The organism is Intestinirhabdus alba (assembly GCF_009711095.1).
GTDB classification, from domain to species: domain Bacteria; phylum Pseudomonadota; class Gammaproteobacteria; order Enterobacterales; family Enterobacteriaceae; genus Intestinirhabdus; species Intestinirhabdus alba.
Genome location: NZ_WMJZ01000001.1, coordinates 114636 through 229089, shown reverse-complemented (window position 1 = coordinate 229089; position 114454 = coordinate 114636). Strand labels below are relative to the sequence as shown.

Genomic DNA, 114454 nt, shown 5'->3' with positions numbered 1-114454 from the left:
GCAGAGGCTCAGCTCAGTCAGTTCCAGACGGATCTGATTATTGATAATCAGCACTACAGCAGCCGGACCATACAGAACCACCTGTTGTTCAGCGATCGGATTGAGTTAGTCTGCCGCCAGCATCATCCTTCGCTCAACGCGCCGGTCACTGATGAAAAGCTAAGCCGCGTTGACCACACCCTGCTGATGGTAGAAGGACAGAACTTTAGTTCACTGCACCAGCGTATTCAGGAACTCTTCCCGGAACGACAGATTAGCTTCAGCAGCTATAATATTTTTACCATTGCGTCACTGATTGCCAACAGCGATTTGTTGGGCATTATGCCGACACGCTTTTTTGAGTTATTCAGCGCCTGCTGGCCGCTCAAGCGGCTTCCCTGTCCTTCGCTAAACAGCGAGCAGGTTGAGTTCTCTCTCCACTACAACAAGCTGAGTCTCCGCGACCCGGTGCTCAGTAACGTGATAGATATTATCCGTCAGGCGTTTTGAAAATAGATGTTGCCGTAAAGAGCGTAACCTGTTGGCGAAATGGCACAAAACAACAACTATTTTACATTTTGCCGCCCCCTCAGGCTGCTTTATGGGCCATTTCAATGTTATACTGCCTGTAGAAAATTCAAAAATAGTTGATAAATACAACATTTACTTGAATTAAACGCTCTCCTTACGTTATTCACAACTGGAACATGCACGCTATGAGTAAACCCATTGTGATGGAACGCGGTGTAAAATACCGTGATGCCGATAAGATGGCCCTTATCCCGGTTAAAAACGTGGCAACAGAGCGTGAAGCCCTGCTGCGCAAGCCGGAATGGATGAAAATAAAGCTGCCGGCGGACTCCACCCGTATCCAGGGTATCAAGGCCGCGATGCGCAAGAACGGTCTGCACTCTGTCTGCGAAGAAGCCTCCTGTCCAAACCTTGCCGAATGCTTTAACCATGGCACCGCCACCTTTATGATCCTCGGCGCTATCTGTACCCGCCGCTGCCCGTTCTGCGATGTCGCTCACGGCCGACCGATCGCCCCGGACGCTAACGAGCCGGTGAAGCTGGCGCAAACCATCGCCGATATGGCGCTGCGCTACGTGGTGATCACCTCGGTGGATCGCGACGATCTGCGCGACGGCGGCGCACAGCATTTTGCCGACTGCATCAGTGCGATCCGCGAAAAAAGCCCGGCCATTAAAATTGAGACGCTGGTGCCTGACTTCCGCGGCAGGATGGATCGCGCGCTGGACATCCTCACCGTCACGCCGCCGGACGTCTTTAACCATAACCTCGAAAACGTACCGCGTATTTATCGCCAGGTGCGTCCTGGAGCCGACTATAACTGGTCGCTGAAGCTGCTGGAACGATTTAAAGAGGCGCATCCGGAGATCCCGACCAAGTCCGGCCTGATGGTTGGCCTGGGGGAAACCAATGCGGAAATTATTGAGGTCATGCGCGACCTGCGCCGCCACGGCGTGACCATGCTGACGCTGGGGCAGTATCTGCAGCCGAGCCGCCATCACCTGCCGGTGCAGCGCTACGTCAGCCCTGATGAATTTGCGGAAATGAAGGCCGAAGCCCTGGCTATGGGCTTTACCCACGCCGCCTGCGGTCCGTTCGTCCGCTCTTCCTATCACGCTGACCTGCAGGCGAAAGGAATGGAGGTCAAGTAACCGCGTAATGATTACTTACACTTTCCCCATAAAAAAACCCGCTTAATCGCGGGTTTTTTCTCACTCAGAGTCATTCAGACGAGCATCCGACCAAATGGTTACTCTTTATGAGAGAGTTTCTCAACCTGAACGTCGCTGTCGGCCTCTTTCCTGGCACCCGCGTCATCTTCGTTCATCGCTTTTTTGAAACCCTTAATCGCTGACCCCAGGTCTCCACCCAGCGTACGCAATTTTTTGGTACCAAACAGCAGAACAACCAGTGCGGCAATCACCAGCAGTTTGGTAATACTAATTTCACCCATAGATACCTTCTTAACATAAAACAGGCTGCATAATGCGCCGGATTAACCTGAGAATATTAACGGACATTCGACGCGCGGACACAATAGCAATCTGTAACAAGGTGAATCAAGCTTAGCGTAAAAAAACATCATAATAATTGCGGTGGCGCAAAGCGTCGGTTAGCCAACGCCGAAAAGGCGTCATACAGGTGCAGCATAGGCTGTAGCGGGCGATAATATTGCCGCCGCCCAGCGCCCCGCCCCGGCGTGGAGGGGACGTGGATCGTCAGCACCGTGGTCATGCCGTTTGTGGCGCTCTCTTGCAGCAGCCGCGCCATAAATGGCCCCTCCGTAAGCTGCGCCGATTTCACCGACAGGTCGGGATCATCGTCGTCGCGCGCCAGCAGCGAGGCCCCTCTCCCGGCCGCCTGCGCCATCAGAGATACGCAGCGCTGCGCATTTTTTACCCATTCGGGACCTACGGCAAATTATCCGACAGCGACGTACATGGCTTTTCCCCCCTCATCTGGTTCAGCTCGCCAACGATGATTATTCAGCGTTACACTCTGCGCATGTCCCCATCAAATACCAGGATTATGCTGTGTTACAACTTCTTTTAGCCGTTTTTATCGGCGGCGGGACGGGCAGCGTCGCGAGATGGCTGATAAGTATGCGCCTTAACCCGCTGCATCAGGCGATTCCCGTCGGCACGCTGACCGCTAACCTTGCCGGAGCCTTTATCATTGGCCTGGGGCTGGCCTGGTTCAGCCGTATGCCCCAGATCGATCCCCTGTGGAGAGTCGTCATCACCACCGGCTTTTGCGGTGGGTTAACCACGTTCTCTACTTTTTCCGCTGAGGCATTTTTTTTACTGCAGGAGGGGCGATTAGGCTGGGCGCTACTGAACGTTCTGCTGAATCTGGCAGGTTCACTGGCAATGACCGCCCTGGCGTTCTGGCTGGTTTCCGCCGCGGCGACAAATTAAAGACAAATAAAAAACCCGCCGTCTGGCGGGTTTTGAAATCCTGCTGACGTTAACTTACAGAGCAGTTACGTTTGCAGCAGAAGGGCCTTTGGCACCGTTAGTGATTTCAAACTCTACGCGCTGACCTTCAGCCAGAGTTTTGAATCCATTAGTCTGGATCGCAGAAAAGTGTACAAAGACATCTTTGCTGCCATCTTCCGGAGTAATGAAACCGAATCCTTTGGATTCATTAAACCACTTAACGTTACCTTTAATCTTAGACATCAAAATTACCTTTACATGAAAAATAGACACAAATGCTGTGTCGGGTATCAGTACACCAATTGCGCCAGGTTTTGTCCAGTCTAACTTTCCTAAAAAGTGATAAATATCGCGTTATTTTTTAGAGAATTTGTTTTACTTGTTGATTTTAATGATTTTTCATTATAAGAATATGTGAATTTCATCTATCAGAACTGGAAACGCAGCCAGGCGAAATAAACATTGCCGTTATTATATGTGCCGGGGATCCAGGTCATCTGAAAAGTTGCCGGACCATAGCCCACGGACGCCAGCGGCAGCAGTACCGGAACCGGGATGTAGCGCCAGTTATCCCGGGCGGTAACAGCGGCGGTAAACCCCAGCCCCAGGTGAAAATGCTCATTGCGCAACGGACGCCAGATGCTCTCCCAGCCATAGCCGCCAATAGGCTCCCATTGATTAAACGAGTCCTTAAAAACCATCATATACAGACCATGCCAGTTTCCTTTTTCATCCCGGCGCGACTGGCCAAATCCGCCGCCCCAGGGGCGTTCATTATAGCGATCCGTTTTCACCTTATCGTAAGCAAAGCGCGCGTGCCAGGTAATAGCCGGGATATATAAATCAACGCGCTCCGGCTGTCTCCAGGTTTCAGCAACGTTATTCGTAAACGTCCTCATCCAGCCTGTCCCTTCAGCTAAAGCTCGTGAGCCTGTTACTGACTGGATAATAACTGCGAGCAAAATAAAAACGTATTTTTTTATACCCTTCACGACAACATGAGCTCTTAGATAATTAAAAACGCCAGTCTAACCGCACAAATATTAATCAAACTTTAACAAGAATGAGGTTGCTAACAATTTTTGCCACACAACAATAAAAAACAATAAAAATCAATAAGTTAATTTTTCTTTTTTTTAAGCAATTCGCCACTCATTCATCGTGACATTTACTTTCATAAAATTATCAAATAAAAAACAAATCCAACACCTGATTAGCACTTCCCCGGCGAATACGTTGCCACCGGGTGGTTAAAAAACAACCGCAGCCTGATTCAATCGGGCCTTTTATTGATTTTCGTCAGCGAGCGCCGGCGTTTTATTCGGCACATTCTCTTTTTCTGTTTTTGCGTTATTTTTCATTTACCGGTCTGGGCGTCGATACGACAGAGGAAACAATGTTAACTTTTCTTGAACTCCTTATTGGGGTAGTGGTTATTATCGGTGTAGCGCGCTACATCATTAAAGGATATTCCGCAACCGGCGTACTGTTTGTCGGTGGTCTTGTGCTGCTGATTATCAGCGCGTTAATGGGCCACCAGGTGCTGCCGGCCAGCGAAAGCAGTACCGGCTATACCGCCACGGATATTGTGGAATATATTAAGATTCTGCTGATGAGCCGCGGCGGCGATCTCGGCATGATGATCATGATGCTGTGCGGCTTTGCCGCCTATATGACGCATACCGGTGCCAACGACATGGTTGTTAAGCTGGCCTCCAAACCGCTGCGCTACATTAACTCACCTTACCTGTTGATGATCGCCGCCTATTTTGTTGCCTGCCTGATGTCGCTGGCGGTCTCCTCGGCGACCGGCCTCGGCGTGCTGCTGATGGCAACCCTGTTCCCGGTGATGGTCAACGTCGGAATCAGCCGCGGCGCGGCGGCAGCGATCTGCGCCTCGCCGGCGGCTATTATTCTCTCTCCTACCTCAGGAGACGTGGTGCTGGCGGCTAAAGCGGCGGAGATGCCGCTGATCGACTTCGCCTTTAAAACCACGCTGCCCATCTCTATCGCCGCCATTATCGGCATGGCAATAGCGCACTTTTTCTGGCAGCGCTATCTCGATAAAAAAGAGCATATTAGCCATGAAATGCTCGACGTGAGCGAAATCACCACCACCGCCCCGGCGTTTTACGCCATCCTGCCGTTCACGCCGATTATCGGGGTACTGATTTTTGACGGCAAATGGGGTCCGCAGCTGCACATCATTACGATTCTGGTAATCTGTATGCTGCTGGCGGCCGTGCTGGAGTTTATTCGCGGCTTTAACACTCAAAAGGTCTTTGCCGGTCTGGAAGTGGCTTATCGCGGCATGGCGGACGCCTTCGCCGGGGTGGTTATGCTGCTGGTGGCGGCCGGGGTGTTTGCCCAGGGCCTGAGTACCATTGGCTTTATTCAGAGCCTGATTTCTATCGCCACCTCTTTTGGCTCGGCCAGCATCATTCTGATGCTGGTGCTGGTGATCCTCACCATGCTGGCGGCCATGACCACCGGCTCCGGGAATGCGCCGTTCTATGCGTTCGTGGAGATGATCCCCAAACTGGCGCACTCTGCAGGCATTAACCCGGCCTACCTCTCTATTCCGATGCTGCAGGCGTCGAACCTCGGGCGCACTATTTCACCGGTCTCCGGCGTGGTGGTCGCGGTGGCGGGGATGGCGAAGATTTCACCGTTCGAGGTGGTGAAGCGCACCTCCGTACCGGTGCTGATCGGGCTACTGATTGTGATTGTTGCAACCGAAGTTATGCTGCCCGGCACCGCTGCCATCGCCGGCTAAGGTAAGACAAAACGCCGCGCCCATAGCCAGGCGCGGGCGGAACAGACGCCGGACGGGACGCGCGCCCGCTCCGGCCCCCTCTCAGCCGTGGTAAATCCGCTGCGGCCTTCCCACCTTCCCGTGAATAATCTGCGCCACGATCAGATGATGGCTGGCGCAATACTCCAGATAGCGCCTGGCGGTGGTGCGGCTGATGGTTAGCGCCCTGGCCACCGTTTCCGCCGTGTGCTGCACCTGCGGATCGGTGAAAAGCTTCTGAACCGCGTTCAGGGTCAGGGGATCGATGCCGGTCGGCAGCTCGGTTTTCGGCTCACCCCGGGCGTAGGCGTTGAACATCTCATCAATCTGCCGCTGGCTGGCGCTCTCTTTCCCCACCAGCATCCGCCGACGCTGCTGATAGCGCATCAGCGTCTGGCCGAGGCGTTCATAGGCAACGGGCTTGATCAGGTAGTCGAAGGCACCGCAGCGTACGGCTTCAGAGACCGTTTCCATATCGCTGGCGGCGGTGGTAAACACCACCCCGCCGGGGTAGCGCGCCTGGGTCAGCTCATGCAGCAGAGTAAGGCCCTTGCCGTCCGGCAGATAGTTATCCAACAGGATAAGCCCCGGCTTAAAACGTTCAATCATCGTTCTGGCCTGCGCCAGATCCCCCGCCAGCCAGATCTGGCTAAAGCCGGGCATCCGGCGAATATACTCCGCGTGCATCTCCGCAAGCAGCGTTTCATCCTCAACGATCAACAGCGTCAACGGTTCCGTCATTGTTCTTTTTCACTTTCGGAATAAACAGAGAGAAAAGGGTGCCGCAGGGTTCGTTATCTTCCAGCGTTATCGTCCCGCCGCAGCGCCCCACATAACTAGCTATCAGGTACAGGCCGATGCCGTGCTCGCCCGGCTCATCGGTTCGGGTGCTTACCCCCTGCTCAAAAATCTTTTCCCGCAGCGCCGTGGGCACGCCGCATCCCTGGTCGGCCACTTCAATTATCACCTCCTTCCCCTCATCGCTGAGAAACAGCTCCACGGTTTTATTCCCCTGCTCCACCCCAAGGCTGGCTTCAAAGGCGTTATCCAGCAGATTGCCAACGATGGCGGCAAACTCGGTGCTGTCCAGCCCCTCAGGCAGCTGCCGCAGCCGGCTGCCGGGGACGATGGTCATTTTCAGGCCAAGCTCTTTTGCCCGCTGAGCCTTGCCGAACAGCAGCCCGGCGACCTGACGATCGGCAAACACGTCGCGCAGCTCGTCGATAAGCTGCTGCTGCGCCCTGGACTCTCCCTGCACCATCGCCAGCACCCGATCGTACTCTTTCATCTGCAGCAGGCCGTTGAGGGTTGACATCCAGTTTAAATGCTCATGGCGCAGCGTCCTGAGGCTCTCTACATACTGTCTGATCTGGCTAAGCTGGGCGTTAAGGGTAGAAATTTCGTCCTTACTGCGAAAGCTGACGATGGCCCCCAGCAGATCCTCGCCGGCGCGAATGGCCTCGCGGTTAGCGATCACGCTCAGGCCGTTGAAATTAGCCACCACGTCCTGGCGCTTTTCGGCGATCTGCCGGGTAAAGAAATCGGCCGGTTTCACTACCTCTGCGATCGGTTTTCCCAGCCACTGGCGGCCGGGAGAGGACAACCCGAGCATTTTGCGCGCGCTGCGGTTGATCGCCGTGATCTCCCCGTCCGGATCGACCGCAATCAGCCCTTCACAGACCGAACTGAACAGCGCCTCCTGCAGGCGCACCACCCGGGCGATTTGCCGCGGCTCCATCCCCATCATCTGATGGCGGATATGGGCGGCGAACACCCACGACAGCAGCATCAGCACCAGCAGCAGCAGCACAAATCCCCCCGCCATCGGCAGAATAAAATCCAGCCGCCAGCTGTCAATTTTACTGACCAGGTAGCCTATCGACACCACACCGATTACTTCACCCTGGCTATCGAATATTGGCGTTTTGGCACGCATCGCCATCCCGATAGAGCTTTCACCGGTAATAAAGTAGCTTTCGCCTTTTTCCAGCGCGCCGGGCCTGTTGAACTGCATCGGATGGCCAATCAGGGCCGGATTGGGGTGATAAAGGCGGATGGAGTGGCGGTCACCGATCACCACATAGTCAAAGTCGGTGTCGCTCTGCAGCTTTCTGGCGATGGCCGCCAGCCGCGAAGTGTCCCGGGCCTTAACGGCGGCGATAATGCCGTCATTGGCGGCAATGATTTTCGCCTGGTTCATCGCCATGACCTTGACATGGCTGGTTAAATAGTCCTCAAAGCTGGCGGAAAAATATTGCGCCAGGGCGGCTATGGTCAGGACGGAAAAGGCGAGGATCAGCAGAAAAATGCGCAGCGGGAAGGCGAGCTGACGAAAAAAAGGCAACGGCTTTTTATCTTTTTGCTTCCACATCGCTATTCCCGATCGCCTTTCAGCAATTTTGTTTAGAACCTGGTCCATTTGGCTATTTCAGCTGCCATTGCCGGCCCCGGCTGTGCCCGCCTCCGAAAACGCCCCCATGTGAGAGAGGCACGTAATGAATCGATCCTCGCGCGCTATATACGCCGTGCTTTCCGTACGCCGTTCGCCTCCGGGCTGGCTATACCAACAGACCAGGCGCTTATTTGTAATAAAAATGTTTTTATTTACCGCGAGACACCTGCGCCGATCGTTACAGATTCCCCACATTAAATCAATTAAACAACTTAAATCCACGGCCTTAAACGTACTTAAAATAATTAAAAAACTAAAAACCATAAAAGTTATTAAATTCATATAAGCCTTTGTGAAACAAATCAAAAATCGCCGACGAAATACTCCTTACGATAGTGATACAGCGTCAAAAAAGGATTCGGCGTGCACGGAACTATAATGCCAGGGAAATGAAAAGAAAAAGTTATGAATTTGCAACTCAATACAACAATTACAAAATACCGGCAACAAAAAATTCATCAGGACTCTTATAATCATGTTTGGTAATAACGTATTTGCACGAGTCAAACGTTCAGAAAATAGAAAGATGGCCGCCATCACGCAATTTCTGAAGGAAAACGATCTGAGCGTTGATACCACCGTCGAAGTCTTTATTACCGTCAGCCGCGACGATCGTCTCATCGCCTGCGGCGGGATCGCCGGCAATATTATTAAATGCGTGGCCATCAGCGAGTCGGTGCGCGGTGAGGGCCTGGCGCTGACGCTGGCGACGGAGCTTATCAACCTTGCCTACGAGCGTCTGTGCACGCACCTCTTCATCTACACCAAAACGGAATATGAGGCGCTGTTTAAGCAGTGCGGCTTCTCCACGCTCACCAGCGTGCCGGGGATTATGGTGTTGATGGAAAACAGCGCCACGCGCCTGAAGCGCTATGCCGAATCGCTGAGCAAACTGCGCCAGGACGGGGAAAAAATCGGCTGCATCGTGATGAACGCCAACCCGTTCACCAACGGCCACCGCTATCTGGTCCAGCAGGCGGCGGCGCGCTGCGACTGGCTGCATCTGTTCCTGGTCAAAGAAGATACCTCGCGCTTTCCCTACGACGACCGCCTTGACCTGGTGCGGCAGGGGACAAAAGATATCCCACGTCTCACCGTCCACCGCGGCTCTGAGTACATCATCTCCCGCGCCACCTTCCCCTGCTATTTCATTAAAGAGCAGAGCGTCATTAACCATTGCTATACCGAAATCGACCTGAAGATATTTCGCCAGTACCTGGCCCCCGCGCTGGGCGTAACGCATCGCTTCGTCGGTACAGAGCCTTTTTGCACCGTTACCTCCCAGTACAACCGCGATATGCGCTTCTGGCTGGAGACTCCCGAGCTCCCCGCCCCGCCGATTGAGCTGGTGGAAATTGAGCGGCTGCGCTTTCAGGAGACACCGATCTCCGCCTCCCTGGTGCGCAAGCTGCTGGTTAAAAAAGATCTCCCGGCTATCGCGCCGCTGGTTCCCGAAGCCACGCTGCACTATCTGCAGACGATGACTGAACGTAGCCCGGCGGCCGCGACGGCCCGACAAAAATCCCCCGCATTAGTAACAGGTGAAAAATGAAACTAAAACAGGCAGCCGTTGCAGGCACCCTTGAGTCAGGCGACGTAATGATACGCATCGCCCCGCTCGACACGCAGGATATCGACCTGCAGATCAACAGCAGCGTCGAGAAGCAGTTTGGCGATGCGATTCGCGCCACCATTCTGGAGGTGCTCGCCCGCTATGACGTGCGCGGCGTTCAGCTCAACGTCGATGATAAAGGCGCGCTGGACTGCATTTTACGCGCGCGGCTGGAAGCGCTGCTGGCGCGCGCCGCCGGGATTCCGGCTCTGCCCTGGGAGGATCGCCAATGATTTCCGCCGCTCTGCAACAACGTAAATCCCGCACCCGCCGCAGCATGCTGTTCGTGCCGGGTGCCAACGCCGCGATGGTCAGCAACGCATTTATCTATCCGGCGGACGCGCTGATGTTCGACCTTGAAGACTCGGTGGCCCTGCGTGAGAAAGACACCGCCCGCCGCCTGGTCTATCACGCCCTGCAGCATCCGCTGTATCAGGACGTGGAAACCATTGTGCGCGTTAACGCCCTCGACTCCGAATGGGGGATTAACGATCTGGAAGCGGTCGTGCGCGGCGGCGTTAACATTGTACGCCTGCCAAAGACCGACACCGCGCAGGACGTCATTGATATTGAAAAGGAAATCCTGCGCATTGAGAAAGCCTGCGGCCGGGAGCCGGGCAGCACCGGCCTGCTGGCCGCCATCGAATCCGCGCTGGGCATTACCCGCGCGGTGGAGATCGCCCACGCCTCCGAACGCTTAATCGGCATCGCGCTGGGTGCCGAAGACTACGTGCGCAACCTGCGTACTGAGCGTTCGCCGGAGGGCACCGAGCTGCTGTTCGCCCGCTGCTCCATTCTGCAGGCGGCGCGCTCGGCGGGCATTCAGGCCTTCGATACCGTCTATACCGATGCCAACAACGAGGCCGGCTTCCTGAAGGAGGCGGCCCATATCAAACAGCTCGGCTTTGACGGCAAATCGCTGATCAACCCGCGCCAGATCGATCTGCTGCATAACCTCTACGCGCCGACGCAAAAAGAGGTCGACCACGCCCGTCTGGTGGTTGAAGCCGCCGAAGCCGCCGCCCGCGAGGGCCTCGGCGTCGTCTCCCTGAACGGCAAAATGGTTGACAGCCCGGTGATTGAACGCGCCCGACTGGTGCTCTCCCGCGCAGAACTTTCCGGCATTCGTGAAGAATAAGGCATAAAAATGACGCAGAAAAACGAACAGTCCCAACATCTGGATCGGGCGGCGGCATGGAGCCATCGCGCCGACGGTACGCTTACCGCCTGGCAACCCGTCACCAAGCAGAACCTGCAGGCGCAAAAGCCGCGTGACGGAAAGCTGTGCGCTGGCCTGGAAGAGGCAATCCGCCGCTCCGGCCTGCGGGACGGCATGACCATCTCCTTCCACCATGCGTTTCGCGGCGGCGATCTGACCCTTAACCTGGTCATGGACGCCATCGCCAGGATGGGCTTTAAAAATCTGACCCTGGCCTCCAGCTCTCTGAGCGACTGCCATGCGCCGCTGGTCGGCCACATCCGTAACGGGGTGGTCAGCCGGATTTACACCTCCGGCCTGCGCGGCCCGCTGGCGGAAGAGATCTCCCGCGGCCTGCTGGAGGAGCCGGTACAGATCCACTCCCACGGCGGCCGGGTACACCTGGTGCAGAGCGGCGAACTGAACATCGACGTTGCTTTCCTCGGGGTTCCCGCCTGCGACCGCTTCGGCAACGCCAATGGCTACACCGGCAAGGCCTGCTGTGGTTCGCTGGGCTACGCCCGCGTCGACGCCGACAGCGCCCGCCGGGTGGTTATGCTTACCGAACAGCTGCTGCCCTACCCGCATAATCCGGCCAGCATTACTCAGGATCGGGTGGATCTGATCGTGCAGATCGAACGGGTCGGCGATGCCGACAAGATCGGTGCCGACGCTACCCGGATGACCACCAACCCGCGCGAACTGCTGATCGCCCGCAGCGCGGCAGAAGTCATCGTTAACTCCGGCTATTTCAAAGAGGGCTTCTCGCTGCAGACCGGCACCGGCGGTGCCTCGCTGGCCGTCACCCGCTTCCTCGAAGACAAAATGCGCAGCCGCGACGTGCGCGCCGACTTTGCGCTGGGCGGCATCACCGCCACCATCGTCGATCTGCATGAAAAAGGGCTGATCCGTAAGCTGCTGGACGTACAGAGCTTTGACCGCAGCGCCGCTGAATCACTGGCCCGTAACCCGAACCACATTGAGATCAGCGCCAACCAGTACGCCAACTGGGGTTCTAAGGGGGCTTCGGTCGATCGTCTTGACGTCGTGGTGTTAAGCGCCCTGGAGGTGGATAAGCACTTTAACGTCAACGTGCTGACCGGTTCTGACGGCGTCCTGCGCGGAGCCTCCGGCGGCCACTGCGATACGGCGGTGGCGGCGGGTCTGTCGATCATCGTCGCTCCGCTGGTGCGCGGGCGTATCCCGACGCTGGTAGATAACGTCCTGACCTGCGTCACGCCCGGCACCAGCATCGACATTCTGGTCACCGACCACGGCATCGCCGTCAACCCGGCGCGTCCGGAGCTGGCGGAGCGTCTGAAGGAGGCGGGAATGAAAGTGGTGTCGATTGAGTGGCTGCGCGAGCGTGCGCAGCAGCTCACCGGCCAGCCGCGTCCGGTAGAATTCACCGATCGCGTTGTCGCCGTCGTGCGCTATCGCGACGGCTCGGTCATCGACGTGGTGCATCAGGTGAAGGAATAAATCATGCACCTGCTTCCTGAACAGGCCACCCGCCGAGCGGTTGCTATTCCGGACCTGCTGACCAGCCGGGATGAGCGGCAGGCGAGACAGCAGGCCTGGCTTATGCGCCACGCGGTTCCGCTGGTCTCCTTTACCGTGGTGGCACCTGGCCCGGTTAAGGACAGTGAGCTGACCCGCCGGATTTTTAATCACGGCGTAAAGGCCCTGCTGGAGCTGACGGAAAAGCGGGCGTGGCGCGTCAGGGAGCACTCTGCGCAGGTTTCGGCAAGCGGGCCGGAGGGGCTGCTTGCCGTTGAGGCACCGGCCCACAGCCTCAAGCAGGCGACGATCGAACTTGAGCGCGACCATCCTCTGGGAAGGCTGTGGGATATCGACATCATCGCACCCGACGGCGGGATCCTCTCCCGCCGTCATTTTGCGCTTCCCGCGCGCCGCTGCCTGCTGTGCGAACAGAGCGCCGCCGAATGCGGCCGGGGCCGCACCCATGCGCTGCCCGATTTACTCAACCAAATGGAGGCGCTGCTGCACGATGCCGATTCCCGCTTACCCCGCTGACGCCGATGCCCTGCCAAAGGCGCTGTTCGACGGCTACGCCCACCTGGCGTGGCGCGCCATGCTGACCGAGGTCAACCTCTCCCCCAAGCCGGGCCTGGTCGATCGTTTTAACTGCGGTGCCCATAAAGACATGGCGCTGGCGGACTTTCACCGCAGCGCGCTGGCCATCCAGGCCTGGCTGCCGCGCTTTATCGAATATGGCGCAAGCTGCGCGAAGCTGCCGCCGGAGGCGGTGCTGAACGGGCTACGCCCGCTGGGCATGGCCTGCGAAGCCGATATGTTTCGCGCCACCGCCGGCGTCAACACCCATAAAGGAAGCATCTTTTCCCTTGGCCTGCTCTGCGCCGCCATCGGCCGCCTGCACCAGCTGCAGCAGCCGATCGGCGCGGAAACGCTCTGCGCCACCGCCGCCGCCTTTTGCCGCGGCCTGACCGAGCGCGAGCTGCGCCGTAATAACCCGCAGCTTACCGCAGGCCAGCGGCTGTATCAGCAGCTGGGGCTGACCGGCGCGCGCGGCGAGGCTGAGGCGGGCTACCCGCTGGTGATCCGCCACGCCCTGCCCCACTATCGCGCCCTGCTGGCCGAAGGCCGCGACCCTGAGCTGGCGCTGCTCGACACTCTGCTGCTGCTGATGGCGCTCAACGGCGATACCAACGTCGCCTCGCGCGGCGGCGCGCAGGGGCTGCGCTGGCTGCAGCAGCAGGCCCGCGCCCTGCTGGAGAACGGCGGTATTCGCACCGCTGCCGATCTTGAGGCGCTTCGCCGCCTGGATCGACAGTGCATTGCGCGTAACCTCAGCCCCGGCGGCAGCGCCGATCTGCTGATCGTCACCTGGTTTTTAGCCCGGATTGCGTAATCCGCTTTTCACTCCCGGCGGATGCCGATATACGCAGCGGCGCACAAGAAAAACGCCCGCCCGCTAAGCCCGGCGGGCTTTTTTATGGTTAAATGTGGGCCTTCTTCCCTTTACAGACGTAGCGGAAAACTGATGAAAGCAAGATGGCGCACCCGCGCGCTGCTGGCGGCCGTGCTGCTGCCGCTCTCCCTGGCAATGGCCGACGAACTGCGGCCGCAGCGGTACGGCGATTTTGACCGCTATGTGCTGGCGCTCTCCTGGCAAACCGGTTTTTGTCAGAGCCAGCATGAGCGCAACCGGCATGAACCCGAAGAGTGCCGCCGGCAAAAAGAGGCCGACGACAAGACAAGCTTCCTGACCGTTCACGGCCTGTGGCCGGGCCTGCCCGCCTCTGTCGCCGCCCGCGGCGTCGACGCCCGGCGCTGGATGCGCTACGGCTGCGCGACCCGCCCGCTCCCCAACCTGCCGGAGGTGCGCGCCAGCCGCAAGTGCGCAGCGCCGGAAACCGGGCTATCGCTGGAAAGCGCGGCAAAGCTGAGGGAAGCGATGCCCGGTGCCGGAGGCTCCTCCTGCCTTGAGCGTTATGAATATGCCAAACACGGTGCCTGCTTTGGCTTCGATCCGGACGCTTACTTCATGACCATGGTGCGCCTGAACGGTGAGATCAGGGCCAGCGAGCTGGGGCAGTTTCTCGCCGACAGCTACGGCAAAACCGTCAGCCGCAGCGCCTTCGACGCGGCCTTTGCCCGCCGCTGGGGAAAAGAGAGCGTGAAGGCGGTGAAGCTGAACTGCCACGGCAACCCGGCCTGGCTGACGGAGATACAGATCTCGCTGAAGGCGGAGGCCATCAACGCGCCGCTGTCGGCCGACTCTTTCGCCCCACAGCCGCACCCCGGCAACTGCGGCAAACGCTTTCTCATCGACCCGGTTGGCTATTAGCGGCGTCGGGAAAAACGACTTAGCGCCCGGCCTGCGCGTCCGGGCGCACCAGATCGAAACGCAGGGTCTCGTCGATGGCGTAATAGGCTGACGGCCCCCCCGCCCGCAGCACCGGCTGCGCCTTCGCCGTCTGGTAGACGCCCTCCTCCAGCAGCGATTCATCAATATGCACCCCCACCACCTCCCCCAACACCAGCCAGCTTTCGATCGGCGCGCCGTCGGCCGCGGTAAGCTGCAGGCTTTGCGAAAGCCGGCACTCAAAGCTGACCGGGCTTTGCGCCACCCGCGGCGGCCTGACGAGGCGACTTTCGGCTTTCTCCAGCCCGGCCGCCTGGAACTCATCCACGCCGTGCGGCAGGCTGGCGGAGGTTTCATTCATGGCGCTGGCCAGCCGGCGGGTGGTCAGGTTCCAGACGAACTCGCCGGTCTCGATGATATTTCGCACGCTGTCCTTCCAGCCGCTGCTGGCGAAGCCGATAATCGGCGGGCGGTAGTTGAAGCAGTTAAAGAAGCTGTAGGGAGCCAGGTTGTGGCGGCCCGCGGCGTCCTGCGAAGCGATCCAGCCGATCGGGCGCGGCCCGATAATGGCGTTCAGCGGATCGTGCGGCAGGCCGTGTCCCTGGGATGGCTGATAAAAATACATAGCACTCTCTGTTGGGGTTCAGGGTGACAACGCGGCGAATTGCTCTGCTCCTCCGGCTGAAGGAGGAGCGACGCCGGGCAATCCGCCGCCCGTTATGCGCGAATAAAGGCCAGCAGATCCTGATTGATCTGCCGCTTGTGGGTGGCGCAGATGCCGTGGGAGCCACCCTCGTAGATCCGCAGCTGCGCGTCGGGCAGGATCGCCGCCGCCGCTTTGCCGCAGGTTTCGATGGGCACGATCCGATCGTCATCGCCATGGATCACCAGCGTCGGGATGGTCATTTTTTGCAGATCCGCCCGCAGATCGGTTTCCGAAAACGCCTTCACGCAGTCGTATAGCGCCTTGATGGAGCCCTGCAGCCCCTGCTCGACAAAGCTTTCGCGTAGCGCCTTCGATACCTGCGCCCCGTCGCGATTGGCCCCGTAAAAAGCGGCGGTCAGCTCGTAGAAAAAGGCGGCGCGATCGTTAAGCACCCCTTCGCGAATGCTGTCAAAGACCGCTTTCGGCACGCCGTTGGGGTTAAAGTCGGTTTGTATCATAATGGGCGTTACCGCGCCAATCAGCACCGCTTTGGCAACGCGCCCGACGCCGTGGCGGCCAATATAGCGCGCCACCTCGCCGCCGCCGGTGGAGTGGCCCACGTGCACCGCCTCCTGCAGATTGAGATGGGCGACCAGCTCGGCCAGATCGTCGGCGTACTGATCCATATTGTGCCCTTCCCAGGGCTGGGCCGAGCGGCCGTGACCGCGCCGGTCATGAGCAATCACGCGATAGCCGTTCGAGGCGAGGAACAGCATTTGATCTTCGAAGGCGTCCGCCGTCAGCGGCCAGCCGTGGCTGAAAACGACGGGCTGTCCGCTGCCCCAGTCTTTAAAGTACAGATAGCTGCCATCTTTTAAGGTCAGTTTGTCATACTGGCTCATGAGCACTCCGGATAGGTTAACGCGCCCGCAGCGAGCGCTTAAAAAGCATAATGCAAATATGAGGTCGCCCTGCGGATTTCGCATAAAATTCACACAAGGCACGCCGCCGGTGTATTCTTCACAGGTGAGTTGAATCACTTCAACGGGAGCACCGGCCTCAGCGCTATTGGAACGGCTAAACCCTCGCCGCCTGACGGCGAGGGTTTTCTTTTGCAAAAACCTGCGGCCAGCGCCCTGCCAACAACATGGAGTAAACATGTCCAGACCACCGATTATGATTAACGACCTTGACGCGGAACGTATTGACCGCCTGCTTGAGCAGCCCGCCTGGGCCGACACGCCCGTTGCCGCAGCGCTTAACGCCGAGCTGGATCGCGCCCAGATGTGCGCCCCGCAGGCCATGCCGCACGACGTGGTGACCATGAACAGCCGGGTAAAATTTCGTAACCTCAGCGACGGCGAAGTTCGCGTGCGTACCCTGGTCTATCCGGCGGCGATGACCGACAGCAGCGCGCAGCTTTCGGTTATGGCACCGGTTGGCGCGGCGCTGCTGGGGCTGCGGGTGGGCGACGCCATCCACTGGCAGCTGCCGGGCGGCGTCTCCACAGATCTTGAAGTGCTGGAGCTGGAGTACCAGCCTGAGGCGGCGGGCGACTTTCTGCGCTAGCCTGCGGCGCACGACCGGCGGAAGGCCCCGCCCCTTCCGCGACCGCAGGCAAACGTCTGGCCTCTTCGCCGGGAGCGAAGGACTTTAAGGCCATTACCTCAAGAATTGCGTTTATGCTGCCGACCGCAGAGAGGGTAAATCACGCTTTTCCCTCTCTATCGGCACGCCGCTTCGTCAGACGGTCCCGTCCGGCATCTCATTCACCAGCCCCTGCGCCGACTGCTGCGCCGCCTGGGGGTCCCGCGCGCCGGGCACCAGAATCACCTTCCGACACGCCTCCTGCCGTTTTTCAAAAATCTCATAGCCGTGCGCCGCCTCCTCAAAGGGCAGGTAGTGGGTCACAATCTCCTCCGGCGTCAGCAGCCCCTTCTCCAGCAGCGGCAGCAGCTCGCCCAGCCAGGCGTGAACGTGGGTCTGCCCCATCTTAAAGGTCAGCCCTTTATCGAAGGCGTCGCCGAAGAGGAAGCCGTGGATAAACCCGGCGTACACTCCCGGCACGCTAACGACGCCGCCGCGGCGAACCGCCGCAATGCACTGGCGCAGGGCCTTGCCGCTGCTGCCCTCCAGCTTCAGGGTTGCCAGCACCGTTTCCGTGGTACTGCCCTTCGCCTCAAAACCCACGGCGTCGATAACCGCATCCACCCCGCGGTGGCCCGCCGTCTGCCCGATAATGGTTTCGGCGGGATCGCTGTCCTCATCAAAGTTGATCGGGATCGCGCCATAGCGTTCGCTGGCGTAGCGCAGCCGATAGGCGTGGTGATCGACGATGAAGATCTGCTCTGCGCCCAGCAGGCGGGCGCAGGCGATGGTCAGCAGCCCCACCGGCCCGGCACCGAATACCGCCACGCTGGAGCCACGCTGGATCTGCGCGTTTTTTGCCGCCTGCCAGGCGGTCGGCAAAATATCGGAGAGAAAGAGCGCCTTATCGTCCGACAGCAGCGGCGGCACCTTAAACGGCCCGACGTTGCCCTTCGGCACCCGCACATACTCCGCCTGGCCGCCGGGAACCCCGCCGTAGAGATGGCTGTAGCCGAACAGCGCCGCCGGAGCGGGGATCTGCTTTTTATTTAGCGCCGCGCCGTGCCCCGGATTGGTCGTTTCACAGGCGGAATACTGCTGCAGGCGGCAGAAAAAGCAGTCGCCGCAGGCAATCACAAAGGGGATCACCACCCGATCGCCCTGCCGTATGTTCTTCACCTCCCGACCGGTCTCAACCACCTCCCCCATAAACTCATGACCAAAGATATCCCCGTGCTTAACCTGAGGCATCTTCCCGCGATAGAGGTGCAGGTCGGATCCGCAGATGGCGGTGGCGGTAATACGCAGAATAATATCGTCAGGCTGTTCAATGATGGGATCGGCTACGTTCTCCACCTTCACATTGTGCGGACCGTGGTACGTCAGTGCTCTCATACAACCTCCCCAGGCTAATGCTCAGAAAGAGCTTCGTCTTTAAAGGGTAGTCAGCAGCGGGGGAAAGCTCCGGCCGCGACCGGCTTTGAGACTAATCCTGGCGCAGGCGGGCGGTAAAACATGACGAGATAAAAAAATGCCGGGCAGGCGACAGAAAGAAATATTATTTTGTGGCTGAATGAATTTAGCATTGATACTGATGGAGAAACGGAGATGTACAAGACGATCGTTATGCCAGTTGATGTGTTTGAAATGGAGCTGAGCGATAAAGCTATCCGCCACGCTGAATTCCTGGCGCAGCAGGAGGGCGTTATTCATCTTCTCCATGTACTGCCGGGGTCGGCCAGCCTGAGCCTGCACCGTTTTGCCGCCGACGTCCGGCGCTTTGAGGAACATCTGCAGCACGAGGCGGAAAGCCGCCTGCAGACGATGACCGGCCGCTTTACTCTCGATCCCTCCCGCATCAGGCAGCACGTGCGCTTTGGCAGCGTACGCGACGCGGTAAATGAGCTGGGCCAGGAGCTGAACGCGGACGTCGTGGTCATTGGCTCGCGCAATCCGTCCATTACCACCCATCTGCTCGGTTCCAACGCCTCCAGCGTGGTGCGTCACGCCACGCTGCCGGTGCTGGTGGTGCGCTAACGCGCCGCCGACCGATGCTAAAAAAAAGAGGCTACCCGTCGGGTAGCCTCTTTGTCAGGCAGGTCTGTCTTACTTTGCTTTTTTTATGCGGTTTTACTGCGAATCAGATAGTCAAAGGCGCTGAGGGAGGCCTTCGCCCCTTCGCCGGTGGCGATGATAATTTGCTTATAGGGCACGGTGGTGCAGTCGCCGGCGGCGAATACGCCCCGGACGCTGGTTTCGCAGCGGGCATCGATAATGATTTCGCCCATACGGCTGCGCTCAACCGCGCCTTCCAGCCAGCCGGTGTTCGGCAGCAGGCCGATCTGCACAAAGATCCCGGCAAGCGTGACGCTGTGCACGTCGCCGCTGATACGGTCGCGGTACTCCAGCCCCGTCACCTTCGTCCCGTCCCCCTTCACTTCGGTGGTCTGGGCGTTAAGAATAATATCGACGTTTTTCAGGCTGCGTACTTTATCCTGCAGCACCTGGTCAGCCTTCATTTCCGGCGCGAACTCCAGCAGCGTCACGTGCTCCACGATCCCTGCGAGATCGATAGCCGCCTCAACGCCGGAGTTGCCGCCGCCGATAACCGCCACGCGCTTACCTTTAAACAGCGGGCCGTCGCAGTGCGGGCAGTAGGTCACCCCTTTGGTGCGATACTGTTCTTCGCCCGGGACGTTCATGTTGCGCCACTTCGCGCCGGTGGCCACAATAATGCTGCGGGCCTTCAGCACCGCGCCGGAGGCGGTCTCAATCTGGTGCAGGCCACCCTCTTCCGCCGCCGGAATCAGCCTGCTGGCGCTCTGGCTGTCGATAACCTCAACGTCGTATTCGGCAACGTGGGCCTTCAGCGCGCCGGCCAGCTTCTGGCCTTCGGTTTTAGGAACCGAAATATAGTTTTCGATATCCACGGTATCCAACACCTGACCGCCGAAGCGCTCGCCCATCAGGCCGGTGCGAATGCCTTTACGGGCGGAATAGACCGCCGCCGCCGCCCCGGCAGGGCCGGAGCCGACGATCAGGACGTCATAAGCCTCGCGCTGGCTCAGGGCTGCCGCCGTGCGTTTCTCCGCGCCGGTGTCCACTTTGGCGACGATTTCACTCAGCGTCATGCGCCCCTGACCAAACTCTTTACCGTTAACGTAAACCGCCGGGACGCCCATCACGTTGCGTTCGGTGATTTCATTCTGATAGGTTCCGCCGTCAATCGCCGTGTGCTTAATGCGCGGGTTGAGTATCGCCATCAGGTTCAGGGCCTGCACCACGTCGGGGCAGTTATGGCAGGAGAGCGAGTAGTAGGTTTCGAATTCAAAGTCGCCGTCGATGTCGCGGATCTGTTCCAGCAGCGGCTGCGCCTCTTTTGCAGGATGCCCGCCGGTCCACAGCAGCGCCAGCACCAGCGAGGTGAATTCATGGCCCAGCGGGGAGCCGGCAAAGCGCGGCCCCTGGTCTGAGCCGGGAGTGGTAATCAGGAATGACGGTTTACGAACCGACAGGCTGTTATCTTCTCTGAGGGTCACCTTCGGTGACAGTTCAGCGATTTCTGCCAGCAGTTCCTTGATCTCTGCCGATTTAGCGCCGTCGTCCAGCGTGGCAACCAGCTCAACGGGTTTGGTCAGTTTCTCAAGGTACGCCCTGAGCTGGGTTTTCATGTTGGTGTCGAGCATTATCATCTCCTGCTTAAAAAACATCATCATGCAAGCGGCCTCGTTCAGGCAGCCCGGATGCGCTTGCATCATGGTGTTGGAATAAAGCGGGCACAGCGCACCCGTTTAAGAATTCATTGGCAGCTATTCCGCGTCAGAACAAGGCGGCGCGTCTGTAAATCCCCGAAAGCTTACATAGGTAAGTGGCCGGGGCGAGCAGGCGACGCCAACGCGGCTCTGGCGTGAAAGGTGCCGGAAACCGTAAATTCACTTAATACTGGTCACTCATGCATTTTAATGAATATAAATTCATAGCAATGCTTAGAAGCAAAACGAAGGATCAGGGTTTCAGCCTTGTTTTACTTTATCAGAGGCCCAAATTCCTGGGCCTTATTTCTTTGCATGACCAGCGTTGTAAATTCACCAGCATTTCGCGTCAGAGCAAGGCGGCAAGCCTGTAAATCCCCGAAAGCTTACATAGGTAAGTGGCCGGGGTGCGCAGGCGACGCCAACGCGGCTCAGGCGTGAAAGGTGCCGGAAACCGTAAATTCACCAGCATTTCGCGTCAGAGCAAGGCGGCAAGCCTGTAAATCCCCGAAAGCTTACATAGGTAAGTGGCCGGGGTGCGCAGGCGACGCCAACGCGGCTCAGGCGTGAAAGGTGCCGGAAACCGTAAATTCACCAGCATTTCGCGTCAGAGCAAGGCGGCAAGCCTGTAAATCCCCGGGAGCTTACATAAGTAAGTGACCGGGGTGCGTAGGCGACGCCAACGCGGCTCTGGCGTGAAAGGTGCCGTGAATTTTAGATTTTGCCGACCAGGTCCAGCGAGGGAGCCAGCGTCGCTTCCCCCTCTTTCCACTTAGCCGGGCACACTTCACCCGGGTGGGAGGCAACGTACTGTGCGGCTTTGATTTTGCGCAGCAGGTCAGATGCGTCGCGGCCGATGCCTTCAGCGGTGACCTCGATAGCCTGGATGATGCCCTGCGGGTCAACGACGAAAGTGGCGCGGTCGGCCAGGCCTTCATCTTCACGCATGTTATCGAAGTTGCGGGTCAGTGCGCCGGTCGGGTCGCCAATCATCGCGTACTTGATTTTGCCGATGGTATCGGAGCTGCTGTGCCATGCTTTATGGGTAAAGTGGGTATCGGTAGAAACAGAGTAAACGTCTACGCCCAGCCTCTGCAGCTCTTCATAATGATCCGCAACGTCGCCCAGTTCGGTCGGGCAAACGAAGGTAAAGTCGGCCGGATAGAAGAAGAAGACGCTCCAGCGACCTTCGGTATCTTTCTCGGTGACTTCAATGAATTCACCGTTTTTGAACGCCTGGTTTTTAAAAGGTTTAATTTTGGTATTAATTAAGGACATCTGTACTTCCTCCGTGTTTTCGTTGAATGTAAGTTAACGAAATTTCACCTACGCGGCTAATGCGTTTACATTATCAAATCAATCAGCGATACCTAACAACGCAACAACCTGATGAACGCATAGCGAAGTGGTCGTAAAAAAGCCGCCCGTGCAGGCGGCCTCATTACCTGAACTACCCTCAGGTAGCGTCAGCGCCAGCAAAGCTGGCTTAAGCGTTGCGCTCTACAGGCCTTAACCAGGGCGGTAACAGCGGGGAGATTACAACACCCCACAAATAAAAGGGCAATCCTCCGGCCGGAGGTCCTGCCTATGGCTGCGATAGGTTTGGCCATCGCCCGTGTTTCACACTGAAACTGCAGAGGAAAATAATGTTTAAAGGCCTGTTCGTACTGGCAATGTGCCCACTGTTTGCCCTGGCGGAAGATCTGCCCGCGCCCATTAAGGCCATGGAAAAACAAGGTATTACCATTATTAAATCCTTTGATGCTCCGGGCGGAATGAAAGGCTATCTCGGCAAATATCAGGATATGGGCGTGACCCTCTACCTGACGCCGGACGGCAGGCAGGCGATCTCCGGCTATATGTATGACGCGCAGGGGAACAACCTTAGCAACATTATGATTGAAAAAGAGATTTATGCCCCGGCCGGACGCGAAATGTGGCAGCGCTTAGAGAAAGCGGCGTGGATCGTCGACGGCAGCAAGGATGCCCCAACCGTACTTTACGTCTTTGCCGATCCCTTCTGCCCCTGGTGCAAACAGTTCTGGCAGCAGGCGCGCCCGTGGGTGGAATCCGGCAGAGTACAGCTCCGCACGCTGCTGGTTGGTATCATCAAACCGGAAAGTCCGGCGGCAGCGGCGGCGATCCTCTCCTCCAGCGACCCGGCGCAGTCCTGGCGCGACTTTCTCTCTGCGGACCCGCAGTCGCCGCTGAAGGCCCTGCCGCTCGCGGCACCTGAACAGCTAAGAAAACTCAACCAGAACCTGAAAATCATGGACGATCTGGGCGCTAACGTAACGCCGGCGATCTATTACATGAATAAGCATCGCGTTCTGCAGCAGGTGGTGGGCCTCCCGGACAAGGCGCAGCTGAAAATTATGATGAACGGCGAATAACCCGCTCCGGCTGAAAATCCCCGCGCGGCGGCGGCCCGTCAGGGCGAGTCTCATGGATGAGACGAGTAACCCGTAGCCAACGCATATGCAGCCTGAAGTATGACGGATATAATCCCGAATCGGTGCTGTCAATAATTAATTGCGGGTAGTAGCCACGGGTTTCGCATTTTATCGTGATAACTTCTTTTTCGCGTTAAGTCCTCTGTTTCGCTATCAGAAATAATTCAGGCGACGGGCGGACAACGGGATGAAAAAAGCTGATAACTGGCGTCGGGATATATATCCCCAATAACCCGGTGATATGACAAATGTAAAGCGTCCCGCATGTCCGTAAGGCGGATCCCCGCCGGGCCAGGCACCCTCCGCCGGCCGCAGACGGGCTGCATAAAGATGGCGATGCGGCTTCATCACCGGAGCATCGCGTACAGGCTAACACCAGCCGCCAACAGAACCGGAGCCTTCGCCCGCGCCAGAAAAACGTTCTTTGATAAACCCGACGCCGGGTTCAGCCGCCACGCCGGAGCATCGGCTGATAATTATTTTCTTCTCGCCGGTTATTTCAGCTACATTCTCAATATTAAGGGGATGACAGGATAATCCGCTGTCTTCAGCCTCTCCCCCGGCGGCATTAAAAATCGTTTCCGCCGACGCTGTCATCCCGGTCACTTACTCCAGTAAGCTCCCGGGGATTAATGAGAGACATCCCTGTCTCTCACCAGAGGCAGCCTGCGGCTGTTCAAATTCGTTCCTGACGACTTTGTCACTGCGTTGCCGCCTTCATGCAACTCGAATTATTTAGGGTATAAAATGTTATCCCCCGACGATTTTTTCAGCCCGTAAAAATTTTTCCATATACGCCACGGTGCTTTATTTGCCGATTAATATATGTTCATTACGCGCTGAATCCCGCTTCACCCGGCCAATTTCCGAAAAAAATTCCTAATAAGAGTTTTATCGATCAGGGGGGGTTCTTCCCATACCACTTATTCCCGGGGCTAATGTCGTGCAAAACCACAAAACTTATTTTTGATACAATTAAATATTGCAAATCATCGCAAACCGCTTATCTTATTAAGCGAAATTGCATTGCCACACATTTAACGTTCAGGGATAACTTACTATGTCTGTCTATAAAATCCCCCTTACTCAGAACGTCCTTGAGGCGGCACAGGAACGTATAAGCTGGACGCTGGAAAATCTCCCTCGGGTTTGCGTCTCATTCTCCGGCGGCAAAGATTCGGGTTTGATGTTACATCTCACCGCAAAACTGGCGCGCAAATTAAATAAAAAATTTAGCGTATTATTTATAGACTGGGAAGCGCAGTTTTCCTGCACTATCAGATATGTTCAAAAGATGCGCGACAATTATCGCGACGTCATAGAACATTTTTATTGGGTGGCCCTGCCGTTAACCACGCAAAATTCACTCTCGCAATTCCAGCCGGAATGGCAGTGCTGGGAACCCGGCACCGACTGGGTACGTCAGCCGCCGCCCGACGCAATTACCCAGGCGGACTATTTCCCCTTTTACGATCCCGGCATGACCTTCGAACAGTTTGTCCGCGACTTTGCCGACTGGTTTTCAGAAAAACGCCCGGCCGCCGTGATGGTGGGGATCCGGGCCGACGAGTCCTACAACCGGTTTATCGCCATCGCCAGCCAGCAAAAACAGCGTTTCGCCGATGACAAACCCTGGACCACGGCCACGCCTGGCGGCCATGCCTGGTATATCTATCCGATTTACGACTGGAAAACCGCCGACGTCTGGACCTGGTTCGCTAAAAGCCAGCTTGCCTGCAATCCCCTGTACAACCTGATGTATCAGGCGGGGGTGCCATCCCGCTACATGCGCATATGCGAACCCTTCGGCCCGGAGCAGCGGCAGGGACTGTGGCTGTATCACGTCATTGAGCCGGAGAGATGGGCAGCCATGTGCGCCCGGGTCAGCGGCGTCAGAAGCGGCGGCGTTTATGCCGGGCAGAACAACCCTTTTTACGGCCATCGTAAAATTATCAAGCCCGACCATCTTAGCTGGGAAGCGTACGCCTCGCTGCTGCTCGACAGTATGCCGGAGCAGACCGCCGAGCACTACCGCAATAAAATTGCGGTCTATCTGCAGTGGTATAAAAAGAGGGGCATGGAGACGATCCCCCAGACGCAGCCGGGCGATATCGGTGCCAAAGATATCCCCTCCTGGCGACGTATCTGCAAGGTCTTACTGAATAACGACTACTGGTGTAGGGCGCTCTCTTTTAGCCCCACAAAACCCAAAAATTACCAACGCTACAGTCAGCGTATGCAGGCGAAACGTAAAGAATGGGGAATATTATGCAACGACTAACGCAGGAAGTGACCCACTATCTCTCCACCCTGCCGGAAGAGGAGAGAATCAAAGCCATTAACGAACTCAGAATCGCCATCCATAAAGTCAGTCCGTTCCGCGACGAACCGGTAGACTGCGTGCTGTGGATCAGAAACGATCGGATCGCGCCCAACGACTACAACCCGAACAACGTGGCCCCGCCGGAGAAAAAGCTACTGCTGAAGTCCATTGAGGCGGACGGCTTCACCCAGCCGATCGTGGTGGCGCAATCCAGCCAGGATCGGTATGAAATTGTCGACGGCTTCCACCGCCATGAGCTGGGCAAAGATAAAGCCGCGCTCAAGTCGCGGCTGCACGGCTATCTGCCGGTGGCCTGCCTGGAGCGCAGCCGCCATGACCGCATGGCGGCCACCATTCGCCACAACCGCGCCAGGGGTCGCCATCAGATCCGCGCCATGTCGGAGATCGTTCGCGAGCTGGCGCTGCTGGGCTGGGAGGATCAAAAAATCGGCCAGGAGCTGGGCATGGACGAAGACGAGGTGCTGCGCCTGAAGCAGATTAACGGCCTGCAGGAGCTGTTTGCCAACCGCCGGTTCTCAAAAGCCTGGACGGTTAAGTAACTTTTAACGCCGCCCGGCGAACAGTCTCAAAAAAGGGTGACCGGACAGCATTTCCCCGTCTGCTCCGCCTTCTGCCGTACGGGCGGCAATAGCGCGTGCCCCCAGAGGAGAAAGCGCATCACTCCCTTTACGCCCGTCAGGGAAAGCACCTCCGGAGCAACCGGCAGCCGCGCCCCGCTTTTTTGCAAGCGCCGCAGCGTTCCCACTCCCGTCACTTTTTATGCGTAACATCCTTTTTCTGCCGCCCCCGCCGGATTTACCCGCGAAGCGGAGTGGATAAACGCTTATTGCCCCTGAAAAGCAACGTATTATCCCACTTAAAAAGCAACAGGAGGCGTAAAATTTGCTCTTTTACGCTTTTAACGTATCAGCGTTCGCCTTTAATGACAAAATGATATAAATCATCTTTTTTAATAGCCGCTTAGCCAGAATAGAACCGTTATTCCCCTGGCTTCAGGTACATTGTTGGTGCAGGAATCCGTTTCCGAAGCGGCCTTTAGCCGTGCAGGGACGCTCCTGACGAACGAATTATTCCCTGCCGCATCATTTGGCCTGACAGCCTCCTCTTCAAAGGGCAGCGCTGGCGCGCGTCAAAACGCGCGGCACCCGCTCCCGCAGCTCAACGTACTTTGGCTGCATTCAGACTGAAATGCATAAATATAAGGAGATAGATATGGGCCAATCAGTGCCTCAGGAGAAAAAAGTCGGCCCAGGGGCGTACTTTGCGCTCGCTTTCGCGGCGGTCTTTTTTTCAGGATTACTCGGCGGCCATGAGTGGTACGGCGTCTTCGACTTTACCACCCTTAACGGCACCTTCGGCAAAGTCGTCAGCGGCGTCAGCCTGCAGGGGGACAAGATCGCCACCCAGACCAGCGCCTTTCGCGGCGTTAACGGCAACGGCGCGATGGACGGCTTTCTCTTCGCCCTCGGCTTAATCCCGGCGGTAATGTTCGCCCTGGGAACCATCAACGTGCTGGAACATTACGGCGCGCTGCGCGCCGCGCGCCAGATGTTAACGCCGCTGCTGCGCCCTCTGCTGGGCCTTCCGGGCCATACCGGCCTCGCCCTGATCGGCAGCCTGCAAAGTACGGACGTTGGTGCCTCGTTAACGCGCAGCCTCGCCGACGAAGGAGCCATCAGCGAAAAAGAGAAAGAGACGTTCGCCATGTTTCAGTTCTCTGCCGGGGCGATGCTCACTAACTTTTTCTCTTCTGGCGCTATTATTTTCACCCTGATGACCGTTGACGGCACGCCCGCCGTGCCCACCACCATTGGCACCTGTATTGTGGTGATGTTTGTGATGAAAATCGTGGGTGCCAATCTGCTGCGCCTCTTCCTCAGCCTCGGCAACAAAACCGCCGCACCCACCGCAGAAAAAGGAGAAACCCAATGAGCGCTCCTGAATCCAGGCCGGTAATCACTGACGTTTTCGTCGAAGGTGCCCGCAAGGGGTGGACTATTGCAACCGGCAGTACCCTCCCCAACGTTGTGATGGCCTTTATTATTATCAAAGCGCTGGAGATCACCGGCGCACTGAAGGGGATGGGGATGGTTTTCGCCCCGCTGATGGGCCTGTTTGGCCTGCCGGGCGAGGCCGCCGCGGTGCTCATCGGCGGCTGGATGTCGATGGGGGGTGGCATCGGCGTCGCAATGGGGCTGTTCGACAAAGGCATCATCAACGGCGAACACCTTGCGATCCTCGCGCCGGCCATCTACCTGATGGGCTCGCAGGTGCAGTATCTGGGGCGCGTTCTCGGCGTTATTGGCATCCAGGCCAGGCGGATCCCGCTGATGATCGCCATTTCCGTTATCAACGCTTTTTTAGCCATGCTTCTGATGCGTATTCTGCTCTGAGTTTAAGGATAATTTATGCAACTTGAAAAATATATTGCCGAACTGGAGTCGCTGGTCAACGTGGACTGCGGCACCACCACCGTCGAAGGCGTCGCCACCGTTGCCGGGATCGTCACCCGGCTCTGGCAGCAGGAGGGGTGGCATACGGAATCCGTCGATTTAGGGGATCGGGTCGGCCCCGGTCTCTTTGTCACCAACCGGCCGGGGGCGACCCAATTCGACGTTCTGCTCGTCGGCCATCTGGATACCGTCTTTCCCCCCGGCACCGTTGCGGAACGGCCGATGAGCCGCGATGAAACCCGGCTCTACGGACCGGGCGTGGCGGACATGAAAAGCGGGCTGCTCAATATCCTGTGGGCAATGCGCACCCTGGCACCGGAACATCGCGAACGGCTCTCCATCGCCGTTGCCATGAACCCGGACGAAGAGACCGGCAGCGTCTATTCCCACGCCTGGATCGGCGAGCTGGCAAAAAAATCCCGCTGCGTTCTGGTCTGCGAAGCCGCGCGCGCCGACGGCTCGCTGGTGAAGGCCCGCAAAGGCACGGCCGGCTATCTCCTCACCTTTACGGGGCGCGCCGCGCACGCCGGAAACGAGCCGGAAAAGGGCCGCTCGGCCATTACGGCGCTGGCAAACTGCATTCTCGCCGTTAACGCGCTCGCCGACAGCGCCAGGGGAACCACGCTGAATATCGGCATTGTTCACGGCGGCAGCGCCGCCAACGTCGTCCCCGATACGGCGGTGGCCGAGCTTGACGTCCGCTACTGGCAGAACGATGAAGATACCCGCATCCATCAGGCGCTGCAGGCGCTGTGCCAGCGCGGCTTCCTTGACGGCGTCACCACCACGCTGACCCAGGTGCATCATAAGCCGGCAATGGCACCCGATGATGAGACGCAGCGCCTGATGGCGCTGGTCGAACAGGCGGGCAGGGAGGAGGGGGTCGAGATTACCTGGCAGGCGGTCGGCGGCGGAAGCGACGCCAACCATACCGCCGCGCTGGGAATTCCGTCGCTTGACGGCTTCGGCCCGGTGGGAGCCGGTTTCCACAGCCCCGCCGAATGGCTGGATATCGCCTCAATTGAACCGCGGGTGCGCTTACTGCGCCGGGTGGTGTCGCGCCTTTAATGTCCTGTCCCCCTCCTGGCGGTGGGGGCTTCAGCCCAGCACCGCCGTGCCCAGCCGACAGGTACAGCAGCGACGCGCCTGCTCGTCATAGATGACAATCTCCCAGCTCTGGCTCTGCCGCCCCAGATGCAGAGGCCGACAAACGCCGCGCACCCTGCCCCGCGCCACGGCGCGATGGTGGGTGGCGTTCAGCTCGGTGCCGACCACGCACTGCCCGTCGCCGGTCATCAGAAAGCCCGCCATAGAGCCAAGCGTCTCCGCCAGCGCCGCCGACGCCCCGCCGTGCAGCAGACCAAACGGCTGATGCGTGCGGCCGTCGACGGGCATCTCCGCCTCCAGCCCCTCGTCATCCAGCCGGGTATACACAATTCCCAGGTGCGCCACCATCGTCTCCCGGCTGGTGGCGTTCAGTTCATCAAGGGTTAAATGACGCTTCCAGATCATGCCTACGCTCCCAGGGTCGAGCCGCCGTCCACCACAATATCCTGTAGCGTGATATGGCTGGCCAGATCCGAGGCCAGGAAGAGAATGGTATTGGCTACCTCGTGGGGACGGGCGATTTTCCCCAGCGGAATGCCGAGCTTGAACTGCTCGCCAAAGCCGCGGATGCGCTGCTGTTCGGCATCGTCACTGACCCACAGCGCACGCTGCATATCGGTATCGGTCGAACCAGGCGATACCACGTTACAGCGCACGCCGCTGCCCGACAGCTCCAGACCGACGGTGAGCGCCAGGCTTTTCAGCGCCGCCTTTGACGCCCCGTAGGCGCTCATACCGAGCCGCGGCGTATGGGCCGCGTCGGAGGCGACGGTGACGATCGCCCCGCCCTGCTGACGGCGGAACTGTGCCATCGTCTGCCGGAACAGGTTAAAAGCGCCGCCGACGTTGACCGCGAAGGTCTGCTGCCACGCTTCCGCGCTCAGCGCATCGGTGGCCCCCATGCGCAGGATCCCGGCGGCGTTGACCAGCACGTCCAGCCGCTCCGTTTGTTGCAGAAGGCGACGGCACGTCGCCGCCACCTGCGCCTCGTCCGCCACGTCCATCACCTCGGTGGCGAACGGGTAGTGTTGCCGGGCAAACTGACGATCGAAGCCGGTCACCTGCGCCCCCGCCTCCGCAAACGCCAGCGCGGTGGCGTAACCAATGCCCTTGCCTGCGCCGGTGACCCAGACGGTTTTGCCCTCAAAATCCATTCTGGCCATTACCGCACCTCGCGGGAGAGCAGCTGCCACCAGGCGTCAATGGTGGGATTTTTCGCCAGCATCACGAAATCAATATCGCCGTGCACCTTCCGCCAGCGCGCCGCCAGCGCCATCATGCGCACGGAGTCCAGGCCGTAGTCGATCAGGTTTTCATCATCCAGCGGCTCCTCGGACTCGTCGAGCAGCGGCAGGATCGCCGCGCGCAGGTCCGCCCTGCTGGCAGGAACCGGCGCGGGCAGCAGCTCCCGGCTCAGCACCACGCGACCGGAACGCCCCGCCACGTATTTCAGCGCCATCAGATGCTCTTCTCGGCTGAAGTCGGCCAGCGCATCCGCCACCATAAAGGGCTTGATGTCGCGCATAAAGGCGTCGGTGGCGGTGGTCATACAGCCGATATGGGCATACACCCCGGTAATAATCAGCTGGTCACGCCCGCTCTCTTTCAGCATTTGCTCCAGCGGCGAGCGGTGAAATGCGCTGTAGCGCCACTTCACCAGCACGACGTCATCGTCGTCCGGGGCCAGCGCCTCGACCACCTGCTGCTGCTCCGGCGAGCGCGTCAGGCCCGGCCCCCACATGTCGTTCAGCAGGGCGCGATCCGCGTCGCTCTGCTCTTTCGGCTGGGCGGTATAGAACACCGGAATATGGTGCGCCTTGCAGAACTGGCGCAGGGCGGCGATGTTAGCGATAACCTGTTCCATCATCGGGCAATTTTCGCCCCAGAAGCTGACGAAGTAGTCCTGCATGTCGTGGATCAGCAGCGCGGCGCGCTCCGGCTCAAAGGCCCAGCCCACTTTATTCGCCGGAATATCGCTCTCGCCGGGTAGCGCATAGGCCTGTAGTTTTGGAATTGCCATTCTCTGTTCTCCTTCAGTCCGGCGTACGGGACGCCAGCCACTGACGTAATTGTTTTTTATCCACTTTACCGACCGGCGTCAGCGGCAGCGCATCAATGAACTCCACGCGGTCCGGTAACTTAAATTCCGCCACGCCCTGCTCCCGCAGGAAACGGCGTACCTGCACCGCACGCAGCGGTGCGTTCACCGTCAGGCAGGCGCAGCTTTTTTCGCCCATCAGGGGGTCGTCAATGCTGACCAGCGCCGCATGGATCACCGCCGGGTGGCGCAGCAGCAGGTTTTCAATCTCTTCGGCGGCGATCTTCTCGCCCCCGCGGTTGATCTGATCTTTTTCCCGCCCCTGCACGGTGATATAGCCATCTTTATCGATGGCGATCAGATCCCCGGAGCAGTAAAAGCCGTTGGCGTCAAAGGCGCTGGCGTTATGTTCCGGGCTTTTGAAATAGCCGCGGAAGGTGTAAGGGCCGCGGGTCATCAGCCGCCCCGTTTCGCCCTGGGGCAACGGGTTGCCGTCGGCATCCGCCACCCACACCTCGTCGTCGGGACACATCGGGCGTCCCTGGGTATTGATGATGCGCTCCAGGGGATCGTCCAGGCGGGTGTAGTTCACCAGCCCTTCTGCCATGCCGAAGACCTGCTGCAGCTGGCAGCCAATTTCCGCCGGGATACGGGCGGCAAGGGTGGCGGATAGGCGCGCGCCGCCGACCTGCAGCAGCTCCAGCGAGGCCAGCTGGGCATTGCCGCTCCCCTCCTGAATGGCCTGCAGCCACAGGCTGACCGCGGGCGGCACCAGCGCCGTCGCGTTGATCTGATGTTGCTCGATCAGCGGAAAGCACAGCGTGGCGCTCGGGTCCGCCGCCAGCACCACGACGCCTCCGGCGAGAAATACTCCCAGCGAGCCGGGGGAGCTCATGGCGTAGTTATGCGCCGCCGGAATGGCGCACAGGAAGCGGGTTCGTTCAGTGAAGTGACAGATCTCATTGCTGCGGCGCACGCTGTAGTAGTAGTCGTTATGGGTGCGCGGAATCAGCTTCGGCGTGCCGGTGGTGCCGCCGGAGAGCTGAAAGTAGGCCACCTCATCGGCAGGCGACGGGGTGGCGACAAACGCCTGTGCAGGCTGCCCGATAGAGGTCTGCAGATTATGTTCACCGTCGTCGTTGAGCAACTGCACCACGCGAACGGTAGCGTGCTCCACCACAAAGGCGTTCAGGAAATCGTCATCGGCGAACAGCGGATGCCGGCGATCGGCAATCAGCAGCGCCGGCTCTATTTGTCTGGCGTAGGCGTGCAGCTCGGTGCGCTGATGGCTGAACAGCGCCAGCACCGGTGCCACGCCGAGCTTCAGCAGGGCGAAGAAGGTGATATACAGCTCCGGTACGTTGCCCAGCTGCACCAGCGCGGTTTCACCGGCCTTAATGCCCTGCTGGCGCAGGCGGCAGGCGAGGTTATCCGCCGCCTGGTTCAGCTGGCGGTAGCTGAGGCGACGCTCGCCTTCGATTACCGCCGTTCTGTCGCTGTCGGCGTGACGGGTGAGAATATCGGTCAGCGGCAGATCCTGCCAGTACCCTTTTTCACGGTAGCGGCGGGCGAACGCTTCGGGCCACCGGGTGAATGGAATGCTCATTATTGCTCCTTAATGCAGTCCAAAAACGTTCAACATGGTGGAGAGCTTCACCCCCGTCTCGCGCCACTCCCCCACCGGCGAAGAGGCCGGCACAATCCCGGCCCCGGCGAACAGGCGCACCTGGTTTTTAAGCAGCCTGGCACAGCGGATCGTCACCACCCATTCGCCGTTGCCTTCGGCGTCGCACCAGCCGACGATGCCGCCAAACAGCTGGCGATCGAACGGCTCCAGATCGGCGATCAGTTTTTTCGCCGCCTGATGGGGGAAGCCGCTCAGGGCCGGGGTCGGGTGCAGCAGGCAGGCGAGGGTCAGGGCGCTCTCTGCGGGTCGGGCCTGGCCTGCGAAAGGCGTGCCCAGGTGCCACAGGGTCGGGGTGGAAATCAGCTGCGGGGACGAAGGAAACTGCAGGCGGGTGCAGCGCTCGCGCAGCACCGCGTCCATCGCCTGGGTCACCAGCTCATGCTCATGGCGATCTTTCTCCGAGGCCAGCAGACGATTGCCCGCCTCTCTGTCCAGCAGCTCGTCCGGCTGACGCCGGGCGGAACCGGCCAGCGGCAGCGAGCTGAAGCGCTCGCCCTCTTTGCGCAGCAGCAGCTCCGGGCTGGCACCGAGCAGCACGCCGCCGTCCGCCAGCGGCACGTGAAAGTTGTAGCTCATTGGATTTTGCGCCACCAGCCGCTCCAGCAGCGCGCCGCTGTTGATGTCGGCGTCGACGGTAATGTCAATCAGCCGCGACAGCACCACCTTATCCACCTCCGGCGTCGCCGTCAGGGCGGCGGCGCGAGCCACCATCGCCTCAAACCCGGCCTGTTCGGGTATGGCGCGGCGCGCGGTGACGTTCAGCGTCTGGCCGGGAGAAGCAGCGCACGCCGCGCGCTGCTTATCGGTCCGGGAGAAGGTTTGCCAGCTTTCGGGAATATAGAGCGCCGAGGGCTGACGGGTATCGAAGGGGATTGCGCCCACCACAACCGGGTTATTGATGCCCTGCGCCCTGGCGTCAGCAAACAGCCGCGACAGCTTTTGCTGGAAGGGGCTGTCCGGCGAGTCGCCGTTAACCGCAGGTTCGACATAGCGGGCAAAGCATCCTGACGTCGTAAAACTGCGATAAGGCGACATAAAGAAAAAGCGATCGGCAGCAAGAGCGGCCGCCCTCTGCTGCGCGTCCGCAGCCAGTGAGGTGTCCATACGATCCTCCAGGATAATAAGGTTCATCCCATCAGGCGTGGCGGGTCCGCAGGGTAAACCCGACGGCATCTGGTGCCGTTCCGCGCGCGTCGCGAAAATGCTACACGTACCCCGTACGCTGCAAATCCGTCGCGCTGGTGGTCGTTAACCCGTTTTCGCCCGCTGCGCCCAATGAGATAAGCTCTAAGAATGATTATCATTTATGATTTCTGGCGCTAACCTAAAAGTTATCAGCCAGCATGTCAACTCCTCCGACGACACAATAGTGCGCGCCGGGCTTGCATCCCACCACGTTAACAATAAAAATGAGACGCATTCACCTTACTAATAACGGGAACCACCTTGTGACTCTATCCACCTTCTGCCGTCTGTCCTGCCTGCTGCTGGGATTCGCCCTTTTCGCCCCCGCTCCGGCTAACGCCGCCGACTGGCCGCGCCAGATCGCCGACGCCCACGGCGTGCACACCCTTGAACAGCGGCCCGGGCGCATTGTCTCCACCAGCGTCACCCTCACCGGCTCGCTGCTGGCTATCGACGCGCCGGTGGTTGCCAGCGGTGCCACCACGCCCAACAACCGCTTCGCCGACGACCAGGGCTTTCTTCGCCAGTGGGGCGAAGTGGCCAAAGCGCGTAAGCTCAGCCGCCTCTACATCGGCGAAGCGAGCGCCGAAGCCGTGGCCGCGCAGATGCCCGATCTGATCCTGATCAGCGCCACCGGCGGAGATTCAGCGCTGGCGCTGTACGACCAGCTCTCAACGATTGCGCCAACGCTTATCGTCAACTATGACGATAAAAGCTGGCAGGCGCTGTTGGTCGAGCTGGGGAAAATAACCGGCCAGGAGAAACAGGCCGCCGCGCGGATCGCCGAATTCAACGAGCGGCTGGCGGGCGTTAAGCAGCAGATAACGCTGCCGCCGCAGCCGGTGAGCGCGCTGGTTTACACCGCCGCCGCGCACAGCGCCAACCTGTGGACGCCGGAATCCGCCCAGGGCAAGCTGCTGGAGCAGGTGGGCTTTACCCTCGCCACGCTGCCCGAAGGGCTGCACACCAGCCAGAGTCAGGGCAAACGCCACGACATTATCCAGCTTGGCGGCGAAAACCTGGCGACCGGGCTGAACGGAAAGTCCCTGTTCCTGTTCGCCGGCGACGATAAAGACGCCGCCGCCATTTACGCCAATCCGCTGCTGGCGCACCTGCCTGCGGTACAGAACAAGCACGTTTACCCGCTGGGGGCCGAAACCTTCCGTCTGGATTATTACAGCGCGATGCGGATCCTCGATCGCCTCTCCAACCTGTTTTAACCACGCTTCGGTCGGCGGCGCGCTGACCGGCCATCAGACGTCGCCGTCATCCGGCGGCGTCTGCCTGAACCGACGCAACTGCGCCAGCAGCAGCAGCAGCAAAAGCCCCACCGCCGTCAGCGCAAATCCGCTGGCGCTTGCCGAGGCCGCCGGCGTCATTATTGCCCCCATGCCGCCAAGCAGCGCCGCGCCGACGGCATCGCCGGTCACGTTCTGGGCGGTCCACAGGCCGTTAATCCTGCCCAGCATATTTTCCGGCGACAGGGCCTGCAGCAGCGTGTACTGCAGCAGCGAGCTGACGGCGCTCAGCCAGCCGAACAGCGCCAGGCACAGCGCCCCGAGCGCCCATCCCGGCATCAGGGCAAACAGCCCGATCGCCAGAAAAGCCCCGACGGTCGACAGCAGCATAATCAGCCCCGGACGCGGGCTGTGCGCCAGCTGTCCGCTGGTCAGCGCACCTGCCGCTGCCCCCAGCGGGATCGCCGCGTACAGCAGGCCAATCTGCGCCGCCGACATCTGCCAGCCGATCGCCAGCGCCGGATAAAGTACCCGCACCGCGCTCGCCATGGTCAGCAGCCCGCCGAGCAGGGCGATACCGCCGATAACAGGGCTGGCAAGCAGAAAGCGAAACGCGGCCAGCAGAGATTTCAGCGGGTGCTCGCGCGGCTGAGGAGGCGGCGGCAGCGGCGGCAGGCTGAGCAGCGGCAGCAGAGTAATAAAGGTTCCGGCTGCCGCCAGCCCATAGTTCCAGGCCACCCCGCCGCTGGCCAGCAGCACCCCGCCCAGCATCGGCGATATCACTGAGCCAAGACGCACCGTCAGCATGGTGATGGCCCCGGCCTGCATCAGGTTCTCGCGCCCGACCAGCGCCGGCGTCGCCGCCAGCAGCGCCGTCACCCCCAGCGAGGCGAAGAAGCCGTCCCATATGCCAAGCACATAGATCGCCAGCAGCGACGGCTCCGGCAGCAGCGCATTCAGGCACAGCCCGATAAAGCCGATGCCGCAGGTGCCCCGCGCCAGCAGAATGACTTTTTTACGCTCATAGCGATCGGCCAGCACCCCGCCGACCATCAGGCCGATAAACATCGCGCCGCCGGTCAGCGTGACCGACAGGCCCACCTGCCAGGTCGAGTGGGTCATCAACTGGATCTGAACCGGCACCGCCACCCCCAGCAGGCCAAGTGAGATAATAGAGATAAAGCGGGCAAGGAAGACGGCGCGAAACGCCGGATGCGTCCTCAACAGGCTGAGATTGAGCAGCCAGGATTGTCGATTCATTACAATGCCTTAAAATAACCAGATTCTTCAGGTTGCCTCCGCCGCCGCGCCTTCACCCTTTTTAGCCGGACCGACCCGGTAATGGCGGAGCCAGGCGGCAGTTCCACAGCGCCTTTGGCCGCAGCCAGAGCGCTCAGCGTTGACGGTGCCGGCAGGGCGATGACATCCTGAAAGACAACGTGGATACCCATTTTTTCAATAACCATTCGATAGCTGCACATGCTAACATAATCAAATAAGATCGATAACGATAATTAGTATCATTATCAGGGAAGTAGTTATGCCATGCTCTGTTTCCGCGACGCGCGCCTTCGCCGTGCCCGGATTGTTGTTGTTACTTATTCTCGCCTCAGCGCTAAGTCTGTCTATTGGGGCTAAACCTCTCCCCGCCGCCGTCGTTCTTGAAGCGCTCAGCGGCGGCTGTCAAAGCGCCGACTGCGCCATCGTGCTCGACGCCCGGCTGCCGCGCACGCTGGCCGGGCTGTTGGCGGGCGGCGCGCTCGGCCTTGCCGGTGCGCTGATGCAGACGCTGACCCGCAACCCGCTGGCCGATCCGGGCATTCTTGGCGTGAACGCCGGGGCCAGCTTCGCGATCGTCCTCGGAGCGGCGCTGTTCGGGTTTTCCACGCCCCAGGAGCAGCTGGTGCTGGCCTTCTCCGGCGCGCTGTTCGCCTCGCTGATCGTCGCCTTTACCGGCAGCCAGGGCGGCGGACAGCTCAGCCCGGTGCGTCTGACCCTCGCGGGCGTTGCGCTGGCCGCGGTGCTGGAGGGGCTGACCAGCGGCATCGCGCTGCTGAATCCCGACGTCTATGACCAGCTTCGCTTCTGGCAGGCCGGTTCGCTGGATATCCGCAGCCTGCAAAATCTTAAAACGGTGCTTGTGCCGGTGCTAAGCGCCGGGGCTGTCGCTCTGCTTCTCAGCCGGGCGCTAAACAGCCTGAGCCTTGGCAGCGATACCGCCACCGCCCTGGGCAGCCGGGTGGCGCGCACGCAGCTTATCGGGCTGTTGGCTATCGCCGTACTCTGCGGCGGTGCCACCTCGGTGGTCGGCCCTATCGCCTTTATCGGACTCATGATGCCGCACATTTCACGCTGGCTGGTGGGTGCCGATCACCGCTGGTCGCTGCCGGTCACCCTGCTCGCGACCCCCGTGCTGCTGCTGTTTGCCGATATTATCGGCCGCCTGATCGTCCCCGGCGAGCTGCGCGTGTCGGTGGTCAGCGCCTTTATCGGCGCGCCGGTGCTGATCTTCCTTGTGCGGCGCAAAACGCGCGGAGGTGGCGCATGAGGCACCTCTCCCGCCGCCTGCTGCTCAGCTGTCTGCTGCTGACGGCGGGCTGCCTGATCGCCGGATTCTGGAGCCTGCGCAGCGGTGCCCTGCCGCTGGAAACCCGGCAGGTGATGGAGGCGCTGCTGGGCACGGCACCGCGCAGCGTTGCCCTGGTGGTGACCGAATGGCGTCTGCCGCGGATGCTGATGGCCCTGCTGGTCGGCGCGGCGCTCGGGGTCAGCGGCGCGATCTTCCAGTCGCTGATGCGCAACCCGCTGGGCAGCCCGGACGTGATGGGCTTTAATACCGGTGCCTGGAGCGGCGTGCTGGTGGCAATGGTGCTCTTTGGCCAGAACCTGACGGCAATCGCCCTGGCGGCAATGCTGGGGGGAATTTTAACGTCGCTGGCGGTCTGGGCGCTGGCCTGGCGTAACGGCATCGACACCTTCCGCCTGATTATTATCGGTATCGGTATGCGCGCCATGCTGATGGCCTTTAATACCTGGCTGCTGCTGAAAGCCTCCCTGGAAACCGCCCTCAACGCCGGCCTGTGGAACGCCGGTTCCCTGAACGGCCTGACGTGGGCGAAAACCTGGCCCGCCGCGCCGCTGATTCTCGTTATGCTGATCTGTGCCGGGCTGTTGGTGCGCCGGATGCGCCTGCTGGAGATGGGCGACGACAGCGCCTGCGCGCTGGGAGTCAGCGTGGAGCGCTCACGGCTGCTGCTGATGCTGGTGGCGGTTGTGCTGACCGCCTGCGCCACCGCCCTCGCCGGCCCTATTTCGTTTATCGCCCTGGTGGCACCGCACATCGCGCGTCGCCTCAGCGGCACCGCGCGCTGGGGCCTGACCCAGTCCGCCCTCTGCGGCGCGCTGCTGCTGCTGGCGGCGGATCTGGGGGCCCGGCAAATGTTTATGCCCTATCAGCTTCCGGTTGGCGTCGTTACCGTAAGCCTCGGCGGTATTTACCTTATTGCGTTGTTAATTCAGGAGTCCCGCAAAAAATGACCGAATCATCAGCCCGTCTGCGCGGCGACCAGCTAACGCTGGGCTATGGCAAATTTACCGTGGCCCAGGATCTGAACGTTTCCATTCCCGACGGCCACTTTACGGCGATTATCGGGCCGAACGGCTGCGGCAAGTCGACGCTGCTGCGCACGCTGAGCCGCCTGCTGACGCCCGCGCACGGCCACGTCTGGCTGGATGGCGAACCTATTCAGCGCTACGCCAGTAAAGAGGTGGCGCGACGCATCGGCCTGCTGGCGCAAAACGCCACCACGCCCGGCGATATCACCGTCCAGGAGCTGGTGTCGCGCGGACGTTATCCGCACCAGCCGCTGTTTACCCGCTGGCGTAAGGAGGATGAGGAGGCCGTTACCAGCGCCATGCGCGCCACGGGCATCGCGCATCTGGCGGCCCAGAGCGTGGACACCCTCTCCGGCGGACAGCGCCAGCGCGCGTGGATCGCTATGGTGCTGGCGCAGGAGACCTCAATTATGCTGCTTGACGAGCCGACCACCTGGCTGGATATCAGCCATCAGATCGATCTGCTGGAGCTGTTGAGCGAGCTGAACCGCGAAAAAGGCTATACCCTCGCGGCGGTGCTGCACGACCTGAACCAGGCCTGCCGCTATGCCACCCATCTGATTGCGCTGCGCGAGGGGAGAATTATCGCCGAGGGCGCGCCGAAGGAGATCGTCACCGCAGGGCTGATTGAGGAAATTTACGGCCTGCGCTGCACCATTATTGACGATCCGGTGGCCGGTACGCCGCTGGTGGTGCCGCTGGGGCGCACGCGACAATAGCTCGCCCGATGGCATTGCTTCCGCGCCATCGTAGGCTCAGATCAGCCGCTCCTCCAGCGGCATCGTCGCCTCCAGCCTGCGCGACAGCATCGCGTGGCGCAGCAGCTCAACGCCGCAGGACGCGACCCCGCCCAGTACGGCCGCCAGCATAATAATCAGCGCCCTGCGCGGCCCCTCTTTTTTTACCGGTAGCGATGGATGCTTCTGATATTTAAACGGCGCGAAGGTAACGTTATCGATACTCATCTCCCTGAGCCGCTCAACGAGATACTGCTGATTGCGCAGGCCTGCGTGAATCTCCGCCACGTCGGTGACCGATTGCTCTATTTCCAGCTTACGTCTGATACCGTCCGCCCCCAGCGCAATCGAAAAATCGGGATCGTCTTTAACCGCCTGACCATTGCTGTAGACCGGCTTTTGGATCCCGGCGGCGCTGGCGATATCGAGAGAATAATTGAGCCGTCGAATATCGGCGGCAAGCTGGTTTTTATATTTCACCCGCTCCATCGCCAGCTTTTCCGTTGCGGTATGGGTTTTAATTTCAAGCGCGTGGCGAATATTTTCCAGCGTCTCTTTCTCTACCTGCGCAGAAATAAACTGTATATATCCTGCCAGCACCGCCTGCGCCTCTTCTTTATCCGGCGCGGAGAAGCTCAGCGTCCATGAAGAGTAGAGCGTCGTTTCATTCTTCTTTCCGGCGTTGCTGTCCACCGCTTTCATCTTTGCGCTGAGCGCGACAATAGCCTGATGCAGCTCGGCTTCATTAAGCGTGCCGCCTTTAAGCCGCTCCATAACGTAGTCTGACGAACGTAGCCAGCCCTCCAGCAGGGAAGCGGAATTAAATTTCTTGATGAATAAGTTGAATACCTCATCACGGCTCACAGAGATATCCAGATCGAGGACCCGCAGCGCTGAAAGCGTACGGTTCAGGGTCTGCCATTGCACCGGCTCCGCGGGCGTAATCACCGCCTCGCTGGTCCATTTTGGCGGCAGTAAAAAAGAGATCAGCAGTCCCGCGCAGGCGCAGGCAAAAGCGGTAGCAATAATTCTTTTCTTCACCTGCCACAGCAGTTCGACAAGGCTTAACAGATCTATTTCGTTATTTTTTCCCACCGCCAGTGGAAAGGAAGTTATTTCCGTTTTTTTCTTTAAATTAAGTGCTGACATACCGTGATACCTGCGTTCGTCATCCGGTGAATAGCGTCCCACGCTCAATATTTAACGATAGTTCAGACTTATCTGGATGTAAACTTCATAAATAAACAAGGACAATTAAATCATAATATTCAGAATGTTCGCAATACTTAGCATTCATATGTTTATCATTAAAATAAAGAGAAATACATCAATTAAAAAACCCTTAATAATCTGAATTATTAAGGGTTGAATGCCGGTCCCGATAAAAAACTCCGCCTCAGCGATTCAGACGCTCATTAATCACGGGACCAATAAGCGCTAATATTTCAGGTGAAATAATATCAACATGCGCACAATCCATATCGTAGAGATCCAGCCCGCCAAGCCACGGTGCCCAGCTCTGCTCCGGGCTGACGCCTTCCGGCAGGGTGCGCCTGGCGACAAACAGCGTCGCCCGGCCGTCGAAGGGTACGCTGTGGGCGGTGGCCAGCAGGCGCACCGCGTCGGCATAGTTCCCCTCAATGGCGCTGAACAGCGCCTCAGATCCCTGCCCCTGCTGGGCCGCCAGAAACGCCTCGCGCTCCCGCGCAATCTCCGCCAGCACTGCCGGATCGAGACCGTTGGCCTCTTTTTCCCGCCAGTTCTGCGTCTCCGGCGGCCAGGTGTCCAGCAGGCCGAGAAACGCCACCGTCTCGCCGCGCGCCCGCAGGCGCGCCGCAACGCCCTGCGCCAGCGTGCCGCCCAGGGAATACCCCAGCAGGTAGTAAGGCCCGTGCGGCTGCGCCGCCAGCAGGGTCGCCAGGTGATGCTCGCACACCGCGTCAAGATCCGCCGCCCTCTGCATTGGCCCGTCAGGCCGCGGCGACTGAATGCCCATAATCGACCACCGGGGGCTGAGATAGCGCGACAGCACGCTGAACTGCCAGGCAAAGCCGGAGGCGGGATGGAAGCAGAACAGCGTCGGTCCGCCTCCCTGACGCAGCGGCAGCAGGGTTTCGAACCCCAGCCGGCGGGTACGTTCGTCGTCGGCCCCTTCCAGCAGCGCCGCCAGCTGCGCGACGGTGGAGGCTACCATCACCTGCCCCGGCGTCACCTGGCGCGCAAAGTCCCGACTTAGCCGGGCGGCCAGCTTCATCGCCAGCAGGGAATGGCCGCCCAGGGCAAAGAAATCCGCCTCCGCGTCGTTAACTTCGCAGCCCAGCAGCGCAGAAAACGCCTGCGCGACCGCGCTCTCCGCCCCCGGCGACGGCGCGCGCCCCGGCGTCCTCGGCGTCAGCTCCGGCATCGGCAGCGCTTTGCGATCCAGCTTACCGTTGGCGCTCAGCGGCAGCGCCGCCAGCTGCAGCAGCAGCACCGGCACCATGTGCGGCGGCAGCGTCCGCCGCAGCTGCGCCTGCAGCGCGGGCAGATCCAGCGGCAGGCCGGAGCGGGAGACCAGATAGCCCACCAGCTGTCGGGCGTCGCCCCCCGTCGCCGCCGCCTGATTAAACACGCAGGCGTGGGCCACCGCCTGCTCTACGTCGGGCAGGGACTGCATCACCCGGTCGATCTCGCCCAGCTCTATGCGCTGCCCGCGGATCTTCAGCTGATCGTCGCTGCGCCCAAGGTACTCCACCGCGCCGTTTTCCAGCCAGCGCGCCACGTCGCCGGTGCGGTACATACGCTCGCCCGGCGCAAACGGATCGGCGATAAAACGGCTCGCCGTCAGATCCGGCCTGCCCAGGTAGCCCTGCGCCAGCTGAATGCCGGTAAGATAAAGATCGCCCGCGACGCCGGGCGGCACCGGCTGCATCATGGCGTCAAGGATGCGCAGCCCGGTATTCCACACCGGATAGCCAATCGGCACGCTGCTGCCGCTGACCTCCGCCAGCGTCTCTCCCCAGGCCGGATACCAGCTGACGTCTACCGCCGCCTCCGTAGGTCCGTAGAGATTATGCAACGGCGCGTGGGTCAGCTGCTGCCATTCGCGGCAAAGTTCGGCGGGCAGCGCTTCACCGCTGCAGAAGACGTGCCGCAGGGACGCGCAGCTTTCGCGGGCGGTTTGCGCAGTCAGCGAGGCGACAAAGGCCGCCAGCATTGACGGCACGAAGTGGGTGGTCGTTACCCCGTAGCGGGCAAAGAAGCGCTGCATGGCCAGCGGATCGCGGTGCGCCTCCGGCTCCGCCATCACCAGCCGCGCCCCGGCGATAAACGGCCAGAAGAACTCCCATACCGAAACGTCGAAGCTGCAGGGCGTCTTTTGCGCCACCACGTCCTGCGCGGTGAGCCGGTAGTGCTCCTGCATCCACAGCAGGCGGTTGACGATGGCGGTCTGACCAACCATCACCCCTTTGGGCCTGCCGGTGGAGCCGGAGGTAAAGATAATGTAGGCGGTGTGGTGCGGCTGCGACAGCCCCAGCGGGCCGGTTTCTGCCGCCGCCAGCGGCGCGTTATAGCAAAGGTGCGCCAGGCCGGGAATGTCGCTAAAGCGCGCCTGCTGATCCTTCGTGGTAATCAGCAGCGTTGGCCGCGCGTCTTCCAGCATCATCCGCAGGCGCTCGTCGGGGTAGCCGGTGTCGAGGGGCAGCCAGGCCGCCCCGGCCTCGACGATGCCGTGCAGCGCCAGGGTCAGAAAAACGGAGCGCGGCAGGGCCACCGCCACGCTATCGCCAGGCCGGACGCCGCGCTGGCGCAGCAGGTTCGCCAGCGCCAGCACCTGTTCACGCATCTCACGATAGCTGAACTGATAGCGGGCGTCGGCCAGCGCCGGGGCATCCGGGGTTTTGTCCGTCTGCGCGGCCACCAGCGCGCTGAGCGTAACGTTGGGGATGGTTTGCGTCGTCCGGTTAATCTGCGCCAGCCGCTCCGCCTCCGCCGGCAGCAGCAGCGCCGCGTCGCCGCAGCGCAGCGCGGGGCTGGCGGCAAACTGTTGAATAAGCGCCGTCAGGCGTGCGGCGTGCCGCGCCAGCGTGGCTTCGTTATAGCGCTGCGGATTGGCGAGGATCTCAATGCTCAGGCCGCCCTCTTCGTCCGGAAACAGCGCCAGTTCCAGATCGTTGACCGGCCCCGTCGCCAGAGTATGGGTTTGCGCCTGAATGCCGGGCAGATCCAGCCGGTAGTCGAACACCTTAACGTTCAGCACCGGACCAAACAGCGGTTCTTCCCCCCCGGCACGCCCGCCGTCGCGGACGATCTGTTCGGCGTCATAGCGCTGATGGCGACGCATTTTCTTCAGCTGCCCGGCAAGGCGGGCGGCCAGCTCCGGCAGGGTTTCCGCCGCATCAATGCGCACGCCGAGCGGCAGCACGTTCAGCACCGGGCCGGTGGCCGTCAGCGCCGCCGATCCCATCCGGCGCATAAAAATAAAGCCGGCGGCGTATTCCGTCCGGCTGCACAGCCGTCCCAGCCACAGCGCCACCAGCGCCAGAGCCAGATCCGCCCGCTGCGCGCCGGGCATCCGCGCCGCCATCTGGCGAAACGCGCCGTCCGGGGCGTTCAGCTTCATGCGGATAACATCGGCGGTAGCGGACCTGCCGTCCAGCGGCGCATCGGAGAGCGACGCCGGGGGCGGCAGCTGGCGGCGCTGCCCGGCCCAGAACTCCCCGTCGCGCTGCCAGGCCTCGCTCTCCCGGTAGCGCAGATACTCCTCCACCACGTCGGCGAACGGCGTAAACGGCGACGCCGGCGCGTCGGCACCGCGCTGCCAAGCGGCGTAGATCGCCGCGATCTGTCGGGTAATCGCCGGAAAGCTGAAGCCGTCCACCAGCAGATGATGATAGCGCTGATACCAGTACCAGCGGTCATCCGCCACCTGAAACAGCTGGTGAAAGACCAGTGGTCTGCCGCCGTCCACCCGCAGATTTTGCCGTAGATCGGCCTGCATCATCGCCAGCGCCGCCTCGTGAGGATTAGCCGTGGCGCGCAGATCGCAGATTTCCGGTTCGGCAAACGCCATCTGCGGATCCACCCACTGCCAGACTTCGCCCTCCTCTTCAGCGAAGCGCATCTTCAGCGTATCGGCCTGCCGCATACCTGCGACAACGGCGCGGGCCAGCAGGGGCGCGTCCAGGGGGCCGTTCAGCGCCACGTAGTGCGCCACGCTCCAGGCGGAAGGTAAAGAGGAGAGCTTTTCCGCCATCCAGATCCCCGGCTGGGCGGCCACTAAGGGTAAACGCTGGCTCATTGCGCCTCCTGCGGAGCGGTGAAACTGGCGGGATTGAGGGTGGTCCAGCGGGCATCCAGCCACTCCCGGCACGCCTCCTGTGGCTGCGGCTCACACACCACCTGCCAGCCCGCAGGCAGAGCGCAGGGCTGAGGCCACAGGCTGAACTGGCCCCGTGGGTTGCGCAAGATGTAGAAATGTCCCTGCGGATTATCGAAGGGATTACTGATTTCCATACTTCACTCCTGTCGTGGAAAAGCGTCGGCTTAAGCTACAGGCTGCCAGAGATCGATCAGCCCCTGCGTTAAGCCGCCGCGCCAGCAAAGTGCATCATGTCCGCCGTCAACCTGACGCCAGAAAACGACCTGCTGCGTATGCTGTAATTGGTGATAAAGCGCCTGATTCGCCTGCAGGATCGTCGGCTCCCTGATGCCGGCCTCCAGCACGATACGCAGCCCGGATGCGGAGAGTTCGCCCGCGCGAAGCTGCTCAATAAGCTGCCCGTCCCGCTGGCCGCTGCGATGGGGCCACCAGTACGAACCGGACTGGCTCAGCACGCAGCCAAAGCGCATCGGCCAGCGCAGCGCGGCGTACAGCGCCGACAGGCCGCCAAAGCTCTGGCCGGCGACCACCGTCCGATCGGGGCAATCGCTGAACGGCGCAACCGCTTTTACCTGCGGCAGCAGCTCCTGCTGTACGGCCAGCCAGAAGTCGGCGTTGCAGGGCAGTTCAAGCGCGCGCCGGCGGTTATCGATAGCGTCAATCAGCAGATAAACGGCGGCAGGCAGCCGCCCCTGGCGGGTTAACGCGGTCAGCGCGGGCCAGATCGGCATACTCTGCGCCCAGAACTGGCCGTCGAGGAGGATCGCCAGCGGTCGCTCCCCGGCCTGCGCCTCGCCGGTGGTAAAAAGCCACACCCGCCGCGTGTTGCCCAGCCGCTCGCTGCGCCACTGCAAAAGTTTCGCAGACGAGAGCGGCGGCTGGGGGCAGTCCCAGCCCGGCTGCAGCGGCGCATCCGGCATCTCCAGCGCGGAGACCGCGTGGCCGCGCCCTCCCAGCCAGCTTGCCGGATTCAGCGGATCGGCAATCGCCTGTGGCAGCAGCTGTTGCCAGCCTTCACGCAGCGTCGTCCTGTCGGGAACCTCGCCCGCCGCCGACGCGAAAACGTCGGCCCGGGGAGAAGGAATAAAGCAATAGCTGCCGCGCCAGCCGGCGCTGAGCGTCGTGCTCCAGCACCAGACGTCCGTTCCGGCAATGCGTCGTAAGCTCTGGGGGAGCGCGTTCTGATGGTGATCGGTTACGCCGGTGATATAGATCCAGACCCGGCGGATCGGCGAGGTGCGCTCATCGCCCTTGGGATCGCGCCACCAGAAGGTGACCCGATACGTTCCGTCCGCCTGCCGGACCCATTCCGGCCCGCTTTTAGATTGCCACCAGCAATCGCTTCCCGTCGTTAACGCCGTCACCGTCATAACCCCATGTTTATTTCACAGTTTTCATAGAAACATGAAAAATATCGATAATATTATTGATAACTATTTACATTTGCAATAGCGTATTGTCGCGCTATGGGAAGCGCGAACACCATTTCACCATTTATTTAGCCCTGTTACCGCGTGCCTTTCAGCAATGAAGGGTTTCACCGGTGCGGGCAATTCAGGGGCGGAGGCCTGTGGCCAGGCGTCCGGCCGCAAGCGGCAAAAGAAAAGCAGGACATCCAATGAACAACAAGATTCATTCTCTGGCCTTACTGGTCAATCTGGGGATTTACGGGGCCGCGCTGCCGGCTATGGCGGAAGAGCCCGTCGGCAGCCCCGCCGCGCATGAAGACACCATCGTGGTCACCGCCGCCCAGCAGAACCTGCAGGCACCGGGAGTTTCCACCATCACCGCCGACGAAATCCGTAAAAACCCGGTGGCGCGCGACGTGGCGGAAATTATCCGCACCATGCCGGGGGTCAACCTGACCGGGAACTCTACCAGCGGCCAGCGCGGCAACAACCGCCAGATCGATATTCGCGGAATGGGTCCGGAAAACACGCTCATCCTGATCGACGGTAAGCCGGTAACCAGCCGCAACTCGGTGCGCCTGGGCTGGCGCGGCGAACGGGACACCCGAGGTGATACCGCCTGGGTGCCGCCGGAGATGATCGAGCGCATCGAAGTGCTGCGCGGCCCCGCCGCCGCACGTTACGGCAACGGCGCGGCCGGCGGCGTGGTCAACATTATTACCAAAAAAGGCAGCGGCGAGTGGCACGGCACCTGGAGCACTTATTTCAACGCGCCGGAGCATAAGGCCGAAGGGGCGACCAAACGCACCAACTTCAGCCTGAACGGCCCGCTGGGCGGCGACTTCAGCTTCCGCCTGTTCGGCAATCTCGATAAAACCCAGGCCGACGCGCGTACCATCAACCAGTCTCACCGCTCAGACCGCACCGGCTCCTACGCCGACACGCTTCCCGCCGGTCGCGAGGGGGTGATCAATAAAGATATTAACGGCGTGGTGCGCTGGGACTTCGCCCCGCTTCACTCCCTGGAGCTGGAGGCGGGCTACAGCCGCCAGGGCAATCTGTACGCCGGCGATACGCAAAATACCAATACCAATCAGCGGGTAAAAGACAACTACGGCAAAGAGACCAACCGCCTCTATCGCCAGAACTATTCCCTGACCTGGAACGGCGGCTGGGACAACGGCATCACCACCACCAGCTGGGCGCAGTATGAACACACCCGCAACTCCCGCACCCCGGAAGGCCTGGCGGGCGGTACGGAAGGGATCTTCGATCCGAAGGCCGCTCAGAAGTACATTGACGCCGATCTGAACGACGTCACCCTGCACAGCGAGGTAAGCCTTCCGCTGGATCTGTGGGTAAATCAGAACCTGACCCTCGGCACCGAGTGGACCCAGCAGCGCATGAAGGACATGCTCTCCAGCTCGCAGACCTTTATGGGCGGCGATATTCCCGGTGCCAGCAGCACCAACCGCAGCCCTTACGCCAAAGCGGAGATTTTCTCGCTGTTCGCCGAAAACAATATCGAGCTGACCGACAGCACCATGCTGACGCCGGGCCTGCGCTTCGATCACCACAGCATCGTGGGCAACAACTGGAGCCCGTCGCTGAACCTGTCGCAGGGGCTGGGGGATGACTTTACCCTGAAGATGGGGATCGCCCGCGCCTACAAGGCACCGAGCCTGTACCAGACCAACCCGAACTATATTCTCTACAGCAAGGGCCAGGGCTGCTACGCCACCGGGTCGGCCACCGGCATCGGCTGCTATATGCTGGGCAATGACGATCTGCAGGCGGAAACCAGCGTCAACAAAGAGATTGGCCTTGAGTTCAAGCGCGACGGCTGGCTGGCCGGGGTCACCTGGTTCCGCAACGACTACCGCAACAAGATTGAGGCGGGCACGGTGCCGTACGACCGGACCTCCATCACCAACGGCAATAAAACTACCCTGACCGATATTTATCAGTGGGAGAACGTGCCGAAAGCGGTGGTTGAGGGGCTGGAGGGGACGCTGAACGTGCCGGTCAGCGAAACCGTTAACTGGACCAACAACATCACGTACATGCTGCAGAGCAAAAACAAGGAGACCGGCGAGCGGCTGTCCATCATTCCGGAGTACACGCTGAACTCCACCCTGAGCTGGCAGGTGCATCAGGACGTGTCGCTGCAGTCCACCTTTACCTGGTACGGCAAGCAGGAGCCGAAGAAATATGATTACCAGGGCAAACCGGTGACGGGAACGGACAAGCAGTCGATCAGCCCCTACAGCATCGTCGGCGTGAGCGCGACCTGGGAGATGACGAAAAACGTCAGCCTGACCGGCGGGGTGGATAACCTCTTTGACAAGCGCCTGTGGCGCGAGGGCAATGCCCAGACCACCAGCGATATCAAAACGGGCGACTACATGCAGGGCGCGGGCGCGCGCACCTATAACGAGCCGGGCCGGACGTGGTATCTGAGCGTCAATACCCACTTCTGATAACCGCACTCCTCTCCCCGCGGGGAGAGGAGATTCCCGGAATATGATGCAGACCATCCATTCAACGCTCTTCTTCGCCGGCCGCCGGCTACACGTCGTCGACTTCGATCCCCTCAGCGTTGAGGATCGCGACCTGCTGTGGCTTCCTCACGCTTCGCGGCTGGCTTCGGCCGGATGCAAGCGCAAAGCGGAACACTTAGCCGGGCGCATTGCCGCCGTTCACGCCCTGCGCGAGTTTGGCCATAAGGCCGTTCCCGCCGTCGGCGAACGCCGCCAGCCGCTGTGGCCGGCGGGGCTTTTCGGCAGCATCAGCCATTGCGCGACCACCGCGCTGGCGGTAGTGTCTGCGCGCCCCGTCGGGGTGGATATCGAAGCGATATTTACCCCGGCGCAGGCCCGCGAGCTGGAGAGCAGCATTATTACGGCGGCGGAGCGCCGGATGCTGGCACAGAGCGGGCTGCCCACCGCGCTGGCGCTGACCCTGGCGTTTTCCGCCAAAGAGAGCGCCTTTAAGGCCGCCCCGCTGCGCCAGCAGGAGGGAATGGGCTTTACCGATTTTCAGCTGGTGGCGATGCGCAGTGACGCGCTGGTTCTGCGCAGCGATACCGCTGCGTATCAGGTAAGCTGGCGTCGCTGCACCGGAAGGGTGGTTACCCTTGCGGTAAGCAGCGAAGCCGATGGGGCAGCGTCCCGTTGAAGAACCCCGCCCGGACCCGCGCTCAGAGCAGGCTTTGCGCCAGCGCGGCAATGGACTTCGCGTCAAGGCCGTGGTGCTGACGCAGCCAGCCGCGGTCGGCCGCCGCCGCGTATTCGCCGTCCGGGATCCCCAGACGCCGCAGGACAATGCCTTCTCCCGCCTCGGCCAGCGTTTCGGCCACCAGGCTACCCAGACCGCCGTTCACGTTATGCTCTTCCACGCTAATGGCCGCCCGGCAGCCCTTCAGCGCCGCCAGCAGCGCCCTGGTGTCGCAGGGGCGAATTGACGGCACGCTGATAACCGTCGCCTGTATACCGGAATCCGCCAGCATCGCCGCCGCGTCAACGATCTCATGTACCGTCGAGCCGGTGGCCACCAGCGCCAGATCGCCGCCTTCCCGCAGGGTCACCACCGCTCCCGGCGTAAAGCGATAGCTTTCATCATGCAGCTCCGGCAGCGCCTTGCCGTCCATGCGGATATAGACCGGCCCCTGATAGCCGAGAGCATAGTCGATAATCTGCCGGCACTCGCGCGGCGAAGAGGGGGCGAAAATCTGAATATTGCCGAAGCCGCGCATGATGGCGAGGTCGTCAATAGCGTGGTGGGTGCTCGCCAGCGGACCGTAGCTGGCCCCGGCGTTAAGACCAAACAGCTTAACGTTGGTATTGTTATAGCAGACGTCCACCTTGATCTGCTCGTTGGCACGGGAGACCAGAAACGGCGCTGCGTTGCAGGTCACCGCGACCTTGCCGCCCAGCGCCAGGCCGGCAGCGGTTCCGACCATACTCTGTTCGGCGATACCGACGTTGACCAGGCGGTCCGGAAACTGCTTAACGAAGGGGGCAATTTTCGCCGTTGAGGTGGAATCTGCCACCACCGGCACCAGGTCGACGCCGCGCTCAACGGCGTCGATAAACGCCTGCACCATCACGTTGGCGAGATGTTCTGCATTACTCATCTTTCAGTTCCTCCAGTGCCAGTTCAATCTCATCGCCTTTCGGCACCCGGTGATGCCACTCGGGCCGCCCCTGAATAAAGGAGATGCCGGCACCTTTGGTGGTATTGGCGATAATCACGTTCGGTTTCCCCTCCTGCTTCAGCCCCTCCAGCGCGGCCACAACCGACGCCATCTCATTGCCCCGGCACTCGGTCACCGTCATACCAAAGGCCCGCCACTTATCGGCCAGCGGATCGGTGTTCATAATTTCCCGGGTCGGCCCGGCCAGCTGGAGATTATTTTTGTCATTGATAATAACCATGTTGTCCAGCCCGTAGTGCGCGGCGGCCAGCGCCGCTTCCCAGTTGCTGCCCTCGGCCAGTTCGCCGTCGCCGGTGATTAAAAAGATGCGCCGGGCGCTGCCGCTTTTTTTCGCCGCCAGCGCCAGCCCAACCGCCACCGGCAGGCCGTGCCCCAGCGCGCCGGTATTCAGCTCAATGCCCGGCGTTTTCTGGCGAACCGGATGGCCCGGCAGGTGCGAATTGGCATGTTGATAGGTTGCCAGCCAGTCGGTCGGGAAGAAACCCGCCTCCGCCAGCACGCAGTAGTAGCAGCCGACCGCGTGGCCCTTTGACTGGATATAGATATCCCGCTCGTCGTCCGCGATGCGATCCGGGGCGACGTTCAGAATGCGAAAATAGAGCGCGGTAAGCAGCTCCACCTGCGACAGATCCGCACCGGTGTGGCCGCCCGCCGGGCTGTCGGCGTTAAGCCTGATAATGTGGCGGCGGACCGCCCGCGCTTTCCGCTCAAGGGCCTTAATATCGTAGTTATAGGGATTCATCGATCACCTCTGAATTTATTTTCACTATGGAATATTTATTCCGTCAGGGATTAAAAAGCCAGAAATCCCAGGGCTTCGCACGGCCAGCCGCTGTCGGCTGCCTCCTGCTCAGGCGCATCCTGTCCGCTTAGCCGCAGGCACCGTGATGCCGGACCCGCACAGTTGACTCAAAACCGCTTTGAATATATATTCATTAGCGATTCTTTATTCAATTATGCGATCCCTTTTCCGCTTTTGTCCAGTGCGGAATCTGAGCATCGAACAGAATTTGCGCTTTATCACACTTAACGCTCCCCTTTTTTCGCGTATGATGAAGAGCTTAACGATAATGGCAGTACAGTTATGATTTTCGGTGAATGATATGGCTAAGCAGGATGAACAACGGCTGTTGGTTAAAATCGCAACGCTTTACTATCTTGAGGGGCGAAAGCAGTCTGATATTGCTCAACTTCTCTCGCTTTCTCAGTCATTTATCTCCCGCGCCATCACCCGCTGCCAGAAGGAGGGGGTGGTCAAAATCAGCGTTGTACAGCCCTCAAATATCTTTCTTAATCTTGAAAAGGGCATTGAGGATCGCTACGGCCTGAAGCAGGCCATTGTGGTCGACACCGAAGAGCAGGCCAGCGATCACAGCATTAAGCGCGCCATCGGCTCGGCCGCCGCACACTATCTGGAGACGCGCCTGCGCCCCAGAGATCTGGTGGGCGTCTCCTCCTGGAGCTCAACCATCCGGGCGATGGTCGATGAAGTGCACAGCCAGAACCTGAAGGCGGGCGGCGTAATTCAGCTGCTGGGCGGCGTAGGGCCGAACGGCAACGTGCAGGCGACCATCCTTACCCAGACCCTGGCGCAGCATCTTAACTGCGAGGCCTGGCTGCTCCCCTCCCAGAGCATTGAAGGCTCTGTGGAAGAGAAAAAGCGGCTGGTCGCCAGTCAGGACGTCGCCGACGTCATCTCCCGCTTCGACGAGGTGGACATTGCGATCGTAGGAATTGGCATTCTCGAACCCTCACAGTTGCTGAAAACGTCGGGCAACTATTATCACGAAGATATGCTTCAGGTGCTGGCGGATCGCGGCGCGGTGGGGGATATCTGCCTTCACTACTATGACAGGCAGGGCCAGCCGGTATTGCAAGAGGATGAAGATCCGGTCATCGGTATGGCTCTTGAAAAGGTTAAACGCTGTCCGAACGTGGTGGCGCTTGCCGGCGGCACCGATAAGGTCGCGGCAATCAGGGGCGCGCTGCACGGCGGCTATGTTGACGTGCTGATTACCGACTATCCCACCGCCAGGCTGCTGGTCACCGAGTACCCCCCCTCTCCTCCTGCGGCCTTTGCAAAAATCTCACTTTCGTAAAGGCCTTAATAAAAAAGCTTTAAAATCAAATAACTGAAAGGATTCACCGCCGCTTATTTTCAGGATCGGCACCGCGCCATTCCCTGCCAACAAGTGTGATTTTCTGCACAATTGATGATTTTTCAGGTAGCCCAACAGGCCGATTGTGGCTAAGGTGTTTAAATAAATAATCAATATCGAATATATATTCAAAGGCGGGATGTGTTAAGGCCGCATCGCTCCCATACCTTGCCGGAGCGCGCGTGACGCCGGGGGCGCAGCATTTCCCCTTCGCCGCCAGGACGTAATATGACTCAGGAGATCGGCTATGCGTGCAGCGAATAAAGCGTTCATTATTGCCCTCGACGAAGGCACCACCAACGCCAAGGCGGTGGTTCTCGACGATAAGGGCGGCGTAGTGGCGAAATTCTCCCGCCCCCTGGCGATACAGACGCCGCGCGAAGGCTGGGTCGAACAGTCCGGAGAGGCGCTGATTGCCGCCTCTCTTGAGGTGATAGCCCAGGCGATTGCGCACGTTGGCGCTGAAAAGGTGGCGGCGCTGGCCATCAGCAACCAGCGGGAAACCGCTATCGGCTGGTATCGTCAGAGCGGCAGGCCGCTGAGCGCGGCCATTACCTGGCAGTGCACCCGCAGCGCCGCGTACTGCGACGCGCTGCGCCACGAAAATAAAGAGCAGTTGATCAAGCGCACCACCGGCCTGCCCATCGCCCCGCTGTTCTCGGCCTCCAAAATGCGCTGGCTGCTGGAGTCGGTAGAAGACGGACCGCAGCAGGCCGCGCGGGGCGAAATTTGCCTCGGCACCATCGACAGCTGGCTGCTGTGGAACTTAACCGGCGGCGACGCCTTCTGCTGCGACTACTCAAACGCCGCGCGCACCCAGCTGCTGAATCTGCACAGCGGGCAGTGGGACGACGATATGCTGGCGCTGTTCCATATTCCCCGGGCGGCGCTGCCGGAAATTAAACCCTCCAGCGGCCCGTTTGGTCATACCCGCGGGCTGGCGGCGATACCGGACGGCATCCCGGTGATGGCGATGGTCGGTGACTCCCACGCCGCGCTGTTCGGCCACGCCCTGGGCGAACTGGGCTGCGTAAAGGCCACCTACGGCACCGGATCGTCGGTGATGGCCCCGGTGAAATCAGCCCGGAGCGACATCGCCGCGCTGGCCACCACCATCGCCTGGCACGACGGCGACCGCCTGGTTTACGGGCTGGAGGGCAATATTCCCCACACCGGCGACGCGGTGGCGTGGATGGCGGACAGCACCGGCCTCAGCGAACTGTCGGAGGCGGAGCTGGCCCACGAGCTGAACTCCCTCCCCACCTCCGTGGAATCCACGCTTGGCGTTTACTTTGTTCCGGCCCTGACCGGGCTGGGCGCGCCGTGGTGGGACGACAGCGCCCGCGGAACGATTTGCGGACTAAGCCGCGGGGTAAAGCGCGCCCACCTGATCCGCGCCGCCCTGGAGTCTATCGCTTACCAGATCGCCGACGTGGTGGTCACCATGCAGCAGCACAACGACTTCAACCTGTCGGCGCTGATGGTCGACGGCGGACCGACGAGAAACGACTGGCTGATGCAGTTTCAGGCGGACCTGCTGGGCTGCCCGGTGATGCGCAGCGACGTGCCGGAGCTGTCCGCCATCGGCGCGGGGCTGCTGGCGCGTAAAGCGCTGACCCCTGGCTCGCTGGCGGATCTCAAAGCCTGCCTGACCCTGCACAGTGAATTCCGCCCCGATATGGCCCGCCACCGTCACCTGCAGAAAAGATGGCAGGAGTGGCGCGAGGCGGTGAACAGAACATTATGGAAACCGGACGCGCGTGCCTGACGGGTCAGGCAATTTACGCACAGCAACCTTCAACGCCTGGAAAAAAGGAGATCCCCGGCCCATAAAATAATGTAGCACTCCCCTGTTCAGGCTTTACGTTGTTTCACCATACCCGACAATAACAACACAGAGAGAAAATTGTCATGAAATTACGTTTAACGCTGTTAACCGCTGCGACCCTCACCGCGCTCTCCTTTTCCGTCCAGGCGGCGGAAAAGGGCACCATCATGATTATGGTTAATTCGCTGGACAACCCTTATTACGCTTCAGAAGCCAAAGGGGCCAGCGAGAAAGCAAAAGAGTTAGGCTATAAAACGACGATTCTGTCCCATAGCGAGGATGTTAAAAAACAGAATGAATTAATTGATACCGCCATTGGCCAGAAAGTCCAGGGTATTATTCTGGATAACGCCGATTCAACGGCCAGCGTCGCGGCCATTGAAAAAGCCAAACAGGCCGGTATTCCGGTGGTATTAATTAACCGCGAGATCCCCGTTGATAACGTCGCGCTGGTGCAGATTACCCATAATAACTTCCAGGCCGGTTCTGAAGTCGCCAACGTCTTTGTGGAAAAGATGGAAGAAAAAGGCAAATACGCCGAGCTGACCTGTAACCTCGCCGATAATAACTGCGTAACCCGCTCCAAATCCTTCCATCAGGTGATTGACCAGTTCCCGGATATGGTCAGCGTCGCGAAGCAGGACGCCAAAGGCACGCTGATTGACGGAAAGCGGATCATGGACAGCATCCTGCAGGCGCACCCGGACGTGAAAGGGATCATCTGCGGCAACGGGCCGGTAGCCCTCGGCGCGATTGCCGCCCTGAAGGCCGCCAACCGCAACGACGTGGTGGTGGTCGGCATTGACGGCAGCAACGACGAACGCGATGCGGTGAAGTCCGGTGCGCTGCAGGCCACCGTGATGCTGCAGGCGCAGGCCATCGCCGCCCAGGGCGTTACCGATCTCGATAACTACCTGCAGAACGGCACTCAGCCGGCGAAACAGCGCGTCATGTTCCGCGGCATCCTTATCACCAAAGATAATGCAAATAAAGTCCAGGATTTCAATATCAAATCCTGATCTCGGGCTGTTGCGCCTCTCCGGGGGCGCAGAGGAGAAGAGTATGTTAAAACAAGCCTGGCTGGCGCTGTTGGTGTTGACCCTGGGCGGCTGCCGCATCGTCTCCCAGCAGGAGCTGGCTGATTTAAAATCCCCGCCGAATCCTCATATGGTCGATATCGACAGGACCTGGCAAAGCAAAATCGTCCCGCAGATCGTGGGCCAGGCGCGTCCGGTCGCGGCATTACTCTCCGCGCTGCAGGCGGCGAACGACTTCGACAGCGCCTGTCAGACGCTGGGTTACCGCTCTCAGGATGAAAACCCCTGCATTTTTTACGTCACCGTCGAAGGGAAAATCGACAGCATCGACACCACCTCGCGCAGCGGCAAAATGACCGTCGAGGACCGCGGAGGCGACAAAATTATTGTCCAGACCGGACCGACGCTGCGCGGCACCCTGCTGCGCGACGCCTATAAAGAGGCCAGCTACGGCGATTTCAACGACCAGGTGCTGTTCGGCGAATATGGCCGGGCGATTAACGAGCAGGCGGTGAAGATGATTCAGGCGGCCCGGCTGAAGGCCGGAGACAGAGTCCGCATCGACGGCGTCTTTTCCGCCTGGGATATTCCCCGGAGCGCGCCGACTATCACGCCGGCCAGAATCGAAAGCCCGCAAGGAGAATAAGATGCAGCAGCAGGAGAATATCACTCCCCGGGGCGAAGAATCGCAAGTCATTATAGAAACCCGCGCGCTGTCGCGTGTTTATCCGGGCGTGGTAGCCCTTGATGACGTTAATTATCGGGTTTATCGCAATAAGGTTAACGTTCTTATTGGGGAAAATGGTGCCGGTAAATCAACGATGATGAAAATGCTCGCCGGCGTGGAAACGCCCTCCTCCGGAAAAATTCTTCTCGACGGCGCACCGGTGACACTTAATTCCACCCATCAGGCGGAAAAGCTGGGGATCAGCATTATTTTTCAGGAGCTGAATTTATTCCCCAATATGAACGTTATGGATAATATTTTTATCGCTAACGAATTTTTCCAGAAGGGCAGAATTAACGAAAAATATCAATATTCGCTGGCGAAATCGCTGCTGGAGAGGCTGGAGCTGGACGTCGATCCCCTGACGCCGCTGGAGGAGCTGGGCATCGGCCACCAGCAGCTGGTGGAGATCGCCCGCGCGCTCTCCAAAGATACCCGCGTGCTGATTATGGACGAGCCAACCTCGGCCCTCAGCCAGTCGGAGGTAAAGGTGCTGTTCAAGGTGATTGAGCAGCTGAAGCGGCGCGGCGTCACCATTATTTACATCTCCCATCGGCTGGAAGAGCTGATGGAGATCGGCGACTACATCACCATCTTCCGCGACGGCCGTTTTATCAGCGAGCGCCCGGTTCAGGACGCCAGCATCCCGTGGATCATTGAGCAGATGGTCGGCGACAAGAAAAAACACTTCGACTACCGGCCCGCCCCGAAGGGCGAGGCCATCCTGACGGTCGAGGGGCTGACCGCCCTGCACGCCAGCGGCGGCTACCGGCTCAATGAGGTGACCTTCAGCCTGAGCAAAGGCGAAGTGATCGGTATCTACGGCCTGCTGGGTGCTGGACGCACCGAGCTGTTCAAGGGGCTGGTCGGCCTGATGCCCTGCCAGAGCGGCCGCGTTCACCTGAACGGCGAGCGCATTGACCGGGCACCGTTTCAGGCGCGGCTGAAAAAGGGGCTGGCGCTGGTGCCGGAGGATCGCCAGGGCGAGGGGGTGGTGCAGATGATGTCGATCCAGTCCAACATGACGCTCTCCGACTTCAGCCTGCAGGGCTTTCGTCGCGCCTGGAAATGGCTGAACCCGCAGCAGGAGCAGGCCAGCGTGGCGCAGATGGTTGACGAGCTGGCGATTAAGGTCAGCGATCCGGCGCTGCCCATTACCTCGCTAAGCGGCGGCAATCAGCAGAAGGTGGTGCTGGGCAAGGCGCTGATGACCCGGCCGCAGGTGGTCTTCCTTGATGAACCGACCCGCGGCATCGACGTCGGTGCCAAGTCCGATGTCTATCACCTGATCGGCAAAATGGCGCAGCAGGGGCTGGCGGTCATGTTCTCCTCGTCGGAGCTGGATGAAGTCATGGCGCTGGCGGACCGCATTCTGGTCATGGCCGACGGCCGCATCACCGCCGACGTGCCGCGCCATGCGGTAACCCGCGAGAAGCTGATCGCGGCTTCGACACCTCAAGAATAACCAGGCTGGAACCCATCATGAACCAGAAATATATGATCTCTATGTACCTGCTGAAGGCCAGAACCTTTATCGCTCTGCTGCTGGTTATCGCATTCTTCAGCGTGATGGTACCCAACTTCCTGACCACCTCGAATCTGCTGATCATGACCCAGCACGTGGCCATTACCGGCCTGCTGGCCATCGGCATGACGCTGGTGATCCTCACCGGCGGCATCGATCTCTCCGTCGGTGCCGTCGCCGGGATCTGCGGTATGGTGGCCGGCGCGCTGCTGACCAACGGCCTGCCGCTGTGGAACGGCGACATTCTCTTTTTTAACGTGCCTGAGGTGATCCTCTGCGTCACCCTGTTCGGTATTCTGGTGGGCCTGGTCAACGGCGCGGTGATCACCCGCTTCGGCGTGGCCCCCTTTATCTGCACCCTGGGCATGATGTACGTTGCCAGAGGCTCGGCGCTCCTGTTTAACAACGGCGGAACCTTTCCCAACCTGAACGGCATGGAGGCGCTGGGCAACACCAGCTTCGCCACCCTTGGCTCCGGCACGCTGCTCGGCATCTACCTGCCTATCTGGCTGATGGTCGGCTTTCTGCTGCTCGGCTACTGGCTGACCACCAAAACGCCGCTGGGCCGCTATATCTACGCCATCGGCGGTAATGAATCCGCCGCGCGGCTGGCGGGCGTGCCGATCGTTAAGGTCAAGGTGTTCGTCTACGCCTTCTCCGGCCTCTGCTCGGCGTTCGTCGGGCTGATCATCGCCTCCCAGCTGCAAACCGCGCATCCGATGACCGGCAATATGTTTGAAATGGATGCCATCGGTGCCACCGTGCTCGGCGGAACCGCGCTGGCGGGCGGGCGCGGGCGGGTCTCCGGCTCGATTATCGGTGCCTTCGTCATCGTCTTCCTCGCCGACGGCATGGTGATGATGGGCGTCAGCGACTTCTGGCAGATGGTCATCAAGGGGGTGGTCATCGTCACCGCGGTGGTGGTGGATCAGTTCCAGCAGAAGCTACAGAACAAAGTAATCCTGATGCGCCGCCATGAGGAAAAACTGACGGCGGCGGTGAATAGCGCATCCAGCTGAACCTGTCATTCCGCCGGGCGCTGTCCGCCCGGCTTCTAAAGGAGAAAAAATAATGCAGCGAGATTTCCACAACAAAACGGTGGTGATTACCGGAGCCTGCCGCGGGATTGGTGCCGGAATTGCCGAACGCTTCGCCCGCGATGGCGCGAATCTGGTGATGGCCTCCAACGACGGGCGCGTCCACCAAACCGCCGAACGGCTGCGCCAGCGTTATCAGACGGATATTCTCTCCCTGGAGGTAGATGTCACCGACGAAGCGCAGGTGAAGTCACTGTACGAGCAGGCGGCCGCACGCTTCGGCACGATCGACGTCTCGATTCAGAACGCGGGCGTGATCACCATTGACTACTTCGACCGTATGCCGAAGGCCGACTTCGAAAAGGTGCTGGCGGTGAATACCACCGGCGTCTGGCTTTGCTGCCGGGAAGCCGCCAGATATATGGTTAAGCAGAACCACGGCTGCCTGATTAACACCTCCTCCGGCCAGGGTCGCCAGGGCTTTATCTACACCCCACACTATGCGGCCAGCAAGATGGGCGTGATCGGCATCACCCAGAGCCTGGCCCACGAGCTGGCCTCGTCGAATATCACCGTTAACGCCTTCTGTCCGGGGATTATCGAAAGCGAAATGTGGGACTACAACGATCGGGTGTGGGGCGAAGTGCTCAGCACGGATGAGAAGCGCTACGGCAAAGGCGAACTGATGGCGGAGTGGGTGCAGAACATTCCGCTGAAGCGCGCCGGAAAGCCGGAGGACGTCGCCGGGCTGGTGGCCTTCCTCGCCTCCGACGACGCACGCTATCTCACCGGACAGACCATTAATATCGACGGCGGCCTGATTATGTCGTAATGCCCGCCCGGGCATTTGTAAAGAGAGCTATCGCTATGATCGAAAAAGAATTTTCTCAACGACTGTTTAATCTGCAGGGCCGCGTCGCCTTCGTCACCGGCGCGGGCAGCGGCATCGGCCAGACCATCGCCTGCGCGCTGGCCAGCGCCGGGGCCAGGGTGGTCTGTTTTGACCTGCGCGAAGACGGCGGGCTGGCGGAAACCGTCAATAATATTACCGCTATCGACGGCGAAGCCTGCGCCTGCGTCGGGGACGTGCGCAATTTCACCGATCTGCGGGACGCCGTCGCGCAGGCGAAAAGCCGCTTTGGCCGCCTGGATATTGCGGTGAACGCCGCCGGGATCGCCAACGCCAACCCGGCGCTGGAGATGGAGGCGGAGCAGTGGCAGCGCGTGATCGACATTAACCTGACCGGGGTGTGGCACTCCTGTAAGGCGGAGGCGGAGCTGATGCTGGAGTCCGGCGGCGGGTCGATTATCAATATCGCCTCGATGTCCGGGATTATCGTTAACCGCGGCCTCGAACAGGCCCACTATAACAGCTCGAAGGCAGGCGTGATCCATCTGTCGAAAAGCCTGGCGATGGAGTGGATCGGCAAGGGGATTCGCGTTAACTCCATCAGCCCCGGCTACACCGCCACGCCGATGAACACCCGCCCGGAGATGGTGCACCAGACCCGCGAGTTCGAAAGCCAGACGCCGATTCAGCGCATGGCGCGGGTCGAGGAGATGGCCGGTCCGGCGCTGTTCCTCGCCAGCGACGCCGCCTCGTTCTGCACCGGGGTGGATCTGGTGGTCGACGGCGGTTTTATCTGCTGGTAGCGGCAGCCCGCGTGGGCGGCGCGCCCGTTCCGGCTACGGGCGCGCCGTGGTCCGCAGCGCCGCCAGTCGGGAAGCTGTCGCCCGTCGGAGCCAAAATGCTCCGGCGCAAGCCAGCGGCGCGACGCCGCACTTCCACTCCACGCGGCGGTAGCCTTGATCGTTCTGGTCACGCTCCTGTTTCGCCTGTAGTGCTGGCGGCGCGTTACAGTGGGAATTCGGACGATTTCCACCGTTCCCGATAGCGCCTGCCCTTCTATACTGATCAAAAGCCAACGTCACAGAGGCCGCCATGTCGCTACCCGACTTTCATGTTTCCGAACGCTTTACCCTCGGCATCGAGCTGGAGATGCAGGTCGTTAATCCGCCGGGCTACGACCTGAGCCAGGAGTCAACGGCGCTGATCGACGCGGTACAGGGCCAGCTGACCGCCGGCGAAGTGAAGCACGATATCACCGAAAGTATGCTGGAGATGGCCACCGGGGTTTGCCGCAGCATCGATCGGGCGGCGGCGCAGCTTTTCGCCATGCGGCAGGCGATCCTGGAGGCCGCAGCCGAACGCCACCTGGCAATCAGCGGCGGCGGCACCCATCCGTTCCAGACGTGGCAGCGTCAGGAGGTAAGCGATAACCTTCGCTATCAGCGCACCCTTGAGCACTTTGGTTATCTGGTGCAGCAGGCCACCGTCTTCGGCCAGCACGTGCACGTTGGCTGCGCCAGCGGCGATGAGGCCATCACGCTGCTGCACGGTCTGTCGCGCTACGTTCCGCACTTTATCGCCCTTTCCGCCGCCTCGCCCTATATGCAGGGGGCGGATACGCGCTTCGCCTCCTCCCGGCTGAATATTTTCTCCTCGTTTCCGGACAACGGCCCGATGCCCTGGGCCAGCGACTGGCAGGAGTTTGAGGGGCTGTTTCGCCACCTCGCCAGCACCGACACCATCGACAGCATTAAAGATTTGCACTGGGATATTCGCCCCAGCCCCCACTTCGGCACCGTTGAGGTGCGGGTCATGGATACCCCGCTGACCCTCGATCACGCGGTAAACATCGCCGGGCTGATTCAGGCCACCGCCCGCTGGCTGCTTACGGAGCGCCCCTTCAGGTATCAGCCGCGCGACTATCTGCTGTACAAATTCAACCGCTTCCAGGCCTGCCGCTATGGCCTGGAGGGCGTGCTGACCGACGTGCACACCGGCAATCGCCACCGGCTGGCGGATGATATCCAGCGGCTGCTGGATAACGTCGCGCCGTCGGCCGATAAGGTGGGGGCCACCAGCGCCATCGATACGCTGCGTCTGCAGGTGAGGAACGGCCTCAACGAAGCCCAGGCGATGCGTGAATTTATCGCCGGGGGCGGCTCGCTTATCGGGCTGGTGAAAAAACAGTGTGAGATCTGGGCGGGGTAAAGCCGGTTGACGGGTTGCCTTGCCGGGCCAGCTCCGGACCTGAATGACCTCCAGCGACGCTCATGAACGATTAAGGGACACAGCCAACTATGAAACATCCGCTTGAAACGCTATTGACCGCCGCCGGGGTCCTGCTGATGGCCTTTCTTTCCTGTCTGCTGCTGCCGGCTCCCACCCTCGGCCTGCCGCTGGCTAAAAAGCTGGTAGCAACCTTTCATCTGCTGGATCTCAGCCAGCTCTATACGCTGCTCTACTGCCTGTGGTTCCTGGCGCTGGGGGCCATCGAATACGCCGTTATCCGTTTTGTCTGGCGTCGCTGGTTTTCGCTGGCGGAGAGGGACAGCCGCCCCCGCTGAGCCGGAGAGGCTAACGCCGCCGGGCGACCATCAGTGCGCCCGGCAGTGGTTTTCCTTCCGGTACGCGCCGGGCGGCTGGTGAAAGGTGCGGGTAAAAACCCGGGTAAAGGTCTGCTGCGATTCAAATCCGTAGCGCAGGCAGATGTCATACACCTTCTCGTTTGACTCACGCAGATCCCGCGCCGCCAGCCGCAGCTTGCGCTCGCGGATATAGCGCCCGAGGCTTTCGCCCTTGTACTTCATAAACAGGCGCTGTAAATGCCACCTTGAATAGCCCGCATGGCGCGCAATGTCTTCGATGCGCAGAGGCTGATGCAGATTTTCGTCAATCCAGTCGACGATGGTATCAATCACCTGAGCGGAAATGGACATCATATTATTCCTCCAAAGTACTCGTGGTCTCCCACCACGCGGTAAACTGCGGGGCGGGGTCGTTCAGCACCACAGGCTCTCCCTGAATCGGGGTGAGTAAGCGGTAGGGCCGGCTGCGGGAGGCCAACGCCAGACGCCGGTACGGGTCGTCCCAGGCGTGCTTTGCCAGCACGAAACGCCCGGCGTGGCTGGGTAACACCACCTTCGCCCGCAGCTCCTGGGCGGCGAGGGCGGTCTCTTCCGGCATCATATGGCTGTATTTCCACTCCTGGTCATACTGCCCGTTCTCCATAATGGCCAGATCGACGCTGCCGAAGCGCTCGCCGATCTCCCTGAAGTGAGGCCCGTAGCCGGAGTCGCCGCTGTAGTAAATTTTGCGTTCGGGGGTTTCCAGCATAACGCTCGCCCACAGGGTCTGGTTTCGCCTTAGCCCGCGCCCGGAATAGTGGCGCGCGGGCAGCAGATGCACCCGCAGCGAATCGTCGGCGTCCACCGACTGATACCAGTCGCGCTCAACGATACGATCGTCCGGCATCCCCCAGTAGCGCAGGTGAGAACCAACGCCCAGCGGCGTAATCACCTGCCTGACCTTTGGCATCAGCGCCCTGATGGTGGCGTAGTCCAGATGGTCGTAGTGATCGTGGGAAATAATCAGCAGATCGATTTCCGGCATGGCCTGGCCGCTCCACGGATAGGTTCCGACAAAGGCATTTTTAAGCAATGAAAACGGCGCGGTATAGCTGCTGAAAACCGGATCGATCAGGATGCGTTTCCCCGCCAGCTGCAGATACCAGGAGGAGTGGCCAAGCCATATCAACATCTCCTGCTGCGGCGGCAGGCTCGCCAGATCGGTGGCCATTCGCGGCAGCGGCTGGGCGGGACGGGTCTCCTCGCGCCGGACGAACAGAAAATCCCACCATACCGCCAGCCGGGTCCGGCTGCCGGTATAGCCCGGCGTCGGCAGCTGATTGTGAAACTGCCCGTCGCGATAGTTCTCCGAACGTTCAAACTGAGCGAGCTGCGCGCCGCGCGGCGACCGGCCAAATCCGGCATTAAGGGCAAACGGGAGCGCTGTCAGGCGATCGGTGTGCATCGTACTCTCCCTAAACTGTGAGCCACCTCATATCCTGCCCCAAAAAATCTGCCGTTTTGAGATGCTGCACGTCGGGCGCTTGATTATGAGTGAGTAGGCACTCATTATAGAAAGCGAATTTTTCGCGTCAAGGTCTATTTCAATCGTTGACCTCCCCCATTGCGACGCCGTCAGGGTCGTGTTTCAATGCGCTTTTTATAGCGTTAAGGGTAAAATGAGTGGCTCGTCCGAAGAGTGAAGACAAAAAGCAGGCGCTGCTGGAAGCGGCAACCATCGCCTTTGCGCAGTCGGGAATTGCGGCATCAACCGCCACGATTGCCCGCCGCGCCGGCGTAGCGGAAGGCACGCTGTTCCGCTATTTTGCCACCAAGGATGAGTTAATTAACGAGCTTTACCTGCACCTGAAGCAGCAGCTTTGCCGGTCGACGATCGCAGGCCTGGATCGCACGATTACCGACAACCGACGCCTGACCCACTATCTCTGGAGCAGCTATATTACCTGGGGCCTTGAACATACGGCGGGCCACCGCGTTATTCGCCTGCTTGCGGTAAGCGAAAAAGTGACCAAAGAGACGGAGAAAAAGGCTGACGATATGTTTCCGGAGCTGCGGGATCTCTGCCACCGCTCGGTGCTGCCGGTATTTATGTCCGAGTCGTTCCGGGCCTTCGGCGATGCGCTGTTTCTGTCGCTGGCGGAAACCACCATGGAGTTTGCCGCCAGGGAGCCCGATCGCGCTAATGACTTTATCAGCCTGGGCTTTGAGGCCATGTGGCGCGCCCTGACCATCCATAAGGAGCAATAAACTGGACGCTCAATCTCTGCTCGCCTGCGCGAAGCGTTTCGCGCTGGAAATGCCCTTTACCGAACACTGCTGGCCCTTTGGTCCGCAGTACGACGTCTTTAAGGTCAACGGTAAGATCTTTATGCTGCTGACCGAACGCCAGGGACGCCCGCTGGTGAACCTGAAAGCCGACCCGCAAACGGCGCTGCTTAACCAGCAGATCTACCCCAGCATCACCCCCGGCTATCATATGAACAAGCGGCACTGGATCTCGGTTTACGCCGGTGATGATATCAGCGAGCCGCTGCTCTGCGACCTGATTACCGACTCATGGCATCGGGTGGTGAACGGCCTGCCCGTGCGCGTCCGGAAGCGCCTGCGCCCCGCCTGACGGGCCGTCGGCGCAGGCGGGAATAGCGCATTTTTGACCCTTATCATTTTATCGTTAACCCGGTAACCTGCAGGCATATATACCCTAAATAATTCAAGTTGCATGACAAAACGCAGCGCGTTTTGAACAGCCCCCGGGTTGGCCCCGAAGGGGTGAGGCCTTCAGGCCGAATCACGCGGCAAGCGAGCGAATCCCCGAGAGCATAGCGAACTATGTGACCGGGGTGAGCAAGCGCAGCCAACGCACATGCAGCTTGAAGTATGACGGGTATAACCGCGTCCGCAGGACATTAAATTCCATCAGGAGCTACTATGGATATCATTTCTGTCGCCTTAAAACGTTACTCCACTAAGGCCTTCGATCCCGCGAAAAAGCTGACCGCCGAAGAGGCGGAAAAAATAAAAACCCTGCTGCAGTACAGCCCTTCGAGCACCAACTCCCAGCCGTGGCACTTTATCGTCGCCAGCACTGAGGCCGGCAAAGCGCGCGTGGCGAAATCCGCCGCCGGAACCTACGCTTTCAACGAGCGTAAAATGCTCGACGCCTCCCACGTGGTGGTATTCTGCGCCAAAACGGCCATGGACGACGCCTGGCTGAACCGGGTAGTTGACCAAGAGGAGGCCGACGGCCGCTTCGCCAACGCGGAAGCCAAAGCCGCTAACCACAAGGGGCGCACCTTCTTTGCCGACATGCACCGCAAAGAGCTGCATGACGACGACCAGTGGATGGCGAAGCAGGTTTATCTGAACGTCGGCAACTTCCTGCTGGGGGTGGCGGCGCTGGGGCTGGACGCCGTGCCCATTGAGGGGTTTAACGCCGCGGCGCTGGATGCCGAATTCGGTCTGAAAGAGCAGGGCTACACCAGCCTGGTGGTGGTGCCGGTCGGCCACCACAGCGCGGAAGATTTTAACGCCGCCCTGCCGAAATCCCGCCTGCCGCAGGCAACCCTCCTTACGGAGGTCTGATCGCCCCGCTGGCGGGACGATAACCCACGCCTGATTTGCATAATTTCCACGCAGCGGTCATTATAGGCCGCTGTTTTTTAAAGGAGACGTTATGCAGGAATTGATTTCCCGGGTTGAGAATTTAACCGGCATTACCATGAATCACACCACCTCACTGGTGATGATTTTCGGCATTATCTTTCTGACCGCCATCATTATTCATATCATCTTGCACCGGATAGTGCTGCGAACGCTTGAGAAGCACGCCAGCGCCCATCTGTGGCTGCAAATTATCACCCAGAACAAGCTCTTTCACCGCCTGGCGTTTACCCTGCAGGGGATTATCGTCAATATTCAGGCGGCGCTGTGGCTGCATAAGGGCAGCGAAGCGGCGGGAGTGCTGACCACCTGCGCCCAGCTGTGGATCATGGTCTACGCCCTGCTGTCGCTCTTCTCGCTGCTGGACGTGATTCTGAATCTGTCGCAAAAGCTGCCCGCCGCTTCCCAGCTTCCCCTGAAGGGCATCTTCCAGGGCATTAAGCTTATCAGCGCCATCCTCGTCGGCATTCTGATTATCTCGCTGCTGATCGGCCAGTCCCCGGCGATTTTAATCAGCGGGCTGGGGGCGATGGCGGCGGTGCTGATGCTGGTATTTAAAGATCCGATCCTCGGACTGGTGGCCGGCATTCAGCTCTCAGCTAACGATATGCTCAAGCTGGGCGACTGGCTGGAGATGCCCAAATATGGTGCCGACGGCGCGGTCACCGACATTGGGTTAACCACCGTTAAAGTGCGCAACTGGGACAATACCATCACCACCATTCCCACCTGGTCGCTGGTGTCAGACTCCTTTAAAAACTGGAGCGGCATGTCGGCTTCCGGCGGACGGCGCATTAAGCGCAGCATCAATATCGACGTCACCAGCATCCATTTCCTCGATGAAGAAGAGCAGCAGCGCCTGCGCCAGGCGCACCTGTTGAAGCCCTACCTGGAGACGCGCCATCAGGAGATTTTGCTGTGGAACAGCCAGCTGGACGCCCCGGCGTCGGCGCTGAACCACCGGCAGATGACCAACATCGGCACCTTCCGCGCCTATCTGAATGAATATCTGCGCAATCACCCGCGCATTCGCAAAGATATGACGCTGATGGTGCGCCAGCTGGCTCCGGACGACTTCGGATTGCCCATCGAGATTTACGCCTTCACCAGCACCGTGGTATGGCTGGAGTATGAGAGCATCCAGGCGGATATTTTCGATCATATTTTTGCGGTGGTGGAAGAGTTCGGCTTACGCATTCACCAGACGCCGACCGGCAGCGATATTCGCACCCTGGCGGGGGCATTTCAGCGCCAATCTTCATAGCGTTGAAAAGCCGGGTGGCAAAGCAGGAAGACAAATCCCCGGCCGCGCGGCCGGGGAAGCGGCATTACCGCCTCAGCGTGAACGGCGGCGCATCAGCCTGAACGCCGCGTACAGAAAGAGGATCCACCCCGGCAGCAGGAAGGCCGACAGGCGCATATCGTCGATGGTACACATCAGCACCAGGATCAGGGCGAGAAACCCAATGCACAGGTAGTTTCCCGCCGGATAGAGCAGCGCTTTAAACTGGGTTTCCCGCCCTTTTCGCCGCATCGCCGCGCGAAAGCGCAGGTGCGCCAGGCAGATCATGATCCAGTTCAGCAGCAGCGTCGCCACCACCAGCGCCATCAGCAGGCTAAAGGCCTTTTGCGGCAGCAGATAGTTAATCAGCACCACCAGCGAGGTGATCGCCCCGGAGAGCAGCAGCGAATTAACCGGCACGCCGCGGCGGCTGACGCGGGTAAGAAACTTCGGCGCATTCCCCTGCACGGAGAGACCGAACAGCATCCGGCTGTTGGAGTAGACCCCACTGTTATAGACCGACAGCGAAGCCACCAGAATGACAAAGTTAAGCGCCGAGGCCACCACGTTGCTGTCGAGGTTATGGAAAATCATCACGAACGGGCTACTGTTGGACTGCACCTCCACCCACGGATAGAGCGCCAGCAGCACCACCAGTGAGCCAATATAGAACAGCAGAATGCGATAAACCACCTGGTTTACCGCCTTCGGAATACTCTTATGCGGATCCCGCGCCTCGGCGGCCGTAATGCCAATCAGCTCCAGCCCGCCGAAGGAGAACATAATCACCGCCAGCGACAGGATCAGGCCGCTCCAGCCGGTGGCAAAGAAGCCGTTATAGCGCCAGAGGTTATCCAGGCTGGCGCGCTCGCCGCCGTGGCCGGAGTAGAGCAGCCAGAGGCCAAAGCCGATCATGCCGATAATCGCCAGCACCTTGATCAGCGCAAACCAGAACTCCGTCTCGCCATACAGGCGCACGTTCACCAGGTTGACGGCGTTAATGATAATAAAGAAGGCCGCCGCCCAGACCCAGGTGGGCACGTCGGGCAGCCAGTACTGCATATAGATCCCGGCGGCGGTCAGCTCCGCCATGCCGACCAGCACGAACATCACCCAGTAGTTCCAGCCGGAGAGGAAGCCGGCAAACGGCCCCCAGTATTTCCAGGCAAAGTGGGCAAACGAGCCGGATACCGGCTCTTCCACCACCATTTCGCCGAGCTGGCGCATAATTAAAAAGGCGATAATTCCGGCCACGCCGTAGCCCAGCAGCACCGCCGGCCCCGCCATCTGAATGGCCGGCCCGATGCCCAGAAACAGGCCGGTGCCGATGGCCCCGCCCAGAGCAATTAATTGAATATGACGGTTCTGCAACCCCCGCTGAAGCGTCGGCTCCCCGTTCGACGCGGCATCTGACACGCCGGTGTCCGATGCAGTTGACGTCTTTTTCACGCCCTACCTCTGTGTCGTTTCTCTGAAAGGGGCACCTTTTAACATTTCAACCCGGCCGCCGCAAGGCGCAATCTGCGCAGAGGCTCCGCTCCCGTTGGCCTGCCCCCGTGCAAACGCCATCAGGCGCGACAGGTTTTGCGCAGCTGCCGGAAATGACGCCGTCCTCTGGCGTTTCGCCTTACCCGGCGCGCGACGGCCTGATTTTTTGTCTTCACGGTAAAAAAAGTAAAAAAGTGGGCGTCGGCGTCCGATTTGTGCGAAATAGTGTAGACGAAAAGGCCTCCGACGCCACAGAATGCATTTTTCCTTTTTCTTAGTCTTTTCAGTCGGGTGACGGCGCGCTACGCGCCGTCATATCGATACGGGTTACGCCAGGCAGCGGTTATCATGAATAAGATCATCAAACGGCTAGAGATCGTTAAAAGCGCCATCGAACTTGAGGACGAGGAGATCGTCCATCAGCAGCTTGTGCACCTGCAGCGTGAGGCCGACGATCCCGCGCTTATTGCTATCGCACAGGCCATTGCCGGGCGGCGCTTCGGCGATGCGGTACGTGAAATTACCGCCTGGCTACAGAACCAGCACGCCGTCTCAGCCTGGCAGGACCCGGCCATTGCCGCCAGCAGGCTGGAGCTAAAGGCTCTTGAGGCGCAGCTGCGGGAGCTTATTGACCAGCGCAACGCCCGCCTGCAGATCCTCGACGATTTTAACGATCTCTATCATTTGCGCCTCGGTTCGCTGATGAGCCGCATTCTGGAGCTGCGCAAGCGGCTGGCGGTCAGCACCAGACGCAGGCGGGAGGCGGAGCTTAAACGACGCGAAAAAGACTATCTCTCCTGCCGGCAGTATATTTCCCAGGCTATCGACCAGCTGGCAGCCCTTAAGCTGCGGTGGATGAATCTGAGCGCCCCTTCCCGTGAGGCGGCGGAGCTACGTCAGCGTATTCAGCAGCAGACGGAGCTGATCGCCTCCCTGCTGGCGGAAATCCGCGAGCTGGAGGCCGACGTTATCCGCCAGGATGATGGTGCCAGCCGCCGGGCGCAGGAGGAAGCGTCCCAGGAGTATGACCACTATCAGGAGCAGCATCAGGAAGCGCAGCGCCGTTATGACAGCGACAGCCGGCTTGCGCAGGCGGATCGCGACGAGCTGAAACGCCTCTGGCGGCAGGCCAGCCGCCTTTGCCATCCGGACGTGGTGGCCGACGAGCAGAAAGAGAAAGCGCATCAGATGATGGTTCAGCTGAACCTTGCCCGGCAGAACGCCGATCTGCCCGCGATTCGCGCCCTGCTCGCCCGGCTGCAGAGCGGCCAGGCACCGGAGCTGGCCAGCGACAGGCTGAATAATCTGCAGCAGCTGCAGCAAAAAATTCAGCAGTTGCGGGCGCAAATTGACGCGCAGCGCCGGGAGATTGCCGCCCTGGAAGCGGAAAACGCCTGGCGTCTCGCCCGTTCGGCGGCAGATAAAGAGGCCTGGTTCACCGAGCAGGAGCGCGCGCTGAAAGAGATCCGCGACACGCTGGAGATTCAGCTGCAGCGCGTGGAGCAGGAGCTGTCCACCGGCCAGGCGTGAGCCTGATGACCTCCGGCACCGCTCACCAACGGTAAGGGTCAAGGCCCGAACCGTTCGCGTCAGGAGAGGCGAGCCAGCCGCGGGTTAAACCTGACAATTGTCTGGTTCAGCTCCGCCGAATTCAGCAAGCCCAGCTTGGTGATGATCTTCATCTTATGCGTCTGGATGGTCTTATAGCTCAGCCCCATCAGGCTGGATATGCGCTGGGCCGAATAGCCGCTCGCCAGCAGCCTGAGGATCTGTTGCTCGCGTTCGGTCAGCTTTTTTTGCGAGCGCCAGAGCCGGGGATCCCAGAAACCCGCCGCCAGCGCGGTCAGCTGTCGATAATCGTTCAGCGATGATTTCTCGCTCAGCAGGAGCGTTCTTTCCACGCTCAGTAGCTCAATACACAACATCACCACCGCGCTGTCCGCAATAATCACCACCATATGGCTGGAGAGATTATGTCGACTGTTATTTAACAGGCGCACAAATTCAGCCGAGGGGCGTCGCTCATCGATGATATTAAAAAGCATTGTATGATGCAGATCGTCTGCTGAAGGATTAATGGTGTCCTGATAATCCGCGTGGGTAACGTTAATATTTTCATTATTCAGCCAGCAGGAGACTGCGCGACCGAAAAAATTATTATGCCCATACATCAACATATGCCTTTCCTGCTTTTATAAAAACCTGATTTTCTGCTTATCAGAAAGCGAATAATTAATTTATCAATTGCACTCTCCTCGCGCTGACTTTTGAACAGAAACTGGCAGGAGATTTGATAGCAAGAATAAAGTTGTTTATTTTCATCAAATTCTTCCAGCGGAACCACCGCCACGACTTTTAAATCGAGCGGAAGATCGCCGAGCGAACCAAAATCCAGACGCGCACTTTTAATCAACGCATTTCGATAGAGAAAACGAGGATTTGGACTTCTGGCAATCAGCGCGCAGCCGCCGTGTGAGAAATTTTTAATTCTCAGGGCATAATTTTCACCATTTTTATAACGTCCAAAACAGTAAAAACGATGATCTGATAAAACTGAAAAACGCTGATACTGACGCCGCTGAACGGTAAAAATAATATCCGGAAGAAAAAAAACCAGCTCTATGCCCTTTTCAGCTGGCAGCATCTTATAATATCTGGCGCTGAAGCTGATAACACCTTCGTCACTGTGCAGAATAAAAGAAAAGGGTTTTTCCGGCGGTCGGGCTTCGCGGCAAAAAATGGTGAAATGGGTATAATCGACTTTAATCACCCAGGTAATATGGCTTTCATTGTTATATTTCAGCTCCAGGCGGGAGTTTCTGAAAATCGCTTCACGAAGAATGGCTATAATTTCATACTTATCGTCTTTCTCCATTGCCAGTCCCATACAAGATCCTTATTTCCGCACCTAAGAAATTGCTCACTATTGTTTATTTAAGAAAGGCTGAGACAGACAATCACCCGCTGATTTCGGTTTACCATAATAGATTCATTATCAGATATTTCGCATTAAAGTAAGTTTTTAGCTATTTTTTACACAGTATTGATAAGTAAAAACGTTAGCTTTTATTCCACTGACGGACGCCCCCCGGAATCAATTCATTAAACTTAACCCAAATTCAAGGGGAAATGATCAATAAAAAGATGAATACAGGGGGGGTAAAGATTCACCAGCGGATGGGTAAGATAGCAGGAAATAGGGGTTAAAACGCGGCCAATGAACGTAAATTAACGAGAAAATATTTAACTTGTTCTGCGCTAACGAAAAATAGCAATTACGAAAGCGGACGGAGTAGCGGCAGCACAAATCTCCACCATTCTCCGGACGTGACAAAATAACCACTAATAAAAAGCGGTTATTTTAAAGACAATGCCTGAGACAAACGGCATAGCGGCAGCAAAATATTGTGCAGATGACGCACCTTAGTTGCCGCCAGCGGCGGCGGAAACGGGCTAACGACGTCGGCCATATGCAGGATAACGCCCTGGGTCATCCGGCAAAATCCCCTTTACCGATCGGCCTGCAGCCGATGCCGGCGCAGCCACATCAGCTTACAGGCGGCCGGAATGATGAACAGCGACAGCAGCGGCGCGGTGATCATGCCGCCAATCATCGGCGCGGCGATGCGGCTCATAACCTCCGATCCGGCACCGCTTCCCCACAGCACGGGCAGCAGGCCGGCGATAATGACCGCCACGGTCATCGCCTTGGGACGCACCCGCAGCACCGCGCCGTGGTACAGGGCCTCGTCCAGCTTTTGCGGCGTAAAGATGCGCGGGTTTTCCAGCGCCGGCTCCGCTTCGACGGCGTGGCGCAGATACATCAGCATGACCACGCCAAATTCCGCCGCCACCCCCGCCAGCGCGATAAATCCGGTGCCGCTGGCCACCGACAGATGAAACCCCATTCCGTAGAGAAACCAGATCCCTCCCACCAGCGCAAAGGGGACGCTGGCGACGATCAGCAGCGCTTCACCTACCCGACGAAAGGCCAGATAAAGCAGGACAAAGATGATCAGCAGGGTCATCGGCACCATCAGCTTCAGCTTCTGACTGGCCCGCTCCAGCAGCTCAAACTGGCCGGAAAAGGCGACGCTGGTTCCCGGCTTCAGCCGGACCCGGTCGGCGATGGCCTTTTTCAGATCGTTCACCACCGAGACCATATCGCGATCGCGGGCGTCAATGTAGATCCAGGCACCGGGGCGTCCGTTTTCGGTTTTCAGCATCGACGGGCCTGTGGCTACCGTAATCTCCGCCACATCGCCAAGGGCGATCTGCTGCCCCATCGGCGTCAGGATCGGCAGCTGGCGCAGGGCCTGCGGGCCGTCGCGCCAGCTTTGCGGGTAGCGCAGGCTGATGGGATAGCGCGCAATGCCCTCCACCGTCTCCCCGACCTTCGCCCCCCCTACCGCCGAGGTAATGAACAGCTGCACGTCGGCCACGCTCATCCCGTAGCGGGCGGCCTTTTCGCGATCGACGTCCACGTTAAGATAGCGGCCGCCCTCCAGCCTTTCGGCCAGCGCGGAGGCGACGCCCGGCACCGTTCTGGCAACCCCGGCGATCTGTTCGGCGGCGGCGTCGATATCCGCCAGCGACCCGCCGCTCACCTTAATGCCGATGGGGCTTTTTATGCCGGTTGAAAGCATGTCGATACGGTTGCGAATCGGCGGCACCCACAGATTCGCCAGCCCCGGCAGGCGCACGGTTTTATCCAGCTCGTCGATAAGCTTCTCCATGGTCATCCCCGGACGCCACTCGCTCTGCGGCTTCAGCTGAACGGTCGTTTCCACCATCTCCAGCGGCGCGGAGTCCGTCGCCGTTTCCGCTCTGCCGACTTTGCCAAATACCCGCGCCACCTCCGGCACCGTCATAATTAACTTATCGGTTTTTTGCAGCACGCTTGCCGCCTCCGCCGCCGAGATCCCCGGCAGCGTGGAGGGCATATAGAGCAGATCGCCTTCATTAATTTGCGGTAAAAACTCGCCGCCGATCCGGTTTAAGGGCCAGATCGCCGTCAGGAGCGTCAGCGCGGCCGTAAGCAGGGTGAGCTTCGGCCAGCGCAGCACCCTGAGCAGCAGCGGATGGTACAGGCGGATCAGCAGCCGGTTGAGCGGGTTACTGTTTTCCGCCGGGATGCGCCCACGGATCCAGAAGCCCATCAGCACGGGGATCGCCACAATCGCCAGCAGCGCGGCCCCGCCCATGGCCCAGGTTTTGGTGTACGCCAGCGGGCCGAACAGCCTCCCCTCCTGCCCCTCCAGGGTAAAAATCGGGATAAACGAGAGGGTGATAATCAGCAGGCTGATGAACAGCGCCGGGCCGACCTCTACCGAGGCGTCGGCGATAATCTGCCAGCGCGTTTCGTTGTCCAGTTTCTCGCCCGGATGCTGGTGCGCCCACGCCTCCAGCCTCCGGTGGGCGTTTTCGATCATCACGATAGCGGCATCCACCATCGCGCCAACGGCGATGGCGATCCCGCCAAGCGACATAATATTGGCGTTCAGCCCCTGGAAGCGCATCATAATAAAGGCAATGCAGAGCCCCAAAGGCAGGGAGACGATAGCCACCAGCGCAGAGCGGACGTGCCACAGAAACAGCGCGCAGACCAGCGCCACCACGATAAACTCCTCCAGCAGCTTGTGGCTCAGGTTATCGATGGCGCGGTCGATTAACCGGCTCCTGTCGTATGTTGTAACTATTTCAACGCCCTCCGGCAGGCTGCTTTTCAGCGTCTCCAGCCGGTTCCTGACGGCGGAAATCACCTCCCGCGCGTTTTTGCCGGCGCGCAGGATCACCACGCCGCCCGCCACTTCGCCTTCGCCGTTCAGCTCGGCAATGCCGCGACGCATCTCCGGCCCGATCTGTACGCGGGCCACATCGCGCAGCAGAACCGGCACCCCGCCGTCGGTGGTTTTCAGGAGGATATGATTAAAGTCGTTCAGACTTTGCAGATAGCCGCTGGCGCGAATCATATATTCCGCCTCCGCCAGCTCCACCGAGGAGCCGCCCGCCTCCTGGTTTGCGGCGCTGAGCGCCGTCCTCACCTGGGCAAGGCTGATGCCGTACTGGGCGAGCTTCAGCGGATCAACCACCACCTGATACTCTTTCACCACGCCGCCGACGGAGGCCACCTCCGCCACGTCGGGAAGGGTTTTCAGCTCATATTTTAAAAACCAGTCCTGCAGCGAACGCAGCTGGGCCAGATCGTGTTTCCCGCTGCGATCCACCAGCGCATACTCAAAAACCCAGCCAACGCCGGTGGCGTCCGGCCCCATCTCCGCGCTGACGCCGGCTGGCAGCTTGCCCTGTACCTGATTAAGGTACTCCAGCACCCGGGATCGCGCCCACCAGGGATCGGTGTCGTCATCAAAAATAACGTAGACATAAGCGTTACCGAACTGCGAAAAGCCGCGCACGGTTTTCGCTCCCGGCACCGACAGCATGGTGGTGGTCAGCGGCCAGGTCACCTGGTTTTCCACAATCTGCGGTGCCTGTCCCGGATAGCTGACTTTAATAATCACCTGCACGTCCGAGAGGTCGGGTAGCGCGTCCACCGGGGTATGCACAATGGTCCAGGTCCCCCAGACGCTAAGAAACAGTATTCCCAGCGTCACCAGAAAACGGTTAGCCACCGCGCGGCGAATAATCCATGCGATCATTGGCTTGCTCCTTTATGGGGGTGGCCCGCCGCGTCGGCCAGGCCGGCCGTCGACGCGCGCATCCGCTCCAGCGCGCCGGAGATGCTGGCTTCAGAATCGATCAGGAACAGCCCGTTAGTGACAACTTTCTCCCCCTCCTTCAGCCCGTCGCGTAGCGCCGTTATCCCGCCGGACTCACGGAAGACGGAAACCCGCTTCGGCACGAAGCGCCCCTCGCCGTCAACGGTAATAACCCGCTGCTCGCGGCCGGTATCGATCAGCGCCGACGACGGGATCAGCGGCATTGGCTCGCTGTTCGCCTGCACCCGTAGCCACGCCGTCATTCCCGGCTTGAGCGCTTCGTCGGCGTTATCCACCGCCAGGCGCAGCTGTACCGTACGGGTAACGGCATCGACGCCGGGCAGAACGCGCCAGTTGGCGACGGCAAACCGCCCGTCCGGTCGCGCCGGAACGGAAAGGGTAAACTGTGATGGATTGTCGACCATCCAGGCCACCGACTCCGGGACAGCGACGCCGATCCAGATCGGATTCATGCCCTGTATTTTGGCCACCACGTTATCTTTGGCGATATTCATTCCGGCGCGCAGGTCAAAGGCGGTGATGGCCCCGTCAACGGGCGCTCTGAGGGTAAAACGGGTCTGGAGCCTGCGGGTCGACTTCAGGCGGCGGATCGCCTCTTCCGGCATCCCCGCCAGCCGCAGTCGCTCAAGAATCCCCTCCAGTTGGGCCGTATCGCCGCCGCTTTCGCGCAGCAGCAGATATTCCCCCTGCGGCTCCACCCAGTCAGGAATGGTCAGATCGATAAGGGGCGCGCCCTTTTTAACCCGGTCGCCAACGGTCAGCGGCCAGACCTTTTCAACGAACCCGGCGGCGCGCGCCTGCACGATAGCGTACTGGTACTCGTTATAGCCCACGCTGGCGGGAAAGGTTTGCGACCAGCTCAGCGGCCCGCGGCGCACGACCTCGACCCTGACGCCCAGATTCTGCGTCAGGGTCGGATCAATGCGTACGCCCGGCGCGCCTGCGGCCTCCGGCGCTTCATCGGCATATTTCGCCACCAGATCCATATCCATAAACGGTGATTTGCCCGGCTTATCGAACCGCGTATTGGGGTACATCGGGTCGTACCAGAACAGCACCTTTCGCGCCTGCGTCTGCGCTGGCGGGGCGGCGTTGATCGCGTCCCCCGACCAGACGTAGACGCCGGCGGCGATGGCGGCCCCCACCAGCAGGCTGCCAGTCACCAGCGCTCTGTTTTTCATCTTCATCATGCCCGCCGTTACGCTCTGTTCAGGTTAAACTTACCGGCTGACCTGAATATCCTGCAGAAGCGAGAGCGCGCCCTGCTGAATAAAGTGAAACGCCACCTTATCGCCCGGCTTAATCTCGCCCGCCGCCGTTTGCGGCGTCAGCGTGAAGCGCATAACCATCGCCGGCCAGCCCAGCGCGGGAATGGGATCGTGGGCGATGGTGACCTTATTACTTGCCCGGTCAATGCCCTCGATTACGCCGGTGGCGGCAATGGCCTGCGCCTGCGCGGCCTCGCTCATCGCCTCGCCGTGGGCTTCATTCGCCCGGGCATTAAACAGCGCCAGTGAGCAAACGCTGAAAACAGCCGCTTTAATTACCGTATGCATTGTTGATTCTCCTGTTATAAAAGATCGTTTATTCCACCCAGCCGCCGCCGAGGGCGGTAAAAAGGGTAATTTCGTTAGCCTGTCGGGCGTAGTTAAGATCGAGCAGCGCCTGCCGCGTGGCGAAAAGCGCGCGCCGGGCGTCAAGCACCTCGATATAGCTGACGGCACCGTGCCGATAGAGGGCGCGCGCCCGCTGAAGGGTCACCTGCAGCGAGGCCAGGTAGCGCTGCTGGTCGAGGGTCCGGTCGGCCAGGCTCTGGCGCAGAGCCAGCGCATCGGCAACCTCCCGGAAGGCGTTCTGTATTTTTTGCTCATAGCCAACCACCGCCTGCCGCTGACGAATCTCCGCCAGCTCAAGGTTGGCCCGGTTGCGGCCGCCGTTAAAGATTGGCAGCGTCAGCCGGGGGATAAAGTTCCATGCCCCGCCCGCCGCGCTGAACAGGTTTGAAAGGTCACTGCCGGCGGCAGAGAGGCCGCTGGTCAGAGTAATAGAGGGAAAGAAGGCCGCCCGCGCCGCGCCGATATCGGCGTTGGCCGCCATCAGCGTGCGTTCGGCCTCCATAATATCCGGGCGCTGCAGCAGAATATGCGAAGAGAGGGACGGCGGAAGCGTCACGCTCCGGATATCGCCCTCCCCCGCGGGACGATCGTCGGGTAACTTTCCGTAGCTGCCCAGCAGCAGCTGTAGCGCGTTGTTAGCCTGCGCCAGCTCGCCCTCGCGCCGGGCCACCTCGCTGCGGGCGTTGTCAATCACGCCGCGCGCCTGCGCCAGCGCCAGCACGTTAGCGCTGCCGGTCAGCAGCTGCTTCTCCACAAAGGCGTAGGACTGCCGGTCGTTGCGCAGAGTTTGCCGGGCAAGCTCTAGCTGCGCAGCCGCCAGCCGCTGGCTGAAATAGCTCCGCGCCACGTTCGCAACCAGCAGGATATGCACCGCCCGCCGCGCCTCTTCGCTGGCGAAATAGCGCTGCCGGCCGGCTTCACTCATATTCTTCAGCCGACCAAAGAGATCGAAGTCCACGCTCAGGTCCAGGCCAGCCTTATATTCACGGACGCTGTCGGCATCGCTTTTCAACTTGCCGCTCCAGCCGCCGCTACCCTGGGCATTAAGCTGCGGGTAGCGGTCGGCGTCGGTCACCCGATACTGCGCCCTCGCCTCCTGTACCTTCAGCGCCGCCATCCGTAAATCGCGGTTATTGCGCAGGGCCTCGTCGATTAGCGCCCTGGCCTGCTCATCAACAAAAAAGCGCCGCCAGCCGACGTCCTGAACCGCAGCAGGCGCATCAACCAGCCGGTTCTGGCTGAGCGAGAAGCGCTGCGGTATCGGCAGCGCCGGCTGCTGCCAGGCCGGTGCCAGCGAGCAGCCGGAGAGAATAAACGCCGCACCGAGAATGAAAAACCTGAACGTACGCATAAAAACTGAGCTATGTCCCTGAGTAACATGTGGATGTCCAGGACAAACTTTACCGGAGGCTCGCTGTTTAACCGGTGACGGAAAAATGACAAAGCTGTCATTTTGCCAATAAGCGATTGCTATCCGATCCGGCAACTTTACAATTGGTCGGCCGCCCCGATGCGTGTGAAGGAGACGTGATGAAAATTTTGATTGTCGAGGATGAAAAAAAGACCGGCGAATATCTGTGTAAAGGGCTGAGCGAGGCGGGCTTCGTGGTGGACCTGATGACCAACGGCCTGAACGGCTACCATCTGGCGACTACCGGCGACTACGATCTGCTGATCCTCGACATCATGCTGCCGGACGTTAACGGCTGGGATATCGTCCGGATGCTGCGGGCGGCGAATAAGGCAATGCCTGTCCTTCTGCTGACCGCGCTGGGCAGTATTGAGCAGCGGGTAAAAGGGCTGGAGCTGGGGGCCGACGACTACCTGGTTAAGCCGTTCGCCTTCGCCGAACTGCTGGCGCGGGTCAGAACGCTGCTGCGTCGCGGCGCGGCGGTGATGGTCGAAAGCCAGTTTCAGGTCGCGGATCTGATGGTCGATCTGGTCAGCCGCCGGGTCACCCGTGGCGGAACGCGCATCACCCTGACCAGCAAGGAGTTCACCCTGCTGGAGTTTTTACTGCGCCATCAGGGGGAGGCGCTGCCCCGTTCGCTGATTGCATCCCAGGTGTGGGACATGAATTTCGACAGCGATACCAACGCCATCGACGTGGCCGTTAAAAGGCTGCGCGGCAAAATCGACAATGACTATACGCCGAAGCTGATTCAGACCGTCCGCGGCGTCGGCTATATGCTTGAGGCACCGGATGAGCAGTAAGCCGCTGGCGCGCCCCTTTTCGCTGGCGACCCGCCTGACCTTTTTTATCAGCCTCGCCACCATCGCCGCTTTTTTCGCCTTTGCCTGGATAATGATCCAGTCCGTGAACGTGCATTTCGCGCAACAGGACATTAACGATCTCACCGGCATTGGCGCATCCCTGGAGCGCGTTCTGACCCAATCCGACGAGCCGGAAGCCCGCCGCGTGGAGATCCTGAAAAACGTGGTTTCCGGCTATTCGAACCTGATTATCTCGCTGGAGGACGCCGACGGAAAGGCGCTTTTCCACACTCCCGGCGCGCCCGATATTCGCCTGCTGCTGAGTCACGCGACCCCGGACTACAGCCTCCCCGGCGGCAACGTGTATTTGTTTTCCGATCCGGCAATGCCGACGACCGAACGCGGCGCGCACGGCAGCTGGCGGATGGTGCGGCTGCCGGTGAGCTATCCGTCCGGCGAAAAACCGGCCTATATTCTCTACATGGCGCTGTCGATCGATTTTCACCTGCACTACATTAACGGGCTGAAAAATAAGCTTACCGTGACGGCTTCGCTCATCTGCATCCTGATCGTGATTATTATTCTGTTTGCCGTTTATAAGGGCCACGCACCGCTGCGCCGGGTCAGCCGCCGCATTCACAATTTCACCTCCAGAGATCTTGACGTACGTCTCGACCCGCTGGCGGTGCCCATCGAGCTGGAGCAGCTGGTTATCTCCTTTAACCATATGCTGGAGCGTATTGAGGACGTCTTTACCCGCCAGTCTAACTTTTCCGCCGACATTGCCCACGAGATCCGCACGCCGATCACCAACCTGGTCACCCAGACGGAGATCGCCCTCAGCCAGCCCCGCACCCGCCAGGAGTTAGAAGAGGTGCTCTACTCTAACCTTGAGGAGTTTGCCCGCATGTCGGTGATGGTCAGCGATATGCTGTTTCTCGCCCAGGCGGATAACAACCAGCTGATCCCGCAGAAAAAGCAGCTCGACCTTATCGACGAGATCGGCAAAGTATTCGACTTTTTCGAAGCGCTGGCCGAGGAGCGCAAGGTGACGCTGCGGCTTGAAGGGCCTCCCTGTCGGGCGGAGGGCGATCCGATTATGCTGCGCAGGGCCATCAGCAATTTACTCTCGAACGCCCTGCGCTATACGCCGCCGGGCGCGGCGATTACCGTCCGGGTAGCGCAAGAGGAGACGCTGCGGCATATCAGCGTGGAAAACCCCGGTCCGGCCATCGCCGCCGAACACTTGCCGCGGCTGTTCGATCGCTTCTACCGCGTGGACCCGTCCCGACAGCGCAAAGGCGAAGGCAGCGGCATCGGGCTTGCCATCGTCAAATCCATCGCCACCGCTCACCGGGGCAGCGTGTCGGTCAGCTCTGACGCCCGCGTCACCCGCTTTACCCTGTCGCTGCCCGCCCGCCCCTGTTCGCCATCCTGAGCCGATCCGGCGCGGGGAAACGCGCCTGCTCCACGCGGACGTTAATGACGCTGCGGGAAAAATAAAAAATGGCCAGGAAATGCCATCACGGAATACGATAGCGTCCAGGATTACTCTTAAAATGGACCGGATAAGGACTACCGTCGTTGGCTATTTGCTGGCGCTTATCAGACACCTGAAAGGGTAATTAGCCGCGAAGTTCCGTGAATATTCTGATAAAACATAAAGAGTCCGGAAAAATACCGTGGAATTTTTTTATTTGGCATTCATAAAAGTAAACAGTGATCGTGCACACAAAAAATGGTCTGCTTTGTTTTAAAAAATCGGAAAAATGCGGGCTGACGCCGCAGTTCCTCTGCGGCAGATGGCTTTTATTTATTTAGCCAAAGTAATAATTAAGGTGAATTCCTGGTGAGAAAATTATAGATTACAGATTATTCCTCGTTTATTAGTAGTTAACAGATTTGCCTGACACCATTATTATCTTATTAATTTACGCCGCTAATTATTGTACCAGGACGTTTCGCACAACATATTTCTTATTGTGAATCTTTTAGCCCAATGTTATCGTAAATTCCTCCGTTTACCGCTTAAGAGAAGTATACCTTAAATAATTCGAGTTGCAGGACAAAGCGCAGCGCGTTTTGAACAGCCCCCGGGCTGGCCCCGAAGGGGTGAGGCCGCAGGGCCGAATAAAGCCAACGCACATGCAACTTGAAGTATGACGGGTATATATCCTAAATAATTCGAGGTGCAGGAAGGCGGCAAGCGAGCGAGTCCCCGGCAGCATAGCAAACTATGTGACCGGGGTGAGTGAGCGCAGCCAACGTATATGCAGCTTGAAGTATGACGGGTATAGATCGAAGGACAAGTGTAAAGCCTTATGCAATATAACCTTCTCTGGCTGATCTGGGGGCTTTGGATATACCTCATCATTCATTTCGGGGTGGGTGACCAATATTTCTATACAATCGTAAAAACGCGCTGGAAGCTCATTGCTGCAATTATATTGAGCGGCGGTCTGGTTTATGCCGTTCGTTACATGTCATCGTTAATCAGGATCAGATCTATGTTTAAACGTAAAGAGCAAAACCTCACATTTGCCGACAGAATACCCGAGAGGAACACCGATATTGCCGCTTCGTTGAAGCCGAGCCAGGTGACCAATTTGGGTGACGACGTCGAACTTAGCGTTAAGCCCGTCGTGCAGGCACAAAACGAACCTTCCGTCGCGGTCATCCCCGAAACCTGCATCATTAAGGGTGAGCTGAACTCTACCAGCGATATTCACGTAAACGGACGCATTGACGGTATTATTCGCTCTGAGAAAACGGTACATATACTGAAAAGCGGCCACGTTGAAGGGGATATTATCGCTTTCGCCATTGCGGTTGACGGTGTGCTCAACGGCAACTGCATCGGCGGCGAGGTAAGTATTAACGCGCAGGGTATGGTCAATGGCCAGGTGAAAAGCGACTCTCTGGCTATTCATAAAAATGGCCGCTTCTATGGTAATTCACTGCCGCGCGATGAAGAAGAACATCGTAAACATGGCTACAGCAGCTCCCGGGATATGCTAACCGGAACAAATTCTGGTTCAGGCGCTGAAATCGCCAGCCTGTATAAAGAGTAGCCGTCGCAGGCAATAAGCCGGGCGGTCTCCGGCTTATTGCTTTCTTGTCGGGCCGCCGTTCCACCGCGAACGGCCTGCGCCGACGGAGCGCCTGGCCACCAGCAGGTTAGCCCTTGTCCATGACGACGAGTCGATCCATTCGCCGCGAAAATAGCTGTCTTATCGCGTGTTAGCTCATTTGCCTGACGATAATTTCCATTAAATAACGCTTAATTGAATAAGTAATATCGCAATCGGGGCAGTAAAATAAGATTTAACCGACGGCGGGGCCAGGGATAACGCTGAGGGCAGTGGCGTACTTTTACCTGTACCGGAAGCAGAAAGATTCCGAATATATCCAATAGTCTCTAATGTAAGCCAAAAATACAGCTGCGAACCGCCAGGTCCGCAGCTGTCTTATTTAACGAGCAAGAAGTAAGAATTACACCACGCGGGCGTTATTTATCAGACTTACGTCCGCCGCCGTGGCTATTCTCACCACCTTTTTTACCTGCTTCTGATGCGCGCTGCGGATCGTTTTTAAAGTTTCCACCGCTGTGCTGACCGCCTTTACGGCCTGCTTCAGATGCTTTTTCACGGTCTTCTGCGAAGTTACCGGAACCGCCTCTATGTTCTGCCATAATGAAGCCTCATTGTGTTGTGTTTACCAATTAAGATATGAAATTCATATCGCGTATACTCGAATAGTAAATCTAGTCTCTGGATAATATTCGTCAAGGTGCGAGCAGATAATATATTTATTTACGGCCTCGCTTGTTTACATATTTACGCAACAAAAAAACGTGATTAACCATTCAATTAACTGAGCTTAGCAAAAATAAAAAATACATTGCCAGCATCTTTTGACAAAATGTAAATTATTATTTTTTATTGAGTAGATTATTAATCTCAGACCAACAAGCGGATTTATCGCAAAAACTCAGGCCAGGCAAAACGGGAAACGGCGCGAAAAAGGCGGCCAAAGCGCCCCCGGCGTGCAGCGCGCCTGATATAAATTTGGTGTATAAGTCCAGAAAAAGACACCACTTTTCTGCCTCGAACCAGAGCGCAGGTGTATATTATCGCCACAGCAATAGGTTCCTTATTTCCGACATTGCTGTATGCAAGCCACTTTTTGATCGCCTTCGATCGCGGGTGCCTACCTCCGGCACCCCTTCTTTTTTACTTAGCTGTCTCCGGCCCACCTTTTACCGTACCGTTACGCCCGGCAGCTCCCTGCGCTTGTTTTTACTGGCTCCAGCGGTAATTACTGGCTCCCGTAACGTCCGCCCGCCGATCTATTTTTACCGTTGAGGGTATCCCTACCCGGCCGCAGTATAACGAACGGCACGATGGTTATTCCGGCCAGCCGCGGAATTAAGAAAATCGCAAGCCAGAGCGACGCCTGCTCTTTAGTGGTCAGTATGCGGCGAACTTTTATTACTTCAGCGCGTTACGTGAGCCAAAGGGCGCTCCCGCTTAGAAAGCTATGCGTTATAGCAGCGCCCGTCCGCCGGATGGTCCGTATCGCGGTAGCGGGCGTCGGCGCACGGTAACGTCAGACAGCTCGCGGGGCGTGACGCTGAACTTCAGATTGCCCGGGGCAAAACCGGCCAGCCTGTCGCCGTTTTGATTCATTTGACTGCTCCCTGCCCTAAAGGTCGAAGATTCCCACTTCACTGAGCCGAACCTGAGCCGCGTGACGCGATTCAGGATTTACAGCTTTTCTGTGGGCTAACACTGCCTGCCCGGCAGCTTTGATATTACGGGTCGCGTTAACGATTATCCGGTTTGAATCCGGACAAATCTTTTAAACCTATATCAATGCCGGCCGTTTTAGCGGCGATCGGCAGTGATACAGGTACAAACTCACAAAGGCATGAGACAAAGTATCGTCCGGCTGCACCCCGGTTAATGAATGTGTAATTTTGAAGTATGGGAAACAGATCTTCCCCTCCCCTTAAGCCGGCGTTTTCAGCGATTCACGGCCCCCTTATGCGCTACGTCATCCGGCGTTATCTTCTCCATATCGACAACAAACTCCGCCACTGGCTGTTACTTTATTGCTAACGTGTTTATCCCATTACAATTCGATATATAAAAAACAATATAACAATCGCAGAGTAATGATATTATTTTATATTGGCAACGCTCCCTTTGAATATTAGTAATACAGCGTAAAGAAATAAAAACACGTTTTCTTTCACAAATGACCCACCGGGTAATTCTCTTCAGTTTTTATAAAAAAGTTTGCGTCCAGTCACTGTTTTAAAAAATTCAGATTACGAAATATAAAGCAATATATTACGCTACCCGAGCGTGAACCTTCCCGTGCCAGTCGCCGTAACGTTTTAACTTACGCTATTTATACCCTAAATAATTCGAGTTGCAGGACAAAACGCAGCGCGTTTTGAACAGCCCCCGGGCTGGCCCCGAAGGGGTGAGGCCCTCAGGCCGAATCACGCGGCAAGCGAGCGACAAATTCGTCAGGAACGAATTTTCCCGACCGCAGGTCGCCTTCGGTGAGGGACAAGGATGTTTCTCATTCATCCCCGGAAGCATGGCCTGGGCCGTCCGGAACCGATTTGAACGCCGCGCAGCGGTGGCCCGTCAGGGCGAGTCTCAAGGATGAGACGAGTAACCCGAAGCCAACACACATGCAGCCTGAAGTATGACGGGTATATTAAAAGAGTGGACCGGCAGGCATCAGTTATTCATCAATAACCCGGTTAAAACATAATGAAATGTAATAATTCCAAGAGAATTTATAGTATAAAAATATTATATCTTACCTGTTTCCTGTCTCTGTTATTAACAGATATGCTCTCTCCCTCCGCGTTAGCGCAAAGTGCGCGCGATGACCGCGTGGTTGTACTGACCAGCTACGCCGAAGAGGTCTCTACCCGTTTCCAGGCGGCTTTTGAACGCGCTCACCCGGGAAAACGGGTGGAAATTTTATGGCGACACGGCGAAGACGCCAGGTATCATTTTCTGCAAAACGGCGGCGAAGGCATTGACGTCTACTGGTCGCCTGCGCCGGGCAACTTCGAATTACTGCGCCGCAAACAGCTCCTGGCCCGGCTGCAGATTGACCACAAGGCGCTACCGCGGGACGTCGGCGGCGTCGCCATTTCCGATCCTGAAGACTATTACGCCGCATTCGAGCTGGCTGGATACGGCATCGCCTACAACCCTGACGCCGTAAAAGCGCTGGGGCTGCCTCTTCCCAAAGAGTGGACCGACCTGGCGGCAGTGGCTTATGCAGACAAGGTGCAAATGCCCATACCCGGTAGCGTCGGTTTTGCTCCGGTGCTGTATGAAGCCATCCTGCAGGGCTACGGGTGGGAAAAGGGCTGGGCGATTCTGGCAGAGACTGCCGGTAATGCCCGCTTTAACAGCGGTGCCTTTCCCGACGGCAAAGATCCCCTGTCAACCGGCGAAATTGCCGCACGAATGACAATGGACTTCTTCGTCTCGATCGCACCAGGAGCGGAAGGCAGTGAAAAAATCCGCTTCTCTTACCCCTCCCGCACAATTTATAACCCCGCGCAGGTGGCAATATTTGCCAACGCGCAGCATCCGCAGACCGCCCGCCAGTTTGTCGACTTTGTGCTCTCCGGGGAGGGACAAAAGCTGCTGCTCCACCCGGACATTCACCGGCTTCCGGTACGGCCTGCGCTGTATGACGAAACCTCCGGCCTTACGGTAAATCCTTTCCGCCAGGAGTATTCTGGCTATAACGCGAACGCTGGTCGGGAGCGGCAGGGCCTGATATCGGGTCTGTTCGAGATTGCGCTGCTTCGCTACCACGATCGCCAGGTTGCGCTATGGAAGGCGCTGCACGCCGCTGAAAGCGCGGGGCTGGGCGGAAAACCAGAAATTCAGCGGGCGCGCGCGCTGCTGCAGGCCCCTCCGATCGGCGATACTCAACAGAAAAACAGGCAATTACGTCAGACCTTTGCCTTTACCGATAAAGCAGAAAAATCAACGTCGACAGCGCGTACCAAGATTGAGACGCAGTGGATTGACGAATTAAACCAGAGAATGGCCGAAGCCCATCGGCTGCTGGAATCCAATACCCCCCCGGTGACACCATGAAAAAAATTGTCTGTTTACTGATCTGCATCGGCGGCGTAGGGCAAAGCTGGTCCGCAACGGCCCCTGCCAGAGCCGGCGGTGATTTTACCACTCTCCGCCAGGATCGCGCGGCCTATGAAGAGATTGTCTGGAGCAAGCTGGAAAAACATCAGCAAACCCTGGTGAGCGCCGGGCGCAGCTTCGTCCGCCAGACCTGGGTTGTCTCACCCTCTTTAAACCCTGCGGTAGCAGGGCTGGGGCCGACCTATAACCGCCCTTCCTGTATCTCCTGCCATCCCCATAACGGGCGGGGGCAACCGCCGGAGGTCTTTGGCGAACCGATGAGGAGTATGCTGGTCCGCCTTTTCGTACCCGGGCTGGATCGCCACGGCGGGCCGCGACACGAGCCTGTCTATGGCGACCAGCTCAATGAATTTGGCGTGCCCGGCGTCCCCGGCGAGGGCGAAGCGCGTATCCAGTGGATTAGCCTGTACAAAACGCTGCCGGACGGAGAAAAAATTGAACTTCGTCGGCCTGAAATTACTTTTCATAACCTTGCCTGTGGCCCACTGGACGACGCGGTGATGGCCTCACCCCGGGTTGCCAGCGCGATGTACGGCCTTGGCCTGCTGGAAGCGGTGCCCGAAAGCGACATTATGGCTATTGCCGACGAACAGAGGCGGGAGAACCGCGGCGTGACCGGTACGGCAAATCGCGTCTGGGACGTGACCAGCAGGCGCAGCGTTGTGGGGCGATTCGGCTGGAAAGCGAATCAACCAACGGTGCGCCAGCAGATTGCCGCCGCGCTGGCCGGGGATATGGGGATCACAACGCCGCTGTTTCCGGAGCCTAACTGCCCGCCGGCGCAGACCGCCTGCGTAATGCAGAAAAATGATACCCATCCTGAGCTAAGTCGCGAAACCCTCGACAGCATGGTTCTGTATCATTACGCGCTGGCCGTTCCCGCCCGGCGTAACCAGGATGCGCCAGAAGTACGGCACGGTGAAAAATTGTTCACAGAAACGGGCTGCGCCAGCTGTCACCGGTCGGAATTAAAAACCGGTAATTTTCCGGAATTTCCGGCCCTCAGCGGGCAGACGGTGCATCCTTACACCGACCTTCTGCTCCATGACATGGGCGAAGGGCTGGCTGACGGGCGGCCTGACGGTATTGCCAGCGGACGCCAGTGGCGCACGCCGCCTCTGTGGGGAATGGGGCTGCTGGAAAAAATTAACGAACATACTACCCTGCTGCACGATGGCCGGGCCCGCAACCCGCTTGAGGCCATTCTGTGGCACGATGGCGAAGCGCAGGATGCCCGGGAGCGCTTTGAAAATCTCAGCAAGGCGGACCGGCAGGCGATTATTCAGTTTTTGCAGTCGCTTTAGCCCACGCGGAAATAACGCCCGGACTGCCGGGCGTTATTTCCGGCCGCCGCCCGCAGAACGAAATACAGGTACAGCGCTTCCCGCGGTTTATTTTCTAAGGCCAGGCCGGGAACGCGGGAAGATCGCTGACATAGTGCGAAAACAGGGTGCCTGAATGTTTTATATATTCGCGCCATTGGTTAAGGCACACGGCCTCTGCAGGCTATATCCGGCACAAACGTCCTGATGGATTAATGACGCCAATATTTCACCCGCGTTTATTATATTCAAATCTCACCGGCCCGCTTCTGCGCAGCTGACTTTGCCATTCGGTAACCATGCCATACCTGAGCTTCAGATCTGTGGCCTCTTTTTATAACCGGGCGCGCAAAGCAAAATGACTCGATTTTTGCCAATGATGTCCCAAATATGTTCCGCAAAGAAAAATCAGAGGCAGGAGAAAAAGGTTAACCCGTGGATTTAAATGGTGCGCCCTGCAGGATTCGAACCTGCGACCCACGGCTTAGAAGGCCGTTGCTCTATCCAACTGAGCTAAGGGCGCACGGGAGAAGAGACGTGCGAAGGTAAAACAGGGCGAAATTATACGTTGACCGCTTTGCGAGTCAATGGCTTTTGGCTCAACTGCCTGAGTTATGAGCATTATGCCCGCCGTGCAGGCGGCGCGCGTATATGTATCGTTTCCAACGTACGCCGGGGCCGGACAGAAGCCACGCTCGCCGCTGGCCCCCTCTGCCCCGCTCCCCTCCACATCACGCCAGAGGTCGGGTTATCTCCCCTCACCCCGTATCGTTTCATGCCCCTTTCCCGCGCGCCTCCGCAGGCGAAGACTGACAACCCGCCTGACTTCTGACAAAATAGTTACCTCCCCTTCAACATTGTGTAACAGATGGAATCCTCTCTCTGATGGCAGCAAAAATTATTGATGGTAAAACGATTGCGCAGCAGGTGCGCGCTGAGGTTGCGCAAAAAGTTCAGGCACGCGCGGCGGCCGGGCTTCGGGCACCGGGGCTGGCGGTTGTGCTGGTAGGCAGCAACCCCGCCTCGCAGATTTATGTTGCGAGCAAACGCAAAGCCTGTGAAGAGGTAGGATTCGTCTCCCGCGCGTACGATCTGCCGGAAACCACCGGTGAAGCCGAACTGCTTCAGCTTATTGATACCCTCAACGCGGACAGTGCCATTGACGGTATCCTGGTGCAGCTGCCGCTGCCCGCGGGAATCGATAACGTTAAGATACTGGAGCGCATCGCGCCGGATAAAGACGTGGACGGTTTCCACCCTTATAACGTCGGCCGCCTGTGCCAGCGCGCGCCGTGCCTGCGCCCCTGCACGCCGCGCGGTATTGTGACCCTGCTGGAGCGTTATCACATTGACACCTACGGCCTTAACGCCGTGGTGATCGGCGCATCCAATATCGTTGGCCGCCCGATGAGCATGGAGCTGCTGCTGGCGGGCTGCACCACCACCGTCACCCATCGTTTTACTAAAGATTTACGTCGCCACGTGGAAAATGCCGACCTGCTGGTCGTCGCCGTTGGCAAACCGGGCTTTATTCCGGGGGAGTGGATCAAAGAAGGCGCTATTGTGATTGATGTCGGCATCAACCGTCTGGAGAATGGCAGGGTGGTTGGCGACGTGGACTTCACCGGGGCCGCCGCGCGGGCGTCGTATATTACGCCGGTGCCCGGCGGCGTCGGCCCGATGACGGTCGCCACGCTCATTGAAAACACGCTGCAGGCGTGCGTTGAATATCACGATCCGCAAGAGGCATAACATGGCAACATTTTCTTTAGGCCGGCACCCGCACGTAGAGCTGTGCGACTTACTCAAGCTGGAGGGCTGGAGCGAAAGCGGCGCGCAGGCGAAAACGGTCATCGCCGAGGGGTTAGTAAAAGTTGACGGCGCGGTGGAAACCCGCAAGCGCTGTAAGATTGTGGCCGGGCAGACCGTCAGCTTTGCAGGCCGGCAGATCGCGGTTACCGCCTGATCGCCATTCCGGCGCGCCCCGCGCGCCGGTTTTTCAGATTTTCAACCTCTTCGCGTTCCCCTCATAGCCTGATAGCATGGCGTTTTTTTCACCAGAGCGATCGCTATGCCAACTATCGTGACGCACGCCGCCGTCCCCCTCTGCCTGGGGCTGGGTGCCGGTCTGAAAGCTATTCCCCCTCGCCTGCTGTTTGCCGGGCTTGTTCTCGCCATGCTGCCGGACGCCGACGTGCTGGCCTTTAAGTTTGGCGTGGCCTACGGCAATGCGTTTGGCCACCGCGGGTTCACTCACTCGCTGCTGTTCGCCTTTGCGGTGCCGCTGCTCTGCGTGGCCGTCGGCCGACGATGGTTCCGGGCGGGGCGGGTTCGCTGCTGGCTGTTTCTGACGGTTTCGCTGCTGTCGCACAGCCTGCTGGACTCGGTGACCACCGGCGGAAAAGGCGTGGGATGGCTCTGGCCCTGGTCGGACGAGCGCTTCTTCGCGCCGTGGCAGGTGATTAAGGTCGCACCGTTCGCCCTGTCGCGCTATGCCACGCCCTACGGGCACCAGGTGATTATATCAGAGCTAATATGGGTATGGCTGCCGGGAGCGGCGCTGATGGTGGTGCTGTGGTGGTACAGAAAGCATTAGGCTGTGTCCCTTAACCGTTCGTGAGCGTCGCCGGCGGTCATTCAGGTCCGGGGCAAGGCGCGAGCCGTAATATTTGGTTATTCCAGATGCACGGCGAGTAACGCGGCAGCGGATCTGAATGGCCCCAGCCCTGCCGGACGGCGGCCGCGGTCGCCGCCCGGCGCAAAGGCGCTTATTTACGTCGCCAGGTGGTTCCCTGCGGGCCATCTTCCAGCACAATGCCCATTTCATTCAGCCGATCGCGGGCCACGTCCGCCGCCGCCCAGTCTTTGGCCTTACGGGCCTCCAGCCGCGCGTGGATTAACGCTTCAATTTCCGCCGTCTCATCACCATCGGCCTGCGCCCCGCTCTGCAGGAACGCATCCGGCTCCTGCTCCAGCAGGCCCAGCACCCCGGCAATTTTCCGCAGATGCGCCGCCATGGCGTCTGCCGCGGCCCCGTCTTCGCTTTTCAGGCGGTTGACCTCGCGCGCCATGTCAAACAGCACGGAGTAGGCTTCCGGCGTGTTGAAGTCGTCGTCCATGGCCTCAATAAAGCGCGCTTCGAAGGCCTCGCCGCCTGCCGGAGCTGCCGCCCTGTCGGTGCCGCGCAGAGCGGTGTAAAGGCGCTCCAGCGCCGCGCGCGCCTGCTTCAGGTTCTCTTCGCTGTAGTTGAGCTGGCTGCGATAGTGGCCGGACATCAGGAAGTAGCGGATGGTTTCCGCGTCGTAGAACTTCAGCACGTCGCGCACGGTAAAAAAGTTGCCCAGCGATTTGGACATCTTTTCGCGATCCACCATCACCATGCCGGAGTGCATCCAGTAGTTAACATACTTGCCGTCGTGGGCGCAGGTGGACTGGGCGATTTCGTTTTCATGATGCGGGAACATCAGATCCGAACCGCCGCCGTGGATATCGAAGTGGTGGCCCAGCTGCTTGCCGTTCATGGCCGAACACTCAATATGCCAGCCCGGACGCCCGGCCCCCCAGGGCGACGGCCAGCTCGGTTCGCCCTCTTTCGACATTTTCCACAGCACGAAGTCCATCGGGTTACGCTTCACCTCGACCACGTCGACGCGGGCACCGGCCTGCAGCTGCTCCAGATCCTGACGCGACAGCTGGCCATAGTGCGGGTCGGTGGGGACATCGAACATTACGTCGCCGTTGTCCGCGATATAGGCATGGCCTTTGGCGATCAGCCGGGCGGTAATGTCAATGATTTCGTCGATGTGGTGGGTTGCGCGCGGCTCGACGTCCGGACGCAGGATATTCAGCGCGTCAAAATCGCTATGCATCTCGGCGATCATGCGATCGACGAGGGCAACGAAACTTTCGCCGTTTTCCCTGGCGCGCTTAATAATTTTATCGTCAATATCGGTAATGTTGCGCACATATTTCAGCTTATAGCCGAGGAAGCGCAGGTAGCGCGTTACCACGTCAAAGGCCACGAAGGTACGCCCATGGCCGATATGACAGAGATCGTAAACGGTGATACCACACACGTACATGCCGACTTCCCCGGCATGAATGGGTTTGAATTCCTCTTTTTGGCGCGTCAGTGTATTAAAGATTTTTAACATCAGAAGATTCCGTGTGGGCGTGTGAGAATATTGAAGAGCGTATAATACCCATAATCAGCCCAGGAAGCAGCACACTTTCCAGGGTGATCGCCTGCGGCGGTTATGCTATAACACACCCTTATTGTGACCCAGCGTTGGGTCGAAGCACCACACTATCGGAACAGGATGCAAAAATGGTTACTTTCCACACTAATCACGGCGATATCGTAATCAAAACCTTTGATGACAAAGCGCCGGAAACAGTCAAAAACTTCCTGGACTACTGCCGCGAAGGTTTCTATAACAACACCATTTTCCACCGTGTGATTAACGGCTTTATGATTCAGGGCGGCGGCTTCGAGCCGGGCATGAAGCAGAAAGCCACCAAAGAAGCAATCAAAAACGAAGCCAACAACGGTCTGAAAAACACCCGCGGCACCCTGGCGATGGCCCGCACGCAGGCTCCCCACTCCGCCACCGCGCAGTTTTTTATTAACGTCGTCGACAACGACTTCCTGAACTTCTCCGGCGAAAGCCTGCAGGGCTGGGGCTACTGCGTCTTTGCTGAAGTGGTTGAAGGCATGGACGTCGTCGACAAAATCAAAGCCGTGGCCACCGGCCGCAGCGGCATGCACCAGGACGTCCCCAAAGAAGACGTGATTGTTGAAAACGTTACCGTCAGCGAGTAATCGTGACCACGCTGTTTATCGCAGATCTGCATCTGCAAACGGAAGAACCGGCGATTACCGCCGGTTTTCTGCGTTTTTTAGCGGGTGAAGCGCGTCGGGCCGACGCGCTGTATATCCTGGGCGATCTGTTTGAAGCCTGGATCGGCGATGACGATCCCAATCCGCTGCACCGCGAAATGGCTGCCGCCATTAAAGCGGTGGTTGATTCCGGCGTCCCCTGCTTCTTTCTCCACGGCAACCGCGATTTCCTGCTCGGCAAACGCTTTGCCCGTGAAAGCGGCATGACGCTGCTCCCCCAGGAGAAAGTGCTCGAACTGGACGGCCGCCGGGTGCTCATCATGCACGGCGACACCCTCTGCACCGACGACGCGGGCTATCAGGCGTTTCGCGCCAGAGTGCACCAGCCCTGGCTACAGAGGCTCTTTCTCGCCCTGCCGCTGGTTATTCGCCGCCGCATCGCCGCCAGAATGCGCGCCGGCAGTAAAGCGGCCAACGGCAGCAAATCGCTGGCGATGATGGACGTGAATCCGCAGACCGTAACGGCTGAGATGGAGCGTCACCGGGTGCAGTGGCTGATCCACGGCCATACCCATCGTCCCGCCGTCCATGAGCTGACGGCAAACGGACAGCCGGCCCGGCGGGTGGTGCTGGGAGCCTGGCATAGCGAAGGCTCCGTGGTCAGGGTGACGCCTGACGGCGTTGAGCTGGTGCATTTCCCGTTTTAACCCCGTTTTTTCACCCACCCGCCTCCCATAGCGCAAACGGCAGTCCCGACGCGCCCGCGCTTTGTTAGCCGCCCCCTGCAGCGCCCGGCTAACGGCCGCCGAAAGCAGCGCCTCCTGCCGCGCAACCGTTTTCCTTGCCGTTTTTCCGTGCTATTCTCTGTGCCCTCAAAAGCCGAGAGTTGTGCACCACAGGAGTTTTCAGACGCATGTCTTCCCGCAATAATCCGGCGCGTGTCGCCATCGTGATGGGGTCCAAAAGCGACTGGGCTACCATGCAGTTTGCCGCCGAAATTTTCGGGATGCTGAACGTCCCGCATCATGTTGAAGTGGTTTCCGCCCACCGAACCCCCGATAGGCTGTTCAGCTTTGCCGAAGGCGCTGCAGAAAACGGCTATCAGGTCATTATCGCCGGCGCGGGCGGCGCGGCGCATCTGCCGGGAATGATTGCAGCCAAAACGCTGGTGCCCGTGCTGGGCGTTCCGGTGCAGAGCGCGGCGCTCGCCGGCGTAGACAGCCTGTACTCCATCGTGCAGATGCCGCGCGGTATTCCGGTCGGCACGCTGGCAATTGGCAAAGCGGGCGCGGCCAACGCGGCGCTGCTGGCGGCGCAAATTCTGGCGATCCATGACGACGCGCTGCGCCAGCGCCTGGCCGACTGGCGTCGGGCGCAGACGGACGAGGTGTTGAACCACCCGGACCCGCGAGGTGCGGCATGAGACAGGTCTGCGTACTCGGTAACGGCCAGCTGGGCCGGATGCTGCGCCAGGCCGGCGAGCCGCTGGGCATCGCCGTCTGGCCGGTGGGCCTCGACGCCGATCCCGTCGCCGTGCCCTTTCAGCAAAGCGTGATCACCGCCGAGATTGAGCGCTGGCCAGAAACCGCGCTAACCCACGAACTGGCGCGCCATCCGTCGTTCGTCAACCGCGACGTTTTTCCGATTATCGCCGACCGCCTGACCCAAAAGCAGCTGTTCGACCGGCTTGGCCTGGCCACCGCGCCGTGGCAACTGCTGGCGGAGAAAAGCGAATGGCCGGGCGTTTTTGAGCGTCTGGGCGAGCTGGCGATCGTCAAGCGTCGGGTAGGCGGCTATGACGGTCGCGGCCAGTGGCGTCTGCGCGCCGACGACGTCGACCAGCTTCCCGAAGCGTGCTACGGCGAGTGCATCGTTGAGCAGGGAATTCACTTCTCCGGCGAAGTCTCGCTGGTCGGCGCTCGTACTCATGACGGCGATACGGTGTTCTATCCCCTGACCCGCAATCTGCATCAGGATGGCATTCTGCGCGCCAGCGTCGCCTTTCCGCAGGCCAGCGCGACGCTGCAGGCCCAGGCGGAAGCCATGCTCTCGACGATTATGCAGGCGTTGAACTACGTTGGCGTGATGGCGATGGAGTGCTTCATCACGCCCCAGGGGCTGCTGATCAACGAGCTGGCCCCGCGGGTGCACAACAGCGGCCACTGGACTCAGAACGGTGCCAGCATCAGCCAGTTTGAGCTGCATCTGCGGGCGATTACCGGCCTGCCGCTGCCCGCGCCGGTGGTGTACGGCCCATCGGTGATGGTCAACCTGATCGGCAGCGCGCTGAACTACGCCTGGCTGAAGCTGCCGCTGGTGCATCTGCACTGGTACGACAAAGCGGTGCGTCCTGGCCGCAAGGTGGGACATCTGAACCTGACCGACCCCGACCCCGACCGCCTCAACGCCACGCTGGAGGCACTCTCCCCGCTATTGCCGCCGGAGTACGCCAGCGGCATCCTCTGGGCGCAAAGCCAGTTTAAATAAAAGAGAAAACGCCGGAGAAAGGATCTTATCCCTTCCCCGGCCCCGCCTTCAGCGCGTAAAATCCCGCCCATTGCCGTTTCTTTTTTTCAGGATTTCACATGAACGATGGTACGGACTATCGCGCCATTCTTACCGCCGGTATTCCATTAATTGACGTGCGCGCCCCGGTTGAATTTCAGCAGGGCGCGATGCCGGGCGCAATCAACCTGCCCCTGATGAACGACGACGAGCGCGCCGCCGTCGGCACCTGCTATAAGCGTCAGGGTTCCGACGCCGCGCTGGCGCTGGGTCACCGGCTGGTCAGCGGTGAGATCCGCCAGCGGCGGCTCGACGCCTGGCTACGCGCCTGCCAGGCGCATCCGCAGGGCTATTTGTGCTGCGCGCGCGGCGGTCTGCGCTCGCATATCGTTCAGCGGTGGCTGGCGGAGGCGGGCACGCCCTTTCCGCTGGTCAGTGGCGGCTATAAGGCGCTGCGTCAGGCGGCGATTCAGGCCACCGAAGCGCTGGTGCAAAAACCCATCGTGCTCATCGGCGGCTGCACCGGCAGCGGGAAAACCCAGCTGGTGCGCAGGCAGCCGAACGGCGTGGATCTGGAAGGGCTGGCGCGCCATCGCGGCTCCTCCTTTGGCCGCACGGTGGAGCCTCAGCTGAGCCAGGCCAGCTTTGAGAACCAGCTCGCCGCGGAGCTGCTCAAAACCGACGCGCGACAGGATCTGCGCCTGTGGGTGCTGGAGGACGAAAGCCGGGCGATCGGCGCCAACCACCTGCCCGAGTGCCTGCGCGAACGGATGGCGCAGGCCCCGGTCGCCGTCGTGGAAGATCCGTTTGCTCTGCGCCTTGAGCGGCTGAACGACGAATATTTTGTGCGTATGCACCGCGATTTTACCCAAGCCTACGGCGAGGAGCAGGGCTGGCAGGCGTACAGCGAATATCTGCATCATGGGCTGTTCGCCATTCGCCGTCGTCTGGGGCTACAGCGCTATGCGGAGCTGAGGGCGCTGCTGGAGGTCGCGCTACGGACGCAGCGGGCCAGCGGCACCACCGGGGGGCATCTCGCCTGGCTGACGCCGCTGCTGAACGAATATTACGATCCGATGTATCGCTATCAGCTGGAAAAGAAGGCGGCGAAAATCGTCTTTCGCGGTGACTGGCAGGCGGTCGCCGACTGGCTGAAGGCCCGGCGGTAAAGGCCCCGGAAACAGGCGTGGGGAAAACGGTGGGCGGAAGGAAAAAATACACCGCCGCCGGAACCAGGAGGTATCCGGCGGCGGTTTAGCGGCGCGCATCCACAAGGGATGACGCCGTCAGGACTTAGAAGTCGTAGCGCAGACGCACCAGGTTCATATCGCCCAGATTGTCGGTGCTGGAGGTGAATACGTGCTCGTAATCCACGCGGAAGCCGTAATCCAGCTGGAAGCTAATGCCCACGCCGTTGTCGGTACGCAGATAATCGCGGCCGTTCACATACTCAATGCGGTCACCCATCACGTACGGCTGAATGGATTTCACCGCATACTGGCCGATCGGGAAGGTATAGCCGGCAAAGTATTCCAGGCCCCACGCATCGCCTGCGAAATAGTCGGTGGCAGAGACTTTTTTGGTGGTCATAAAGTTCTGATACCAGCCGCCGCCCGCGGAGAAGGTCCAGTTGTCCGGTTTCCAGCTCAGCGCCGTACCGACGATGTTCTGATCGTAGGTTTTATTGCCGTTGCCGCGCATTTCCGCACGGGTGTAGTTCCACGCCGTACCCCAGGTCAGATCGTCAGTGATGCGATAATCCGCACCCAGCGAGCCGCCGCCCCTGCGCTTGTAGTTCAGGCCGTTGTTGGCATTGTAGTCATCGCTGAACAGATAAGAAGCATAGAGATCGACGTCTCCAACGGTTTTCTTATATTTCAGAGATTTACGGGTGCGATAGGAGCCGTCATAATCGCCGTTGATACCGTTACCCGGTGCCTGGCCGATCATGTCGTAATCCCAGATGTCGGTTTTCGCGCCCACCACATCATAGTAAACGCTGTTCTGCTGGCCGAAGGTCAGCGTACCCCAGGTATCACTCTTCAGACCGGTGTAAAGCATACGACGGGTGGTGTCGTTTGCGCCGTCCGCGTAATGATTATCCCAGTTGAACAGTGCCGGAATGTTCACGCCCAGCTCGTAGTAGCTGATCCAGCTGATATCGTCGAACAGGTAGTAATCCGCGGCGAAGCGGAAACGGGTGCCGCCATCAAAGCCATTGCGCTTATAGCCGTTGGCCCCGTCGTCGCCGGTCATATTCTGAAACTGCGGACGGATACTGCCGCCCACGGTGAAGTTCAGGCGGCTGAGCGGATCGCCCGCCTGGGGATCTTGTTTAAGAACGGTGATTTCCGCTTGGGAAGCGAAAGACGCTAATGCCACTGCTGCGCCGATCGATGCCGCCAGCGCTGTTTTTTTTATATTCATTAGGTTTCCTTGATAGATTACCCGCTTATAGTTACCAGCAGAATATTATCTTGCTTTAACCGCATCGTGTTATCGGTTTTTTATTATTTTGTGCGGTTAAAAAGAGAAGCGCCGGTTTTCCCGGCGCTTAACGAACAAACAGAATACTATTGGTTGAAGTAACGATGCAGCGACCCGCCCTTCAGCAGGCGCGAGCCGGTCCAGCCGCCACAAAGCGTAAGCAGCAGCGTACCGCAGACCGGCAGGGCGACCCACAGCCGCCAGTCCGGCTGCCAGGGAAAGTCAAACACCCTCTTTTGCAGCAGCGCCAGCGCGGTCTCCGCCCCGACGGCCGCCACCAGCCCCGACGCCAGCCCAAGGATAGCGAATTCATACCACAGGGTGGCGCGCAGCAGCCGCCTGCCCGCGCCCAGGGTGCGCCAGACCACCCTCTCCTGATGACGCTGACGCATACCGACCTGCACCTGCGCCAGCAGTAGCAGCACGCCGCAGGCGGTAACCAGCACCACCATCACCTCCAGCGCCCGGCTTACCTGCGCCAGCACCTGGCCTATCTGTTTAAGGATCGCCCCAATATCGAGCAGGCTGACGGTCGGGAACTGGCGGTTGAGCTGGGTCAGCACGCCGCTCTCCTTCTCAAGGCGGAAGCTGGTCAGCCAGCTCTGAGGCTGCCCGTCCAGCGCGCCGCCGGGGAAAATAAAGAAGAAGTTAGGCCGCAGGCTTTCCCAGTCCACGTTGCGCAGGCTGCTGACCTTCGAGGTGAACTCCCGCGTATCGCCGGTAAAGGTCACGCTGTCGCCAACCCGAACGTTCAGCCGCTCCGCCAGCCCCTTATCCATCGACACTTCCCCCGCCTTCGGCGGCCAGCTGCCGGCGGCCAGCGGGTTATAAGGCTGCGGCGCGTCCTGCCAGGTCAGGTTCAGCTCGCGGTTCAGCGCCTCATCCTTACCGCCCTTCGTCGGCTTCCCGTTCACCGCCGTTATGCGCGCCCGCACGATGGGCCAAAACGCCGTCGGCTCAACCCGATGCCGGGTAAGAAAAGTCTTCAGCGGCGTGACCTCGTCCGGGGCGATGTTTATCAGATAATAGTTTGGACTCTCCGGCGGCAGCTGCTCCTGCCAGCGCCCCAGCAGGTCGCCGCGCAGTACCAAAAGCAGGGCCAGCAGCATAAAGGAGAGGGAGAAGGCGGCAAGCTGGCTCAGGGTGGACCACGGCTGGCGCAGCAGCCGGCTGATGGCCAGCCGCATCGGCAGCGAAGCCCGGGTGACGCCGCGCAGGGCGTTAAGCAGCAGCCAGCCCAGCGCGCCACACAGCAGCGCCAACACCAGCACGCCGCCCAGCACCGCCCACAGCAGCGGGCTGCCGCCCATCAGCGCGGCCAACATCAGCACGACAATCAGCGTTACGGCCGGAAGATAAAACTTCAGCGGCCAGACCCTGGCCACCACGTCGCGACGCAGCACCCGCAGCGGCTGCGTCGCCAGCAGCAGCCGATAAGGCCGCAGCCCCACCAGCAGCGAGATCCCCCCCACCGTCCCCAGCGCCCACAGCCAGGGCCAGAGGCTGGCGGACGGCAGGGCCACGGGCAGTACGGGCTTAAGCAGCAGCATCAGCGCATGTTCAAACAGCAGGCCGAGGGCACCGCCGATCGACATGGAGAGTGCCAGCACCAGCAGCCACTGCCCGACAATAAGCCTGCGCAGCTGCGCCCTGCCCGCGCCAAGGGTTTTCAGAATCGCGATCGGGTCGTAGCGGCTGCGGCAGTAGTGGCTCATCGCTACCGCCACGGCGGAGGCCGACAGCAGCAGGGTCAACAGCGCCGAAAGCAGCAGAAACTGCCGGGAACGCGCCAGGGATCTGCCCAGCGCGCTTTCATCCTGCTGTAGCCCCTCCCAGCGGTGCTCCGTCCTGAGCTGCGGCAGCAGCCACTTTTCATAGCCGTCAAGCTGCGCCGCCGCGCCGCCTAACTTATAGCGCCATATAACGCGGCTGCCGGGCCGCACCGCGCCGGTTTTCGCCACGTCGGCCACGTTCATCATTATGCGCGGTGCCGTCTGGAACGGATTAAACCCGGCGTCCGGCTCCTGAACCACTTCACCCGCGATGCGCAGGGTGGCGTCGCCGACGTCGAGGGTATCACCGGTTTTCAGATTAAGCAGCGCCATCAGCCGCGGCTCCAGCAGCACCGCGCCGGGCTGCGGCTTCAGCCCCGGCGGAGAGGTGTCCAGCGTCCCGTACAGGGGATAAGCGGCGTCCACCGCCTTGACGCTTGCCAGCTGTGGGGTATCGGCGGCGAAGGCCATGGTGACAAAGGTCAGCTGTTCGCTGACGGCGAGGCCGCGCCTGCGCGCTTCGTCAATCCACGCCTGCGGCACCTCGCGGGAGCTGCGCAGTGTGCGATCGCCGGCCATAAACTCACGGCTCTGCTGGCTCAGCCCTTTTTCCATACGATCGCTAATATTGCCCAGCGCCACCACGCAGGCCACCGCCAGACTCAGCGCCAGCCAGACAATCAGCAGCGAGGGGGAGCGCCATTCGCGCCAGAACCAGCGGGCAATCATACCTCCTCCTGCAGCTTTCCGTTCACCAGCCGCAGACGCCTGTCGCAGCGCGCCGCCAGCGCCGGATCGTGGGTCACCAGAATCAGGGTGGTGCCATGCTCGCGGTTCAGCGAAAACAGGAGGTCGGCGATTTTATCGCCGGTCCGCCGGTCAAGGTTGCCCGTCGGCTCGTCGGCGAAAAGCACCTCTGGCCGTCCATTAAACGCCCGCGCCAGCGCCACCCGCTGCTGCTCGCCGCCGGAAAGCTGCGCCGGCAGATGGGTAAGGCGCTTGCCCAGCCCCAGCTGCTCCAGCAGCGCCCTGGCCCCCGCCCGGCTCTGCCCGCTTTTTTCCCCCCGCAGCAGCGCCGGCAGCTCGACGTTTTCCAGGGCGTTGAGGGTGGGAATCAGCATGAAAGACTGAAAAACAAAGCCGATGTGCCGGGCGCGTAGCCGCGCCCGCGCCTCTTCGTCCATACGATGCAGCGGCTCTCCCACCAGCATGACCTCACCGTCGCTGCCGTCGTCCAGCCCGGCGAGGATCGCCAGCAGCGTGGACTTTCCCGATCCCGATTCGCCAATCAGCGCAATGGTTTCGGCCCGTTTGACAACCAGTTCAACTCCGGTAAGGATGGAGAGTTCCTGCTCTCCCTGGCCGATGGATTTTTTGAGATGATGAACTTCAATAATGTTTTTCGCTGGCATTTGCCCTTCCTGTTTCTGTTCGCCTTCCGCGCCGCCGCCACCGACACGCTATTGGTCCTCGGGGACAGCCTGAGCGCCGGTTACCACATGCCCGCCGGCGACGCCTGGCCCGCGCTGGTCAACGATAAATGGCACAATAAGATGTCCGTTGTTAACGCCAGCATCAGCGGCAGCACCTCGCAGCAGGGGCTGGAGCGCCTGCCCGCGCTGCTTAAGCAGCATCAGCCACGCTGGGTGCTGGTGGCGCTGGGCGGCAACGACGGCCTGCGCGGCTTCCAGCCGCAGCAAACCGGGCAGACCCTGCGCGAAATCGTTAACGTCGTCAGAAAGGCCAACGCCGAACCGCTGCTGATGCAAATTCGCCTGCCGCCTAACTACGGTCGTCGTTATAATGAAGCCTTTAGCGCCATCTATCCAAAGCTTGCCGGAGAACTGAATATTCCCCTGCTGCCCTTTTTTATGGAAGAGATCTACCTGAAAACGCAGTGGATGCAGGATGACGGCATACACCCTAACCGTGATGCCCAGCCGTTTATCGCCGAATGGATGGTCAAGCAACTCACTCCCTTAGTAAATCATGGTTCATAAAGCAGCGGGAAGGCTCACAGGTAAAGTTATGCAAAAAGCAGTCTTGATAACAGGATGTTCCAGCGGCATCGGGCTGGAGAGCGCAATTGACCTTAAACGCCAGGGTTTTCAAATCATTGCCGGGTGTCGTAAGCCGGAGGATGTGGTCCGCATGAACGACCAGGGGTTTACCGGCGTGCAGCTCGATCTCGACTCGCCGGAAAGCGTGGATCGCGCCGCCGATGAGGTAATAGCCCTGACCGGTAACCGTTTATACGGGATCTTTAACAATGCCGGCTACGGGGTTTACGGCCCGCTGACCGCCGTCAGCCGCCGGCAGATGGAGCAGCAGTTCTCCAGCAACTTTTTCGGCACCCACCAGCTTACGCTGCGCCTGCTGCCCGCCATGCTGCCCCACGGGGAAGGGCGCATCGTGATGACCTCCTCGGTGATGGGGCTTATCGCCACCCCCGGCCGCGGCGCTTATGCCGCCAGCAAACACGCGCTGGAAGCCTGGTCCGACGCGCTGCGCATGGAGCTGCGCCACAGCGGCATCAGAGTCAGCCTGATTGAGCCAGGCCCCATACGCACCCGCTTTACCCAAAACGTTAACCAGACCCAGAGCGACAGGCCGGTGGAAAACCCCGGCATTGCCGCTCGCTTCACCCTGGGGCCGGAGGCGGTGGTTGCCAAAGTCCGCCACGCCTTTACCAGCGACAGGCCGAGGCTGCGCTACCCGGTTACGCTGGTCACCTGGGCTGTTATTCTGCTCAGGCGTCTGCTGCCGGGCCGCCTGATGGATAAAATTTTGCAGGGCTGAGTTGAAGCCCGCGCGCCAGCCCCCATGTAAAAACACACAGATAAACAGAGAGCGACGCCATGTCCGTACAGAATATTATTACTATTAACGAATCGAACCTGCAGCAGACCCTTGAACAGTCCATGACCACGCCGGTGCTGTTCTACTTCTGGTCCGAGCGCAGCCAGCACTGCCAGCAGTTGACGCCGGTGCTGGAGAGCCTCGCCGCGCAGTACAACGGGCAGTTTATTCTGGCGAAGCTCGACTGCGACGCCGAACAGATGATTGCCGCGCAGTTTGGCCTGCGCGCGATCCCAACGGTCTACCTGTTCCAGAACGGCCAGCCGGTAGACGGCTTCCAGGGGCCGCAGCCGGAAGAGGCGATCCGCGCCCTGCTCGACAAGGTGCTGCCGCGCGAAGAGGAGCTGAAGGCGCAGCAGGCGATGCAGCTGATGCAGGAGGGTAACTACCTGGAAGCCCTGCCGCTGCTGAAGGAGGCCTGGCAGCTCTCCGGCCAGAACGGCGAAATCGGCCTGCTGCTGGCGGAGACCCAGATCGCCCTGAACCGCACCGAAGAGGCGGAAGCGGTGCTGCAGACTATTCCCCTGCAGGATCAGGATACCCGCTATCAGGGGCTGGTGGCGCAGATCGATCTGCTGAAACAGGCGGCGGATACGCCGGAGATCCAGCAGCTTCAGCAGCAGGTGGCGGACAATCCGCAGGACGCCGGGCTGGCAACCCAGCTGGCGCTGCAGCTGCACCAGGTGGGGCGCAATGAGGAGTCGCTGGCGCTGCTGTTCAGCCATCTGAAAACGGATCTCGCCGCCGCCGACGGGCAGGCGCGCAAGACCTTCCAGGAGATCCTCGCCGCGCTGGGCACCGGCGACGCGCTGGCATCGAAGTACCGCCGCCAGCTGTACGCGCTGCTGTACTGATTCGTCCCCCGGCCTTGCCTGGCCGGATAAACCTGTCGCCGCCGGAAGCGCCCGGCGGCGACAGCGCCTCTTTTACCTGCCCGCCTCGCAACTTTTCCCGACTGATGCCGTTGATTCCGGGCGAATTTATCGCCCTTTGTCGATATACTGGCGCACAATAAGCCCAGGCCGTGTCTCTTCATCAGGGAAATCCGCAAAGGAGGTAGTTTCATGTTGATCTTTATCCCGATTCTTATTTTTGTCGCGCTGGCCGTCGTCGCCTCCGGCGTCAAAATTGTTCCGCAGGGATATCAGTGGACCGTAGAGCGCTTCGGCCGCTATACCAAAACGCTGCAGCCGGGGCTAAGCCTGGTGGTGCCGTTTATGGACCGCATCGGCCGAAAAATCAATATGATGGAGCAGGTGCTGGATATCCCTTCCCAGGAGGTGATCTCCAAGGATAACGCCAACGTCACCATCGACGCGGTGTGCTTTATCCAGGTGATTGACGCCCCGCGCGCGGCGTATGAGGTCAGCAACCTGGAGCTGGCGATCATCAACCTCACCATGACCAACATCCGCACCGTGCTCGGCTCGATGGAGCTTGACGAAATGCTCTCCCAGCGCGACAGCATTAATACCCGCCTGCTGCACATTGTCGATGAGGCGACCAACCCGTGGGGCATCAAGGTCACCCGTATTGAAATCCGCGACGTGCGCCCGCCGGCGGAGCTGATCTCCTCAATGAACGCCCAGATGAAGGCGGAACGCACCAAGCGCGCCTATATCCTGGAGGCGGAAGGGGTGCGCCAGGCGGAGATCCTCAAGGCCGAGGGGGAGAAGCAGTCGCAGATCCTGAAAGCGGAAGGCGAGCGCCAGTCGGCGTTCCTGCAGGCCGAGGCCCGGGAGCGATCGGCCGAGGCGGAAGCCCGCGCCACCAGGATGGTCTCTGAGGCCATCGCCTCCGGGGATATCCAGGCGGTGAACTACTTCGTGGCGCAAAAATATACCGAAGCCCTGCAGCAGATCGGCTCGGCAAACAACAGCAAGGTGGTGATGATGCCGCTGGACGCCAGCAGCCTGATGGGCTCCATCGCCGGGATCGCCGAGCTGGTTAAGGACAGCGCCAGCGAGCGCACGAAATCATGATTGCGACGCTCCTCCAGCATCCGCACCTCCTGTGGCTCAGCCTCGGCGGCCTGCTGCTGGCCGCCGAAATGCTGGGCGGCAACGGCTATCTGCTGTGGAGCGGCGTGGCGGCGGTGGTCACCGGTATCGTCGCCTGGCTGCTGCCGGTTGGCTGGGAGTGGCAGGGGGTGATATTCGCCGTCACCACCCTGCTCGCCGCCTGGCTGTGGTGGAAGTGGCTGGCCCGGCGCGTCGGCCGACAAAGGCCCGCCGCCGGCCAGCTTAACCAGCGCGGACAGCAGCTGGTCGGCCGCCGCTTTGTGCTGGAAGCGGCGCTGGTCAACGGTCGCGGTCGCCTGCGCGTCGGCGACAGCGCGTGGCCGGTAAGCGCTGGCGAAGATCTGCCCGCCGGCACCCGGATCGAAGTCATCGCCGTTGAGGGCATAACGCTGTTTATCCGCCCCGTAGACACCTAACAACCAGACAGGAAAAGTTATGATCGTCAGGAAGACCCCTCTCGCTTTCACCCTGTGCGTCCTGCTGACCGCCGCGCCGCAGGCCCTCGCCTCTTTTGACGAACCGGACTGCAGCTGGAGCGACGAGTTCTGTCTGCTGAAGGGCGTGCCGGCGCTGACGCCCGACAATGATTCCCGCGATAACCTGCTGCGCCTGCTGAGCGAGGCCAGGGCCTTCGCCCTTCCCGTGCAGGCGATGCCCGCCGATATCACCCGCTCCCGGGATTTCTATTTCGCCTGGCATCCTGAGTGGCTCAACGGCCGCCCGTCGACCGCTCCTGAAGAGGCCGGGCCTCAGGACGTTCCCCTCAGCGCGCAGCTGGCGGCGCTGAACATCGATCCGATGCAGTTGGCCCCCTCCGCTGAGAACGGCGACTACCTGGGGCCGGCTGACTATTCGCAGGAAAACCGCTTTGTCTCCAATACGCCCCGGGCCGTCAGCGCCTACATTGCCGCCCTGCAGGCTGACGAAACCCTCTCTGCGCCGCAGCGGCAGACTCTGGCCAGGGCGCGCCTGGCGCTGTTCTATGGCACGCCTGCGGATCGGCTCCAGGAGAGCCTTTCGGCCTTTCCGACCGGCTCCACCGCGCTTCTGTTCAGCACCTATCTTTCCGGTATCGTCCACTTTTATAACGGCGACTATGACGCCGCCTCGCAGGACTTTACCCTGCTGCTGGAGAGCCGCCAGCCGTGGCTGACGGAAACCGCGCAGTACATGCTGATGCGCACGGCGCTGAACCGAAGCAGCCAGCACAGCGTCGGCCGGTACGGCGAGTTCGATCTCAACAGGGTAAGCCAGGAGGCGGCCAGGCAGGCGCAGGAGGAGGCGCAGCGCTATCTGCAGCGCTGGCCGGAGGGGCGCTATGCCGACTCCGCGCGCGGTATGCTGCGCCGCATCAGCTGGTATCAGCAGGCGTGGCCGCAGCTGGCGACGCTGTATGAGCAGGCGCTTTCACAGGCCGCGGACGCCCGGACGCTGCGGGAACGAATCATCGAATATGACAACGTCTTCGGTATGCAGTTTTTCAACGATCCGCCGCGGTCGACCTTTGCCAACGCGCCGCTGGTCAGCTACGTGGAGCTGCTGCGCGCGCTTCGCCTGAACGGCGGCTCGCAGCCCACGCTGACCCAGGCGCAGCTCGACGCCAGCAGGGCGGTTTTTGAGAAGAGCGGCAGGCTGCCGCTGTGGCACAATCTGCAGCTGAACCTGTGGATGGCGACCAACAACCCGGCCGCCGTTCTGAAGGCCGTCACGCCGGCGCAAACCCTGCCCGCGCGCGATATTCTCGCCTTCAGCGAGCAGGTGCTCTACGGTGAGGCGCTGATGGCCCAGGAGCAGTGGCCCGCCGCGCGCGATTTCTGGCAGCGGCTGCTGAAGCTTAGCCAGGACGACGAGCAGCGGCAGTATATCCAGGCCAAACTGACGGCCACGCTGCTCTCCAGCGGTGACGTGGCGGCGATTTTCGCCCCGGACAGCGCGATAACCAACCTGCGCTTTCGCTCCCGGGCGCTCAAGAAGGCGGCCTCGCCGGCGCTGCTGCGCCAGCAGGCCCGCCGGGGCCCCAACGATGAGGAGCGCACCATCGCCCTGCATACGCTGCTGATCCACGATCTTCTCGAGGGCCGCTTCAGCGACTGGTCGACCGACAGAAAGCTCGCCGCCGCCGTGACCGCGCCGCTCTCCGACGAGGCCTTTGCCGACGTGAGCCTGGAGGTCTTCGACTGGCGCGGCGACGCGGCCGAAGCGGGATACTTCTGTCGTAGCCTCGATGAGACGGTGTTGGCGCTCAGCAAAAACGCCGACGACGCGCACGCCCTCAACTGCCTCGGCGAGTTTTTCCGCACCACCCGGGCGAATATCGACCTGTGGGCGGACGGCGCGGGCAACGACGCGCTGGAGGCCACCAGCCCGCGCCCGCCATCCTACGGGCAGTTCGACAGGCAGAGTTACTATCAGCACATCATTACGTCGCCAAAGGCGGAGCCTGAGGATAAAAGCTACGCGCTGTACCGGGCCGTCATGTGCTACGCGCCGGGCGGATATAACGAGTGCGGCGGCGAAGCGGTAGATAAGCTCATGCGCAAGGGCTGGTACACGCAGTTAAAAACACAGTATCCGGGGAGCCAGTGGGCGCAGCAGCTCAAATACTACTGGTAGTTGCCCTGCTGGCCGGACAGGCGCGGGCGGCGGAGGTCGTCATCACCCGCGAACACCCGGCCTTCTGGCTGTGGTCCGGCGTCCGGGCCGGAGACGAGCTGCAAAACGCGCAGATAGTCTATCTGCACCAGGGCGAGGTGCTGGCCCGGGCGGGGAGCGTCAGGTTTCAGCGTCTCGGCCTGCCGGTGGGCCGCCTCTCCTTTCCCGCCATCTGGCTGACCGTACGTTTCGCCACCCTCAACGTACCGGAGTCGGTTGCGCCGCAAATCGTCCAGCTGCTGCGGCGCTGGCAGGCGGCGGGAAATAAGGTGGTGGGGCTGCAGGTCGATTTTGATGCCGCCACCTACCGGCTGGCGGATTATGCCGACTTTTTACGCCAGCTGCGCCAGCATCTGCCGCCGGAGTATGCGCTCGGAGTGACGGGACTGCTGGACTGGGCGAAAACCGGGGATGTCGCCACGCTGAACGCGCTGCCGGTTGATGAGCTGGTGGTGCAGAGCTACCAGGGGCGACGCACGGTAGCCGATTACCAGAAGTATCTGCCCGCCCTCGCCAGGCTGCGGGTTCCGTTTAAGCTGGGGCTGGTGCAGAACGGCCGCCGCGACCCGCAGGCCGAAGCGCAGCTACGGCGATCGCCCTGGTATCGCGGTACGGTGGTGTTTCTGCTCAACCCGCGCCGTTAGTCATCTGCCCGCTTGCGGCAGCCGCAGCCGGAAAGGTTATTGATAATCGGGCATTCTGCGCCGTCGTCCCCCGGGCAGGACTCCGCCAGCGCCAGCAGCCGGGCGCGCATCGCCTGCAGCTCGCCGATATGACGCTCAATTTCCGCCACCTTCTCCAGGGTGCGCATTTTCACAACCGCGCTCCGGCGATCGGGATCGTTGAGCAGTTTCACCAGCTCGCCGCACTCCTCCAGAGTAAACCCGACCTGGCGCGCCTGGCGCAGCAGCGTCAGCTCATTCAGGTGCCGCTGGCCGTATTGACGATAGCCGTTCTCGCCGCGCAGCGGCGGCGTTACCAGCCCTTTCTCTTCGTAGAATCGAATCGCCTTGCTGGTCAGGCCCGTTTTTTTCGCCACTTCGCTAATGTTCACTGCTCCTCCTGCTGCTTGTTTCGCCACGACACCGGGCGGTGGCTTCAGGGAATAACCTGTAATAACGCGCTTTCCTTCTCATCTTACCGTATGCCCGCGATCCGCCAGGACCAGGCTGTGTCCCTTAACCGGGCGTGGCGTCGACGCTGAGCCAGAAGCGCGTAATCAAGGCGGAGGGCGCAGGACAGAGTGAACTCTGTTCAAGCCCGACAACGCAGAGTACGCACTTGTGGTTCGCGTCCCGCGGGGCTAGGGCCATTCAGGTCCGCTGCTGTGTTGCTCGCCGTGCATCTGGAATAACCAGACATTACGGCTCGCGCCTTACCCCGGACCTGAATGACCGCCAGCGACGCTCGCGAACGGTTAAGGGACACAGCCTAATTCCTTGTAATGACTGTTGTTACAGGCGATCGCCTTCACACTATTGGCTTTTTAAAGCGAGACGGTTTGACGCAAATCAAAAAGTTGCATCGTTACTGCACCTTTCACATTGAACGGACGCCGTCAATTTCATATAAACACGAATGATAATAATGATCATTCTCAACAGGACTCTCGCATGGTGTCACGAACGGGTCAACACGCTTTGCTTCTCTCAACCCTGGCGCTATGCGTAGCAGGCGCGGCTTCGGCAGCCGATCCCCACGCCCGGCACGATACGTCAGATAATCATACGCTGATTGTTACCGCTAACCGCTCAGAAAGCAGCCTCTGGGAAAGCCCGGCGACCATCCAGGTTATCGATCGCCAGACGCTGCAGAACTCCACCAGCGTCTCCATTGCCGACGACCTGCAGGATATTCCCGGCGTTGAGGTCACCGATAACGCGCTGGCGGGCCGCAAGCAGATTCGCATCCGCGGTGAGGCCTCGTCGCGGGTGCTGATCCTGATCGACGGCCAGGTGGTCAGCTATCATCGCGCCGGGCAAAACTACGGCGCGGGCCTGCTGATTAACGAGTCCGCGCTGGAGCGCATCGAAGTGGTCAAAGGTCCCTGGTCGGTGCTCTATGGCTCGCAGGCCATCGGCGGCGTGGTCAACTTTATTACCAAAAAAGGGGGCGATAAGCCGCTCGCGGGCAGCGTCAAGGCCGTCTATAACTCCGCCACCGCCGGATGGGAAGAGTCGGCCGCCGCCTGGGGCAGCATTGGCAACTTTGACTACCGGATTAACGGCAGCTACGCCGATCAGGGCAACCGCGACACGCCGGACGGCAGGCTGCCGGACACAAACTTCCGCAACGATGGCCAGGGCCTGTGGCTTGGCTATCACCTCGATCGCCATAAGTTCGGCCTGTCGCTCGATCGCTACAATACCGTCACCCGGACCTGGCTCAGCCCAAAGGATAGTCAGGATTTCGACGAATTCAGCGTTAAGATCCCGAAGCTGGAGCGGGAGAAGATCGGCCTGTTCTACGACTTCGACGCCGGCGGCGACTCTCTGAAAGCGATCCATCTCGACGCCTGGGAGCAGACCATCGAGCGTAAGTTTGAGAATCAGGTGAAAACCACCCAGCCGATCCCAGGGCCGCTGATCCAGGCGCTGACCGTCAGCAGTCAGACCAGAACCAACGATAAGCAGTACACCCAGGGCGTCACCCTGCAGAGCAATTTCTCGCTGCCGGCGAACAACGCGCTGATTATCGGCACCCAGTATCAGCACGACAAGGTGAAGCAGGCCACCCGCACCCAGAGCCGACAAACGGCGGCGAGCGGCCTCTTCGACAGGCAAACCACTACCCTTTCGCATACCGGGGCCGGGCAGAGCAACGTCTCGCTGTTCGCGCAAAACGAGTGGCGCTTCGCCGATAGCTGGACCTGGACCCTTGGTGCCCGCCAGTACTGGCTCTCCTCTAAGCTCGACCGCAGCGACAGCCAGAGCAGCGCGGGATGGCAGTCGGCGGGCGGCCGGTCAGCCCATGACGATGCGCTGGTCACCTCCTCCAGCCTGCGCTACTCCGGCTTTGACAACCTTGAACTGCGCGCGGCGTATGCCCAGGGCTACGTCTTCCCGACGCTGGCGCAGCTGTTTATGCAAACCTCCGCCGGGGGCAGCGTCACCTGGGGCAATAGCGGCCTGAAGGCGGAGCGCTCCAATAACTATGAGCTGGGAGCACGCTATAAAGGCAACCTGTGGCTGGTCGACGGGGCGGTGTACTACTCGGAAGCCAAAGACTATATCGCCAGCCTGGCCTGCTCGGGACAGCCGGTCTGCAACGGCAACAGCGCCTCCTCCCGCGGCGGTTATTACTACTACGACAACATCAATCGCGCCAGGAGCTGGGGTATGGAGCTGTCGGCAGAGTACAACGGCTGGGCCGTTTCCCCTTATCTGAGCGGCAATCTGATTCGCCGTCAGTACGAAGGCGATACCCTTAAGACCTGGGATACCGGCGAACCGGCGCTGACGGGACGAGCGGGCCTGAAGCACACCCTGCTGCTGAACGCCGCCAACGTCACCTCGGACCTCTTTGTTCGCGCCGCCTCCCGCGCCAAAGACAGAACCGGCAGTAAAGAGACGAACTATGCGGGCTGGGCAACCCTTAACCTCGCCTTTAACGCCGAATTTGGCCCGCAGGATCAGTATCAGGTCAACCTGGCCCTCAATAACCTGACCAACAAGCGTTACCAGACCGCGCACGAATCGATTCCTGCGGCGGGCCTTAACGCGGCGGTTGGCTTTGCATGGAACTTCTGAAAATGAAAAAACTGATTGCGGGTTTACTGACCCTCGCCTGCGCCTTTGGCGCGCAGGCCGCCTCCCGACTGGTGGTGGCGGGCGGCTCCCTCACCGAGATTATCTACGCGATGGGCGCGGGCGATCGCGTGGTCGGGGTGGATCAAACCACCTCCTGGCCGCCGGAAACCGCCGCGCTTGCGCACATCGGCTACTGGAAGCAGCTGAACAGCGAGGGCATTTTATCCCTGCGCCCGGACAGCGTAATCACCTGGCAGGACGCCGGACCGCCGATCGTTCTGGATCAGCTGCGCGGGCAAAAGGTCAAGGTGGTAACCCTGCCGCGCGTTCCCGCCACGGTCGATCGGCTGTACGCCAACATTCACACCCTGGCGCAGCTCCTGCAGATCCCTGCCCAGGGCGAGGCGCTGACGGAGCGTATCCGCCAGCGCCTGGCGCGCGTCCAGCGCAGCGTGGCGGCGAAAGGCGCGCCGGTGACGGCGCTGTTTATTCTTTCCGCCGGCGGCAGCGCCCCGCAGGTGGCCGGTAAAGGCAGCGTCGCCGACGCCATCATGACCCTCGCGGGCGCGCGCAACGTGGCAACCCACGCCCAGTACAGCAGCTACAGCGCCGAATCGCTGATCGCGGCCAACCCGCAGGTGATTATCGTAACGTCACAAATGGTGGACGGCGATCTCAACCGCCTGCGCGCCATTGCCGGGATCGCCCATACCGCCGCCTGGAAAAATCAGCGCATTATCACTATCGACCAGGCGCAGATCCTGGGAATGGGTCCGCGCGTCACCGATGCGGTGGAAATCCTGCACCAGCAGTTCTGGCCCCAATAGATGGATGTGATACAGACCTTATGAAAACAGTCAATCCCCTGGATCTCACCCCACATTTCGCCCTGGAGGGAAACCAGCCCTTTAAAGATCGCCGGGCGACCATGCCGTGGCGCGGCGCGATCCCGCTGGCAAAAGAGCAGCTGTCGCCAACCTGGCTGGCGCTTATCGGCCGGGCGGCTCCTCCGCGCAAAAGGCTGGTCTATCTGCATATTCCGTTTTGCGCCACCCACTGCACCTTCTGCGGCTTTTATCAGAACCGCTTTGACGCGGAGAGCTGCGCCCGCTACACCGACGCGCTGATCCGCGAGATCGAGATGGAGGCCGACAGCGTTCTGCATCAGTCGGCTCCCATCCACGCGGTTTACTTCGGCGGCGGCACGCCGTCGGCGCTGTCGGCCAGGGACCTGGCGCGAATCATTACTACCCTGCGTGAAAAGCTGCCGCTGACGCCGGACTGCGAAATCACCATCGAAGGCCGGGTGCTCAGTTTTGACGACAACCGGATCGACGCCTGCCTCGACGCCGGTGCTAATCGCTTCTCCATCGGCATTCAGTCGTTTAACAGCGCCATCCGCAAGAAGATGGCGCGCACCGCCGACGGCCCTGCCGCCGCCGCCTTTATGAGAGGGCTGGTTAAGCGGGACCGCGCCGCCGTGGTCTGCGACCTGCTGTTCGGCCTGCCCGGCCAGGATGAAAAGCGGTGGGGAGAAGATCTGGCGATAGCCCGGGACATCGGCCTCGACGGGGTCGATCTTTACGCCCTCAATCTGCTCCCCAACACCGCGCTGGGCAAGGCGGTGGAAAACGGCCGCACCGCCGTCCCCTCTCCGGCGGCGCGGCGCGACCTCTATCTTCAGGGCTGTGATTTTATGGACAGCGCCGGCTGGCGCTGTATCAGCAACAGCCACTGGGCGCGCACCACCCGCGAGCGCAACCTGTATAACCTGCTGATTAAGCAGGGGGCGGACTGCCTGGCGTTCGGCTCCGGCGCGGGCGGCTCGGTCAACGGCTACTCGTGGATGGTTGAGCGCCGCCTCCCGGCGTGGCACGAGACGATCGCCGCCGGTAAAAAGCCGCTGATGATGATGATGCGCACCGCCGAACGCGGCTTCCAGTGGCGGCACACGCTGCAGGCGGGCGTAGAAACGGCCCGCGTCCCGCTGGATGAGCTGACCCCGCACGCGGCGCGGCTCGCCCCCCTGCTCAGCCAGTGGCACCGGGCGGGTCTGACCCGCGACGCCTCGACCTGCCTGCGTCTGACCAACGAAGGACGCTTCTGGGCGAGCAACATTTTACACTCTCTTGACGCGCTGATTCAGGAACTCAATACGCCGCGCAATGCGATAGAAACACCTTAACAGGAGTAATTTATGAGCCATGTCTCTTTGCAGGATTTTTTAAAAACCGGGCCGGACGGCACGCTGGAAGCCATTGCACAGCAGTACAACACCACCCTGCTTGAGGTGGTAAAAAATCTGCCCGCCCCGACGCTGGTCGCCGGCGATCGCTTTGACGCCGTCTGGGATGCCGTCTGCGAATGGGGCAACGTCACCACCCTGGTGCACACCGCGGACGTGATCCTGGAGTTCAGCGGCGAGCTGCCCTCCGGATTCCACCGCCACGGCTACTTCAACCTGCGCGGTAAAAAAGGCATGACCGGCCACATCAGGGCGGAAAACTGCACGCATATCGCGCTGGTGGAGCGCAAATTTATGGCGATGGACACCGCGTCAATCCTCTTCTTTAACGCGGCCGGCGGCGCGATGTTTAAAATCTTCCTTGGCCGTGATGAGCATCGCCAGCTGTCGGGCGACCAGCTGGAAGCCTTCCGCGCTCTGGCCGCCTCCCTGAAGGAAGCCGCCCAATGACGCCCTGGCTACTCTTCGGCGCGGGCGGCGGCGGCGTAGGCGCGCTGACGCTTGATCTGGCGCTGGCGGATCGCCGCCCGGCCTTCGCCGTGGTGCGCAATCCGCAGGCCGCCGCGGCGCTGCAAAAAAAGGGCGTACAGGTCTTTAACGGCGACGCCTGCGACGCCGACGTGGTGGCCGCCGCCTGCCGCGCCGCGGGCCAGCAGGCGCTCGTTATCTCCTCCATGGGCGGCGCGCAGGACTATCTGGCGCACCGCACCGTCATCGACGAGGCCGAAAAGGCGGGCATCAGCAAAATGATCCTGGTGACCTCGCTGGGCTGCGGCGACAGCTGGCAATTTTTATCCGCCCGCGCCAGGGCCGCCTTTGGCCAGGCCGTGCGGGAAAAGACGCTGGCGGAAAGCTGGCTGCAGACCAGCCGGCTGGATTATGCCATTCTTCGTCCCGGCGGGCTGCTCAACGGTGAAGCCACCGGCAGGGCGCGGCGATTTCCGGATCGGGAGTGCCACGGCTTTGTGAGGCGCGCGGACGTTGCCGCGCACATTCGCGAGCTGGCCTGCGCGCCCGCGCTACACCAGCGGATCTGGAGCCTGGTAGAGCCAGAGCTAAAGCCGACGTAACCCCTCCCGCGGCGCGGGCTATCCGCGCCGCAAAGACCTCATGGAGCTTTGCGTGTTCAAGGATTCACTCTCTTCCGCCGGCGTATTGACGGGCCTCGCCCTGCTGCTGATCGCGCTGGCGCTGTTTGCTGCCTCTCAGGGGGCGCTACATATCAGCCTCCAGGCCCTTTTTGAGGAGGAATACCGCGCTATCTGGCTGAATATCCGCCTGCCGAGGGTGCTGCTGGCGGTGCTGGTCGGCGGCGCGCTGGCCGCGGCGGGCGTTATCATGCAGGGGCTGTTCCGCAATC

Annotated in this window: 106 protein-coding genes, 1 tRNA gene and 2 pseudogenes (2 of these 109 only partly in view); 67 read left to right on the top strand and 42 right to left on the bottom strand. The window is 60.0% G+C overall.

The window, feature by feature from the left end; all coding sequences use genetic code 11:
- Both GJV78_RS01075 and lipA read left to right on the top strand, forming a co-directional pair.
- Positions 1-489, top strand: the 3' portion of a protein-coding gene (locus tag GJV78_RS01075) for a YbeF family transcriptional regulator (protein ID WP_167519300.1). It extends 465 nt beyond the left edge of the window; the window shows 489 of its 954 coding nt (coding positions 466-954); its start codon lies beyond the left edge, outside the window; it ends in the stop codon at positions 487-489.
- 206 nt (positions 490-695) lie between these two features.
- Positions 696-1661, top strand: coding sequence for a lipoyl synthase (gene lipA, locus GJV78_RS01070; protein WP_155106577.1), 966 nt, complete (start codon positions 696-698; stop codon positions 1659-1661).
- 98 nt (positions 1662-1759) lie between these two features.
- On the opposite strand, the gene tatE is transcribed toward lipA, so the two are convergent.
- On the bottom strand, positions 1760-1963 hold the full coding sequence (tatE, locus tag GJV78_RS01065) for a twin-arginine translocase subunit TatE (protein WP_155106576.1): 204 nt from the start codon (positions 1961-1963) through the stop codon (positions 1760-1762).
- A 155-nt stretch (positions 1964-2118) separates the two neighbouring features.
- Positions 2119-2451, bottom strand: a pseudogene (locus tag GJV78_RS01060) (deaminated glutathione amidase); the annotation flags it as partial.
- A 92-nt stretch (positions 2452-2543) separates the two neighbouring features.
- Between GJV78_RS01060 and crcB the strand changes: the two are divergent.
- A complete protein-coding gene (crcB, locus tag GJV78_RS01055; protein WP_167519299.1) occupies positions 2544-2927 on the top strand; it encodes a fluoride efflux transporter CrcB in 384 nt (127 codons plus the stop codon).
- 54 nt (positions 2928-2981) lie between these two features.
- Here the strand turns inward: crcB and cspE are convergent, their stop codons facing one another.
- The gene (gene cspE, locus GJV78_RS01050) at positions 2982-3191 is read right to left on the bottom strand and encodes a transcription antiterminator/RNA stability regulator CspE (RefSeq protein ID WP_000034826.1); all 210 of its coding nucleotides are present in this window, start codon (positions 3189-3191) and stop codon (positions 2982-2984) included.
- A gap of 185 nt (positions 3192-3376) precedes the next feature.
- Entirely contained in the window at positions 3377-3931 is a 555-nt protein-coding gene (gene pagP / locus GJV78_RS01045; RefSeq protein ID WP_167519313.1) for a lipid IV(A) palmitoyltransferase PagP, read from the bottom strand.
- A gap of 413 nt (positions 3932-4344) precedes the next feature.
- On the opposite strand from pagP, the gene dcuC reads away from it, so the two are divergent.
- Positions 4345-5724: an anaerobic C4-dicarboxylate transporter DcuC gene (dcuC, locus tag GJV78_RS01040; protein WP_155106573.1), complete on the top strand. Its 1380-nt coding sequence runs from the start codon at positions 4345-4347 to the stop codon at positions 5722-5724.
- A gap of 81 nt (positions 5725-5805) precedes the next feature.
- On the opposite strand, the gene dpiA is transcribed toward dcuC, so the two are convergent.
- Both dpiA and dpiB read right to left on the bottom strand, forming a co-directional pair.
- Positions 5806-6483, bottom strand: coding sequence for a two-component response regulator DpiA (gene dpiA, locus GJV78_RS01035; RefSeq protein WP_155106572.1), 678 nt, complete (start codon positions 6481-6483; stop codon positions 5806-5808).
- Positions 6452-8113: a sensor histidine kinase DpiB gene (gene dpiB, locus GJV78_RS01030; protein WP_155106571.1), complete on the bottom strand. Its 1662-nt coding sequence runs from the start codon at positions 8111-8113 to the stop codon at positions 6452-6454. Before dpiB ends, dpiA begins: the two co-directional genes overlap by 32 nt.
- 556 nt (positions 8114-8669) lie before the next feature.
- Between dpiB and citC the strand changes: the two genes are divergently transcribed.
- The 7 genes from citC to rna all read left to right on the top strand — a co-directional run bounded on the left by citC (position 8670) and on the right by rna (position 14836).
- Positions 8670-9746: a [citrate (pro-3S)-lyase] ligase gene (gene citC, locus GJV78_RS01025; protein WP_155106570.1), complete on the top strand. Its 1077-nt coding sequence runs from the start codon at positions 8670-8672 to the stop codon at positions 9744-9746.
- The gene (citD, locus tag GJV78_RS01020; RefSeq protein WP_155106569.1) at positions 9743-10039 is read left to right on the top strand and encodes a citrate lyase acyl carrier protein; all 297 of its coding nucleotides are present in this window, start codon (positions 9743-9745) and stop codon (positions 10037-10039) included. The genes citC and citD overlap by 4 nt, the downstream gene beginning before the upstream one ends.
- A complete protein-coding gene (citE, locus tag GJV78_RS01015; protein ID WP_155106568.1) occupies positions 10036-10944 on the top strand; it encodes a citrate (pro-3S)-lyase subunit beta in 909 nt (302 codons plus the stop codon). The genes citD and citE overlap by 4 nt, the downstream gene beginning before the upstream one ends.
- A gap of 9 nt (positions 10945-10953) precedes the next feature.
- Entirely contained in the window at positions 10954-12486 is a 1533-nt protein-coding gene (gene citF, locus GJV78_RS01010; RefSeq protein WP_155106567.1) for a citrate lyase subunit alpha, read from the top strand.
- Positions 12487-12489: 3 nt separating this feature from the next.
- A complete protein-coding gene (gene citX / locus GJV78_RS01005) occupies positions 12490-13041 on the top strand; it encodes a citrate lyase holo-[acyl-carrier protein] synthase (RefSeq protein ID WP_155106566.1) in 552 nt (183 codons plus the stop codon).
- Positions 13016-13897 (top strand): triphosphoribosyl-dephospho-CoA synthase CitG, encoded by an 882-nt coding sequence (gene citG, locus GJV78_RS01000; protein WP_155106565.1) that lies wholly within the window; start codon positions 13016-13018, stop codon positions 13895-13897. Before citX ends, citG begins: the two co-directional genes overlap by 26 nt.
- Before the next feature lie 132 nt (positions 13898-14029).
- Positions 14030-14836: a ribonuclease I gene (gene rna, locus GJV78_RS00995; RefSeq protein WP_155106564.1), complete on the top strand. Its 807-nt coding sequence runs from the start codon at positions 14030-14032 to the stop codon at positions 14834-14836.
- Positions 14837-14855: 19 nt separating this feature from the next.
- Here the strand turns inward: rna and GJV78_RS00990 are convergent, their stop codons facing one another.
- Both GJV78_RS00990 and GJV78_RS00985 read right to left on the bottom strand, forming a co-directional pair.
- Entirely contained in the window at positions 14856-15479 is a 624-nt protein-coding gene (locus tag GJV78_RS00990) for a flavin reductase family protein (protein WP_155106563.1), read from the bottom strand.
- A 92-nt stretch (positions 15480-15571) separates the two neighbouring features.
- A complete protein-coding gene (locus tag GJV78_RS00985) occupies positions 15572-16402 on the bottom strand; it encodes an alpha/beta fold hydrolase (RefSeq protein ID WP_155106562.1) in 831 nt (276 codons plus the stop codon).
- A gap of 256 nt (positions 16403-16658) precedes the next feature.
- On the opposite strand from GJV78_RS00985, the gene rnk reads away from it, so the two are divergent.
- Positions 16659-17069 carry a nucleoside diphosphate kinase regulator gene (gene rnk, locus GJV78_RS00980; RefSeq protein ID WP_155106561.1) on the top strand — a complete coding sequence of 137 codons (411 nt, stop codon included), beginning with the start codon at positions 16659-16661 and terminating at the stop codon, positions 17067-17069.
- A gap of 174 nt (positions 17070-17243) precedes the next feature.
- Here rnk and GJV78_RS00975 read toward each other — a convergent pair whose 3' ends face one another.
- The gene (locus GJV78_RS00975) at positions 17244-18482 is read right to left on the bottom strand and encodes a zinc-dependent alcohol dehydrogenase (RefSeq protein ID WP_155106560.1); all 1239 of its coding nucleotides are present in this window, start codon (positions 18480-18482) and stop codon (positions 17244-17246) included.
- A gap of 213 nt (positions 18483-18695) precedes the next feature.
- On the opposite strand from GJV78_RS00975, the gene uspG reads away from it, so the two are divergent.
- Positions 18696-19124: a universal stress protein UspG gene (gene uspG, locus GJV78_RS00970; RefSeq protein WP_155106559.1), complete on the top strand. Its 429-nt coding sequence runs from the start codon at positions 18696-18698 to the stop codon at positions 19122-19124.
- 83 nt (positions 19125-19207) lie between these two features.
- On the opposite strand, the gene ahpF is transcribed toward uspG, so the two are convergent.
- Entirely contained in the window at positions 19208-20773 is a 1566-nt protein-coding gene (gene ahpF / locus GJV78_RS00965) for an alkyl hydroperoxide reductase subunit F (RefSeq protein ID WP_155106558.1), read from the bottom strand.
- A gap of 780 nt (positions 20774-21553) precedes the next feature.
- Positions 21554-22117, bottom strand: coding sequence for an alkyl hydroperoxide reductase subunit C (gene ahpC / locus GJV78_RS00960; RefSeq protein WP_155106557.1), 564 nt, complete (start codon positions 22115-22117; stop codon positions 21554-21556).
- Positions 22118-22485: 368 nt separating this feature from the next.
- Between ahpC and dsbG the strand changes: the two genes are divergently transcribed.
- The 7 genes from dsbG to GJV78_RS00925 all read left to right on the top strand — a co-directional run bounded on the left by dsbG (position 22486) and on the right by GJV78_RS00925 (position 29157).
- Complete coding sequence (dsbG, locus tag GJV78_RS00955) at positions 22486-23232, top strand: thiol:disulfide interchange protein DsbG (protein WP_155106556.1); 747 nt, start codon at positions 22486-22488, stop codon at positions 23230-23232.
- A gap of 390 nt (positions 23233-23622) precedes the next feature.
- Entirely contained in the window at positions 23623-23829 is a 207-nt protein-coding gene (locus tag GJV78_RS00950) for a hypothetical protein (protein ID WP_155106555.1), read from the top strand.
- Positions 23830-24352: 523 nt separating this feature from the next.
- Positions 24353-25573: a phosphoadenosine phosphosulfate reductase gene (locus tag GJV78_RS00945; RefSeq protein WP_155106554.1), complete on the top strand. Its 1221-nt coding sequence runs from the start codon at positions 24353-24355 to the stop codon at positions 25571-25573.
- On the top strand, positions 25558-26175 hold the full coding sequence (locus tag GJV78_RS00940; protein WP_167519312.1) for an IbrB-like domain-containing protein: 618 nt from the start codon (positions 25558-25560) through the stop codon (positions 26173-26175). The genes GJV78_RS00945 and GJV78_RS00940 overlap by 16 nt, the downstream gene beginning before the upstream one ends.
- A gap of 673 nt (positions 26176-26848) precedes the next feature.
- Positions 26849-27568: a nucleoside recognition domain-containing protein gene (locus GJV78_RS00935; RefSeq protein ID WP_155106552.1), complete on the top strand. Its 720-nt coding sequence runs from the start codon at positions 26849-26851 to the stop codon at positions 27566-27568.
- Positions 27565-28029 (top strand): YjiG family protein, encoded by a 465-nt coding sequence (locus GJV78_RS00930; protein ID WP_155106551.1) that lies wholly within the window; start codon positions 27565-27567, stop codon positions 28027-28029. Before GJV78_RS00935 ends, GJV78_RS00930 begins: the two co-directional genes overlap by 4 nt.
- 15 nt (positions 28030-28044) lie before the next feature.
- The gene (locus GJV78_RS00925) at positions 28045-29157 is read left to right on the top strand and encodes a M20 family metallopeptidase (protein WP_155106550.1); all 1113 of its coding nucleotides are present in this window, start codon (positions 28045-28047) and stop codon (positions 29155-29157) included.
- A 30-nt stretch (positions 29158-29187) separates the two neighbouring features.
- Here GJV78_RS00925 and entH read toward each other — a convergent pair whose 3' ends face one another.
- Genes entH through entC form a run of 5 tightly spaced genes read right to left on the bottom strand, consistent with a single transcriptional unit; the run spans position 29188 to position 34025 of the window.
- Entirely contained in the window at positions 29188-29601 is a 414-nt protein-coding gene (gene entH, locus GJV78_RS00920) for a proofreading thioesterase EntH (protein ID WP_155106549.1), read from the bottom strand.
- A 2-nt stretch (positions 29602-29603) separates the two neighbouring features.
- On the bottom strand, positions 29604-30350 hold the full coding sequence (gene entA, locus GJV78_RS00915) for a 2,3-dihydro-2,3-dihydroxybenzoate dehydrogenase EntA (protein WP_155106674.1): 747 nt from the start codon (positions 30348-30350) through the stop codon (positions 29604-29606).
- 8 nt (positions 30351-30358) lie between these two features.
- Complete coding sequence (locus GJV78_RS00910; protein WP_155106548.1) at positions 30359-31216, bottom strand: isochorismatase; 858 nt, start codon at positions 31214-31216, stop codon at positions 30359-30361.
- A gap of 13 nt (positions 31217-31229) precedes the next feature.
- Positions 31230-32840, bottom strand: a complete 1611-nt coding sequence (gene entE, locus GJV78_RS00905) for a (2,3-dihydroxybenzoyl)adenylate synthase EntE (protein WP_155106547.1) — start codon at positions 32838-32840, stop codon at positions 31230-31232.
- Positions 32841-32849: 9 nt separating this feature from the next.
- The gene (gene entC, locus GJV78_RS00900; RefSeq protein ID WP_155106546.1) at positions 32850-34025 is read right to left on the bottom strand and encodes an isochorismate synthase EntC; all 1176 of its coding nucleotides are present in this window, start codon (positions 34023-34025) and stop codon (positions 32850-32852) included.
- Between the two features lie 344 nt (positions 34026-34369).
- On the opposite strand from entC, the gene fepB reads away from it, so the two are divergent.
- Positions 34370-35326 carry a Fe2+-enterobactin ABC transporter substrate-binding protein gene (fepB, locus tag GJV78_RS00895; RefSeq protein WP_330998770.1) on the top strand — a complete coding sequence of 319 codons (957 nt, stop codon included), beginning with the start codon at positions 34370-34372 and terminating at the stop codon, positions 35324-35326.
- A gap of 33 nt (positions 35327-35359) precedes the next feature.
- Here fepB and entS read toward each other — a convergent pair whose 3' ends face one another.
- Positions 35360-36604, bottom strand: a complete 1245-nt coding sequence (gene entS / locus GJV78_RS00890; RefSeq protein WP_155106544.1) for an enterobactin transporter EntS — start codon at positions 36602-36604, stop codon at positions 35360-35362.
- Positions 36605-36884: 280 nt separating this feature from the next.
- On the opposite strand from entS, the gene fepD reads away from it, so the two are divergent.
- The 3 genes from fepD to fepC are packed head-to-tail and all read left to right on the top strand — an operon-like array spanning position 36885 to position 39678.
- Positions 36885-37892 carry a Fe(3+)-siderophore ABC transporter permease gene (gene fepD, locus GJV78_RS00885; RefSeq protein ID WP_155106543.1) on the top strand — a complete coding sequence of 336 codons (1008 nt, stop codon included), beginning with the start codon at positions 36885-36887 and terminating at the stop codon, positions 37890-37892.
- Positions 37889-38881 (top strand): iron-enterobactin ABC transporter permease, encoded by a 993-nt coding sequence (fepG, locus tag GJV78_RS00880; RefSeq protein ID WP_155106542.1) that lies wholly within the window; start codon positions 37889-37891, stop codon positions 38879-38881. The genes fepD and fepG overlap by 4 nt, the downstream gene beginning before the upstream one ends.
- Entirely contained in the window at positions 38878-39678 is an 801-nt protein-coding gene (fepC, locus tag GJV78_RS00875) for an iron-enterobactin ABC transporter ATP-binding protein (protein WP_155106541.1), read from the top strand. Before fepG ends, fepC begins: the two co-directional genes overlap by 4 nt.
- Before the next feature lie 36 nt (positions 39679-39714).
- Here the strand turns inward: fepC and wzz(fepE) are convergent, their stop codons facing one another.
- The 4 genes from wzz(fepE) to fes all read right to left on the bottom strand — a co-directional run bounded on the left by wzz(fepE) (position 39715) and on the right by fes (position 46422).
- The gene (gene wzz(fepE), locus GJV78_RS00870; protein ID WP_155106540.1) at positions 39715-40845 is read right to left on the bottom strand and encodes an LPS O-antigen length regulator Wzz(fepE); all 1131 of its coding nucleotides are present in this window, start codon (positions 40843-40845) and stop codon (positions 39715-39717) included.
- Between the two features lie 247 nt (positions 40846-41092).
- Entirely contained in the window at positions 41093-44977 is a 3885-nt protein-coding gene (gene entF, locus GJV78_RS00865) for an enterobactin non-ribosomal peptide synthetase EntF (RefSeq protein WP_155106539.1), read from the bottom strand.
- Entirely contained in the window at positions 44974-45192 is a 219-nt protein-coding gene (locus GJV78_RS00860) for an MbtH family protein (RefSeq protein WP_155106538.1), read from the bottom strand. Before GJV78_RS00860 ends, entF begins: the two co-directional genes overlap by 4 nt.
- A 30-nt stretch (positions 45193-45222) precedes the next feature.
- Complete coding sequence (gene fes / locus GJV78_RS00855) at positions 45223-46422, bottom strand: enterochelin esterase (protein WP_330998769.1); 1200 nt, start codon at positions 46420-46422, stop codon at positions 45223-45225.
- Between the two features lie 254 nt (positions 46423-46676).
- Here fes and GJV78_RS00850 point away from each other — a divergent pair, with 254 nt between their 5' ends.
- The gene (locus tag GJV78_RS00850; RefSeq protein ID WP_155106536.1) at positions 46677-48947 is read left to right on the top strand and encodes a TonB-dependent siderophore receptor; all 2271 of its coding nucleotides are present in this window, start codon (positions 46677-46679) and stop codon (positions 48945-48947) included.
- A gap of 46 nt (positions 48948-48993) precedes the next feature.
- On the top strand, positions 48994-49644 hold the full coding sequence (gene entD / locus GJV78_RS00845; RefSeq protein ID WP_155106673.1) for an enterobactin synthase subunit EntD: 651 nt from the start codon (positions 48994-48996) through the stop codon (positions 49642-49644).
- A 22-nt stretch (positions 49645-49666) separates the two neighbouring features.
- Here the strand turns inward: entD and GJV78_RS00840 are convergent, their stop codons facing one another.
- Together GJV78_RS00840 and GJV78_RS00835 are read right to left on the bottom strand one after the other, a co-directional pair.
- Complete coding sequence (locus GJV78_RS00840; RefSeq protein ID WP_155106535.1) at positions 49667-50602, bottom strand: transketolase family protein; 936 nt, start codon at positions 50600-50602, stop codon at positions 49667-49669.
- Positions 50595-51425 carry a transketolase gene (locus GJV78_RS00835; protein WP_155106534.1) on the bottom strand — a complete coding sequence of 277 codons (831 nt, stop codon included), beginning with the start codon at positions 51423-51425 and terminating at the stop codon, positions 50595-50597. Before GJV78_RS00835 ends, GJV78_RS00840 begins: the two co-directional genes overlap by 8 nt.
- 361 nt (positions 51426-51786) lie before the next feature.
- Here GJV78_RS00835 and GJV78_RS00830 point away from each other — a divergent pair, with 361 nt between their 5' ends.
- From GJV78_RS00830 to GJV78_RS00785, 10 genes are all read left to right on the top strand, one after another.
- The gene (locus tag GJV78_RS00830; RefSeq protein WP_155106533.1) at positions 51787-52782 is read left to right on the top strand and encodes a sugar-binding transcriptional regulator; all 996 of its coding nucleotides are present in this window, start codon (positions 51787-51789) and stop codon (positions 52780-52782) included.
- A gap of 307 nt (positions 52783-53089) precedes the next feature.
- Positions 53090-54610 carry an FGGY family carbohydrate kinase gene (locus tag GJV78_RS00825; protein WP_155106532.1) on the top strand — a complete coding sequence of 507 codons (1521 nt, stop codon included), beginning with the start codon at positions 53090-53092 and terminating at the stop codon, positions 54608-54610.
- Positions 54611-54753: 143 nt separating this feature from the next.
- A complete protein-coding gene (locus GJV78_RS00820) occupies positions 54754-55689 on the top strand; it encodes a D-ribose ABC transporter substrate-binding protein (protein WP_155106531.1) in 936 nt (311 codons plus the stop codon).
- 43 nt (positions 55690-55732) lie between these two features.
- Positions 55733-56353 (top strand): DUF2291 family protein, encoded by a 621-nt coding sequence (locus GJV78_RS00815; RefSeq protein ID WP_155106530.1) that lies wholly within the window; start codon positions 55733-55735, stop codon positions 56351-56353.
- 1 nt (position 56354) lies between these two features.
- Positions 56355-57899, top strand: coding sequence for a sugar ABC transporter ATP-binding protein (locus GJV78_RS00810; protein ID WP_155106529.1), 1545 nt, complete (start codon positions 56355-56357; stop codon positions 57897-57899).
- Positions 57900-57916: 17 nt separating this feature from the next.
- Positions 57917-58978, top strand: coding sequence for an ABC transporter permease (locus tag GJV78_RS00805; protein WP_155106528.1), 1062 nt, complete (start codon positions 57917-57919; stop codon positions 58976-58978).
- A 52-nt stretch (positions 58979-59030) separates the two neighbouring features.
- On the top strand, positions 59031-59828 hold the full coding sequence (locus tag GJV78_RS00800; protein ID WP_155106527.1) for an SDR family oxidoreductase: 798 nt from the start codon (positions 59031-59033) through the stop codon (positions 59826-59828).
- A gap of 35 nt (positions 59829-59863) precedes the next feature.
- Positions 59864-60649, top strand: coding sequence for an SDR family oxidoreductase (locus tag GJV78_RS00795; protein ID WP_155106526.1), 786 nt, complete (start codon positions 59864-59866; stop codon positions 60647-60649).
- A 289-nt stretch (positions 60650-60938) separates the two neighbouring features.
- The gene (locus tag GJV78_RS00790) at positions 60939-62054 is read left to right on the top strand and encodes a YbdK family carboxylate-amine ligase (protein ID WP_155106525.1); all 1116 of its coding nucleotides are present in this window, start codon (positions 60939-60941) and stop codon (positions 62052-62054) included.
- Between the two features lie 89 nt (positions 62055-62143).
- The gene (locus tag GJV78_RS00785) at positions 62144-62410 is read left to right on the top strand and encodes a DUF1158 domain-containing protein (protein ID WP_155106524.1); all 267 of its coding nucleotides are present in this window, start codon (positions 62144-62146) and stop codon (positions 62408-62410) included.
- A 30-nt stretch (positions 62411-62440) separates the two neighbouring features.
- Here GJV78_RS00785 and GJV78_RS00780 read toward each other — a convergent pair whose 3' ends face one another.
- Together GJV78_RS00780 and GJV78_RS00775 are read right to left on the bottom strand one after the other, a co-directional pair.
- Positions 62441-62782 carry a RamA family antibiotic efflux transcriptional regulator gene (locus tag GJV78_RS00780; RefSeq protein ID WP_155106672.1) on the bottom strand — a complete coding sequence of 114 codons (342 nt, stop codon included), beginning with the start codon at positions 62780-62782 and terminating at the stop codon, positions 62441-62443.
- A 4-nt stretch (positions 62783-62786) separates the two neighbouring features.
- A complete protein-coding gene (locus GJV78_RS00775; RefSeq protein WP_155106523.1) occupies positions 62787-63875 on the bottom strand; it encodes an MBL fold metallo-hydrolase in 1089 nt (362 codons plus the stop codon).
- 218 nt (positions 63876-64093) lie between these two features.
- Between GJV78_RS00775 and GJV78_RS00770 the strand changes: the two genes are divergently transcribed.
- The 4 genes from GJV78_RS00770 to GJV78_RS00755 all read left to right on the top strand — a co-directional run bounded on the left by GJV78_RS00770 (position 64094) and on the right by GJV78_RS00755 (position 67355).
- Positions 64094-64678, top strand: coding sequence for a TetR/AcrR family transcriptional regulator (locus GJV78_RS00770; protein ID WP_167519297.1), 585 nt, complete (start codon positions 64094-64096; stop codon positions 64676-64678).
- A gap of 1 nt (position 64679) precedes the next feature.
- The gene (locus tag GJV78_RS00765; RefSeq protein ID WP_155106522.1) at positions 64680-65048 is read left to right on the top strand and encodes an MmcQ/YjbR family DNA-binding protein; all 369 of its coding nucleotides are present in this window, start codon (positions 64680-64682) and stop codon (positions 65046-65048) included.
- A 311-nt stretch (positions 65049-65359) separates the two neighbouring features.
- Complete coding sequence (gene nfsB / locus GJV78_RS00760; protein WP_155106521.1) at positions 65360-66013, top strand: oxygen-insensitive NAD(P)H nitroreductase; 654 nt, start codon at positions 65360-65362, stop codon at positions 66011-66013.
- 91 nt (positions 66014-66104) lie between these two features.
- Positions 66105-67355 (top strand): mechanosensitive ion channel family protein, encoded by a 1251-nt coding sequence (locus GJV78_RS00755; protein WP_155106520.1) that lies wholly within the window; start codon positions 66105-66107, stop codon positions 67353-67355.
- 72 nt (positions 67356-67427) lie between these two features.
- Here the strand turns inward: GJV78_RS00755 and pheP are convergent, their stop codons facing one another.
- Positions 67428-68822 (bottom strand): phenylalanine transporter, encoded by a 1395-nt coding sequence (gene pheP / locus GJV78_RS00750; protein WP_167519296.1) that lies wholly within the window; start codon positions 68820-68822, stop codon positions 67428-67430.
- Positions 68823-69209: 387 nt separating this feature from the next.
- Between pheP and GJV78_RS00745 the strand changes: the two genes are divergently transcribed.
- Positions 69210-70391: a coiled-coil domain-containing protein gene (locus tag GJV78_RS00745; protein ID WP_155106519.1), complete on the top strand. Its 1182-nt coding sequence runs from the start codon at positions 69210-69212 to the stop codon at positions 70389-70391.
- A gap of 59 nt (positions 70392-70450) precedes the next feature.
- Here GJV78_RS00745 and GJV78_RS00740 read toward each other — a convergent pair whose 3' ends face one another.
- The 7 genes from GJV78_RS00740 to GJV78_RS00710 form a co-directional block, all read right to left on the bottom strand.
- Complete coding sequence (locus GJV78_RS00740) at positions 70451-71038, bottom strand: helix-turn-helix transcriptional regulator (protein ID WP_155106518.1); 588 nt, start codon at positions 71036-71038, stop codon at positions 70451-70453.
- Positions 71032-71748 (bottom strand): flagellar brake protein, encoded by a 717-nt coding sequence (locus GJV78_RS00735; RefSeq protein ID WP_155106517.1) that lies wholly within the window; start codon positions 71746-71748, stop codon positions 71032-71034. Before GJV78_RS00735 ends, GJV78_RS00740 begins: the two co-directional genes overlap by 7 nt.
- A gap of 469 nt (positions 71749-72217) precedes the next feature.
- The gene (locus GJV78_RS00730) at positions 72218-72355 is read right to left on the bottom strand and encodes a hypothetical protein (protein WP_155106516.1); all 138 of its coding nucleotides are present in this window, start codon (positions 72353-72355) and stop codon (positions 72218-72220) included.
- A gap of 15 nt (positions 72356-72370) precedes the next feature.
- Positions 72371-75520: a CusA/CzcA family heavy metal efflux RND transporter gene (locus GJV78_RS00725; protein ID WP_155106515.1), complete on the bottom strand. Its 3150-nt coding sequence runs from the start codon at positions 75518-75520 to the stop codon at positions 72371-72373.
- Positions 75517-76791, bottom strand: coding sequence for an efflux RND transporter periplasmic adaptor subunit (locus GJV78_RS00720; RefSeq protein WP_407929007.1), 1275 nt, complete (start codon positions 76789-76791; stop codon positions 75517-75519). The genes GJV78_RS00725 and GJV78_RS00720 overlap by 4 nt, the downstream gene beginning before the upstream one ends.
- Positions 76792-76821: 30 nt before the next feature.
- A complete protein-coding gene (gene cusF / locus GJV78_RS00715; protein ID WP_155106513.1) occupies positions 76822-77157 on the bottom strand; it encodes a cation efflux system protein CusF in 336 nt (111 codons plus the stop codon).
- 28 nt (positions 77158-77185) lie between these two features.
- On the bottom strand, positions 77186-78568 hold the full coding sequence (locus tag GJV78_RS00710; RefSeq protein ID WP_155106512.1) for a Cu(I)/Ag(I) efflux RND transporter outer membrane protein: 1383 nt from the start codon (positions 78566-78568) through the stop codon (positions 77186-77188).
- Between the two features lie 179 nt (positions 78569-78747).
- On the opposite strand from GJV78_RS00710, the gene GJV78_RS00705 reads away from it, so the two are divergent.
- The 3 genes from GJV78_RS00705 (at position 78748) to GJV78_RS00695 (ending at position 82502) form a co-directional block, all read left to right on the top strand.
- Positions 78748-79431: a copper/silver response regulator transcription factor gene (locus GJV78_RS00705; protein WP_155106511.1), complete on the top strand. Its 684-nt coding sequence runs from the start codon at positions 78748-78750 to the stop codon at positions 79429-79431.
- The gene (locus tag GJV78_RS00700) at positions 79421-80869 is read left to right on the top strand and encodes a Cu(+)/Ag(+) sensor histidine kinase (protein ID WP_155106510.1); all 1449 of its coding nucleotides are present in this window, start codon (positions 79421-79423) and stop codon (positions 80867-80869) included. Before GJV78_RS00705 ends, GJV78_RS00700 begins: the two co-directional genes overlap by 11 nt.
- Before the next feature lie 883 nt (positions 80870-81752).
- Entirely contained in the window at positions 81753-82502 is a 750-nt protein-coding gene (locus GJV78_RS00695) for a bactofilin family protein (protein ID WP_155106509.1), read from the top strand.
- Positions 82503-82939: 437 nt separating this feature from the next.
- On the opposite strand, the gene GJV78_RS00690 is transcribed toward GJV78_RS00695, so the two are convergent.
- The 3 genes and pseudogenes from GJV78_RS00690 to GJV78_RS23985 form a co-directional block, all read right to left on the bottom strand.
- On the bottom strand, positions 82940-83122 hold the full coding sequence (locus tag GJV78_RS00690) for a con-10 family general stress protein (RefSeq protein WP_155106508.1): 183 nt from the start codon (positions 83120-83122) through the stop codon (positions 82940-82942).
- 853 nt (positions 83123-83975) lie between these two features.
- Positions 83976-84119 carry a hypothetical protein gene (locus GJV78_RS00685; protein WP_155106507.1) on the bottom strand — a complete coding sequence of 48 codons (144 nt, stop codon included), beginning with the start codon at positions 84117-84119 and terminating at the stop codon, positions 83976-83978.
- 143 nt (positions 84120-84262) lie between these two features.
- Positions 84263-84397: pseudogene (locus tag GJV78_RS23985) on the bottom strand (RNA-guided endonuclease TnpB family protein); the annotation flags it as partial.
- Between the two features lie 949 nt (positions 84398-85346).
- On the opposite strand from GJV78_RS23985, the gene GJV78_RS00680 reads away from it, so the two are divergent.
- Positions 85347-86579, top strand: coding sequence for an ABC transporter substrate-binding protein (locus tag GJV78_RS00680; RefSeq protein ID WP_209439217.1), 1233 nt, complete (start codon positions 85347-85349; stop codon positions 86577-86579).
- On the top strand, positions 86576-87946 hold the full coding sequence (locus GJV78_RS00675; protein WP_155106505.1) for a di-heme oxidoreductase family protein: 1371 nt from the start codon (positions 86576-86578) through the stop codon (positions 87944-87946). Before GJV78_RS00680 ends, GJV78_RS00675 begins: the two co-directional genes overlap by 4 nt.
- Positions 87947-88410: 464 nt before the next feature.
- Here GJV78_RS00675 and GJV78_RS00670 read toward each other — a convergent pair.
- A tRNA-Arg gene (locus GJV78_RS00670) sits at positions 88411-88487 on the bottom strand.
- A gap of 362 nt (positions 88488-88849) precedes the next feature.
- Between GJV78_RS00670 and folD the strand changes: the two genes are divergently transcribed.
- The 3 genes from folD (at position 88850) to GJV78_RS00655 (ending at position 90560) form a co-directional block, all read left to right on the top strand.
- Entirely contained in the window at positions 88850-89716 is an 867-nt protein-coding gene (gene folD / locus GJV78_RS00665) for a bifunctional methylenetetrahydrofolate dehydrogenase/methenyltetrahydrofolate cyclohydrolase FolD (protein WP_155106504.1), read from the top strand.
- A gap of 1 nt (position 89717) precedes the next feature.
- The gene (ybcJ, locus tag GJV78_RS00660; RefSeq protein ID WP_155106503.1) at positions 89718-89930 is read left to right on the top strand and encodes a ribosome-associated protein YbcJ; all 213 of its coding nucleotides are present in this window, start codon (positions 89718-89720) and stop codon (positions 89928-89930) included.
- A 105-nt stretch (positions 89931-90035) separates the two neighbouring features.
- The gene (locus GJV78_RS00655; RefSeq protein ID WP_155106502.1) at positions 90036-90560 is read left to right on the top strand and encodes a metal-dependent hydrolase; all 525 of its coding nucleotides are present in this window, start codon (positions 90036-90038) and stop codon (positions 90558-90560) included.
- 172 nt (positions 90561-90732) lie between these two features.
- Here GJV78_RS00655 and cysS read toward each other — a convergent pair whose 3' ends face one another.
- Positions 90733-92118: a cysteine--tRNA ligase gene (gene cysS / locus GJV78_RS00650; protein ID WP_155106501.1), complete on the bottom strand. Its 1386-nt coding sequence runs from the start codon at positions 92116-92118 to the stop codon at positions 90733-90735.
- 173 nt (positions 92119-92291) lie between these two features.
- On the opposite strand from cysS, the gene ppiB reads away from it, so the two are divergent.
- From ppiB to mnmH, 5 genes are all read left to right on the top strand, one after another.
- Positions 92292-92786 (top strand): peptidylprolyl isomerase B, encoded by a 495-nt coding sequence (gene ppiB / locus GJV78_RS00645; protein ID WP_155106500.1) that lies wholly within the window; start codon positions 92292-92294, stop codon positions 92784-92786.
- A gap of 2 nt (positions 92787-92788) precedes the next feature.
- A complete protein-coding gene (gene lpxH / locus GJV78_RS00640; RefSeq protein WP_167519294.1) occupies positions 92789-93511 on the top strand; it encodes a UDP-2,3-diacylglucosamine diphosphatase in 723 nt (240 codons plus the stop codon).
- Positions 93512-93717: 206 nt separating this feature from the next.
- Positions 93718-94227: a 5-(carboxyamino)imidazole ribonucleotide mutase gene (purE, locus tag GJV78_RS00635; protein WP_155106499.1), complete on the top strand. Its 510-nt coding sequence runs from the start codon at positions 93718-93720 to the stop codon at positions 94225-94227.
- A complete protein-coding gene (gene purK, locus GJV78_RS00630) occupies positions 94224-95291 on the top strand; it encodes a 5-(carboxyamino)imidazole ribonucleotide synthase (RefSeq protein ID WP_155106498.1) in 1068 nt (355 codons plus the stop codon). The genes purE and purK overlap by 4 nt, the downstream gene beginning before the upstream one ends.
- 98 nt (positions 95292-95389) lie before the next feature.
- Positions 95390-96478, top strand: a complete 1089-nt coding sequence (mnmH, locus tag GJV78_RS00625; RefSeq protein WP_155106497.1) for a tRNA 2-selenouridine(34) synthase MnmH — start codon at positions 95390-95392, stop codon at positions 96476-96478.
- A 124-nt stretch (positions 96479-96602) separates the two neighbouring features.
- Here the strand turns inward: mnmH and GJV78_RS00620 are convergent, their stop codons facing one another.
- The 3 genes from GJV78_RS00620 to ybbA form a co-directional block, all read right to left on the bottom strand.
- Positions 96603-97736 carry a porin gene (locus tag GJV78_RS00620; protein ID WP_155106496.1) on the bottom strand — a complete coding sequence of 378 codons (1134 nt, stop codon included), beginning with the start codon at positions 97734-97736 and terminating at the stop codon, positions 96603-96605.
- Between the two features lie 146 nt (positions 97737-97882).
- The gene (gene ybbP / locus GJV78_RS00615) at positions 97883-100297 is read right to left on the bottom strand and encodes a putative ABC transporter permease subunit YbbP (protein WP_155106495.1); all 2415 of its coding nucleotides are present in this window, start codon (positions 100295-100297) and stop codon (positions 97883-97885) included.
- On the bottom strand, positions 100294-100980 hold the full coding sequence (gene ybbA / locus GJV78_RS00610; protein WP_155106494.1) for a putative ABC transporter ATP-binding protein YbbA: 687 nt from the start codon (positions 100978-100980) through the stop codon (positions 100294-100296). Before ybbA ends, ybbP begins: the two co-directional genes overlap by 4 nt.
- Here ybbA and tesA point away from each other — a divergent pair.
- From tesA to GJV78_RS00575, 7 genes are all read left to right on the top strand, one after another.
- Positions 100951-101568 carry a multifunctional acyl-CoA thioesterase I/protease I/lysophospholipase L1 gene (gene tesA / locus GJV78_RS00605; protein WP_167519311.1) on the top strand — a complete coding sequence of 206 codons (618 nt, stop codon included), beginning with the start codon at positions 100951-100953 and terminating at the stop codon, positions 101566-101568. The two genes, ybbA and tesA, sit on opposite strands and share 30 nt — an antisense overlap.
- On the top strand, positions 101558-102367 hold the full coding sequence (locus GJV78_RS00600; protein ID WP_167519293.1) for an SDR family oxidoreductase: 810 nt from the start codon (positions 101558-101560) through the stop codon (positions 102365-102367). Before tesA ends, GJV78_RS00600 begins: the two co-directional genes overlap by 11 nt.
- A gap of 59 nt (positions 102368-102426) precedes the next feature.
- The gene (locus tag GJV78_RS00595) at positions 102427-103281 is read left to right on the top strand and encodes a thioredoxin family protein (protein WP_155106491.1); all 855 of its coding nucleotides are present in this window, start codon (positions 102427-102429) and stop codon (positions 103279-103281) included.
- Between the two features lie 210 nt (positions 103282-103491).
- A complete protein-coding gene (locus GJV78_RS00590; RefSeq protein ID WP_155106490.1) occupies positions 103492-104409 on the top strand; it encodes an SPFH domain-containing protein in 918 nt (305 codons plus the stop codon).
- On the top strand, positions 104406-104864 hold the full coding sequence (locus GJV78_RS00585) for an NfeD family protein (protein ID WP_155106489.1): 459 nt from the start codon (positions 104406-104408) through the stop codon (positions 104862-104864). Before GJV78_RS00590 ends, GJV78_RS00585 begins: the two co-directional genes overlap by 4 nt.
- Before the next feature lie 22 nt (positions 104865-104886).
- The gene (locus GJV78_RS00580) at positions 104887-107061 is read left to right on the top strand and encodes an outer membrane protein assembly factor BamD (protein WP_167519310.1); all 2175 of its coding nucleotides are present in this window, start codon (positions 104887-104889) and stop codon (positions 107059-107061) included.
- Entirely contained in the window at positions 107031-107744 is a 714-nt protein-coding gene (locus tag GJV78_RS00575; protein ID WP_167519292.1) for a DUF3142 domain-containing protein, read from the top strand. The genes GJV78_RS00580 and GJV78_RS00575 overlap by 31 nt, the downstream gene beginning before the upstream one ends.
- On the opposite strand, the gene cueR is transcribed toward GJV78_RS00575, so the two are convergent.
- Positions 107741-108154: a Cu(I)-responsive transcriptional regulator gene (gene cueR, locus GJV78_RS00570; protein WP_167519291.1), complete on the bottom strand. Its 414-nt coding sequence runs from the start codon at positions 108152-108154 to the stop codon at positions 107741-107743. The genes GJV78_RS00575 and cueR overlap by 4 nt on opposite strands.
- A gap of 559 nt (positions 108155-108713) precedes the next feature.
- Between cueR and GJV78_RS00565 the strand changes: the two genes are divergently transcribed.
- The 6 genes in view from GJV78_RS00565 to GJV78_RS00540 are tightly spaced (at most 52 nt apart) and all read left to right on the top strand, a layout consistent with a single transcriptional unit that may run on beyond the window.
- Entirely contained in the window at positions 108714-110849 is a 2136-nt protein-coding gene (locus GJV78_RS00565) for a TonB-dependent receptor (protein ID WP_155106485.1), read from the top strand.
- On the top strand, positions 110837-111676 hold the full coding sequence (locus GJV78_RS00560; RefSeq protein ID WP_209439216.1) for a heme/hemin ABC transporter substrate-binding protein: 840 nt from the start codon (positions 110837-110839) through the stop codon (positions 111674-111676). The genes GJV78_RS00565 and GJV78_RS00560 overlap by 13 nt, the downstream gene beginning before the upstream one ends.
- A gap of 20 nt (positions 111677-111696) precedes the next feature.
- A complete protein-coding gene (hutW, locus tag GJV78_RS00555; protein WP_155106483.1) occupies positions 111697-113034 on the top strand; it encodes a heme anaerobic degradation radical SAM methyltransferase ChuW/HutW in 1338 nt (445 codons plus the stop codon).
- A gap of 12 nt (positions 113035-113046) precedes the next feature.
- Entirely contained in the window at positions 113047-113544 is a 498-nt protein-coding gene (gene hutX, locus GJV78_RS00550; RefSeq protein WP_155106482.1) for a heme utilization cystosolic carrier protein HutX, read from the top strand.
- Positions 113541-114164, top strand: coding sequence for an anaerobilin reductase (gene chuY, locus GJV78_RS00545; protein WP_155106481.1), 624 nt, complete (start codon positions 113541-113543; stop codon positions 114162-114164). Before hutX ends, chuY begins: the two co-directional genes overlap by 4 nt.
- A 52-nt stretch (positions 114165-114216) precedes the next feature.
- On the top strand, positions 114217-114454 hold the 5' end (the start) of the coding sequence (locus GJV78_RS00540) for a FecCD family ABC transporter permease (RefSeq protein ID WP_330998768.1). The gene runs 755 nt beyond the window's last position; only the first 238 of its 993 coding nucleotides appear in the window; the start codon lies at positions 114217-114219; the stop codon falls past the right edge of the window.

Excerpts from the sequence above, each read along its gene's own strand:
- GJV78_RS00755 (WP_155106520.1), top strand. The coding sequence starts at position 66,105 with ATGCAGGAATTGATTTCCCGGGTTGAGAATTTAACCGGCATTACCATG.
- GJV78_RS00790 (WP_155106525.1), top strand. The coding sequence starts at position 60,939 with ATGTCGCTACCCGACTTTCATGTTTCCGAACGCTTTACCCTCGGCATC.
- dsbG (WP_155106556.1), top strand. The coding sequence starts at position 22,486 with ATGTTTAAAGGCCTGTTCGTACTGGCAATGTGCCCACTGTTTGCCCTG.
- entC (WP_155106546.1), bottom strand. The coding sequence starts at position 34,025 with ATGGACACCTCACTGGCTGCGGACGCGCAGCAGAGGGCGGCCGCTCTT.
- GJV78_RS00825 (WP_155106532.1), top strand. The coding sequence starts at position 53,090 with ATGCGTGCAGCGAATAAAGCGTTCATTATTGCCCTCGACGAAGGCACC.
- GJV78_RS00565 (WP_155106485.1), top strand. The coding sequence starts at position 108,714 with ATGGTGTCACGAACGGGTCAACACGCTTTGCTTCTCTCAACCCTGGCG.
- GJV78_RS00985 (WP_155106562.1), bottom strand. The coding sequence starts at position 16,402 with ATGAGCCAGTATGACAAACTGACCTTAAAAGATGGCAGCTATCTGTAC.
- citG (WP_155106565.1), top strand. The coding sequence starts at position 13,016 with ATGCCGATTCCCGCTTACCCCGCTGACGCCGATGCCCTGCCAAAGGCG.
- GJV78_RS00745 (WP_155106519.1), top strand. The coding sequence starts at position 69,210 with ATGAATAAGATCATCAAACGGCTAGAGATCGTTAAAAGCGCCATCGAA.
- purK (WP_155106498.1), top strand. The coding sequence starts at position 94,224 with ATGAGACAGGTCTGCGTACTCGGTAACGGCCAGCTGGGCCGGATGCTG.
- entF (WP_155106539.1), bottom strand. The coding sequence starts at position 44,977 with ATGAGCCAGCGTTTACCCTTAGTGGCCGCCCAGCCGGGGATCTGGATG.
- citE (WP_155106568.1), top strand. The coding sequence starts at position 10,036 with ATGATTTCCGCCGCTCTGCAACAACGTAAATCCCGCACCCGCCGCAGC.
- entH (WP_155106549.1), bottom strand. The coding sequence starts at position 29,601 with ATGATCTGGAAGCGTCATTTAACCCTTGATGAACTGAACGCCACCAGC.
- cspE (WP_000034826.1), bottom strand. The coding sequence starts at position 3,191 with ATGTCTAAGATTAAAGGTAACGTTAAGTGGTTTAATGAATCCAAAGGA.
- GJV78_RS00925 (WP_155106550.1), top strand. The coding sequence starts at position 28,045 with ATGCAACTTGAAAAATATATTGCCGAACTGGAGTCGCTGGTCAACGTG.
- purE (WP_155106499.1), top strand. The coding sequence starts at position 93,718 with ATGTCTTCCCGCAATAATCCGGCGCGTGTCGCCATCGTGATGGGGTCC.
- GJV78_RS00590 (WP_155106490.1), top strand. The coding sequence starts at position 103,492 with ATGTTGATCTTTATCCCGATTCTTATTTTTGTCGCGCTGGCCGTCGTC.
- hutW (WP_155106483.1), top strand. The coding sequence starts at position 111,697 with ATGAAAACAGTCAATCCCCTGGATCTCACCCCACATTTCGCCCTGGAG.
- GJV78_RS00725 (WP_155106515.1), bottom strand. The coding sequence starts at position 75,520 with ATGATCGCATGGATTATTCGCCGCGCGGTGGCTAACCGTTTTCTGGTG.
- GJV78_RS00740 (WP_155106518.1), bottom strand. The coding sequence starts at position 71,038 with ATGTTGATGTATGGGCATAATAATTTTTTCGGTCGCGCAGTCTCCTGC.
- mnmH (WP_155106497.1), top strand. The coding sequence starts at position 95,390 with ATGAACGATGGTACGGACTATCGCGCCATTCTTACCGCCGGTATTCCA.
- ppiB (WP_155106500.1), top strand. The coding sequence starts at position 92,292 with ATGGTTACTTTCCACACTAATCACGGCGATATCGTAATCAAAACCTTT.
- dcuC (WP_155106573.1), top strand. The coding sequence starts at position 4,345 with ATGTTAACTTTTCTTGAACTCCTTATTGGGGTAGTGGTTATTATCGGT.
- cusF (WP_155106513.1), bottom strand. The coding sequence starts at position 77,157 with ATGCATACGGTAATTAAAGCGGCTGTTTTCAGCGTTTGCTCACTGGCG.
- fepC (WP_155106541.1), top strand. The coding sequence starts at position 38,878 with ATGACCGAATCATCAGCCCGTCTGCGCGGCGACCAGCTAACGCTGGGC.
- GJV78_RS00730 (WP_155106516.1), bottom strand. The coding sequence starts at position 72,355 with ATGACCCAGGGCGTTATCCTGCATATGGCCGACGTCGTTAGCCCGTTT.
- ybcJ (WP_155106503.1), top strand. The coding sequence starts at position 89,718 with ATGGCAACATTTTCTTTAGGCCGGCACCCGCACGTAGAGCTGTGCGAC.
- GJV78_RS00990 (WP_155106563.1), bottom strand. The coding sequence starts at position 15,479 with ATGTATTTTTATCAGCCATCCCAGGGACACGGCCTGCCGCACGATCCG.
- GJV78_RS00835 (WP_155106534.1), bottom strand. The coding sequence starts at position 51,425 with ATGAATCCCTATAACTACGATATTAAGGCCCTTGAGCGGAAAGCGCGG.
- GJV78_RS00620 (WP_155106496.1), bottom strand. The coding sequence starts at position 97,736 with ATGAATATAAAAAAAACAGCGCTGGCGGCATCGATCGGCGCAGCAGTG.
- GJV78_RS00935 (WP_155106552.1), top strand. The coding sequence starts at position 26,849 with ATGGGCCAATCAGTGCCTCAGGAGAAAAAAGTCGGCCCAGGGGCGTAC.
- citF (WP_155106567.1), top strand. The coding sequence starts at position 10,954 with ATGACGCAGAAAAACGAACAGTCCCAACATCTGGATCGGGCGGCGGCA.
- citX (WP_155106566.1), top strand. The coding sequence starts at position 12,490 with ATGCACCTGCTTCCTGAACAGGCCACCCGCCGAGCGGTTGCTATTCCG.
- entA (WP_155106674.1), bottom strand. The coding sequence starts at position 30,350 with ATGGATTTTGAGGGCAAAACCGTCTGGGTCACCGGCGCAGGCAAGGGC.
- fepG (WP_155106542.1), top strand. The coding sequence starts at position 37,889 with ATGAGGCACCTCTCCCGCCGCCTGCTGCTCAGCTGTCTGCTGCTGACG.
- GJV78_RS00810 (WP_155106529.1), top strand. The coding sequence starts at position 56,355 with ATGCAGCAGCAGGAGAATATCACTCCCCGGGGCGAAGAATCGCAAGTC.
- GJV78_RS00560 (WP_209439216.1), top strand. The coding sequence starts at position 110,837 with ATGGAACTTCTGAAAATGAAAAAACTGATTGCGGGTTTACTGACCCTC.
- hutX (WP_155106482.1), top strand. The coding sequence starts at position 113,047 with ATGAGCCATGTCTCTTTGCAGGATTTTTTAAAAACCGGGCCGGACGGC.
- GJV78_RS00685 (WP_155106507.1), bottom strand. The coding sequence starts at position 84,119 with ATGAATCAAAACGGCGACAGGCTGGCCGGTTTTGCCCCGGGCAATCTG.
- GJV78_RS00805 (WP_155106528.1), top strand. The coding sequence starts at position 57,917 with ATGAACCAGAAATATATGATCTCTATGTACCTGCTGAAGGCCAGAACC.
- uspG (WP_155106559.1), top strand. The coding sequence starts at position 18,696 with ATGTACAAGACGATCGTTATGCCAGTTGATGTGTTTGAAATGGAGCTG.
- GJV78_RS00655 (WP_155106502.1), top strand. The coding sequence starts at position 90,036 with ATGCCAACTATCGTGACGCACGCCGCCGTCCCCCTCTGCCTGGGGCTG.
- GJV78_RS00850 (WP_155106536.1), top strand. The coding sequence starts at position 46,677 with ATGAACAACAAGATTCATTCTCTGGCCTTACTGGTCAATCTGGGGATT.
- rna (WP_155106564.1), top strand. The coding sequence starts at position 14,030 with ATGAAAGCAAGATGGCGCACCCGCGCGCTGCTGGCGGCCGTGCTGCTG.
- ahpC (WP_155106557.1), bottom strand. The coding sequence starts at position 22,117 with ATGTCCTTAATTAATACCAAAATTAAACCTTTTAAAAACCAGGCGTTC.
- GJV78_RS00690 (WP_155106508.1), bottom strand. The coding sequence starts at position 83,122 with ATGGCAGAACATAGAGGCGGTTCCGGTAACTTCGCAGAAGACCGTGAA.
- GJV78_RS00820 (WP_155106531.1), top strand. The coding sequence starts at position 54,754 with ATGAAATTACGTTTAACGCTGTTAACCGCTGCGACCCTCACCGCGCTC.
- tesA (WP_167519311.1), top strand. The coding sequence starts at position 100,951 with ATGAACTTCAATAATGTTTTTCGCTGGCATTTGCCCTTCCTGTTTCTG.
- entD (WP_155106673.1), top strand. The coding sequence starts at position 48,994 with ATGCAGACCATCCATTCAACGCTCTTCTTCGCCGGCCGCCGGCTACAC.
- rnk (WP_155106561.1), top strand. The coding sequence starts at position 16,659 with ATGTCCAGACCACCGATTATGATTAACGACCTTGACGCGGAACGTATT.
- dpiB (WP_155106571.1), bottom strand. The coding sequence starts at position 8,113 with ATGTGGAAGCAAAAAGATAAAAAGCCGTTGCCTTTTTTTCGTCAGCTC.
- entE (WP_155106547.1), bottom strand. The coding sequence starts at position 32,840 with ATGAGCATTCCATTCACCCGGTGGCCCGAAGCGTTCGCCCGCCGCTAC.
- GJV78_RS00800 (WP_155106527.1), top strand. The coding sequence starts at position 59,031 with ATGCAGCGAGATTTCCACAACAAAACGGTGGTGATTACCGGAGCCTGC.
- GJV78_RS00830 (WP_155106533.1), top strand. The coding sequence starts at position 51,787 with ATGGCTAAGCAGGATGAACAACGGCTGTTGGTTAAAATCGCAACGCTT.
- GJV78_RS00945 (WP_155106554.1), top strand. The coding sequence starts at position 24,353 with ATGTCTGTCTATAAAATCCCCCTTACTCAGAACGTCCTTGAGGCGGCA.
- GJV78_RS00930 (WP_155106551.1), top strand. The coding sequence starts at position 27,565 with ATGAGCGCTCCTGAATCCAGGCCGGTAATCACTGACGTTTTCGTCGAA.
- GJV78_RS00815 (WP_155106530.1), top strand. The coding sequence starts at position 55,733 with ATGTTAAAACAAGCCTGGCTGGCGCTGTTGGTGTTGACCCTGGGCGGC.
- fepD (WP_155106543.1), top strand. The coding sequence starts at position 36,885 with ATGCCATGCTCTGTTTCCGCGACGCGCGCCTTCGCCGTGCCCGGATTG.
- entS (WP_155106544.1), bottom strand. The coding sequence starts at position 36,604 with ATGAATCGACAATCCTGGCTGCTCAATCTCAGCCTGTTGAGGACGCAT.
- tatE (WP_155106576.1), bottom strand. The coding sequence starts at position 1,963 with ATGGGTGAAATTAGTATTACCAAACTGCTGGTGATTGCCGCACTGGTT.
- GJV78_RS00585 (WP_155106489.1), top strand. The coding sequence starts at position 104,406 with ATGATTGCGACGCTCCTCCAGCATCCGCACCTCCTGTGGCTCAGCCTC.
- nfsB (WP_155106521.1), top strand. The coding sequence starts at position 65,360 with ATGGATATCATTTCTGTCGCCTTAAAACGTTACTCCACTAAGGCCTTC.
- GJV78_RS00735 (WP_155106517.1), bottom strand. The coding sequence starts at position 71,748 with ATGGGACTGGCAATGGAGAAAGACGATAAGTATGAAATTATAGCCATT.
- GJV78_RS00700 (WP_155106510.1), top strand. The coding sequence starts at position 79,421 with ATGAGCAGTAAGCCGCTGGCGCGCCCCTTTTCGCTGGCGACCCGCCTG.
- cysS (WP_155106501.1), bottom strand. The coding sequence starts at position 92,118 with ATGTTAAAAATCTTTAATACACTGACGCGCCAAAAAGAGGAATTCAAA.
- lipA (WP_155106577.1), top strand. The coding sequence starts at position 696 with ATGAGTAAACCCATTGTGATGGAACGCGGTGTAAAATACCGTGATGCC.
- GJV78_RS00795 (WP_155106526.1), top strand. The coding sequence starts at position 59,864 with ATGATCGAAAAAGAATTTTCTCAACGACTGTTTAATCTGCAGGGCCGC.
- dpiA (WP_155106572.1), bottom strand. The coding sequence starts at position 6,483 with ATGACGGAACCGTTGACGCTGTTGATCGTTGAGGATGAAACGCTGCTT.
- GJV78_RS00705 (WP_155106511.1), top strand. The coding sequence starts at position 78,748 with ATGAAAATTTTGATTGTCGAGGATGAAAAAAAGACCGGCGAATATCTG.
- GJV78_RS00600 (WP_167519293.1), top strand. The coding sequence starts at position 101,558 with ATGGTTCATAAAGCAGCGGGAAGGCTCACAGGTAAAGTTATGCAAAAA.
- GJV78_RS00840 (WP_155106535.1), bottom strand. The coding sequence starts at position 50,602 with ATGAGTAATGCAGAACATCTCGCCAACGTGATGGTGCAGGCGTTTATC.
- GJV78_RS00720 (WP_407929007.1), bottom strand. The coding sequence starts at position 76,791 with ATGATGAAGATGAAAAACAGAGCGCTGGTGACTGGCAGCCTGCTGGTG.
- ahpF (WP_155106558.1), bottom strand. The coding sequence starts at position 20,773 with ATGCTCGACACCAACATGAAAACCCAGCTCAGGGCGTACCTTGAGAAA.
- GJV78_RS00695 (WP_155106509.1), top strand. The coding sequence starts at position 81,753 with ATGCAATATAACCTTCTCTGGCTGATCTGGGGGCTTTGGATATACCTC.
- folD (WP_155106504.1), top strand. The coding sequence starts at position 88,850 with ATGGCAGCAAAAATTATTGATGGTAAAACGATTGCGCAGCAGGTGCGC.
- GJV78_RS00710 (WP_155106512.1), bottom strand. The coding sequence starts at position 78,568 with ATGCGTACGTTCAGGTTTTTCATTCTCGGTGCGGCGTTTATTCTCTCC.
- chuY (WP_155106481.1), top strand. The coding sequence starts at position 113,541 with ATGACGCCCTGGCTACTCTTCGGCGCGGGCGGCGGCGGCGTAGGCGCG.
- GJV78_RS00860 (WP_155106538.1), bottom strand. The coding sequence starts at position 45,192 with ATGGAAATCAGTAATCCCTTCGATAATCCGCAGGGACATTTCTACATC.
- ybbP (WP_155106495.1), bottom strand. The coding sequence starts at position 100,297 with ATGATTGCCCGCTGGTTCTGGCGCGAATGGCGCTCCCCCTCGCTGCTG.
- GJV78_RS00910 (WP_155106548.1), bottom strand. The coding sequence starts at position 31,216 with ATGGCAATTCCAAAACTACAGGCCTATGCGCTACCCGGCGAGAGCGAT.
- GJV78_RS00975 (WP_155106560.1), bottom strand. The coding sequence starts at position 18,482 with ATGAGAGCACTGACGTACCACGGTCCGCACAATGTGAAGGTGGAGAAC.
- GJV78_RS00780 (WP_155106672.1), bottom strand. The coding sequence starts at position 62,782 with ATGTCCATTTCCGCTCAGGTGATTGATACCATCGTCGACTGGATTGAC.
- GJV78_RS00675 (WP_155106505.1), top strand. The coding sequence starts at position 86,576 with ATGAAAAAAATTGTCTGTTTACTGATCTGCATCGGCGGCGTAGGGCAA.
- GJV78_RS00775 (WP_155106523.1), bottom strand. The coding sequence starts at position 63,875 with ATGCACACCGATCGCCTGACAGCGCTCCCGTTTGCCCTTAATGCCGGA.
- citC (WP_155106570.1), top strand. The coding sequence starts at position 8,670 with ATGTTTGGTAATAACGTATTTGCACGAGTCAAACGTTCAGAAAATAGA.
- ybbA (WP_155106494.1), bottom strand. The coding sequence starts at position 100,980 with ATGCCAGCGAAAAACATTATTGAAGTTCATCATCTCAAAAAATCCATC.
- GJV78_RS00950 (WP_155106555.1), top strand. The coding sequence starts at position 23,623 with ATGGCGATGCGGCTTCATCACCGGAGCATCGCGTACAGGCTAACACCA.
- citD (WP_155106569.1), top strand. The coding sequence starts at position 9,743 with ATGAAACTAAAACAGGCAGCCGTTGCAGGCACCCTTGAGTCAGGCGAC.
- GJV78_RS00595 (WP_155106491.1), top strand. The coding sequence starts at position 102,427 with ATGTCCGTACAGAATATTATTACTATTAACGAATCGAACCTGCAGCAG.
- GJV78_RS00785 (WP_155106524.1), top strand. The coding sequence starts at position 62,144 with ATGAAACATCCGCTTGAAACGCTATTGACCGCCGCCGGGGTCCTGCTG.